Raw genomic sequence first — 112,682 nt, 5'->3', positions numbered from 1 at the left:
GTGATGATCCGGCCGCATCACTTCCGCTCCAACCCCGAGACCAAAGGCGATAACGCCTTTCAAACTTTGGCAAATACCCCGGTCACGGCGACCGCGGCGCAGGCGCTGGCGGAATTCGACGGCGCCGTCGAAGCCCTGCGCGGCGCGGGCGTTTCGGTGCATGTGTTTGACGACACAGGCACTGAAACCCCGGACAGCGTGTTTCCCAACAACTGGTTCTCCACCCATGCCGGCGGCCATGTCGCGGTCTATCCGATGTTTGCGAAAAACCGCCGCAAGGAACGGCGCTGGGATGTGATTGAGCTGCTGAAGCGGAACTACCGGGTGCAGGATGTTATCGACTACTCCGGTCTTGAGCAGGACGGGCTGTCGCTCGAAGGCACCGGCGCCATGGTGCTGGACCACATCGGCCGCATTGCCTACACCGTGAAATCCAACCGCGCAGATCCGGTGCTTCTGGAACGCTTCTGCACCCATTTCAACTTTGAACCCATGGTGTTTGAAGCCAAAGATGAAGCGGGCCGCGACGTGTATCATACCAATGTTCTGATGGGGATCGGCACCGAATACGCGCTGATCTGCCTGAACATGATCGTGGAACCTGCCCGCCGCGCCGAAGTTGCCGCGCGGCTGGAAGAAACCGGGCGCCGCGTCATTGACCTCACACCGGACCAGATCGCCAGCTTTGCGGGTAACGCCCTGGAGCTTACGGGCCGCAAACGGCTTCTGGCCCTGTCGGCCAAGGCACTGGACGCGCTGCGCCCCGATCAGATTACGGTCATCGAGCAGAGCGCGGAGCTGCTGCCACTGACCATTCCCACCATCGAAACCGCAGGCGGGTCGGTGCGCTGCATGCTGGCAGGCATCCACCTCAGCCCCCGTGAAAGGAAAACCGCATGACACAGCCTTCGGACAAGGCGCTGGTGCCTTTTGTCAGCGTTGACAACATGATGCGCCTCATTCATCACGTCGGTATCGAGCAGATGATGCGCGATCTGGCGGACTATGTCGAAGAAGACTTCAAGCGCTGGGAGCTGTTTGACAAGACCCCGCGCGTCGCCAGCCATTCCGACGTCGGGGTGATCGAGCTGATGCCGACCTCCGATGGCGAGGCCTATGGCTTCAAATATGTGAACGGCCACCCCAAGAACACCTCTGAAGGGCTGCAGACCGTCACCGCCTTCGGCCTGCTGGCGGATGTCTATACCGGCTATCCGGTGCTGCTGACGGAAATGACCATCTTGACCGCGCTGCGTACCGCCGCCACCTCAGCAATGGCCGCCAAGTATCTGGCACCAAAGGGGGCGACCACGATGGCGATGATCGGCAACGGTGCCCAGTCCGAATTCCAGACGCTGGCAATGAAGGCGATCATCGGCCTGAGATCCGTGCGCCTCTTTGACAAGGACCCGGCGGCGACCGAGAAATGCGCCCGCAATTTGCAGGGAATGGGGATTGAGGTTGTCTCCTGCAAGACGCCCGAAGAAGCGATCGAAGGCGCGCAGATCCTCACCACCTGCACCGCGGACAAGCAGTATGCGACCATCCTGACCGATAACATGGTCGGCAGCGGCGTCCACATCAACGCGATCGGGGGCGACTGCCCCGGCAAAACCGAACTGGCGCCCGGCATCCTCAGCCGCTCCGAGGTCTTTGTCGAATACCCGCCGCAAACCCGGATCGAGGGCGAAATCCAGCAGATGCCGGAAGATTTCGCCGTGACCGAATTGTGGGAAGTGATTGCAGGCAGGAAACCGGGCCGCACCGGCGACCGCCAGATCACCCTGTTCGACAGCGTCGGCTTTGCCATCGAGGATTTCTCGGCCCTGCGGTATATCCGCGACCGCATCAAGGGCACCGATTATTTCATCGATCTCGACATGCTTGCTGACCCGGACGATCCGCGCGATCTGTTCGGCATGCTTCAGCGCGCCAAACCCTGACAGGCCGCACCCTCACACCCAGCAAAGGCGGCCCGTTGAACTGAGGCCGCCGGCACCTCCGGCCTCCTTGACTGTTTGCCGCAGCCAGCGGCATCTGCCGGCACTGCGCATGGGGATCTGTGCAGCTGCCTCGCCTAACGCAGACACACAGATAAGGAGGCCGGACCCCTTGTCCCGAGATGTCGCGCTGTTTCGCTTAGGCGTCCAGCTCAGTATCCCAGTACAGGAAGTCCATCCAGCTTTCATGCAGGTGGTTTGGCGGGAACTTGCGCCCGGTGTTGCGCAGCTCCTCCGCCCCCGGCCGCCGCGGCGGCTTGCGCAGCGACATGCCGGCCCGGTGCAGTGACTTGGACCCTTTCCTAAGATTGCAGGGACTGCACGCCGCGACCACGTTTTCCCAGCTGGTCACCCCTCCGGATGCGCGCGGCACCACGTGGTCAAAGGTAAGATCGCCCTTGCTGCCGCAGTACTGGCAGCGGAATTCGTCCCGCAAAAACAAATTAAAGCGCGTGAAGGCCACGCGCTTTTGAGGTTTTACATAGTCTTTCAGGACCACCACGGACGGTATTCGGATCTCGGTGCTCGGACTGTGCACCACCTCGTCATATTCGGCGACGATGGCGACCCTGTCCAGCCAGGCGGCCTTGACCGCGTCCTGCCAGGTCCACAAAGACAAAGGGTAATAAGAGAGCGGCCGGTAATCCGCGTTCAGCACCAGCGCCGGGTGCTGCTTCAGCGCGCCCGGAGATCTGACAAACTCTGCTCTGAAATCGCCATCCATTGTTGAACGTCTTCCTCGCCCTGATCTTCCGTGTTGCGGAACCAGAGCGGGGAACCCGCCCCAGCCTGACTTTGACTATATATCGTGGTTAGCGCCTGACAAGCCCTGATGATCCACAATATGTCGCGAGCAATCTGCGCTGATTCCGTGACAGCAGGGTGACACTTATCCACAGGGGCGCGGTCTTGGCCCACTTGCCCTGCGGCCGCCGCCCGCCTATTGCCGTTCCATGACCCGTCTGATCCGTTTCAACAAACCCTATGATGTGCTGCCCCAGTTCACTGACAGCGGCAGTCAGGACAGCCCGCGGGCGACGCTGAGCAAGTATATCGACTGCCCTGGCGTTTATGCGGCCGGCCGGCTGGACCGCGACAGCGAGGGCCTCATGCTGCTGACCGACAACGGCCGTTTGCAGGCCTGGATCACCGACCCCAAACACAAGATGGACAAGACCTATTGGGTGCAGGTGGAGGGTATCCCGGACCAGGAGGCGCTGAAAAACCTGGCGGAAGGTGTTGAACTGAAAGACGGAATAACCAGGCCCGCTAAGGTCCGGCTGATGCCGGAGCCGACGGGACTGTGGGCGCGCACCCCGCCGGTGCGGGTGCGCAAGACCGTCCCCGACAGCTGGATTGCGCTGACCCTCCGCGAGGGCCGCAACCGGCAGGTGCGCCGGATGACAGCTGCAGTGGGGCATCCGACGCTGCGCCTGATCCGCTACAGCATCGGTGCCTGGACCCTGGACGGGCTGGCGCAGGGCGCGTGGGAGGATGTGGAGCCGCCGCGTGTTCCAGGGCCGCCGAAGCCTTCGCAAAAGCCGCCCCGCAGACCCAAACCATCCGCTGCGCGGCCGCCAAAAGGTGACAGGCCCCGCCGCCGCTGATAGCCTTTCAGCCATGCTGCCGCCCGCCCCCGCCCCCAACGCCATTCTCGAAGCGTCGCTCTACGTCGGCGACCTCGACTCAGCAGAGGCGTTCTATGGCGGCATTCTGGGGCTGGAGCGTATCCAGCGGGTGGCCAACCGGCATGTCTTTTTCCGCTGCGGCACGTCAGTTCTGCTGCTGTTCAACGCTGAAGAAACGGTAAAACCACCGGGAAACCCGCGTCTGCCGGTACCGCCGCATGGTGCCCGCGGTCCGGGGCATGTGTGCTTTGCCCAGCCAAGAGAAAGGCTGCTGCTCATGCGCGCCCGGCTCGTGGCGGCGGGCATCGCGATTGAGGCGGAGTTCGACTGGCCAAGCGGCGCGCGCTCCATCTACTTCCGCGATCCGGTCGGCAATTCACTGGAAATCGCCGAACCGCACCTGTGGGAATCCTGACCTCCCGACGGGTCGGAAGGCCGGATTTCTCAATGCTTTAAAGGCCAAGCTTGTCGCGCATGAACGCCAGTGCCACGCTCAGCCCGTCCGGCGCGATGCCATGGGCGGTGCCTTTCTGGATATGGGCAAAGACATCCTGGAAGCCCGCCTCCTGCAGCGCTTCTGCGGCCTCGGGCAGCGACTGCACGGGCACCACATCATCCTGATCCCCATGCACCAGCAGCACCGGCATCCTGGAGATGGCTTCGTCTTTCAGCAGTTCCGGCTCCAGCAGGCGGCCGGAGAATGCGACGATCCCTGCCACCGCGTCCTCGCGGCGGGGGGCCACATGCAGGCTCATCATGGTGCCCTGGCTGAATCCGAACAGCACGACCTGTTCCGGCAGCACATCCTCGTCCACCATCAGCGCATCCAGAAAGGCGTTCAGGTCTTCGATCGCGGACTGCATTCCGCGCATGCTTTCCTCTTCCGAGGATCCGTCGATCCAGGGAATCGGGAACCATTGGAACCCGAAGGGCGCACCGGCGCAGGCCTCAGGCGCATCGGGGGCCACAAACAGCGTATCCGGCAGATGCTCCCCCAGCGGATCGGCCAGACCCAGCAGGTCGGCCCCGTTGGCGCCATAGCCATGCAGGAACACAACAATCGAGCGGGTTTCGCCGGAAACCGGCTCCTTGCGGCCGGCAGTCAATACACGAGTCATCGGATCCCTTCCCTGTCCTTCGCCACCCGGTAATAGGCCCAGAGAATGCGCGCCGCAACCGACCGCCACGGCGACCAGGCTTCGGCCAGCTGCCGCATCTCCTTTTCCTTGGGGCGGGCGGGCAGATCGAACAGCACCCGGGCCGCCTCCTGCAAGGCCAGATCACCATGGGCAAACACATCGGCCCGGCCCAGCGAAAACATCGCATAAATCTCCGCCGTCCACTGGCCAATCCCGGGAACCTGGACCAGCGTTGCAATCACCTCTGCATCAGGGGCGCTTCGCAAGGCATTGTAATCAATGCGCGCCTCCGCCAGCGCCCGGGCATACCGGATTTTCTGACGGCTGAGGCCAGCGGCGCGCAGATCGTCATCCGCGGCCCAAAGGATCTTGCGCGGCCCGGTAAGCCTTGCCGCTTTCATCCGCGTCCAGATCGCATTGGCCGAGGCCACGCTGACTTGCTGGCTGACAATCGCACTCAGCAGTTCCGCAAAGCCATCCGGCCTGCGCCTGAGCGGAAGCGCGCCGGTCAGTTCCAGCGCACGGGCAAACCGGCTGTCCTGCGCTGCCAGCCAGTCCGCGCCTTCGGACACGCAGGCATCGCACTGGATGATCCGGCCCGCGCGCGGATGGAAGGTTTGCATTTCTGACGCCACGTCACCCCCTGATTGACCGCTGTTGAAAGAAAGCGTGAACGCCAATTCATTTCCGCTGGCTTGCCCATCGACATATTCACAGTTACGCATCCCACATGACCATGAGCATGACCACCCCCAGCGACACCGTCGCCAAGAAAAACGTCGCCATCCTGGTGCTGGCGCAGGCGATCCTTGGCGCGCAGATGCCGATGATTTTCACCATCGGCGGCCTTGCGGGGCAGTCGCTGGCCTCGAACCCCTGCTTTGCGACTCTGCCGATTTCCCTGATTGTCGGCGGCTCGATGCTGGCCGCGACACCGATTTCGGCAATCATGCAGCGCTGGGGCCGCCGGGCGGGGTTCTTCACCGGCGCGGCCTTTGGCGCGATTGGCGGGCTGGTAGGCGCCTACGGTCTGTACCTTGGCTCGTTCCCTATCTTCCTGCTCGGCAGCCTGCTGACCGGCGTTTACATGAGCGCGCACGGGTTCTACCGGTTTGCCGCAGCCGATACCGCCTCCGATGCCTTCCGGCCCAAGGCGATTTCCTACGTCATGGCGGGCGGTCTGGCAGCGGCCATCATCGGCCCTCAGCTCGTCAAGGCCACCAGCCAAGCCTTTGTCATTCCGTTCCTTGGCACCTATTTGGCAGTGATTGCGGTCAACGTTCTGGGCGCCGCGCTGTTCCTGTTCCTCGATATCCCGAAACCGCCTGCCCCCACCGCGGACAGCCCCAAGGGCCGCAGCCGGATCGAACTGCTGAAGACCCCGGTGATCGCGGTGGCGGTGATCTGCGCGATGGTCTCCTATGCGCTGATGAACCTGGTGATGACCTCGACGCCTCTGGCCGTGGTCGGTTGCGGCTATACCGAAGGCAACGCCGCGGACGTGGTCACCTGGCATGTGCTGGCGATGTATGTGCCGTCCTTCTTTACCGGCCACCTGATTGCCCGTTTCGGAGTCGAGAAAATTGTCTCCGCCGGTCTGGTGATCCTCGCAGGCGCCGGCGCCGTCGCGTTGCAAGGTGTTGAGCTGGAGAATTTCTTCATTGCTCTGGTGCTGCTGGGTATCGGCTGGAACTTCGGCTTTATCGGCGCCACGACCATGCTGGCCGGCGCCCATGAAAGCTATGAGCGCGGCCGGATGCAGGGGCTGAACGACCTGCTGGTTTTTGGCGGCGTGACCATGGCCTCGCTGGCGTCCGGCGGTCTGATGAACTGCTCGGGCGGCAATCCGGTGGACGGCTGGAACGCGGTCAACATGGCCATGGCCCCCTTCCTGGTGCTGGCAGGCGGTGCGCTGATGTGGCTCGTCCTGCGCCCCAAAGAGGCCTGACAACGTATCCTTGAAACGAAAAAGGCGCCCCGCAAGGCGCCTTTTTCTTTGGATCAGGTCTGTCTACCAGCGCCCGAGGGCGGTGCGCCACATCAAACCGGCCCTGCGCCGGAACTCGCTCTGCCCAAGCGCGCCCTGGGCCACCCGTTCCGGCTGCCGGACGGCCAGTTTCAGCAGTCCCTCCGCCTGCCACCCAGCCAGCAGCGCAGCGCCCGACTGTTTCGAAACCTTCCCGCCGCCCATGCGGGATTTGTATATCTTTTCCAGCCCCTTACGTGCCAGAGCTTGCACGCCCTCCAGGGTGCCGTCCAGCAGCGGAATCCGCTTCTGGGCCTCCAGCTCCGGAATTGCACGCAGCCAATTGGCGACACCTGCGCCATAGGCAAAATCGCGCACCACTGCCTCATCCGCCGGCCCCAGGGACGCCGCCGCCATCCACATCAGCGACCCGCTGGTGCGGTCGATATAGCTGTCGAAGGCGGCCTGATCCTCAAACGGGTCCTTGTAGATGTCCCAGCGCCGCGCCTCTGCCATGCCGTCAATGCAGGCCGCCAGATCCGGCCTCAGGCACCGCGCCAGCGGCGTCGCAACGTAGTGCCGCCGGACGGGCTTGCCATCCGCGATCTCCGCGCCGACGTCGCGCCACCATTGCACCCGCATTTCGGCAATCATGCTTTCCTGGCTGGCCCAGGGCGCCCGGGCCAGCTCGATATTAAACGAATAAAGCGCAAACAGCAGCGGCCGCGCCTGGACCGGTGCGGCCATGGCAGCCAGGAACCGGTCCGGATCGCTCTTCTGCACCAGTTCGGCGCAGGCCGTCAGGTCAGCGTCAAACTGCATCCGCCTGCCCGGCCCCGCAGTCATGCGCCAGCTTCCAGCGGATCGCATCCAGAAGCGCTTCGAACGAGGCGTCGATGATGTTCGGGCTGACGCCCACCGTGGACCACCGGCGGCCCTGGCTGTCCTCACTGTCGATGATGACGCGGGTCACAGCCTCGGTGCCGCCCTGGGTGATCCGCACCTTGAAGTCGACCAGCCGCATGTCCTCCAGCTGTGCCGAGTAGCGGCCCAGATCCTTGATCAGCGCCTTGGCCAGCGCGTTCACCGGGCCGCGGTCGCTGCCGGTTTCGTCCAGTGATTCACTCACGGACAGGCGCTTTTCGCCATCGACCTTGACCACCACAACCGCTTCGGACAGGCTGACCATCCGGTTGTACTTGTTCTTGCGCCGCTCGACCGTGACCTTGTAGCGCTTCACCTCAAAGAAGTCGGGCATCTGGTTCAGCTCTGCGCGCGCCAGCAGTTCAAACGAGGCCTGCGCGGTGTCGTAGGAATAGCCTTCCGCCTCGCGCTCCTTGATGCGCTCCAGGATCCGCGCCAGCGCCGGGTTGCCCTTTTCAACGATCAGGCCCGCGTCGGTCAGCCGTTTGCTCAGGTTCGACTGCCCGGCCTGGTTCGACATCGGGATCACCCGCGCGTTGCCGACCCTGCCCGGCTCGATATGCTCATAGGTCGACGGATCCTTGAGGATCGCGCTGGCATGCAGCCCCGCCTTGTGGGCAAAGGCCGAAGCCCCCACATAGGCCGCCTGCCGCACCGGAACCCGGTTCAGGATATCATCCAGCATCCGGCTGATCCGGGTGAGGCCCGCAAGCGCCTCCAGGCTCACGCCGGTGTCGAACCGGCTGGCATAAGGTTCCTTCAGCAGCAGCGTCGGGATCAGCGCGGTCAGGTTGGCATTGCCGCAGCGTTCGCCCAATCCGTTCAGGGTGCCCTGGATCTGCCGCGCCCCGGCGTCCACTGCAGCCAATGAACACGCCACGGCATTTTCCGTGTCGTCATGGGTATGTATGCCCAGTTTCTCACCCGGGATTCCGGCTGCGACAACCTCTGTGACGATGCGGCTCACCTCGGCCGGCAAAGCGCCGCCATTGGTGTCGCACAGCACCACCCAGCGCGCCCCGGCCTCCAGCGCAGCCCGGCACGCCGCCAGCGCATAGTCCGGGTTGTCCTTGTAGCCGTCAAAGAAATGCTCGGCGTCAAACAGAGCCTCGCGCCCCTGCGCCACGATATGGGCGACCGAGGCCCGGATGTTGCCGAGGTTCTCCTCCAGCGTGATCCCCAGCGCGTGGGTCACATGGTAGTCGTGGCTTTTGCCGACCAGACAGACCGCAGGCGTGCCGGCATTCATGACTGCTGCCAGCACATCGTCGTTTTCCGCCGACCGCCCGGCCCGCTTGGTCATGCCGAAGGCAGTCATCGTGGCGCGGGTGTCCGGCGCTTCGCTGAAAAATGCGCTGTCGGTCGGGTTCGCGCCCGGCCAGCCGCCTTCGATATAGTCGACGCCCAGTTTATCCAGCGCCTGCGCGATTTGCTTCTTTTCCGCGGTGGAGAATTGAACGCCCTGGGTCTGCTGCCCGTCGCGCAATGTGGTGTCGTAAAGGTAGAGCCGTTCCCTGGCCATCAAAGCGCCTCCAGCTTGGCAGGGTCAAACCCTGCACCCGGCACCAACTCAACGCCGGTTTTGCTCATCCGCACTTCAAGCCCTGCCTCAACATAAGCCGCCTTCAATTTGTCGACCTCGGAAAAGTCCTTGCTTTCCATAGCCTTCTGACGCGTCTTGAACAGCTTTTCCGCAAAGGCCGACAGGTCAATCGAGGGCGCGGACGCCCAGGCGCCCATCTCCTCCGTCAGCAGCCCCAGCATCTGCGCCGAGGCCAGCAGCCCCGCCGCATCGCCCGCCGCTGCCAGCTTGTGCAGCTCTGCAATGGCGCCCGCGGAATTGAGGTCATCCGCCAGCGCCTCCAGGACCGCGGCAGCAGCGCTGGACGCGGGCTCGATGCCCGCGGTCAGCGCCCGCCATTTGCGCAGCGTCGCCTCGGCCTCTTTGGCCTTCTTGTCGGTCCAGTCCATCGGCTTGCGGTAATGGGTCTGCAGGAACACCAGCCGGATCACTTCACCCGGATAGCCCTGGTCCAGCAGGTCGCGGACGGTGAAGAAGTTGCCCAGGGATTTGGACATTTTCTTGCCTTCCACCTGCAGCATTTCGTTGTGCAGCCAGAAACGTGCAAAATCACCCTCTGGATGGGCGCAGCAGCTTTGCGCAATTTCATTCTCATGGTGCGGGAACATCAGGTCGTTGCCGCCGCCGTGAATGTCGAAGGTCTCGCCCAGCAGTTCATAGGACATCGCCGAGCATTCGATGTGCCAGCCCGGCCTTCCGCGGCCCCAGGGGCTGTCCCAGCCAGGCAAATCATCGGTGGACGGCTTCCACAGCACAAAATCCATCGGGTTCTTCTTGTAGGGCGCAACCTCGACCCGGGCGCCGGCGATCATGTCATCGACGGACCGGCCTGACAGACGCCCATAGCGGTCCTTCCAGCTGTCGACCGCGAACAGCACATGGCCTTCGGCAGCATAGGCGTGGCCCTTGGCGATCAGATCCTCGATCATCGCCACCATCTGCGGGATGTACTCCGTTGCCCGCGGCATGTGGCTGGGCTCCAGCGCGCCAAGTTCGCCCATATCGTCGAGGAACCATTGGGTTGTTTCCGCGGTAATCTCGCCAATCAGGCGGCCGCTTTCGGCGGCGCGGGCATTGATCTTGTCGTCAACGTCGGTGAAGTTACGGGCATAAGTCACCTGATCCTCGCCATAAATCTCGCGCAGCAGCCGGTAAAGAACATCAAAGACCACCACCGGCCGGGCATTGCCCAGATGCGCCCGGTCATACACCGTGGGGCCGCAGACATACATCCGCACGTTGCTGGCGTCGATCGGCTCAAAGACCTCTTTCTTGCGGGTCTTTGTGTTGTGCAGCTTGATCACTATGTCCTTGGTTCCCATGCCCGTTCCTTTCCCATGCCCAGCTCATGATGGCCGGCATCACCCTTTGCGCGCAGCGCGGGCTTAGCAAGTTGTCAGGGAAATGAAAACGACAGAAACCAGCCCGCTGATATGTCAGCAGGTAATGCAGCAAATGATGGTGGCGCATTTCTGGTTCATGAAAGCTGCTTAGCACGGGCCGCCGGCCCCGCCAAGTGTTTTGCCTCAGACGGCAAAGGCCGCCCCGTCTGCCTTGGGTACAGACCGGGCGGCCAGCGGCGCGGCGGAAACGCATCGCCGCGCCAGCGTGTGCGTCAGATTAGAACTTGAACGACGCGCGCAGCGAAACCGAGGTGGCATCTGCGCCAACGCCGGAGTTGCCGAAATCGTCGAATTCATGCTCAAGCACTTCACCGCCGATCTGCCACTGGTCGGTGACCTGATAGGCCAAGCCGACGCCGTAGAACTCGCCGGTTTCGCTGCCCAGCGAGCTGTCGGCCTCAGCCACACCGCCGGTGACATAGGCGAGAACGTTGCCGAAGTCGTAACCGGCCTTCACCTTGGCACGGGCGACCGAGTCAACGGTTGCGCCGCCGCCCAGATCGACGTCGGTGGTGTCATAATCCAGTTCGCCACCCAGGACGAAACGGCCAAAATCATAGTTGTAGCCTGCGTGGATACCATAAGCGGCATCATCACCCGAGGCTCCGTTGGTTGCGTCCACATCCAGCTGGCCGATCTGGCCACCCAGGTAGAAACCGGTCCAGTCGCCGCCATCATTGGCCACTGGCACGGGGGCCGGTGCCGGCGCGGGTTCGACCACCGGTTCACTGATGTTGCCGGCAAACGCTGCACTGCCCATTACGGCTGCGATGGCTGTCATAGCTACGAAACGAGTCATTCAGACTTCTCCTTTTGCAGTCCCGGCGCAGGTTGTGCGCCGTTGGAGCTTACAAAAGGGCTTCGCACCCGAACTTCCAGTGCTACCGGCTCACGTTCTCTTGAACTGGCAATGACTGGCCGATATTCGCCCGTCGCGTGCGCTTTTCCGCCGGCCGCGGCGGGCGGACTTTCACTAAGCCATTGAAATAAGTCTGCGCGCACCTAATGGCGGACTGGCGCGGTTTATCTGGCTTTTGGCCCGCCTGAGCGGCAGCGCCCGTCAGAACCGGAAGGCAGCGCTTACAGACAGCGTCTCGCCGCGCGGGCGGCCGCTGCCGTCCCTGGGCCCCGCTTCATGATGCAGCACTTCGCCCCGCAGTTGCAGCGCCCGGTTGAGAAAAACGCGCATCCCCAAGCCAAACAGCGTTCCCTGCCGCCTGCCGCCAGAGCTTTCGGCCTGCACCCCGCCTAGGGTGACAACACCTGTCGCCGGTCCGAAGTCGTAGCCGGCATGCAGGCGCAGCTGGTGCGTCTCCTCCGCTTGCACGGCCCGTGTCAGCAGGCCGGAGCGGTTGGAAGAAACCGTGCCGCCCAGGATTAAGCTGCCGAATTCCTGAAGGAAGGCCAGCTGAAACGCATGCGGTTCCGCGGAACCGGTTCCGGTGCCGGAGGCAGCACGAATTTGGTTGCTGAACAGCGGCCGGGCCCACTCTTCCGCCGCCCCCGGCTGGCCAACGGCCAGCGCCAGCGTGAGGCCCGCTGCAAGGGCATGGGATAGTGCGGTTTTCCTAACCATCGGCATGTCGCTTTGCCTTCTCGAAATGCGCCGTTTCAGCGCGCCGTCCCCGGAACCTCCAGTATCGCTCATTAATGCTTAATATTCGGTTCCCAAGCGCATCCTGCCAACATCCGCCTGCCCCGCATAGCGTCAAAAATCGAAGGCACACCATTAAAAGTAGAAACATTTACTTAAAGCTGGCGCTTCAAAGATTCGCAGATGCCGCACCGCGTCCGGTGAAATTCATGTCGCTTTTTTCATCCTGGTCGCTAACAGGCAAGCAACCCCGCCCAGGACTGGCACTCTGCGGCAAAACAGGGGGAGACCGTATGCAGGGTGAACGCTGGCTTGTCAGCCTGATCTGCCGCACCATCGGTGCAGCGCGCGGGCGTGCGGCCAGGGGGCGGCCGCTCTGAGCCGGAAGTCACGCAATTCCTGCTCACCCACCTGAAAGGCCCCCATTCATGAACGACCAAGCCTCCTCCACCCGCGCCGGCCGCAGCGGCGGGCGCAACGCGCGCCGTGCAGCCCGGGCAGCCGCATTGCCGGATCATCTGCGCCCGGTGCGCCCTGGGATGGAAAGCACCGCCCTCAAACTGCTCAGCCAGACGGATATGGAGCAGATCCACCAAACTGCGCTGACCGCGCTGGAAGAGATCGGCCTCGCCGACGCCCCGCAAAGCGGCATCAGCTATCTGATGGCAGCGGGCTGCACCTTGGGCGGCGACGGCCGCATCCGCTTCCCCCGTGCGCTGGTCGAGGACACGATTGCCAAGGCAAACCGGTCCATCACCCTTTACAGCCGCGACGGCAAGTCCGACCTGCAGCTGTCCGGCGGCCGCGTCCATTACGGAACCGCGGGCGCCGCGGTCAGCATGGTGGACGTGCACGGCAAGAGCTACCGCGACTCCACCGTGCAGGACCTGCACGACGCCGCGCGCATCTGCGACCAGCTCGACAACATCCATTTCGTGCAGCGCCCTATGGTGTGCCGGGACATCGCTGACAACTGCGAGATGGATCTGAACTCGATTTATGCGACCACTGCCGGAACCACCAAACATGTGGGCGTTTCGTTTACCGAGCCGGATTTCGTGAAACACGGGCTGGAGCTGCTTCACATGATTGCCGGCGGCGAGGATAAGTGGTGCGAACGCCCCTTTGTGTCGAACTCCAACTGCTTTGTGGTTCCGCCGATGAAATTCGCCACGGAATCCTGCCAGGTGATGGAGGAATGCATCAAGGGCGGCATGCCGGTGCTGCTGCTGTCGGCGGGCATGGCGGGGGCCACCGCCCCCTCGACCATTGCCGGCGCAATCGCGCAGGCGGTGGCGGAATGCCTTGCCGGACTGGTTTATGTAAACGCCGTAAAGCCCAGTGCGCCCGCGATTTTTGGCACTTGGCCCTTTGGCTTGGACCTGCGGACCGGGGCCATGTCCGTCGGCTCAGGCGAACAGGCACTGCTGAGCGCGGGCTGCGCCCAGATGCACAAATTCTATGACCTGCCCGGCGGCGCCGCCGCGGGCGCCTCGGATTCTAAGCTGCCCGACATGCAGGCGGGATGGGAACAGATGTGTTCTGCCGTGATGGCCGGACTGTCTGGCCTCAACATGGTTTATGAGGCCGCTGGAATGCATGCCTCGCTGCTGGGTTTCTGTCATGAATCGCTGATCCTGGATAACGACCTGCTGGGCCAGGCGCAGCGCTGCGTGCGCGGCATTGAAGTGAATGAAGAAACCTTGGCCCTGGACCAGATGCGCGCGACCTGCCTTGGCGGGCCCGGCCACTATCTGGGAACCGATCAAACGCTCAGCCGGATGCAGGTGGACTATGTCTATCCGGACCTGGGCGACCGGACCTCGCCCAAGGAATGGGCGGAGCGCGACAAGCCCGACCTGATCGAGAAGGCGATTGCCAAGAAGGAGAAGATCCTGTCAGAGCGCGCCGCGGCCCGGTTTGACGCCGCCACCGACATGGCAATCCGCGCGAAGTTCAACATCCACCTGCCGGCATAACCTCCTTAACCGCTTGCAAACGGGCCGGACCTTCCGGCCCGTTTTATTGTGCCGGCCTGTCCCTGACGGTCCGGCACCGCGGCCTGCCGGATGACCGCGCTGCCAGTCTGGGGCGACCCTTCCCATTGCGCCCGGCGCACCGCCAGAAACTCATCGGGCCTGGCGTTATCGGCTTTCACTGCCCGAAAATCCGTGATAACCTTTTGTTAACAGGCCGTTTTCTGCAATGAAGCGAAAGACTCGGCGGGCTTGGCCCTGCAAGTTCTCCAGTGCAGATGCGCAATATGAAATTGCGTTATTGCAAAGCATGACACAGGCGCTGCACGAAACTGCTGTGAGCACCCCAAAAAACGCAAGACGCCTGCGCCAGATAGGCTTGAAAACCCCACCCCGGAAAAACGCAAGGCGCGGGACAGTTTCAGCCACCCGAGCCAGCACTGCCGCGCGGTCACTCCCAGGACATTAACCAGAAAATCCGCTGCAAGGCTAAAAAGCCCTGTTCCGTGGGGAGGCCGCCGGTATCACAGTAAGGATTTTGGATCCCATAGTCTGGCAACTGACCCGTCAAACCGCGCCACTAACCTTTGCGGAACTCACAGGGCAGACCAGGATTGCGAATTTGCAAGAGTGGAATGCAAAAACGCAGCGCGAGGCGGTTCCTCGCGCTGCGTTTGATCATCAGAAGAATGCCTGCAAACCGGTCTGGGCGCGGCCCAGGATCAGAGCATGGACGTCGTGGGTGCCCTCGTAGGTGTTCACTGTTTCCAGGTTCACCATGTGCCGGATCACGTTGAACTCCAGGCTGATACCATTGCCGCCGTGCATGTCGCGGGCCATCCGGGCAATCTCCAACGCCTTGCCGCAGTTGTTGCGCTTGACGATCGAAATCATCTCCGGCGCCGCATTGGCCTCATCCATCAGCCGCCCGACCCGCAGGGACGCATGCAAACCCAGGGTGATTTCGGTCTGCATGTTGGCGAGTTTCAGCTGGAACAGCTGGGTGTTGGCGAGAGGCCGCCCGAATTGGGTCCGGTCCAGCCCGTACTGGCGCGCCGCGTGCCAGCACGCCTCCGCCGCGCCCATGGCGCCCCAGCTGATGCCGTAGCGGGCCCGGTTCAAACATCCAAAAGGCCCTTTAAGCCCTTGAACATGAGGCAAAAGAGCGTCTTCGCCAACTTCCACCCCGTCCATCACGATCTCACCGGTGATCGACGCGCGCAAGGAGGCCTTGTTCTGAATCTTCGGCGCGCTCAGGCCTTTCAAGCCCTTGTCCAGCACGAAGCCGCGGATTTTGCCGCCATGGGCTTCGGATTTGGCCCAAACCACAAAGACATCGGCGATCGGCGCGTTGGAGATCCACATCTTGGAGCCGGTCAGCCGGTAGCCGCCTTCGGTTTTTTCGGCCCGGGTCTTCATGCTGGCGGGGTCGGAGCCTGCATCCGGTTCCGTCAGGCCAAAGCAGCCGATCCATTCACCGGAGGCGAGTTTCGGCAGGTATTTCTGGCGCTGCTCCTCGCTGCCGTATGCGTAGATGGGATACATCACCAGCGAGCTTTGAACCGACATCATCGAGCGGTAACCGCTGTCGACGCGCTCCACCTCGCGCGCGACCAGCCCATAGGACACATAACCGCCGCCAAGGCCGCCGTATTCTTCTGGAATCGTGGTGCCCAGCAGGCCCATCTCGCCCATCTCGCGGAAGATTTCCGGATCTGTTTCCTCGTTTTCATAAGCATTTAGCACGCGCGGCTGAAGCTTTTCCTGAGCGTAAGCGCGGGCCGAGGCGGAGATCATCCGTTCATCTTCGGTCAGCTGGTCCTCCAGCCGCAGCGGGTCTTCCCAGTTGAAACGGCCCAGATCCGGGGCATCCTTGGCGCGCAGCGCGGGTTTTTCGGTCATCTTGTCACCTCAATGGTTCTCGGTTTGGACAAACCCTAACGGCAGGTGAACGGAAAAAACAGCGAGACTTTGGCAAGAAACCATGACAAACACTCATACATGTCCGTACCTCGCAAATTCCTGCCTTCCATCCCCTCCCTGCGCGCGCTTGAAGCGCTTGACCGGCTGGGAAGCGCCTCGGCCGCGGCCGACGAACTGGCGCTGACGCAAGGCGCCGTCAGCCGCCAGTTGCAGACCTTGGAACGGCAACTGGGGATGGAGCTGGTGCAACGGGACCAGAAGCGGCTGACGCTGACAAGTGAGGCGCAGGATTACGCGGCGGAGATCCGGCAGGCCTTGAACCAGATCGTGCAATCCACCCTGCGTTTGCAGGCCGCACCGCTGGCGGGGACGCTGAACCTGGCAATTCTGCCGGCCTTCGGAATGCGCTGGCTGATGCCGCGGCTGCCCGACTTTGCCCGGCTTCACCCGGATGTCACGATCAACATGTCCACCCGGCTGGAGCCTTTTAATTTTGCCACGGAACCCTTTGACGCAGCAATACATTTTGGAAATGCAGAGTGGCCCGGCACGCAAGCCCTGCTGCTGAAGCACGAACAGCTGCTGCCGGTCTGCGCGCCGCAGCTTCTGGACGGCAGGAGTGTCACCGAACCTGATGACATACTGAAGCTGCCGCTGCTGCACATTCAAACCCGGACGACGGCCTGGCGCGACTGGTTCGCCCGGCTGGGAATTGCCGCGAATGACGGGTTGAGCGGCACGATCTATGATCAGTTCGCAACCATCACCCAGGCAGCGCTGCATGGTCTCGGGGTGGCGCTGATGCCGGATTACCTGGTGGAACAGGACCTGGCGACGGGCCGTCTGGTTGCCCTGCATCCGGAGGCTTCGGAGACATCTGGCGCCTATTACCTGGTGTGGCCGGAGCGGAAATCGGGCGCCCCTGCGCTGGTTAAATTCCGGGAGTGGCTGGCCGGTCAGGCGCAGCCGGAGGATCCGCTGCCGCGCTGACCGGCGGCCGAAAAACAAGGGGGTGACCTGCGTGCAGCCCCTGTGCACCGCCTGTACACCCCCCTGATGCTGTTTCAGCCGAGCGCGTAGCCCGCGCCGCGCACCGTGCGCACCGGGTCGCTGCCGCCATGCTGGGTCAGCGCCTTGCGCAGCCGCCCGATGTGAACATCGACGGTGCGGGTGTCGACATAGATGTCGCGGCCCCAGACCCGGTCCAAGAGCTGCTCGCGGCTCCACACCCGGCCCGGTTTCTCCATGAAGGTGGAGAGCAGGCGGAACTCCGTCGGCCCCAGCTTCAGCGGATTGTCGGCGCGGCTCACTTTGTGGGTTTCCGCGTCCAGTACAATGTCGTCAAATTCCAACCGCACGCCGACCGTGGAGGGCCGCACCCGGCGCAGCTGGGTGCGCACGCGGGCCATCAGCTCAATCACCGAATAGGGTTTGACCACGTAATCATCGGCGCCGGTTTCCAGACCGCGCACCTTGTCGACCTCTTCCGAGCGGGCCGACAGCATGATCACCGGAATGTTGCGGGTTTCCGAACGGGTTTTGAGCCGGCGGCACACTTCGATGCCGCTGAGGTTGGGCATCATCCAGTCCAGGATGATGATATCGGGCATGTCCTCCTCGACCACCAGCAGCGCTTCCTCGCCATGTCCGGCGCGCAGCACGCGGAAGCCATCGGCTTCGAGGTTGTAGGCCAGCACTTCCCGCTGGGCCATTTCGTCTTCAACAACAAGAACGGTGGGCTGATCGGCAGCCATCGGTCAGATCTCCTGCGGTGTTGTCGAGGTGGTGTCGGCTTTCTTGCGGTCTTCCTCCGGCTTCTCTCCGGTCACAAGATAGATCACCTGTTCCGCAATCGCGGTCACGTGGTCGCCCATGCGTTCGGTGTTTTTTGCGATGAAATGCAAGTGCATACAGGCCGAAATGTTGCGCGGATCTTCCATCATATGGGTCAGGAATTCGCGGAACAGGGCGTTGTACATCTGGTCCACATCGCGGTCGCGCTCGATTACGTCGCGGGCCAGCTCCACGTCGCGCTGGATGTAGGAGTCCAGCGCATCTTTCAGCATCCGCTCCACCTCGCGCGCCATGCGGCGCAGGGCGGAGGTTCCTTCGCTGATGTTCGGCCCCTGGGCCAGGACGCCAGTGCGCTTGGCCATGTTTTTGGCATAGTCGCCAATGCGTTCCAGATTGCCGGCAATCTTCATCACCGACAGAACCAGACGCAGGTCGGAGGCCGCGGGCGCGCGCAGCGCGATCAGCCGGGCGGTTTCCTCGTTGATCAGCTCTTCCAGCCCGTCTATGGCCTTGTCGGCCTGACGCACCGTCAGCGCCAGTTCCTCGTCGCGGGTTTCCAGCGCGCGGGCTGCCTCGCGGATGGCGTCCTCGACCAGGCCGCCCATTTTCATGATCCGGGCCTGAATCGCCTCCAGGTCGCGATCGAATGCCGATGCTATATGCTGCTCTGCCATGTTGAAATTCCTATAGATCAGCCAATCCGGCCGGTGATGTAGCTTTCCGTGCGCGGATCTTCGGGGTTGGTGAAGATCTGGCCGGTGGGGCCGAATTCCACCAGGTTGCCGAGGTGGAAGAAGGCGGTTTTCTGGCTGACACGCGCGGCCTGCTGCATCGAGTGGGTGACGATCACCACCGAGTAGCTGGCGCGCAGCTCGTCGATCAGCTCTTCGACCTGGGCGGTCGCAATCGGGTCCAGCGCCGAGCAGGGTTCGTCCATCAGCAGAACTTCAGGCTCTGTCGCGACGGCGCGGGCAATGCACAGGCGCTGCTGCTGGCCGCCCGAAAGGCCGGTGCCGGGGGCGTCCAGACGGTCCTTCACCTCATCCCAGATCGCGCCGCGGCGCAGGGATTTCTCCACGATTTCATCAAGTTCCGCCTTGTTTCTCGCCAAGCCGTGGATGCGCGGGCCATAGGCCACATTGTCGTAGATCGACTTGGGGAACGGGTTCGGCTTCTGAAATACCATGCCGACCTTGGCGCGCAGCTGCACCGGATCGACGCGCTTATCGTAAATATCCTCGCCATCCAGCAGGATATCGCCCGTTACCTTGCAAGTGCCGATGGTGTCGTTCATCCGGTTCAGGCAGCGCAGGAAGGTGGACTTGCCGCAGCCGGAGGGACCGATAAAGGCGGTGACGGTGTTGTCCTCGATCTCGACGTTCACGTCTTTGATTGCGTGGGTGTCGCCGTAAAAGACGTTCACGTCCTTGGCGGCGATTTTGATGTTCTGAGTTTCCACGGTGTTATCCATCAAGGTCATGTCGTTCATTGCACTATGCCCCCTTACCAGCGGCGTTCAAAGCGGCGGCGCAGGATCACGGCAAGCGTGTTCATGGTCACCAGGAAGATGAGAAGGATGATGATGCCGCCCCAGGCGCGTTCATAGAAGGCCGGGTCGGCGCGTTTGGCCCATTCGTAGATCTGCGCAGGCATCGCCGAGTTCGGCGCCAGCAGGCCGTCCGCAATGGTTTCCGGCGCGTTGGAGGCGATGAACCCGACCATGCCGATGAGCAGCAGCGGTGCGGTTTCCCCCAGCGCCTGCGCCAGCCCGATGATGGTGCCGGTCAGGATGCCGGGCGCGGCCAGCGGCAGCACGTGGTGGAACACTGCCTGCATTTTCGACGCCCCAACCCCCAGCGCGGCGTCACGGATCGACGGTGGCACCGATTTCAGCGAGGCGCGGGTGGAAATGATGATGGTCGGCAGGGTCATCAGCGTCAGCACCAGACCGCCCACCAGCGGCGCCGAGGTCGGCAGATGCATATAGTTGATGAAGACCGCAAGGCCCAGGATGCCGAACACGATGGACGGCACCGCGGCGAGGTTGGAGATGTTCACCTCAATCATGTCGGTGAGCCAGTTCTGCGGCGCGAACTCCTCCAGATAGATCGAGGCCGCAACGCCGATCGGCAGCGCCAGGGCCAGCACCACGAACATCATGAACAGAGAGCCCAGCATGGAGACGCCGATGCCGGCGGCTTCGGGGCGGGCGTCGGAGGCGTCTGCGCCGGTGATGAAGTCGAGGTTGAAGGTCTTCTCCAGCACACCGGCAGCAGCCAAAGCATCAACAAGATCAAGCTGTTCGGCAGAGATGTTCTTGTCGTTGACGATGCTGTCGCGGGTGACGCGCCCCTTCAGGTAGCCGTCCACGCGGCTAGAGGCGAGAAAGCGGAACTCCACCGTCTGGCCGATCTGGTCCGGGTTGGCGATCACATAGTCGCGCAGCTGCGCGGCCACGTCCTTGGACAGCACGCCGGCCAGGTCCTTGGCCTTGAGGCTGGTATCGATGCCCAGTTCCTCGACCGTGGCCTCCATCGCGCCCTTGATGATCGGGGCATAGCCGAAGGTGGTGACCTTCTTGATGTCTTCGATATTGCGCTCACCCTTCTTGTCGAGCTTGCCTTCCAGCAGCTCCACATTGAGCGTCACAAAGGTTTGCTGGAACGCGCCGGTGCCCTTGCTGACAATGGTGGTCACCAGGATCAGCAGCATGACCAGTCCTGCAGTGATGGCGGCGATGCCATAGCCGCGGAACCGTGCTTCGGCTGCGTTGCGCTTCCTGGTGCGCGGGGTCTGCTCCAGCAGCGAGCCGCCGTGTGTGCGGGGCTCCGCGCCTGCGTTGGATTGGCTGAGGTCAGTCATTATTCGTACTGCTCCCGGTATTTGCGCACGATATAGAGCGCCAGGACGTTCAGGCCGAGGGTCAGGACAAACAGTGTCAGGCCCAGGGCAAAGGCAACAAGGGTTTCGGGGCTGGCAAAGTCGGTGTCGCCGGTCAGCTGGCTGACGATGCGGGTGGTGATGGTGGTCATCGACTCCAGCGGGTTGAGCGAGAATTTGGCAATCGCCCCTGCCCCCATCACCACGATCATGGTCTCGCCGATGGCGCGCGACGCGGCCAGCAGCACCGCGCCGACGATGCCCGGCAGCGCGGCCGGCATCACCACCTGGCGCACGGTTTCCGATTTGGTGGCGCCCAGGCCCAGCGAGCCGTCGCGCATCGCCTGCGGCACCGCATTGATGATGTCATCGGACAGCGAGGAGACGAAGGGGATCAGCATGATGCCCATCACCAGCCCGGCCGTCAGCACCGAGGTGGCGCCGGCCATCCATTCGACCCCCAGCATCCCGCCCTTGGCAAACAGGTTCGCCAGTGCGGGACCGACCGTCAGCAGCGCGAACAGGCCGTAAACGATGGTCGGGATACCCGCCAGGATTTCCAGCAGCGGCTTCGCGAAGGAGCGCACCGTGCCGCTGGCGTATTCGGACAGGTAAATGGCTGCGAACAGGCCCACCGGCACCGCCACCAGCAGCGCGATGAAGGAGATATAGAGCGTGCCCCACAGCAGCGGCAGGATCGACAGATCGCTGTCGCCGCGGAAGTTGGGCGCCCAGGTGGAGCCAAAGAAAAAGTCGGTCCAGGAATGCAGGCCGAAGAAATTCTTGGTCTCAAACAGCATCGACAGGACAATGCCGACCGTGGTCAGGATTGCCAGCGAGGCCGCCAGGATCAGCAGCGCCAGCACGCCGCGCTCCACCACGTTGCGGGCGCGGAAGTCCTTGTGCGTGCGGCCGTAGGCCCAGGCAAAGCCGCCAAGCGCCAGCAGCGCGACAACCACGGTCATTGCAGTATTGCCGGTTTGGGACAGGTTGCGGTAGGACTGGGCGGCGCTCAGCACCTCGGGGCGCACGTCAGAGCCGAGGGCGACACCGACCTCGCCCATCAGGGCGCGCAGGTCCTGTCCGCCGCTGACGGCATCCCGCGCCTCCCGGCGGGTCAAGAGGCCCTGCTCCACCGCCAGATCCAGCCCTTCGGCAACCCGGCGCACGTCGCTCATCACCAGGCCGATGGTGGTGTTTTCCGGCACGGCCTCTGCCGGGATCAGGTTCGAGACACGGTTCTCGATAATCAGCGGCTGCGCCAGCAGCCAGACGGCCAGCACGGCGATGGCGGGCACAAACGCGGCCAGCGCAACGTGGTAGCCATAGTAAGACGGCAGCGAATGCAGTTCTCTTGCATCGCCCCCGGCGGTTCTGAGCGCGCGGCTGCGCCCCAGGTAGAATCCCGCTGCGGACAGCGCAAGCAGGAGAACAACGAGCCAGAAAGTGGGCATGGAGGGCTCCGATAGGCGGTGACGAAAGGGGAAACAGCGTCGGGGACCGGGAAAAACAGCGCCGGGGCAGAAGGCTCCGCCCCGGCAAATCTCAGATCAGCGCGAAGCCTTAGGAGTTGCCGCCCATGACGGCTTCGTTTGCGACGGTTTCCTGGGTGTCGGCCAGTTCCGGGTCTGCGACCAGGCCGTATTCGGCCAGCGGGCCGTCTTCGCCTGCAACTTCGTCGGCGACGAAGAATTCAGCGTATTCCTTCAGGCCCGGGATCACGCCGATGTGGGCTTTCTTCACGTAGAAGAACAGCGGGCGGGACACCGGGTATTCGCCGGATGCGATGCTCTCGGTCGAGGGCACAACGCCGGACATGGTCGCAACCTGCAGCTTGTCGGTGTTGTTTTCATAGAAGGCCAGGCCAAAGACGCCAATGCCGTTCTTGTTGCTTTCGATGCGGGCCAGGGTTTCGGTGTAGTCGCCGTCGATGTCGACCGACTTGCCGTCGGTGCGCAGGGCGATACAGGCCTTTTCAGCAGCTTTCTTGTCGCCGCCATTGGCTTCCTTGAAGGCTTCAAAGGCGCCGGTTTCCTCGCAGCCCGCCAGGATCACCTTGTCTTCGAACACTTCGCGGGTGCCGTGCTTGGTGCCCGGAACGAAGGCCTGGATGTCAACGGCCGGGAAATCCGGGTTCACGTCGGCCCAGGTGGTGTTCGGGTTGTCGGCCAGTTCGCCATCAACCAGGATCTTGTCGGACAGCGCCAGGAACCAGTCGGACGGGGTGAATTCAAAGGCGTTGGCGCTGCTGTCGGAGGCAAACACAATGCCGTCATAACCGATGCGGACCTCGATGATGTCGGTCACGCCGTTTTCGGCACAGGCGGCGATTTCCTTGTCCTTGATCTTGCGCGACGCATTGGCGACGTCGATGGTGTTTTCACCGACACCTTCGCAGAACCGCTTGAGGCCCGCGGAGGAGCCGCCGGATTCCACAACCGGGGTCGGGAAGTCGAAATTCTCGCCAAAAGCCTCAGCCACGATAGAAGCATAGGGCAGAACGGTCGACGAACCGGCAACCTGCACCTGGTCGCGCGCGGCTGCTGCGGTGGCAGAAACGGCGGAAATTGCCAGGGCGGAAGCGGTCAGTTTCACAAAGGACATCTTTGTCTCCATGAGTTTTCAATGTTCGATCACCCCTCGGTGACCTTGGCGCATCACCTAGAGGCCGCTGATGAGGCTTTTGTGACACCAGTGTAACAGGTTCATGACAAACCCGGTTCCGGCGGAAAAAAATGTGTCATGAATCAGCAAACCGCCGCCGGAACTGTCCGGCGGCGGCTTGCTGGTTTGAGGGTTTAAGGCGGCGGCTATACCGGAAGAACAACCGTGAAAACAGAGCCTTGCCCCAGTTCGCTGTCAACTCGCAGGCGGCCGCGGTGGCGGTTAACGATGTGTTTTACAATCGCCAGGCCCAGCCCGGTGCCGCCCATCTCGCGCGAGCGGTGGCTGTCGGCGCGGTAAAAGCGTTCGGTCAGGCGCGGCAGGTGGACGGGATCGATTCCCGGCCCGTTGTCGATCACCTGAACGCGGGCGGCGGCGGCGCGCACCGACGGGTCGCGGTCGGTGCGGCTCAGCACCACCCGGACCTGATCGCCCCCGTATTTCACCGCGTTTTCCACCAGATTGGTAAAGACTTGCTGCAACTGGTCCGGATCGCCCGTGACCGAAACCGCCTCGTCCGGGGCCTCCAGACTTATCTGCACGCCGCGGGCCTCTGCCACCGGCTGAAGCGTCTTGAGCGTCGAGGCCAGATGGCCGGTCAGATCGACGGTCTGCTTGGGCCGCACCCGTTCTTCGCTTTCCACCCGGTTCAGCGAAAGCAGGTCGCCCACCAGGCGGTTCATCCGGCTGGCCTCGCCCTCCATGATGGCCAGAAAACGGTCGCGGGCCGGCGCATCCTCGCGGGCCGGGCCGCGCAGGGTTTCGATGAAGCCGATCAGCGCGGTCAGCGGGGTGCGCAGCTCGTGGCTGACATTGGCGACAAAATCGCGCCGCATCTGGCCTGCCTGCTCGCGTTCGGTGACGTCATCGAAACAGGCCAGAACTGCGCCGCCGGCGACGGCGCCGATACCGGGAACATAGCGCAGGGTGACGGCAAAGGTGGTGTCTTGCGCGCCGTCGTTGGCAAGATGCTTGGCAACGCGGGGGCTGCGGTCGCGCAGGCAGCCCTCGATGGCGGCGGCCACGCTGGGCTGGCGCAGGATGGTGGCGAAATGACGCCCCTTCACCCCCCGCCCCAGCAGCGCGGCGGCATCGTCATTCACTGCGATAAACCGCTCTGTCTGGTCCACCAGCACCGCGGGCAGCGGGATGGCCGCCAGAAATCCGTCAATCATCTCCGTCGTCATCAGATCCCCGTCGTTGAGAGTCCGGCCTGCCTAGCGCCGCTATGTAAACGCCGTGTGGCACCCCCGTTCAGCCAGCGCAAAATCCGGCGGGCGTCGCCTGATTACAGCGGTTTCAGTTCCACCCGGAAGCGGCGCATGTTGTCCTGATAGTGGAGCGCGCTTTGAGTGAGCTTCTCTGCCAGCGCGGCATCGACCTCGCGCACCACCTTGCCGGGACTGCCCATGACCAGCGAGTTGTCGGGGATTTCCTTGTTTTCGGTGACCAGCGCGCCGGCGCCGATCAGGCAGTTCTTGCCGATCCTGGCGCCATTGAGGATGGTTGCGCCCATGCCGACCAGGGTGTTTTCGCCGATGGTGCAGCCGTGCAGCATTGCCTTGTGGCCGATGGTGCAGTTCTTGCCGATGGTCAGCGGATAGCCCGCATCGATGTGCATCACCACGTTTTCCTGCACGTTGGTGCCTTCGCAGATGCGGATCTCCTCGTGATCGGCGCGGATGGTGACGCCGAACCAGACCGAAGACCCCGCCTCCATCACCACCTTGCCGATCAGATTGGCATCGGGGGCAACCCAGGTGTCCTCATGAATTTGCGGCGTGTCTGCTCCAAGTGCGTAGAGGGTCATGACTGTTCCTCGAATTGGGTTTGCAGGGCGCGCACATGCTCCTGCAGCTTTGGCTGCTGGATCCGGCGCATGCGTTCGGCTTCGACGATGGTTTTGAGCTTGGCCTCGGTCTGGTCCAGGTCGTCGTTGACCAGCACGTAATCGTAATAGCCCCAGTGGCTGATCTCATCCCAGCTTTTCTGCATCCGTTTGGCGATCACCTCCTCGCTGTCCTGGGCACGGGTTTCCAGGCGGCGGCGCAGCTCCGGGATCGAGGGCGGCAGGATGAAGATCGACAGCGCGTGCTTGCCGAGATCGGAGTTGCGGATCTGGATCTCGCCCTGCCAGTCGACGTCAAACAGCACATCCTGGCCGGCCTCGATGGTGTCCCTGACCGGGCCTGCGGGCGAGCCGTAGAAATTGCCGAAGACGTGGGCGTGCTCCAGCATGCCGCCTTGGGCCACCTTCTGGCGGAACTCGTCCTCGGACATGAAGAAATACTCGCGGCCGTGCTCCTCGCCCGGGCGCGGGGCGCGGGTGGTGGCGGAGACCGAGAACTTGAGGCCCGGGTCCCAGGCCATCAGGCGGCGGGCCAGCGTGGATTTGCCTGCGCCCGAAGGCGATGAGAGGATGATCAAAAGGCCGCGGCGGTCCGCCATCTGGGCACTCCTTTTCTTATTCTATGTTCTGCACCTGCTCGCGCATCTGGTCGATCACGGTTTTCAGCTCAAGCCCTACCGCCGTCAAGGCGCTGTGCTGCGCTTTTGAACAGAGCGTGTTTGCTTCTCTATTGAACTCTTGCATCAGAAAATCGAGCTTGCGGCCCACCGCGCCGCCTTTGATCAGCAGATCGCGCGCGGCGCCGACATGGGCGCCAAGGCGGTCCAGTTCTTCAGTGACATCCGCTTTGACCGCGATCAGCGCCAGTTCCTGCGCCACCCGGTCCGGATCGGCACCATCGGCGTTGTCCAGCACCCGGGCCAGATTGGCCTTGAAGGTCTCGGCCATTTTCAACTTGCGCTCATCAGCGCGGGCGCCCGCTTGCGCCGTCAGCGAGGCGACCTGCTCCAGCTGGCCGTTAAGGATTACGGCAAGCGCGGCACCTTCGGCCTCGCGCATCTGCACGAACTCCGCCACAAGGGTTTCCAGTTCCTTGCTCAGCGTTCTCACCAGCGGCGCCGGATCGTCGTCAATTGCGGCCTGTTCCAGCACCCCCTTGAAGCCCAGCACCTCCGCGGCGGAGGCCGGGCGGATGCCGACCCGGTTCTGCTCGGCAATCGACTGCGCCTCGCCCAGGGCCTTGATCACCGACTGCAGCACCGCAGTGTTGATCTGGACCTGCGCGGCGCTGTCTTCGGTCCGGATGACCCGCAGCGTCAATGATACATTGCCTCGCGCCAGCGCTTTGGACAAAACCGAACGGATATGGTTTTCAAGGCCTTCCAGCCAATCCGGCACCCGCAGCCGGATGTCCAGCCCCTTGGCATTGACCGAGCGGAGCTCCCAGCTCCAGCTGTGCTGCCCGGTGCTGCCCTGCGCAGAGGCAAAGGCGGTCATGCTGCGGATGGTCATAAGAAAGGCCCTCTCGTCGCTGGTGGTTGGACAGCTCTACTGTCTCGAAAGTATAGGGTGCAAGCGCAATCGCATAAACGCCGCTAGTCCTGCGCGTTAACCATTGCTTAAAGAAGTAGTCCAAATTTGAATTAGATTGTGGCATCTTAACTTCAGGGTAACCATACCGGCCCTAAGTGTTAACGCAGCCGCTGGCTGCAGGGGACGCAAGGCACGCCGGGGTTGAAGGGGATATGAGATGTTTTTTGGCAGCCGCAGCGGCACTGAGACGATGAGCAGTCAGGACAAGGTTGTTTCGATGAACCGGTTCCGCAAAGGCGGGCCGCTGTCGCCGCTGCGCCAGGCTGAGGCCTACTGGACGGCCCTGCGGCGCGGCGATGATGTGCCGAGCCGGTCCCAGATCGACCCGCGCGGGCTGGAGAACATCCTGAGCCACACCTTTATTCTGGAACGGATCGCACCGGGCATTGCGCGGTTCCGCCTGGCCGGGTCGCTGGTGAACGGCATGGCCGGCATGGAGGTGCGCGGCATGCCGATCACCGCTTTCTTCACCACCGACGCGCGCAAGCAGCTGAGCTCGGCGATGGAGCATATGTTCGAGACCCCGGCAATCGTGGAACTGGAACTGCAGATCGAAGCGCCGCGCCTGCGCACCCCGCGCGAGGCCCGGATGCTGATGCTGCCGCTGCGCAGCGATCTGGGCGATATCAGCCGGGTTCTGGGTGTGCTGGTGGCGGATGATGGCGAAACGGTCACTTCGCAGCGGTTTTCGATCTCCTCGATCGAAATGCGCGCGGTCAGCAAGGCAACCGGCACCGCAGGGTTCAAAGCCAAGCCGCGGCCTGACGCCGCCACGCCTGCCGCCAAGGAAGAGCGTCGCGACGTGAACCGGCCCAACCCGGGCTTTGCCGAAACCCAGGCGCGGTTCAAGCCGGAGCGGTCCATTCTGGACGAGGCCAAGGCACTGCTGGAGCGCAGCCGCGCGGCCAGACCGGCGGCACCGGCGGATGCGCCCGCGGCGCCCCCGGCCAAACCCAAGGGCGCACCGCATCTGCGCCTGGTGGTCAGCCGCGACTGACAGGCCGCACCGCATAGCTGTTTTCATTCAAGTACAAGGTCATAGCACTTGAATTGACTGCGCCCCGAGGGAGAACCCCGGGGCGCTTTTTTTGTTTACTGGACCTTGCGGACCGGCCGCGAACCCGCGGCCTGCCCGGTGTCAGCCGGCCTGACGGGCGCTCTGGGCGGCGCGCAGGGCGGACAGTTCCTCTGCCACCAGGAAGGCTAGTTCCAGCGACTGGCTTGCATTCAGGCGCGGATCGCAGGCGGTGTGGTAGCGGTCGCTCAGGTCTTCCTCCGTCACGGCGCGGACGCCGCCGGTGCATTCGGTCACGTCCTGGCCGGTCATCTCGAAGTGCACGCCGCCGGGCACGGTGCCCTCGGCCTTGTGGACGCCGAAGAAGTCGCGCACTTCGCGCAGCACGCTTTCGAACGGGCGGGTCTTGTAGCCGGTCGAGGATTTGATGGTATTGCCGTGCATCGGGTCGCAGACCCAGGTCACCTTGGCGCCTTCTTCCTTGACCGCCTTGATCAGCCGCGGCAGATGCTCGCCCGCCTTGCCGGCGCCGAAGCGGGCAATCAGGGTCAGCTTGCCCTCTTCGTTCTCGGGATTCAGGCGCGCCATCAGCACCTTCAGGTCCTCGGCGGTGGTGGTCGGGCCGCATTTGAGGCCGATCGGGTTCAGCACGCCGCGGCAGAATTCCACATGGGCGCCGTCCGGCTGCCGGGTGCGGTCGCCGATCCAGATCATGTGGCCGGAGCCGGCCAGCCATTTGCCGGAGGTGGAATCGAGACGGGTCAGCGCCTCTTCATATTCCAGCAGCAGGCTTTCATGGCTGGTGTAGAATTCGACAGTGGAGAATTCATGGGTGGTGTCGGCATTGATCCCGGCAGCCGCCATAAAGTCGATGGTGTCCTGGATGCGGGTCGCGATCTCGCTGTACTTCTGGACTTCCTGTTCATCGGTGAACCCCAGCGTCCAGGAGTGAACCCGGCTCATGTCGGCAAAACCGCCGGTGGAGAAGGCGCGCAGCAGGTTCAGCGTGGCCGCGGCCTGGGTATAGGCCTGCAGCATCTTGCTGGGATCGGGAATGCGGGCGCCGGGCGTGAAGGCAAGTTCATTGATGATATCGCCGCGGTAGCTGGGCAGCTCGACGCCATCGATGACTTCGGTCGGCGCGCTGCGCGGCTTGGCGAACTGGCCGGCCATGCGGCCCACCTTCACCACCGGCACCTTGGCGCCGTAGGTCAGCACCATCGCCATCTGCAGCATCACCTTGAAGGTGTCGCGGATCGCGTCGGCGCTGAACTGGTCGAAGCTTTCGGCACAGTCGCCGCCCTGCAGCAGAAACGCCTCGCCGCGGCCCGCAGCGCCCAGATGCTGCTTGAGGCGGCGCGCCTCACCGGCAAAAACCAGCGGAGGATATTTGGAAAGCTGAGCCTCGACAGCGTTCAGCGCGGCCGCATCGGTATAGTCCGGCATCTGAACCCGCGGCTTGCTGCGCCAGTCCGATTTTTGCCATTCGCTCATGACTTTTTCTCCGCTTAAGAGGACTTTAGAAATTATTGGGAGCTCTATACGAAATCCGTACCTTGGAGGCCAGTTTAGAATTTCGGCCACTTGACCCGGCGTCCATCCTGTGAACACGGTTTTCTGACCTGCCGCGGAGCCTGCTCCCGCGGCCCGACTTGTTTCTCGAAGGACCCCGCCATGCAGACGTCGCGCAAGCCTGCTGATTCTGGAAAAGAAGCCGGCCAGCCGAAAAGGTTCGTTTTTGTGTTGCTCGACAAGTTCACGATGCTGTCCTTTGCATCGGCGGTCGAATGCCTGCGGATCGCAAACCGGATGAGCGGCACCGAAGCCTATTGCTGGTCCCTGATCGGCGAAGGCGGCGGTACCGTAACCTGTTCGGCCGGCACGACGTTTCAGCTGGACGACGATCTGGTCGAGCTGCGCCGCGATGATGTGGTGATCCTGTGCTCCGGCATCGACGTGCAGGAGGCGACCACCAAGAAGCTGCTGTCCTGGCTGCGCCGCGAGGCCCGCAAGGGGCTGACCATGGGCGGATTGTGCACGGCGTCCTATGCCATGGCCAAAGCCGGGCTGCTGGACGGCAAACGGGCCACCATCCACTGGGAAAACGCCGACAGCTTTGCCGAAGAATTCGACGAGGTCGACCTGACAAAATCGGTGTTCGTGATCGACGGCAACCGGGTGTCCACCGCAGGCGGCACCTCCTCCATCGACCTGATGCTCAAGCTGATAGCGAACGATCACGGCGAGGAGCTGGCAAATGCCGTGGCGGACCAGCTGATCTACTCCTCGATCCGCACCGACCAGGACACCCAGCGGCTGTCGATCCCGACCCGCATCGGCGTGCGCCACCCCAAGCTGTCGATGGTGATCCAGATGATGGAAGCCAACATCGAAGAGCCGATCAGCCCCTCGATCCTTGCGCAGGATGTGGGCATGTCAACCCGCCAGCTGGAACGCCTGTTCCGCCGGTACCTGAACCGCTCGCCCAAGCGCTATTATATGGAGCTGCGGCTGCAGAAGGCGCGCAACCTCCTGATGCAGACCGACATGAGCGTGATCAACGTGGCGCTGGCCTGCGGCTTTGCCTCGCCGTCGCATTTCTCCAAATGCTACCGGGCGCATTACGACACCACGCCGTACCGGGAACGCGGCAGCAAGGCGGCGGCTTATAAGGTCTGAGCGGCTGCAGGCTGTTCTGCCTAGCGGGACAGCCTGAAAACCGCGCCTTCCGTTTCCGAGGCAAACCAGATGCTGCCGTCGGGCGCTTCCCGCACGTCGCGGATGCGGCCCGTCTCGCCGCTTCGCAATTGCTCCACCTCCGTCAGCGGCGCGCCTGAGAGGCGCGCGATGTAGTCGAGCTTCAGCGAGCCGACGAAAACATCGCCACGCCATTCCGGCCACATGCGTCCGGAGTAGATCATCATGCCGGAGGGCGCGATGGAGGGATCCCAATACCATTCCGGCTGCTCCATGCCGGGTTTCGCGGTGCCCTCGCCGATCCGCGCGCCGGAGTAGTGGCGCCCGTAGGAGATCACCGGCCAGCCGTAATTGGCGCCTCTTTGCACCCGGTTGACCTCATCGCCGCCCTTGGCGCCATGCTCCGCCACCCACAGGTTGCCCTGCAAATCGAGCGCCATGCCCTGCGGGTTGCGGTGGCCGTAGGACCAGATTTCCGGCTGGGCGTCCTGCCTGCCGGTAAACGGGTTGCTGGCGGGCACCGTGCCGTCGCGGTTGATCCGCACCACCGATCCCTGGTGCAGCCGCAGGTTCTGGGCGCTGGGCCGGTCGCCGCGCTCCCCCAGAGAAAGGAACAGGGTGCCATCCCGCGCCTCGACCACGCGGGCGCCGAAATGCCGGCCGCCGCGGGAGCCTGGCGCGGCCTCGAACAGCAGCTTGACGCCGGTCAGCTCCGCATTGTCCCGGCTGAGCTTGCCAACGGCCAGGGCGGTGCCGGCCCCGCGTCCCTGGCGCTTGGCGTAGGTCAGGAAAACCTCGCGGCTGCTGGTAAAGTCGCGCGGCACCATGACATCCAGCAGCCCGCCCTGCCCCTCGGCGGCCACCGCAGGCGTGCCGCTGACGCGCTGCTTTTGCCCGCCCTGCACATGGAACAGCTGGCCGTCCCGCTCTGTCACCAAAAGGCCGCCGTCCGGCAGAAACGCAAACGCCCAGGGCACATCAAACCCCGCAGCCATCCGGGTGACGCGAAGCGTGCCCTGGCTGGTGGAGAGCGTTTCTGCGAAGGCCGCCGTGCAAACCGCCATCAGCGCCAGGGCAAGCGTCGCGGGGCGAAGCAGTTGTAGCATTGAGGTCTTTTCCTTCTGCTGATTCCACGGTAAATCCACGCCGGCGCTGCATCCGGGGATCAAGAGGAGGAGCAGCGCGAAACAGGCGGCCCGAGGTAAATTGTTCCGGTTCAATAAGACTTTTCTTTTTCAACCGGCTTGCCTAGGGTCCGATGTGAACATTTTTGTTCCAACAATGGGAGTTCTCAAATGAAAAAACTGCTGATGGCCACTGCGGCCGCTGCGCTGACCGCTGGCACCGCATTTGCTGGCGGCCATGCGAAGGAAGTGAAACTGGGCGTGCTGTTCGGCTTCACCGGCCCGATTGAATCGCTGGCCCCGGCCATGGGTGCCGGCGCTGAGCTGGCCATGGAAGAGGTCACCAAGTCGGGCAAGCTCTTGGACAGCGCCACCGTGACCCCGGTCCGCGCTGACACCGGCTGCATCGACAACGGCCTGGCAGTGGCGAACGGCGAAAAGCTGGTGGCTGAGGGTGTGAACGGCATCATCGGCGGCGACTGCTCCGGCGTGACCGGCGCCATCCTGCAGAACGTGGCGATTCCGAATGGCATGGTGATGATCTCGCCGTCGGCCACCTCGCCCGGCCTGTCCACCATGGAAGACAACGGCCTGTTCTTCCGCACTTCGCCGTCGGACGCGCGCGAAGGCCAGGTGATGGCCGAGATCCTGAAAGAGCGCGGCATCAACTCGATCGCCCTGACCTACACCAACAACGACTACGGCAAGGGTCTGGCGGACGCGATCAAGACCTCCTTCGAGGAAGCCGGCGGCGAAGTCACCATCGTGACTGCGCATGAAGACGGTAAGGGCGACTATTCCGCTGAAGTCGGCGCGCTGGCCTCGGCCGGCGGCGACATCCTGGTGGTTGCGGGCTATCTGGATCAGGGCGGCCTCGGCATCATCCAGGGCGCGCTGGATTCCGGTGCGTTTGACACCTTCGGGCTGCCCGGCGGCATGATCGGCGATACCCTGCCCCAGAACGTCGGCCCGGATCTGGACGGCTCCTTCGGCCAGATCGCCGGTTCCGACAGCAAGGGCGCGGAAATCTTTGCCGAGATGGCCAAAGAGCGCGGCTTTGACGGCACCTCGGCCTACGCGTCCGAATCCTATGACGCGGCGGCGCTGTTCCTGCTGGCGATGCAGGCGGCAAACTCCACCAACCCGGCGGATTATGTCGGCAAGATCCTGGACGTGGCCAACGCGCCGGGCGAGCCGATCAACCCGGGCGAGCTGGGCAAGGCGCTGGAAATCCTCGCCGCCGGCGGTGAGATCGACTACCAGGGCGCAACCGGCGTTGAGCTGATCGGCCCGGGTGAGAGCGCAGGCTCCTACCGCGAGATCGAAGTGAAGGACGGCAAGAACGAAACCCTTCGCTTCCGCTGATAAGCATTGGAAAAGCAACCAAAAAAGAACAGCCCGGGTTTTTCCCGGGCTGTTCCAAATTAAAAAACGCCGCAAAAACTGCGGCAGGGGATGTAATGACATGATCGTCGTCGAGGACTTGCACAAGCACTTCGGCGGGTTCCACGCGGTGGATGGCGCTTCGCTGGAAATCGCTAAGGGGTCCATAACCGGTTTGATCGGCCCGAACGGTGCCGGGAAAACCACTCTTTTCAACGTTATCGCGGGTGTGCTGGAACCGACCTCAGGCCGGGTCACCATGGACGGTGAGGATATCACCGGCCTGCCGCCGCATGAGCTGTTCCACAAGGGGCTGCTGCGCACCTTCCAGATCGCGCATGAGTTCTCCTCGATGACCTGCCGGGAAAACCTGATGATGGTGCCGGGCAACCAGTCGGGCGAGACGCTGTGGAACACCTGGTTCGGCCGCAAGCGGATCGCCGACGAGGAACGCGCACTGCGGGCCAAGGCCGACGAGGTGCTGGAGTTCCTGACCATCAGCCACATCGCGGACCTGAAGGCGGGCCAGGTGTCCGGCGGCCAGAAAAAGCTGCTGGAACTGGGCCGCACCATGATGGTGGACGCCAAGATCGTTTTCCTCGACGAGGTTGGCGCCGGCGTGAACCGCACCCTGCTCTATACCATCGCCGATGCGATCAAGCGCCTCAACGAGGAGCGCGGCTATACTTTCGTCGTCATCGAACACGACATGGAATTCATCGGCCGCCTCTGCGACCCGGTGATCTGCATGGCCGAGGGCAAGAAGCTGGCCGAAGGCACCCTGGACGAGATCAAGGCAAACGAGCATGTGATCGAGGCCTATCTGGGCACCGGTCTGAAGAACAAGGACAAGCTGGAGGCGGACGCATGAGCGACAACCCCTACCAGGACGATCACGGCAACAAGGATGCCTCGATCACCAACCTGAAAGGCGTGGGCACGATGCAGCCCGCCCATCTTAAAAGCGGTCCTGTCCGCAAGGTCGAGGGCGGCCCGTTCCTGATCGGCGACACCATGACCGGCGGCTACGGCAAGGGACCTGACATCCTGCATGACTGCACCATCGCCGTCGACAAGGGCGAGATCGCCGTGATCGTCGGCCCCAACGGCGCCGGCAAGTCGACCGCGATGAAGGCGGTGTTCGGGATGCTGGACGTGCGCTCCGGCTCCGTCCGGCTCGATGGCGAGGACATCACCCTGCTCAGCCCGCAGGACCGGGTGATCAAGGGCATGGGCTTTGTACCGCAGACCAGCAACATCTTCACCTCGATGACGGTGGAGGAGAACCTGGAGATGGGCGCCTTCATCCGCACCGATGATTTCCGGGACACGATGGAGCAGGTTTATGACCTGTTCCCGATCCTGCGCGACAAGCGCAACCAGCCGGCCGGTGAGCTGTCCGGCGGCCAGCGCCAGCAGGTGGCGGTGGGCCGCGCGCTGATGACAAAGCCCAAGGTGCTGATGCTGGACGAACCGACGGCAGGCGTCTCCCCCATCGTGATGGATGAGCTGTTCGACCGCATCATCGAGGTCGCCCGCACCGGGCTGCCGATCCTGATGGTGGAGCAGAACGCCAAGCAAGCGCTTGAGATCGCGGACAAAGGCTATGTCCTGGTGCAGGGGCGCAATGCCTTTACCGGCACCGGCAAGGAGCTGCTGGCCGATCCCGAAGTTCGCAAATCTTTCCTGGGGGGCTAAGCATGGATCTTCTCAACGCCCTCGTGGCGCTTACCAACTTTGTGATTGTCCCCGGCCTCGCCTATGGCAGCCAGCTGGCGCTTGGCGCGCTGGGGGTGACTCTGATCTACGGGATCCTGCGGTTCTCAAACTTTGCCCATGGCGACACCATGGCGTTCGGCGCGATGGTCACCATCCTGTTCACCTGGATGTTCCAGTCCGCGGGCCTGAGCGCAGGGCCGCTGCCGACCGCGCTGCTGGCGCTGCCGTTTGGCATCCTCGGCACCATTGCGCTGGCCCTTGTCACCGACCGGACCGTCTACCGGTTCTACCGCCAGCAAAAGGCGAAGCCTGTGATTTTTGTGATGGTCTCGCTGGGTGTGATGTTCATGATGAACGGCATCGTGCGCTTCATCATCGGGCCGGGCGATCAGCGCTTTACAGATGGCGAACGCTTTGTGATCTCGGCCCGGACCTTCAAGCAACTGACCGGGCTGCAGGAAGGCCTGGCGATCAAGACCACTGAGGCGCTGACCGTGATCACTGCTGTGATCGTGGTTGCAGCGCTGTTCTGGTTCCTGAACAAGACCCGCACCGGCAAATCCATGCGCGCCTACTCGGATAACGAGGATCTGGCGCTTCTGTCGGGCATCAACCCGGAGCGCGTGGTGATGTACACCTGGATGATCGTGGCGGCACTGGCGACCATCGCCGGGGTTCTCTACGGCCTCGACAAGTCGTTCAAGCCGTTCACCTATTTCCAGCTTCTGCTGCCGATCTTTGCCTCCGCCATCGTGGGCGGCCTCGGCAACCCGATTGGCGCGATTGCCGGCGGGTTCATCATCGCCTTCTCCGAGGTGACGATCACCTATGCCTGGAAGAAGGTGCTGACCTACGGCCTGCCGGACAGCCTGGCGCCTGACGGGCTGGTTCAGCTCCTCAGCACCGACTACAAGTTCGCGGTTTCCTTTGCGATCCTGATTGTCGTCCTCCTGTTCAAGCCTACCGGCCTTTTCAAAGGGAAAGCGGTATGACCGACACTATGAAACATACCCTTCTTTTCGTCTTTGTCGGCGTGATGATCCTTGCAGAAGGCATGACCGACTTCCTGTTTTTCTCCGGCTCCTGGAACTCGGCGCTGGTGATCCTGAACATGGGGCTGATCTCGGCCATCATGGCCATCGGCGTGAACATCCAGTGGGGCTTTGCCGGGCTGTTCAACGTCGGCATCATGGGCTTTACCGCGCTCGGCGGGCTGGCCGTGGTGCTGGTGTCGACGCCGGTGATACCGGCGGCCTGGTCGTCGGGCGGCGTCAGCATCGTGATGGCCCTGGTGATGGGCGCGCTTACGGTTGTGGCCGCGGTGATGATCACCAAGTTCATGCCTGCAGGAAAACTGCGTGCGCTGGTGCTGGCCGTTGTGCTGATCGCGGGCTTCTTCGTCTACCGCGCGATCTTCGATCCGGCGGTCGGCTCGGTCGAGGCGATCAACCCCGCGCTGCAGGGCAATATCGGCGGCCTGGGCCTGCCGGTGCTGCTGGCCTGGCCCGCGGGCGGCCTGCTGGCAGCCGGTGCCGCCTGGCTGATCGGCAAGACCGCGCTGGGGCTGCGCTCCGACTATCTGGCGATTGCCACCCTGGGGATTGCCGAGATCATCATCGCGGTCCTGAAGAACGAGGACTGGCTGTCGCGCGGTGTGAAAAACGTCGTCGGCCTGCCCCGCCCGCTGCCTTATGAGGTGGATCTGCAAAACGATCCGTCCTTTGTGGAACGCGCGGCAAGCTGGGGCATGGACCCGGTCACGGCATCGACCGTCTACGTCAAGGCAGGCTATGCGCTGATGTTCACGGTGGTGCTGCTGGCGCTCCTATGGATGGCGCAGATGGCGCTGAAAAGCCCCTGGGGCCGGATGATGCGCGCGATCCGCGACAACGAGACCGCAGCTGAGGCGATGGGCAAGGACGTCACCCGCCGCCACTTGCAGATCTTCGTGCTGGGCTCCGCCATCTGCGGCATTGCCGGCGCGATGATGACCACGCTGGACAGCCAGATGACGCCGGGCACCTACAACCCGCTGCGCTTCACCTTCCTGATCTGGGTGATGGTGATCGTCGGCGGTTCCGGAAACAACTTCGGCGCGGTCCTGGGCGGCATGCTGATCTGGTTCTTCTGGATCAAGGTAGAACCGATGGGTATCCTGCTGATGGAGCTAGTGACCTCTGGCATGGGAGAGGGCAGCGCACTGAAGGCGCATCTGATGGAAAGCGCCTCGCACATGCGGCTGTTCACAATGGGCCTGATCCTGCTTCTGGTGCTGAGGTTCAGCCCGCGGGGCCTGATCCCGGAGAAATAGGCAACAGCTTCAGGATAGCTCTTGTGCAACACAGCCTGCAAAAAACAACATCAAAGGGGGCCGCGGCGAAAGCTGCGGCCCTTGTTTTTCTGGCGCTGCTGGCCGCGCCTTTCAGCTATTACGCCGCCGTGTTCGGGATCGAGGGGCTGGGCGGCAGTGCAAAGAGAGACAGCTATCTATTCGTTCCGGGTGCGGTTTGGTCCAATGCGGCCATCTCTGTGCACATGCTGATCGGGGCCGCGCTGCCGGTTCTGGCGCCTCTGCAACTGGGGTTGGGCCTCAGCGGGCGTCTGCCCGCGCTGCACAGGTGGCTGGGCCGCCTGCTTGTCCTGGCGGCCTGCGTGACGGCCGCGGGCGGGCTGGCCTTTACCGCCCGGCAGGGCACGATTGGCGGCTGGCCAATGGACGCAGGGTTTTCCGTCTATGGCCTGTTTCTGCTGGCCGCAGCCCTGCAAACGGCCCGCCTGGCGCGGCAAGGGCAAACCGCCCGCCACCGCAGGTGGGCGCTGCGCCTGCTGGTCCTTGCGATGGGGTCCTGGCTGTACCGGGTTCAATACGGGCTGTGGGTGCTGGCCACCGGCGGGGCTGCATCGAACCCGCAGTTTACCGGCGGGTTCGATCTGTTCATGAATGCGGGCTTTTATCTGCCCTGGCTGCTGCTGCTGGAGTTGGTGCTGCGGCGCCGCCCTAGCGCCCCCTGAACAGGCTGCCCAGGATGCCGCGGACGATGCGGCGGCCGGTGGTGCCTTTCAGTTCCTTGATTACCGCCTCCGACATCGCCGAGGTAAAGGTGTCCTTCTCGCGGCTTGGGCGGGACGTGGAGCGGCTGACCCGAGTTCCAGAGTACCGGCGCCCCGCGTTGAATTCACGCGCTGCGGGCTGCGAGGCCTCCTCAGCCTCCCTCTCTGACACTTCCGCCTCCTGCGCGGCTGTTTGCGCCCGTTGCGCCAGGATCTCATAGGCGGACCGGCGGTCCAGCGGCGTGTCGTACTTTCCGGCCATTGCGGATGCTTTCAATATCGCTGCCCGTTCCTGTTCCGTGATCGGGCCAAGCTGGGAGCTGGGCGGCCGGATCAGCGTCCGCTCCACCACGCCTGGCACCCCTTTCTTTTGCAGCATCGAAGTGACCGCCTCGCCCACTCCCACCTCGCGGATGGCGTCCTCGGTAGGGAAGCGCGGGTTCTCGCGGTAGGTCCCGGCAGCCAGCCGGAGATTCTTGCGGTCCTTGGCGGTGAAGGCACGCAAGGCGTGCTGGATGCGGTTGCCAAGCTGGCCAAGGATATCCTCCGGCACGTCGGCCGGGTTCTGGGTGATGAAATACACGCCCACGCCCTTGGAGCGGATAAGCCGGGCCACCTGCTCCACCTTGTCGATCAGCGCCTTTGGGGCGTCGTCGAACAGCAAATGCGCCTCGTCAAAGAAGAAGACCAGCCGCGGCTTGTCCGGGTCACCGACCTCCGGCAGCTCCTCGAACAGCTCGCTGAGGAGCCAGAGAAGAAACGTCGCATAAAGGCCCGGCGCCGCCATCAGCTTGTCCGCGGCCAGGATATTGACCATGCCCTTGCCGGCCTCATCGCACCGCATCAGGTCGCTTAGCGCCAAGGCCGGCTCCCCGAACAGTTCCGCGCCGCCCTGGTTTTCCAGCACCAGCAGACGGCGCTGGATCGCCCCGATCGACGCGGGCGAGACATTGCCGTAGCGCAGCGACAGCTGGCTGCGGTTCTCGCCAGTCCAGACCAGCAGCGCCTGCAAGTCCTTCAGATCCAGCAGCGGCAGCCCCTCATCGTCGGCCAGCCGGAAAGCGATGTTCAGGATGCCCTCCTGCGCCTCGCTCAGCTCCAAGAGGCGCGCCAGCAGCAATGGGCCCATCTCGGCCACCGTGGTGCGCACCGGGTGGCCCTGCGCGCCGTAAAGGTCCCAGAAGGTGACCGGACAGGCATGGTAGCCATAGCCGGAAAAACCGATCTTCTCCGCCCGGGCCGTAAAGGCGTCGTGCAGCTTGTGGCTGGCCGAGCCCGCCTTTGCCAGGCCTGAGAGGTCCCCTTTCACATCCGACAGGATCACCGGCACGCCGGCATTGGAAAACCCTTCGGCCAGGATCTGCAGCGTCACCGTCTTTCCGGTGCCGGTTGCGCCGGCGATCAGACCGTGGCGGTTGGCATATTTCAAGGCCAGCCCCTGCGGCGTCCCGTAATCCTCGCCGCCGCCGCCCAGAAATACCTGTTCTGTCATGCCTCGCTCCTGCCTGTGTGTTCTGCCTGTGGATAACAATACAACGTTAACTTTTCCGTGCGATAGTCAATCTTGCCCGCCCCTGCACTTGCGGTTGCCGCGGCGGACATTTCCTCCCTGTCAGACTGGCCGTGCCTTGCGCACGGCCTCCTTTTTTCGGCACAGCTGCCTGTAAAACAGGCACCCCGACCTGCATCCCGCCGCCATCACCGCCTATTTCCGCCAAATCAGGGCTGCACTGCATTTTTTTGAAGTTGCATGTTGACCGATGGCCAGCCCTTTCGTAACGTCCTACGCAATAACTAAGTCGGCCAGTCCGACGGGGAGACGCAAATACGAAAAAGGGAACCAGCGGGTTCCCTTTTTTGTTCTTAATCAGCAACTTCCATGGTTGAGGCAGATTGAGCGGTTTTCCCCGCAGATCGCCTGATATTAACCTGACACTGCCTGGGCCGCGTGTTACACGCAAAAGCAGCGTCTGTAGAAAAATGAGGCATTCATGTTGAAGTCCCTGACCCCGATCACGCTGGCCGCACTGCTGGCCATGACCGCACCGCTGGCAGCGCAGGAAACAGCGGCGGAAGAGGAGACCGCCGGGGCGGATACCGCGGAACAGGCCGAGCAACAGCCCGAACAACAGGCTGAGCAAGGCGAAAAGGCAGAATCGACCGCGGACGATATTCTGGATCTTGGCGAACCGGTCGGCACCGGCCCGCAGCTGGGCCAGCGCTATTCCAAAGAGAAGCACGGCGACTGGGATCTGGCCTGCATCAAGACCGAGAGCGAAACCGACCCCTGCTCGCTGCTGCAGGTTCTGGCGGGTCCGCAAGGCAATCCGATTGCCGAGGTGTCGCTGTTCCGGATTGACCAGCAAGGCGGCCAGGCCGTTGCCGGCGCGACCGTGATCGTGCCGCTGGAAACCCTGCTGCCGGCCGCGCTGACCATCTCGATCGACGGCGCACCGGCGAAGCGTTACAACTATTCCTTCTGCAACCAGCTGGGCTGCGTGGCGCAGATCGGCCTGACCCAAGGCGATATCGACGCCTTCAAGAAAGGCAAGCAAGCCACGCTGTCGCTGCGCCCGGCGCCTGCTCCGGACCAGGTGGTGGAGATGAAGCTGTCGCTGAGCGGCTTCACCGCAGGATATGACGTGGTGGACGTGGTCAAGCAGTAACGCTGGCACCTTCCCAAAAACCGGAACGCCGCGCGCCCCTGGGGCCGCGGCGTTTTGCGTTTCGCGGCCCTCAGACCCTGCGCAGGGCCAGCACCGCGTTCAGCCCGCCAAAGGCAAAAGCATTGGACAGCGCCACCTCGACCCTCGCCTCGCGCGCCTCGTTCGGGACTACATCCAGGGCGCATTCCGGGTCCGGTTCCTCATAGCCGATGGTCGGGGCAATCACCCCGTCGCGCAGCGCCATGATGCAGGCCAGCAGCTCCACCGCACCGGTGCCGCCGATCAGGTGGCCGTGCATGGATTTGGTGGAGGAGATCATCAGGCTGTCGGCATGGGGGCCGAACACATCCGCCACCGCCGCGCATTCGGTTTTGTCGTTGGCCGCGGTGCCAGTGCCATGCGCGTTGATATAGCCGACCTCGGACGCGCCGACGCGGGCATCCTGAAGCGCCCCGGCAATCGCCCGTGCGGCGCCCTGCTTGCTGGGCATGACAATATCGGCCGCGTCCGAGGACATGGCGAATCCGATGACTTCGCACAGAATCTCTGCGCCGCGCGCTTTGGCGTGGTCGTATTCCTCGAACACAAACACGCCGGCGCCTTCGCCCTGCACCATGCCGTTGCGGTTGGCGCTGAACGGCCGGCAGGCATCCTTGGACATCACCCGCAGGCCCTCCCAGGCCTTCACGCCGCCGAAGCACAGCATCGATTCCGAACCGCCGGTGATCATCACCGGGCTCATCCCCGAGCGCACCATCTGAAACGCCTGCGCCATCGCATGGTTGGAGGACGCGCAGGCGGTGGAAACGGTGAAGCTCGGACCCTTGAGGTTGAACTGCATAGACACATGGCCGGCCGCGGCATTGTTCATCAGCTTGGGCACCACAAAGGGATGCACCCGGTTCTTGCCGTCCTCGTAAACGCTGCGGTAGTTCTCATCCAGCGTTTGCATGCCGCCGCCGGAATTGCCCAGAACCACGCCGGCTTTGGCAGACAGCTCGCCATGAAATTCCAGCCCGGACTGCTCAATCGCTTCCTTGGCGGCGGTCAGGGTGAATTGGGTGAAGCGGTCATAAAGGCTCATCTGCTGGCGGTTGAACCGGCCTTCGGCCTCAAACCCGCGGACCTGGCCGCCGATGCGGATCGCCAGCCGCTCCACATCGCGGAATTCCAGGTCGCCTATGCCGCAGCGGCCTTCGCGCATGGCCTCCAGCGTGGCGGGCACGGAATGGCCCAGTGCATTGATGGTCCCGGCCCCGGTAATGACAACGCGCTTCATGAGAGGGCTTAGGCCTTTTCCAGGATCAGCTTGTCGATGCCCGCGACGATGGCCGCCACAGTGGAGATGTCGAAATCGCTTTTCCCGGGCTCGTTGGCATTGAAGGGAATTGAAATGTCGAATTCCTCTTCAATGGCAAAGATGCTTTCGACCAGCCCCAGGCTGTCGATGCCAAGATCCTCCAAGGTGCTGTCGAGGGTCACATCCGACGGCTCCAGAACCGCCTGTTCGGCAATGATTGCAATGACCTTGTCCTGCGTGCTCATGTAAGGATCCCTGATTTTCTGCCTGGCGCTGATGTAGGTATTCGGCCGTTACTTGAAAACAGCCTTTTTTAACAATTCGATGTCACGCATCAGCCGCGGCAGGCGCCGCTGTGCTTTATACATCTCAGTGTGAGTCTCCATCTTGACGCCCGGATAGCCCATGACCACACGGCCGGCGGGCACATTCGACAGAATCTTGGTGCCGCCGCCGGCGATCACGCCGTCGCCGATAAAGATATTGTCGACCACACCGGTCTGGCCGCCCAGCACAACGTTGTTGCCGATGTCGACCGACCCGGAGATCCCGGTCTGGCCGCACAGCAGGCAGTCGTTGCCGACGCGGGTGTTGTGGCCGACGTGAACCAGGTTATCAAGCTTGCTGCCGTTGCCGATCACGGTGTCGCGGATGGTGCCGTTATCAATGGTGCAGTTGGAGCCTAGCTCCACATCATCGCCGATGGTGACCGCCCCCAGAGAATGAATGCGGACCCAGGATTGCGCCTTGGCCTCGCCCTGATCGCCCAGGGTCTTGCGGGCGTTTTCGGCACCCGACACTTCCGGTGTGACATAAGAGAACCCGTCGCCGCCGACCCGCGCGCCCGGCTGGGCGCGGAAACGGTCGCCGATGGTGGCGCGGGCACCGATGGAGACCATCTCGCGAAGCTGGGCCTCCGCCCCGATCACCGCATCCGCACCGATATAGCAGTGCGGGCCGATCACGGACCCGGCGCCGATCTTTGCACCGGCTGCAACAACCGTCAGCGGCCCGACGGAGACGCCCTCGCCCAGTTCGGCGCTGGGATCGATGACGGCGGAGGGGTGGATGCCGGACGTGAACCCCTGGCCGCGGTCCAGCATGGCGGTCACGCCGGACATGGTCATCCGCGGGCGCGGGGCGAAGATGGCGGCCTTGAGCCCGAAGGATTCCCAGTCCGCGCCTTCCCACAGCACTGCGGCCTGCGCATTGCCTGCCTGCAGGCCTTCCGCGTATTTCGGTGCCATCGCCATGGCAATCTGGCCGGCTTGGGCATCCTGCGGTTCAGCCGCGCCTGCAATCTGCAGGTCCAGGTCGCCCTGGGCTTCGGCGCCCAGGGACTCGGCGATCTGGCGGATTGTGAACATGGCAGGCCCTTTCAGAATAATCCTGTATGGGCCCGGTATTTACCCCTGAACGCTGGGCAGCACCACCCCTGCCCGTTCCAGTGCAGCCCAGATCTTGGCGTCGCGGCCATAGACATCGCGGCGGAATTCGGCCCGGCCTTTGCTGGACACCACCGCGGTCCGGTAGATGATATGCACCGGCACCTTCTGTTCCAGTTCGACCTTGGTTTCCTGGCCGCTGTTCAGGATGCGGTGGAAGAAGGCCTTGGGATCCTCAGTCTGGCGCGCCAGCAGCGCATAGGCAAATTCAAACGGCTGCGCCAGGCGGATGCAGCCATGCGAGAAGGCGCGCACTTCGCGGGCAAACAGGCTCTTTTGCGGGGTGTCGTGCAGGTAGATGTTGTATTTGTTCGGGAACATGAACTTGACCAGACCCAGCGCATTGCTGCTGCTGGGGGGCTGGCGCATGGAATAGGGGAAGTTCCGCGCGTTGTACTGCGAGAAATCGGCGGCGCTGCGGTTCACCACCCGGCCGCGGCGGTCGGTGATCTGGATGTGGCCGACAGCGTTGGGGTTGTTCCGAAGTTTGGGCAGATATTCCTTGGTGATGATCGAGCGCGGCACGTACCAGCTCGGGTTGATCACCATATGCTCCATCTCGTCGGAGAATTCGGGGCTGCGGCGGTCGTCGGTGTTCTTGCCGATCACCGAGCGGGTTTCAAAGGTCACATCGCCGTTATCGACGATCTTGGCGGTGAAATCGGTCTGGTTGACCAGAATATGGCGTTCGCCCCGGTCCGGGGACAGCCAGCGCTCCCGCTCCATCGCGATGATCACCGATTTCAGGCGGTCGCTCACTGGCTTGTTGACCTCTGCCAGGGTGCCCGCGCCCGCAACGCCATCCGTTTCCAGACCGTGATCCGACTGGAAGCTCTGCACGGCCTGCACCATCGCGGCGTCATAGCTGCGGGCGGCGCTGCGCGGCAGATAGCCCATCGCCATCAGCCGGTTGCGCAGGGCAATGACCGCCGGGCCCTGCTCGCCCGGTTCCAGCGTCTTGGCCTGCACCGCAGGCCCCCAGCCGCCGGCTGCCAGAACCTGCTCCAGACGCAGCTTCTCGCGCATCAGGCCGCGGTATTGCGGCGATGCAGGCACCAGGCTGCGCATATAGGCAAAGGGCTGTGTGTCGCGGATACCGGCCAAAAAGCTGGCGCCGTCCACGGTATGTTTCTTGCGCACCATGCCGTCATCGATCCGCGAGGGCTCCAGCAGGCCGGTCTGCAGATCAGTGGCATAATCCACCAGCGCCATGCTCAGCGCCGCCTCGACCATGCCGAAATCGCGGGTGGTGCGCGCCTGCTGCATCTGCTGCAACAGGGCGTTGACCTCAGCCGAGCGGTCCGGCAGCCCGTGGGCGCGGGTGTCGTTCAGTGCGGCCAGCAGCGCGCTGCGGCGCTGGCGCGAGGCCTCATCCGCGCCGGTCCAGATCGCCTGATAGCCGTTCTCCCGGTAAAATCTGGCAACCGCATCATCGGCAGAGGCCGACTCGGCCACGGCCTGGCGGAACGCCGCCGGAATATCGGCCTGTGCGGCGCCGGCCATGGTTCCGGCGGCCAGACCGCTCAGGGCCAGGGCAAAAAGCCCGGCTTTGAGTCCCGGCAATACATATCCAGCGGATGCGCGCGTCATAAATCTCCGGTCCTTGTGCCGTTTATTCCAATCTTGCCAGTGCCTATCTGAAATTCTGGTAAATGCCAGCCTGCGTTGTCCACTCACAATCGCGAAAAGTTAACCCTGATGCACCGTTGCCGCGTCTATGAAACCCGCCTGCAACAGTCGCGGGGAAAAGTTCCATGTCCCTCCCCTTTTGCGCAAGAATTCGCCGAAAAACGGGTCATACGTTACAGTGCGGCAAAGAAATGTTGGAACAGGATTCTCGCTGTGCCATACATGCCGCACGTTAACTACGAGCGTTGACGAGCCCGTAACATCGGGCATTTAGGCAGGACTAACAGCGTACGGGACGGCGCAGTATCAATGGCAGAAACCACGGGCACGGGGATCTCCCGGCGTTCTCTTTTGGGTGTTTTTGCTGCAACAGCAGTAGCAGCAGCCCCAACTTTCTCAAATGCAGCAGGCTTCCTGCGCGGCGGCGGGGATATCCGGCGCATCCGAATGTACTCGGGCCGCACCGGCGAGCGTGTGGACATGGTCTACTGGATCGACGGCCAGTACATCAAAGACGCGGTCAAGGAAATCAATCACTTCATGCGCGACTGGCGCACCGATGATGTTAAGGAAATCGACCTTCGCACCATCGACATCATGGCTGCTTCGCATAACCTTCTGGATGTGAACGAGCCCTACATGCTGCTGTCGGGCTACCGCAGCCCCAAGACGAACGCGATGCTGCGCAGCCGCTCGCGCGGTGTGGCCAAGAATTCGCTGCACATGCGCGGCCAGGCTGCCGACCTGCGGCTGGCGTCGCGCTCGGTGTCGCAGATGGCCCAAGCCGCCGAAGCCTGCCGGGCCGGAGGTGTTGGCAAGTATCAGCGTTCGAATTTCGTCCATATGGATTGCGGCGTTGTGCGCTCTTGGCGCGGCTGACCGCAACCGGCACTGCAAGAATGCAAGCCTGCCCGTCCCGGGGCAGGCTTTTTTGTTTTCAGCGCGCGGCGCTTCCCGCGCCATTGCACCTTAACCCCATGAAATTGGAAACAGGCAGTTTTTCCCGTTGCAGAGGCAGCAAAGCACGGGTATACCCCGCCCTAACAACGCACCTGTAGCTCAGCTGGATAGAGCGCTGCCCTCCGAAGGCAGAGGCCAGAGGTTCGAATCCTCTCAGGTGCGCCATTTCCCAAACCCGGTCAGTAAAAAAACGGCTCTGCCGATGTCCTTGCGCTAAGTCAGGCCTGCAAGGCAGATGCCAGCGCGCTCAGCACTTCGCTTTGCCGCTTGGACTTTCCCAGGCTGGGCGGCCAAGTCAGCCAGTAGCCGTCGATTGTCGGCAGCTCCGGCGCCAGGGCGCAGTCCAGCTGACCGGTTTGCAGCAGGTTCGCCGCCAGCACCCTGGACCCCAGCACAACCCCCAGGCCCAGGCGCGCCGCCCTCAGGGCATGCGCCATGGAATCAACGGAGACCGGCCCCGCCTCCGGCGCAGCCTCGCCGGTTACACGCGACCATTCTGTCCAGCCCGGCCGCTCGCCGCGCAGCTCGATCGCGGGCAGCTGCCGCCAGTGACCGGCCTGGCCCGGCGCGGTCATCGGCTGCAGCACTTCATCTGCCAGCAGCGCCTCCTGCCGCCCCTCCCAGCCGCCACGGCCATAGCGGATCTGCAGGGCCCCGTCAGCGGCCTCGAAATCCTGCCGCCTGGGCACGGTTTCGATGACCAGCCGAAGGTCCGGACAGGTTTCAGAAAACGCCGCAAGCCGCGGCAGCAAAAGCATTTCCAGGTGCGACGGCAAGCCCGCAATCCGCAGCTCGCGGACCGTTTGACCAAACAGGTTCTCGGTTCCCTGCTCCAGCGCGCGCAGAGAGTCATGAACCAGCGGCAGGTAGCTTTCGCCGTCCACAGTCAGCGACACCCCGCGCGCCGACCGGATGAACAGCTGACGGCCCAGCCAGGACTCGAGATTTCGGATCCGCTGGCTGACCGCGGCCTGGGTGGCGCCAAACTCCTCTGCCGCAGCAGTGAAACTGCCATGCCGGCCCGCCGCCTCGAACACCTTGAGCCAGTCGAGAGGCGGCAGCCCCTGTTTGGTGACTTTCTTAGCCATAAGAAAACCTAACTCTCAAACCCTTATTTCCGTCGTTCTCTTGATGGCTCAACCGCGCTACCAGAACAAGGGAGAACAAGGCCAACCGGAGAAAACCCCATGCCCAGTTCCGTGACTGCTGACGCAACCGGCAGCTTTCTGACCCTGACATTCGACGACGGCCGGCTGTGCCGTTTTCATGCGATCTGGCTGCGCGACAACGCGCTGGATCCCGAGACCCGCGCCCCTGGCAACGGCCAGCGGCTGATCACCATTGGCGACATTCCGGGTGATACGAGGATCAGCACCGCGCTGGTCGAAGACGGCAGCCTGACGGTGACGTTCGCGCCCGAGGGCAAGACTGTGACCTTTCCCGGAGACTGGTTGAAGTCAAACGCCTATGACCTTGATCAATCAGATGAATTTGGCCGCACGGCACCAGGCATCGAGACCTGGAACGGCAGCCAGCCCGCCCCTACGTTTGACTGGAACAATGTGCAGTCAGACCCCAAGGCGAAACGCGGCTGGCTGGACGCCATTGCGCGCCTCGGCTTTGCCAAGCTGATGAACGGCCCGGTCGAAGAAGGCGCGCTGCTTGAGTGCGCCGGGATGTTCGGTTTTGTCCGCGAGACAAATTACGGCAAGTATTTCGAAGTGCGCACCGAGGTGAACCCCACCAACCTCGCCTATACCGGCCTGGGCCTGCAGGCGCATACTGACAACCCCTACCGTGATCCGGTGCCCACCCTTCAGATTCTCTATTGCCTGGAAAACTCCGCCGCGGGAGGCGACAGCATCGTGGTGGACGGTTTCCGCGCCGCCGAGCGTCTGCGCGACGAAAACCCGGAAGGGTTTGCGCTGCTGGCAGGCTACCCTGCGCGGTTTGAATTCAAGGGGTCCGCGGGCGTGCATCTGCGCGCGCGCCGTCCGATGATTGAGCTGTCACCCGACGGCGAGATGATAGCGGTGCGGTTCAACAACCGGTCTTCGGCCCCCTTCACGGACATCCCGTTTGAGAAGATGGAAGCCTATTACGCCGCTTACCGCCGTCTGGGTGAAATCATTGACGATCCGGCGATGGGCGTTTCGTTCAAGCTGGCGCCGGGGGAAAGCTTTATCGTCGACAACACCCGCGTGCTGCACGCGCGGCTGGGCTATTCCGGGTCGGGGTCGCGCTGGCTGCAGGGCTGCTACGCAGATAAGGACGGGCTGCTGTCGACGCTCAACGTGCTGAACGCGCAATTGGAGGGCTGAGACATGAGCAAGCCAGACGTCAGCAAGCTGAACCGGGACAACATCGTTCAATTCATCGGCGGCATCTTTGACCGCCGCGGCGACGAAGAATACCTGGGCGAACCGGTCACTATGGCCGAGCACATGCTGCAAGGCGCCACCATCGCTGAACAGAACGGCCAGCCGGAAGAGATCATCGTGGGGGCGCTCCTGCACGACATCGGCCATTTCACCAGCGAGTTCGGGACCTTCTCCATGGACGACACCGAAGACCGCTTTCACGAAGAGGCCGGCGCCGAGGTGCTGGAGCAGTTCTTTCCGTCCGTGATCACCGATTGCGTGCGTTATCACGTGGCCGCCAAGCGGTATCTCTGCGCCACCAAGCCGGAATATTTCAACCGGCTGTCAGAGGCTTCCATCCATTCCCTGAACCTGCAGGGCGGGCCGATGAATGCGGAGGAAGTGGCCGAATTCGAAAAGAACCCGAACCTCAAGCAGATCATAGCTGTGCGGTATCTGGACGAGGCAGGCAAGCGGGACGAGATGGAAACGCCGGACTATTGGCACTTTGCACCGATGGTGCAACGGATGGTCGACAAGCACATGGGTGCGGGAGATTCCGCAAAGTGAGGATGTCTTGAGGTGTCTGGGACACCAAGGCTGGCACCCGCCGGGAAAACGCAAAACGGCGCCTGTTCCGGCGCCGTTTTCGGTTGATCAGAGGTGTTGATCAAGCAAACAAGTCGTGGGCAAGTTCCAGCGCGCTGATCAGCGTGTCGACTTCTTCCTTGGTATTATAAAGGCCGAACGACGCGCGGCAGGTCGCAGATACCCCAAGGTGGTCCATCAGCGGCCCGGCACAGTGATGCCCGGCACGTACCGCAACGCCTTTCTTGTCGAGGATGGTGGAAATGTCATGGGCGTGCGCCGCACCTTCCATGGTAAAGCTGAAAATAGCTGCCTTACCAGGCGCTTGCCCCTGCACGTTGATCCAATTCAGTCCGGTCAGCCGCTCCATCGCATAGTCGCGCAAACCGGCCTCGTGCCTGGCGATGTTCTCCATGCCGAGATCCATCATGTATTCCAGCGCCACGCCCAGGCCGATCGTCTGCACAATGCCCGGCGTGCCGGCTTCGAACTTCATCGGCGGATCGTTGTAGATCACCTGCTCCTTGGAGACTTCCTTGATCATGTCGCCGCCGCCGACGAACGGGCGCATCTCCGCCATGCGTTCGGGCTTGATGTAGATCGCGCCGGACGCAGACGGGCCATAGAGCTTATGGCCGGTGATTGCATAGAAGTCGCAGCCGATGTCCTGCACGTTGACCGGCATGTGAACCGCCCCCTGCGAGCCGTCGACCAGCACCGGCACCCCTTTGGCATGGGCACCCTGGGTGATGGCCTTCACGTCCACCACAGTGCCCAGCACGTTGGAGCATTGGGTCACCGCCACCAGCTTGGTTTTGGGGGTGATCGCGTCGATCACTTTCTGCGGGTCCAGGCTGCCGTCTGCCTCGGTATCGACCCACCTCAGCACGACGCCCTGACGCTCGCGCAGGAAATGCCAGGGCACGATGTTGGCGTGGTGCTCCATCACCGACAACAGGATTTCGTCGCCTGCCTCAAGCCGGGGCATCGCCCATCCATAGGCGACCAGATTGATGCCCTCGGTGGTGCCGGAGTTCAGCACGATGCTGTGTTCGTCGCCCGCATTCAGGAACCGGGAGATGATGCCGCGCACCGCCTCATACTTCTCCGTCGCGAGATTAGAAAGAAAATGCAAACCCCGATGAACATTGGAATATTCCTCGGCATACGCCTTGGTCACCGCGTCGATCACAACCTGCGGCTTCTGGGCCGAGGCGCCGCTGTCGAGATAGGTCAGCGGCTTGCCGTTCACCTCGCGCGAGAGGATCGGGAAGTCGGCACGGATTTTTTCGACGTCATACATTTTCGGGCAGTCCCAGATTGGCTGGGCCGATCAGACCCACGATGAAGAGAAGGGCAAACACCAGGATCAGGCTGGCCATCAGGACCACCCCAAGCGAGCGCCAAACGGAGCCGAACCTGTGCGCCGCATTCACGAAATGCAAGAGGATAAAGAACACGACGATATTGGCGGCGATGTTCAGCAGCGCCGCCAGCGCCGGCAGGACCAGGAAGACCGCCACAATGGCACCGTTCAGCCCAGCCTGCAAAAGCTGCAGCCAGGTGACCAGCGCCAGCAGCGACGGCAGGTCACCATGCCCGCCCAGCCAGCGGCCAGTGGTGGCCAGCATCGCAATGAAGCTCAGCTGCAGCACCAGAATGACCGCGAAATAGGCCCCGGGCGCAAACCTTGGCAGCAGAACCTCCGGCGGCAGCGGGAACAGCACCTGCTGCAGAGTATAGACGCAAGTGTTCAGCACCACCGACAGCAGAAATGCGGTCCACAGCGCCTCGCGCGGCCAGTCGCGCGCCAGGATCTGCATCGCGGCGTCGCGCGGGGACTTGAGTGTCAAAAGGGCAAAGGCGGCCAGCGCGTTCATGATTTTGTCCAGTACCCTTGGATCATGCCGGACACCCAGAACCAAAGGAACACCGCGCACCACAGCGCGCCCACCAGGTTCAGCGCCGCACCGGCGCCGATGAAACCAGCCACCAGGCCGTTCAGCAGGATCAGCGGGCTGGACGCCAGAAACGCCCAGAACAGCGCCAGCCGCGCGCGGTAGGCATCACCCTGCCCGCCTGCGGCGCGGGCAATCCAATGCGCGACCAGAGCCAGAACATACAGAAACAGCGGCGCGATAAAGACGATGCCGAGCAGCGCGCCGCCCAGCAGCATATTCAGTTCCTGGCCCGTCAGATGCGCCTCTCGGGCCAGTTTCGGCATCTGCGCCACAAAGGTCAGCACGCAGCCAACGATAAGGAACACCAGCAGCCGGTCTTCGCGGGCGCCCATACTCAGAAGCCGCGCAAAAACCTTGCGCGGCCCCTTGTAGGTTGCGGGGATATCCGTGGTGACGGACATCAGCGGCGCCGGGCCAGCCAGCCTTCGAGGCGGGAGACGATATCAGCGGCGATCTCCGCGTCTTCGATCTCTTCCACCGCTTCGGCCAGGAAAGCCAGCGTCATCAGGTCAGTCGCCTCGGCATGCGGCACACCGCGGGAGCGCAGGTAAAACAGACCTTCATCGTCGATCGCGCCGGAGGTAGAGCCATGCGAGCAAGCCACGTCGTCGGCATAGATCTCCAGCTCCGGCTTGGCCAGGAACTGGCTGTCTTCGTCCAGCAGCAGTGACTGGGAAATCTGATATCCGTCAGTCTTTTGCGCGCCTTCCTTCACCAGGATCTTGCCTTGGAACACACCCGTGGCGCCGTTGCGCAGCACCTTCTTGAACACCTGGCGGCTTTCGCAGTTCACCGCGTCATGGGTGATAAAGACGGTGTCGTCGTGGTGGAAGTCGCCATCGCCGACGCAGGCGCCTGCGATATGGGCCACCGCATCGTCGCCGGTCAGCTCAATCACCGCCTCGTTGCGGGTCAGCACCCCGTTCACGGTCAGGGTGAAGGACTTGAACACCGACTCGGTGCCCAGGCGGGCAAACAGGTGGGTGGCGGCGCGGCGCTCGTGGTCGCGGCCCTGGGCGCGCACCAGATGCAGTTTGCCGCCGTCGGCAATGTCGATCTCCATGCACTTGTTGAAGCGCGAGGCTGCCGGGCCGTTTTCAAGGATTGTCACCTCGGCACCGGTCTCCACGCGGATCACATGGTGCAGGATCGCGTCGGAGTTTTCGTCCGAATGCACATAGGTGAAATTGATCGGCTTGGAGACTTTCCCGGTCACCCGGATCGCAACGCCATCTGTGGCAAAGGCGGTGTTCAGCGCCGCCAGCGGACGTTCCACCGGGGTCTGGCCGCGCGCTTCAAGAACGCCGTACAAGTCCTTGGCCCAATGGATATCCTTGCAGCAGATATCCTCGATCCGGTCGATCGTGACACCTTCAAGTGACAGATCGTCGGAGGCCTCGGCATCGAACACGCCATCGACGAAAACGATATTCAGACGCTCAAAGGCGCTGAACATCGGCGCTTCGTCCGCATTGAACACAGCCGCCTTGGGCGCGTCTGCCTGCACCAGCGTGTCCGGCTTGGTGTATTTCCAGTATTCGTCGCGGCGGCTGGGCAGGCCCATGGTCTGGACCCGCGACAGCGCGGCCTCGCGGGCCGCCTTGAGGCAGCCGCTTTCCGGCAGGCTCAGCGCCGACAGCCGCGCCTCGGTTGCGCTTTGCTTGACTTCGGGCAGGGCCATTTACGCCTCCTCTGCCAGGATGCCGGCGTAACCGTTGTTTTCGACTTCCAGCGCCAGCTCGGGGCCGCCGGTCTTGACGATGCGGCCGTTGGCCAGAATGTGCACCACGTCGGGTTTGATGTGGTCCAGCAGGCGCTGGTAGTGGGTGATCACCAGGAAGCCGCGGCCTTCGTCGCGCAGGGCGTTCACACCGTCGGCCACCAGCTTCATCGCATCCACGTCGAGGCCGGAGTCGGTCTCGTCCAGGATGCACAGCTTCGGCTCCAGCATCGCCATCTGCAGGATTTCGTTGCGTTTCTTCTCCCCGCCGGAGAAGCCGACGTTGACCGGGCGCTTCAGCATCTCAGCGTCGATCTGCAGAGTTTTGGCCTTGGCGCGCACTTCCTTCAGGAAGTCGGAAGCCGACAGCTCTTCCTCGCCGCGGGCCTTGCGCTGCGCGTTGACAGCGGTGCGCAGGAAGGTCATGTTGCCGACGCCGGGGATTTCGACCGGATACTGGAACGCCAGGAACATGCCCGCCGCGGCGCGCTCTTCCGGCTCCATCTCCAGGATGTTTTCGCCTTCCAGCTCAGCAGTGCCTTCCGTCACCTCATAGCCGTCACGGCCCGACAGGACATAGGACAGGGTGGACTTGCCCGAGCCGTTCGGCCCCATGATCGCATGCACCTTGCCCGCTTCGACGGTGAGGTCGACGCCGTTCAGGATCTGCTTGTCTTCGTCTTCAAGCTTGACGTGCAGGTTTTTGATTTCGAGCATTTTTGCCTCTCGCATAGTACTGTTCCGGCCGCCGTCGGCGCCTAGAAGGTTTTGGTGTAAAGCGTCAGGATCTGGGTCAGATCCCGGCGCGGAAGTTCATCGGGGAGCAGCTCGAACCGGGCCATTCGGCCGCGGATTTCAACCGGCTTCACCCATTTTTCGACCTGCTTGTAGAGCGCCCGCCCCGCGTAGTCGTCGAACAGAACGGTGACGGGCCGCTCCGTGCGCAGCATGACGGTCAGAAAGCAAGCCGCCCGGAAGCGGCCGTCAATCAGCACCAGATCGGGCGCCTCGAAGGCATCCAGATCCCAAACCGAATTCGGATACTGGTGAAACCGCCGCCACATATCATTGTTCAGCGGCCGTCCCCACTTGCCGGTTTTGCCGACATTGGCATGGTGCAGATGCACCTCGGACTTGGACCCGGCCTGACGCAAGTACCGCTTCATCATGCGGTACCACATCTTGTCGGACTCAACGGAGTAGATCTTCTTCCCGCTCAGCTCAGACGCCAGCACGGTCGATCCGCCGCTGCCGTATTCCAGGATGACGTTTGCCTCCTGGTAATGGCTGCACACCCACTCCGCCTCTTCCGGCGGCAGGGTAAGCGCCGGGCGCTCAATCAGCTGCTCGTCCTTGGCCACGTCCAACTCCCCGCTCCCTAGCCCAGCACAACGGCGGTGCCGCTGGCCGAGACCATCAGCATGGACTGCCCGACCACTTCATAGTCGAGGTCGACGCCCACAACCGCATTTGCGCCTTTGGCCCGGGCCCGGTCTTCCAGCTCTGCCAGCGCGGTTTCGCGCGCATCCTGCAGCTTGCTTTCATACGCGCCGGAGCGGCCGCCTACGATGTCAGTGATCGAGGCAAAGACATCGCGCACCACATTGGCGCCCATGATCGCCTCACCCACCACGATGCCCTTGTATTCGGAGATCTGGTAGCCTTCGACGTTTGGTGTGGTTGTAATGATCATGCTGTTGTCTCCATGGGATGATGCCCAAGGGCCTGTCATCAGCCGACAGACCCTTCCAGCGAGATCGCAACCAGCTGCTGGGCTTCCATGGCGAACTCCATCGGCAGCGCCTGAAGCACGTCCTTGCAGAAGCCGTTCACCACCAGGGCCACCGCCTCTTCCTCGTCCATGCCGCGCTGGCGGCAGTAGAACAGCTGGTCGTCGTCCACCTTGGAGGTGGTCGCCTCATGCTCAACGCGGGAGGAGTTGTTCTTGACCTCGATATAGGGAACCGTGTGCGCCCCGCATTTGTCGCCGATCAGCAAGCTGTCGCACTGGGTGTAGTTGCGCGAGTTCTTGGCCTTGGGGTGCATCGACACCAGCCCGCGGTAGGTGTTCTGCGCCTTGCCGGCAGAGATCCCCTTGGACACGATACGGGATTTCGTGTTCTTGCCCAGATGGATCATCTTGGTGCCGGTGTCGGCCTGCTGCATGTTATTAGCGATGGCGATCGAGTAGAACTCGCCCTGGCTTTCATTGCCGCGCAGGATGCAGGACGGGTATTTCCAGGTCACGGCAGAGCCGGTTTCCACCTGGGTCCACATCACCTTGGCGCGGTCGCCGCGGCAGTCGGCGCGTTTGGTCACGAAGTTGTAGATGCCGCCCTTGCCGTTCTCGTCGCCCGGGTACCAGTTCTGGACGGTGGAGTATTTCACCTCGGCGTCTTCCTCGATGATGATTTCCACCACCGCGGCATGCAGCTGTGCGATATCGCGCGCAGGTGCGGTACAGCCTTCCAAGTAGCTGACATAGCTGCCTTTATCGGCAATAATCAGGGTGCGTTCGAACTGGCCGGTGTTTTCCGCGTTGATGCGGAAATAGGTCGACAGCTCCATCGGGCAGCGCACGCCCGGCGGCACGTAGACAAAGGAGCCGTCGGAGAACACGGCGGAGTTCAAGGTGGCATAGAAGTTGTCGGAGACCGGGACCACGGTGCCGAGGTATTTCTTCACCAGCTCGGGATGTTCGCGAATGGCTTCAGAGATCGAGCAGAAGATGACGCCCGCCTCTTTCAGTTCCTTCTGGAAGGTTGTGCCGACAGAAACGGAATCGAACACCGCGTCCACCGCGACCTTGCGGCCTTCTTCCGGGGTTTGGCCCGCACCTTCGACACCTGCCAGGATCATCTGCTCTTTCAGCGGGATACCCAGCTTTTCGTAAGTGGCCAGCAGCTTGGGGTCGACCTCATCCAGCGACTTGGGCTTCACTTCCATCGATTTGGGACGGGCATAGTAATACTGATCCTGGAAATCGATTTCCGGATAGTCGACCATCGCCCATGTGGGCTCTTCTTTTTGCAGCCAGCGCTCGTAGGCTTCCAGACGCCAATTCAGCATCCATTCCGGCTCTTCGTTCTTTTCCGAAATCAGCCGGACAATATCCGTGGTGAGCCCCTTGGGCGCGTATTCCATCTCGATATCGGTTTCCCAGCCGTATTTATAAGCACCGCCAACCTCGCGGACTGCGTCCACGGTTTCCTGGTCAACACCTTCCTTGACTTGGGTCTGGTCCAAAGCGGCCATCGTCATCTCCTCACTCACGCTGCACGGGCGCGATGTTTCTTTTCTTTCTGCAGCCACGCCTCGGCAAAGCGCAGCACGTCGTCTTCCGTTGTCTCCGGCCCCAGCGACACGCGCACCGCGCCCTGTGCCGTGGCCTCGTCATATCCCATGGCGGTCAGTACCGCGCTGGCGCGCACCTTGCCGCTGGAACAGGCGCTGCCGGCGCTTATGGCAAATCCCGCAAGGTCCATTTGCATGACCTGGGTTTCGCCCTTCCAGCCCGGCGTTGCAAAACACAGGGTGTTCGGCAGCCGCTTCTGATCCTTCCCGACAAAAATAGTATGGCTTGCGCCAGACACAAGCGCCTTCTCTAGAATATTTCTAAGTTCTGCAACCCTGTCCCAGACCCCATTGGCCAGATCCTTGGCGGCTGCTTCAGCTGCGGCGCCGAACCCTGCTATTCCAATGACATTTTCTGTGCCGGACCGGCGGCCCATCTCCTGGCCGCCGCCCTTGATCTGGGCAGGCAGATCGGTGCCGCGCTTCATGACGAGCGCGCCAATGCCCTTGGGGCCGCCCAGTTTATGCGCCGAAATCAGCGCCATCTGGGCGCCCAGCCAGTTGAAGGCGACGGGCAGTTTGCCAAAGGCCTGGGTCGCATCCGTCACCGCCAACCCGTCCGGCAGGTGCTGCACGATACCGGTTTCCGAGTTGGCCAGCTGCAAGGTAGAGGCCGCGGGATCGGTAATTTCGACCCCGCCATCAGAGCCGGTTTTCAGATCCTCGACAGTCCAGGCGCGCACCGCGTCATGCTCCACCGGCGCGCCATGCAGGCCGCGGCCGGCCAGCGCCAGCGACGCGCCCTCGGTCGAACCGGAGGTAAACACGATATCCGCCCCATCCGCACCGAAGGCGGCGGCCACCTGCGCCCGCGCCTTCTCCACCAGCGCCTTGGCGGCGCGGCCCTCGGCATGCACCGATGACGGGTTGCCGCAAACCTCCATCGCCGCGATCATCGCATCCTTCGCCTCAGGGCGCAGGAGGGCGGTGGCATTATGGTCGAGGTAAACACGCTTCATGGATGCATCTTTTTGCAGATAACTTCTGCCTCATACGCGGCCCTGCACGAATGCGCAAAGCTTTCCGGCCGCTTCAGAGCGGGAAGCGCCCTGCCCTGGCACCGGAGGATGCGCCATCCGCACGCCGCCTCAGTCATCGACAACCGCAAACAAGCTGGGCACTGCCGGGCACGGCGCCAAGTCGTTCTTGATCACATCCGACAGGCGGGTCTGGTGCAAGAACACATAGACATGCGCGCTCAACCCCTCCCACAGGCGGTTGGTCAGCGATTGCGCCCGGCTGCCCGACAGCGCCCCGGAGGCACCAGCTCCCTTGTGCATCGCATCCACCGTCTCATCCACGGCAGACAGAACGTCGACAATCCGGATCTCCGACGCCGGCTTGGCCAGGCGGTAGCCGCCGCCGGGGCCGCGCACCGATTCAACCAGACCGGAACGGCGCAGCTTGACGAACAGCTGTTCAAGGTAAGGCAAGGAAATATCCTGGCGCTTGGAAATATCGCCCAGCGGCACCAGATCGCCCTGCGTTTGCAGCGCGATGTCGGCCAATGCGACCATAGCATAGCGCCCCTTGGTGGAAAGCTTCATCTATGTCTCCTCGAAATCGGGGCACGGATGCGAAAACATTGACCTTCGCCGCGTCTGTGCGTATCTCACCCTGACGGTGTTCGGCCCCGGCCTGCGCCCTTCATTAGAACCGTTCTAAGATGCCTGACGGAACCCGTCAAGTATTCTGCCGGCAGACCCGAAAACGAGATTAGGATTTAAACCGCCCATGCCCGAGGTCATCTTTCCCGGACCCGAAGGCCGCCTCGAAGGCCGCTATCACCCGCAAAAAGAAAAAGACGCCCCGATCGCCATCGTGCTGCACCCGCACCCGCAGTTCGGCGGCACCATGAACAACAAGGTGGTCTACAACCTCCACTATGCGTTCTACAACATGGGCTTCACGGTTCTGCGCTTCAATTTCCGCGGCGTCGGCCGCAGCCAGGGCGAATACGACCAGGGCGTGGGCGAGCTGTCCGATGCCGCCTCGGCGCTGGATTACCTGCAGTCGATGAACACCAACTCCAAGCATTGCTGGGTTGCAGGCTTCTCCTTTGGCGCCTGGATCGGTATGCAGCTGCTGATGCGGCGGCCCGAAATCACCGGCTTTATCTCAGTCGCCCCGCCGGCCAATATGTACGACTTCTCGTTCCTGGCGCCCTGCCCGGCCTCCGGCCTGATCATCAACGGCACCGCCGACCGCGTGGCGCCGCCCGCCGATACCGCCAATCTGGTCAGCAAGCTGCATGAGCAGAAGGGCATCACCATCACCCATACCGAGATCGAGGGTGCGGACCACTTCTTCCAGGATCCGTATATGGACACGATGATCGGCAACGTGACCGATTACGTGAAGCGCCGCCTGACGGAGACCTCCCGCTGATGAGCACAATCGAGACGCTGGCCCAAAAACTGGCGGTCGATACGCTCAAAGTTCAGGACGCCAGCGGCGAGGAGAGGCTTTATGTGGAGGTGGGCCAGGTGCTGGGCGCCGCCTCCCAATCGCTCGAAGAGGCGTTCCTTACGGAGATGCGCGTGCGCCTGGCCGAACGCAAGGCACGCGAGTTTCTCAATCAGAAAGTCGCCGCGCTGCAGGCGCAGCTGGAAACAAGGGCTGAGACGTGAGCGTCCGGCTGCACGCGCAATTTTCCTTCCTGCTGGAAGCGGACAAGCTGCGCCGGATTGAGCGCCAGAACCTGATCCTGGATTGCAGCCGCCGCGAAAACTCAGCCGAGCACAGCTGGCATCTGGCGCTGTACGCGCTGGTTCTGGCGCCTTTTGCGGAGCCGGAGGTGAGCGTTTCCCGCGCCATCCGGATGCTGCTGCTGCATGATCTGGTCGAGATCGACGCAGGCGACCACCCGATCACCGATAAGGTGAATTGGGACGCTGTGGCGCAGGCAGAGCAGGCCGCGGCAGACCGGCTGTTCGGCCTGCTGCCCGCGGACCAGGGCGCAGAATTCATGACGCTGTGGCAGGAGTTCGAAGCGGCGCAAACCCCGGATGCGCGGTTTGCCAAGCGCGTGGATCACTGTCAGCCGGTGTTTCAGACGCTGTACGGTGCACAGCCCCTGGACTGGCACATTGATGTGGTCCGCCAGAACCTGTTCGGCGGCCGCGCTGCCGCGCTGGAAAACGACCTGCCGGAAGCCTTCCACCACGCGCTGGCGCTGCTGGGCGAGGACACCGGACATGACTGCAGCCGCCTGACGGCCCGCCTGCCGTTCCTGAATGAAGCCGACAAGCTGAAACTGATTACCCGGGCGTCGCGGCTGGGTGACGGCTCGCGGCACGAAAACTCGGCAGAACACAGCTGGCACATTATGCTCTATGGCTGGGTGCTGGCAGAACACAGCGCGGAAGCGGCGGATGTCGACCGGGTGCTGCAGATGCTGCTGCTGCACGATCTGGTGGAGATCGACGCAGGCGATGCGCCGATCCACGGCGTTGTCGATCCCGCCGCGCTAGCGGCTCTTGCCGCCAAGGAACAAGCCGCCGCAGACCGTCTGTTCGGACTGCTGCCTGCGGACCAGGGCGCGCCGATGCGCGCGATCTGGGAAGAGTTCGAGGCCGCAGGCAGCGCAGATGCGGTCTATGCCAAGTCCATCGACCGGGTGCAGCCGGTGCTGCTGAACCTGCTGAACGGCGGCGGCAGCTGGGTCGATTACAACGTGACCCTGCCGCAGCTCGATGCCCGCGTCGGCGAGAAGGTCAGCCGCGGCACGCCCGGCGTTTGGGACTATGTGCGCGCAACGGTCGAACCCTGGTTCCGCGAGACCGAGCGCCTGTAACACCAGCCGCCCGGCCGCTGAATCTCACTCCAGAAACGGGTGAAACGGCTCGATCTCCGCCCCGTCGCCGGTCAGCGTCAGAAAGGCGCCAGGCTTCAGCTCGTTCCAGGCTTCCCCGGTCTGTTCCAGCGGTTCCGACACCACCGCCCAGCCGCCCATGCTGCTGCTCCAGCGGTAATAGACCGAAGGCGCAACACTGTCGGAGGAATAGCGCGCCGCATAAAGCCTCTGCCCGTCCGACATTGCCACAGACAGGCGCATATGCGGCGTGGCGCCCCGTGCGCGGGACAAGGCTTCCATCCGCGCAACCGCCCGCTCCAGCGCCGTCTTCGGATCCTCATCAAGGCCTTGCTGCAAGGCGAGCAGAAACAGCACCTCGCTGTCGGTCGCCCCTTTGCGGTGCTCATAAAGCTCATCCGGGATGCACATGTCGGCATGGCGGCGGAACTTCTCAAATCCGCCGACCTGGCCGTTATGCATGAAACTCCACCGGCCCGCGGTGAAAGGATGGCAGTTGTTGCGGCTGGTTGCCGACCCCGTCGAGGCCCGCACATGCGCCAGGAACAGCCCCGATTTGACCTGCCGGACCAGCGCCCGGAGATTGCAGTCCGACCAGGCCGGATACACGTCGCGGTACAGGCCCGGCTCCGGGCGCTGACCGTACCAGGCAATGCCGAACCCGTCGCCATTGGTTGCCGTCTTGCACTCTGCCGCTTTCTGGCTTTGGGCAATCAGGGAATGCGCGGGTATGGAGATGATGTCTTCCAGGAACACATCGGCACCCGAATAGGCAGCCCAGCGGCACATGTGGCAGTCCCCCGCTCTCATTTGGGAATCGGATCAGTGTTTTCGTGACCACTGAAGTATTGGAACAATCTCCTAAGAAATCCCCAAATCACAGTCCAGTGCTTCTGCGCACAGTGGCCTGTTCACCGCCGCGGCAGGCGGAAAAGCGGCAGCCGGCGACGCATCGGGACTTCCTTGGACGCGGCGGATACGGTAGCGGGGAAACAGGCCCGGCGCCGCGAAGGCGAGCGCGCAGAACGGAGGCGGAAATGCCGGTACACTATTTCTACCTGATCATCGCCGTAGCGGCGGAAACCATCGGCACCACGGCGCTGCAGGCCAGCCAGCAGTTTTCCCGGCTGGGGCCGTCGCTGATCGTTCTGGTGGCGTATGCCTTTTCCTTCTACATGATGGGGCTGACGCTCAAATACATGCCGGTGGGCGTCGTCTATGCCATCTGGTCCGGTCTCGGCATCCTGCTGATTGCGGTGATCGCCTTTATCGTTTTCGGCCAGAAACTGGATCTGCCTGCGGTGATCGGCATGCTGCTGATCATGTCCGGCATCATCGTCATCCACCTGTTTTCCAAGACCTCCGGCCACTGATACGCTTTAGAAGGCGCCGGATAGCTGTTTTCCTCTGGCCTTTGCGCGGGGTTCGGGCTATGCGCGGCCCAACTTCCTTACAAAGGCGAACGTCATGGATATGCGCAACATCGCAATCATTGCTCACGTTGACCACGGCAAAACCACCCTGGTCGACGAGCTGCTGAAACAGTCCGGCGCCTTCCGCGAAAATCAAGCTGTGGCAGAACGCGCCATGGACAGCAACGATCTGGAGCGCGAGCGCGGCATCACCATTTTTGCCAAACCGACCTCGGTCGAGTGGAATGGCACCCGCATCAACATCGTCGACACCCCCGGCCACGCCGATTTCGGCGGCGAGGTGGAGCGCATCCTGTCGATGGTCGACGGCGTGGTGCTGCTGGTGGACGCCGCCGAAGGCCCGATGCCGCAGACCAAATTCGTGACCTCCAAGGCGCTGGCCCTGGGTCTGCGCCCGATCGTGGTGCTGAACAAGGTCGACAAGCCCGACGCCGAGCCCGACCGCGCGCTGGACGAATGCTTTGACCTGTTCGCCTCGCTCGACGCGACCGAAGACCAGCTGGACTTCCCGCATCTTTACGCTTCCGGCCGCTCCGGCTGGGCCGATGCCGATCTGGACGGCCCCCGCAAGGACCTGCACGCGCTGTTCAACCTGATCGTGAACCACGTGCCGGAACCCAAGCAGATCAAGCGCCAGGGCGAAGATTTCCGGATGCTGGCGACCACGCTCGGCAGCGATCCTTTCGTGGGCCGCATCCTGACCGGCCGCGTTGAATCCGGCAAGCTCAAGGTCGGCGCCACCGTGCAGGCGATCTCCCGCATCGGCCAGAAGATCGAGCAGTTCCGCGTCACCAAGATCCAGGCGTTCCGCGGCCTGTCCCAGCAGGACATCGAAGAAGCCCAGGCGGGCGACATCGTCTCCATCGCCGGCATGTCCAAGGCCACCGTGGCCGACACCATCTGCGCGCTCGCCGTCGATGAGCCGCTGGACGCGCAGCCGATCGACCCGCCGACCATCACCGTGACCTTCGGCATCAACGACAGCCCGCTGGCGGGCCGCGACGGCAAAAAGGTGCAGTCCCGCGTCATCCGCGACCGCCTGATGAAAGAGGCCGAAAGCAACGTCGCCATCAAGATCCAGGACACCCCCGGCGGTGAGGCGTTCGAGGTTTCCGGCCGCGGCGAACTGCAAATGGGCGTTCTGATCGAAAACATGCGCCGCGAAGGCTTCGAGCTGTCGATCTCCCGCCCGCAGGTGATCATGAAGGAAGTCGACGGCGTCAAGATGGAGCCGATCGAGGAAGCCACCATCGACGTGGACGACGAATACTCCGGCGCGGTGATCGAAAAGCTGACCGGCGCCCGCAAGGGCGAACTGGTCGAGATGCGGCCCGCAGGCGCAGGCAAGACCCGCATCATCGCCCATGTCCCCTCGCGCGGCCTCATCGGCTATCACGGCGAGTTCCTGACCGACACCCGCGGAACCGGCGTGCTGAACCGCGTGTTCCACGGCTGGGCACCGCACAAGGGCGCCATCCCGGGCCGCCGCGCCGGCGTGCTGATTTCGATGGAGAACGGCCAGTCGGTGGCTTATGCGCTGTGGAACCTGGAAGAGCGCGGCAAGATGATGATCGGCGCCCAGGCAGACATCTACACCGGCATGATCATCGGCGAGCATTCGCGCGACAACGACCTGGAAGTGAACCCGCTGAAAGGCAAGAAGCTGACCAACGTGCGGGCCTCCGGCACCGACGACGCGGTGCGCCTGACCACTCCGATGACGCTGTCGCTGGAAGAGGCGATCGCGTACATCAACGACGACGAGCTGGTCGAGGTGACGCCGAACAACGTGCGCCTGCGCAAGCGCTACCTGGACCCGCATGAACGCAAGCGGATGGCCAAGGCAAGCGCCTGACGAACATGAAACGGCGGCAGAGAGATCTGCCGCCGTTTTTCATTCTGCGTCTGTCAGAAACGTAACGCTGTCGCCCAAGGCGACCCTGCCCGGTTCCAGCACCTCTGCGTACCAGCCGCCATGCCCGCGCATCGCATTGTATCCGCCGCGGCCCAGCACTTCCTCCATCCTTGAACATGGCGGGCAAGGCCCGGTGACCTGCAGCACCGCACTGCCAACCCGCAGCGCCGCCTTGCGCAGGGCTGCAAGGTTGATGCCTGAAATCACAAGGTTTCGCCGCAACTGCTCCGGCTGCACCGCGCCTATACGGGCGAGGGCCGCGATAACCGGCAAGTGTTCCGCCTGGATCAGGGTCACAGCACGTTTACCGGCCTTGGCGTGATCGCCGACCAAGCCATCCAGGGACACTTCGGCGCTGCCGGGCGTCTGAACGTCTTCTCGCCGCCCGGGACGCAGCCCGATCCATGCCACCCGGCCCGGGGCCGCATGGCATTTCAGCATCTCCGCAAAGGCGGTGACCATTACTCGGAGGTTTCGACCACGATCAGCTCGCGCTCGGAGGCACCGCGCGCATGGTCCAGCGCCTCCTGGTATTCGGCACTGTGATAACAGTCGACTGCCGCTTCAACGCTGGGAAATTTAGCAACGACGTTGCGCGGGCGCTCCTTGCCCTCCAGCTGCACGAACCGGCCGCCGCGGGCGATGAACTCGCCGCCATGCTTGGCGATGGCCGGGCCTGCCAGTTCGGCATATTTGCCATAGGCATCGGCGTCGGTGACGGTCACATGTGCAATCCAAAGCGCGGGCATCGGAGCCTCCAGGGTTGATGATCTTTCCGGCAGCTTAGGCCGTACGCCGGAAAGACCAAGTGTTTTTTTGACCAGATGGTCAGCCCGCCAGCACGGCCTCCGCAGCCTTGATCGCCTCCTCGGCGCCGGAGAAGTCCTTGCCGCCGCCCTGGGCCATATCCGGACGGCCGCCGCCGCCCTTGCCGCCAACGGCCGGAACCGCGGCCTTGAGCACGTCCACGGCAGAGACTTCGCCGGTCAGATCGTCGGTCACGCCGGCGGCCACGGCCACCTTGCCGTCTTCTTCGGCGATCAGCAGGATCACACCGGAGCCGATGTTTTGCTTGTGCTTGTCGATCAGGCCGCGCAGGTCCTTGCCGGACACGCCCTTGAGCGCCTGGGCCAGGAACTTCTTGCCATTCACGTCCTTGGCCTCGGCGCCACCGCCGGAGCCGCCGCCCATGGCGATCTGCTGCTTGAGGTTGGAAATCTCGTTCTGCAGCGCCTTGCGCTCGTCCATCATCGCCTTGAGACGGTCCAGAACCTCCGCAGGCTGCGCCTTCAGGGCCGCTGCGACCTCGGCCATCCGGCCCGCTTCGCGCTCCAGATGCTCCACCGCCGCCGCGCCGGTCAGCGCCTCGATCCGGCGCACGCCAGCCGACGAAGCGCTGTCGCCCAGAATGACAAAGGTGCCGATGTCGCCGGTCTGCTTCACATGGGTGCCGCCGCACAGCTCGATCGAATAGGTGTCACCGTCATGGCCCTTGCCTGTGGCTGCGCGGCCCATGGAGACAACGCGGACCTCGTCACCGTATTTCTCGCCGAACAGCGCCTGAGCGCCCAGTTCGCGCGCATCATCCGGGGTCATGATCCGGGTGGAGACCGGCGTGTTCTGGCGGATGAAATCATTCACCTCGGCGCCGACCTTGGCCAGTTCCTCCGCGCTCATCGCCTTGTTGTGGCTGAAGTCAAACCGCAGCCGGTCCGCCGCATTCAGCGAGCCCTTCTGCGCCACATGCTCCCCCAGCGCGTTGCGCAGCGCCTCGTGCAGCAGATGGGTGGCCGAGTGGTTGGCCCGGATCTTGCTGCGGCGGTCGTGGTCCACTTCCATCGCGGCGCCCTGCCCGACGGCGATCTCGCCCTCGGTCACTTCGGCGAGGTGCAGGAACAGGCCCTCCACCTTTTTGGTGTCTGTGATGCGCGCCGCGCCGCCGGCAACGGTCAGCACGCCGCTGTCACCCACCTGGCCGCCGCTTTCGCCGTAAAACGGCGTCTGGTTCAGGATGATCTGAACCGTGTCGCCCTTGGCGGCGGATTGCAGCTGCGCCCCGTCCTTGACGATGGCGACAATCTGGCCCTCGGCCTTTTCAGTCTCATAGCCCAGGAAATCAGTGGTGCCGGCTGCATCGACAATATCGAAGTAAACCTTCACATCCGCCGCTTCGCCCAGCCCGATGCCGCCAGCGCGCGATTGCTCCTTCTGGGCCTTCATCGCGGCGTCAAAGCCGCCGGTGTCGACCTCGATCTCCTTGGCGCGCAGCGCGTCCTGGGTCAGGTCGAGCGGGAAGCCATAGGTGTCATACAGTTTGAACGCAGTTTCACCCGGCAAGACGTCACCTTTGCCCAGACCGGCAGAGGCCTCATCCAGCAGCTTCAGGCCGCGGTCCAGGGTCTTGAGGAAGCGGGTTTCCTCCTGCTCGAAGGTCTCTTCGATCAGCGCCTGCCCCTGGCCAAGCTCCGGATAGGCGGCACCCATCTTCTGCACCAGCGACGGAACCAGCTTGTGCATCACCGGATCGTTGGCGCCCAGCAGCGAGGCATGGCGCATCGCGCGGCGCATGATCCGGCGCAGAACATAGCCGCGGCCTTCGTTCGAGGGCAGCACGCCCTCGGCGATCAGGAAGGAGCAGGACCTCAGGTGATCGGCGATCACCCGGTGATGCACGTTCTGATCCCCGAACGGATCGGTGTTCGTCGCGTTCGCGGACGCCTCGATCAGCGATCTGAACAGATCGGTTTCATAGTTGTCATGGGTGCCCTGCAGCAGCGCCGCAATCCGCTCCAGCCCCATGCCGGTGTCGATGGACTGCATGTCCAGATCGACCATCGTGCCGTCCGCGAACCGCTCGTTCTGCATGAAGACGAGGTTCCAGATCTCGATGAAACGGTCGCCGTCTTCCTCCGGAGAACCCGGAGGGCCGCCCCAGATGTGGTCGCCGTGGTCATAGAAGATCTCGGTGCAGGGGCCGCAGGGGCCGGTGTCGCCCATCTGCCAGAAATTGTCGGAGGTCGCGATGCGGATGATCCGGTCCTCCGGCACGCCCATTTTCTTCCAGATCTCAAAGGCTTCGTCATCGGTGTGATAGACGGTGGTGTAGAGCCGGTCCTTCGGAATATCGAACTCCTTGGTGATCAGCTCCCAGGCAAAGGGGATCGCCTCCTCCTTGAAGTAGTCGCCGAAGGAGAAGTTGCCGAGCATCTCAAAGAATGTGTGGTGGCGCGCGGTATAGCCCACGTTGTCGAGATCGTTGTGCTTGCCGCCGGCCCGGACGCATTTCTGCGACGACGTCGCGCGCTTGTACTCGCGGGTTTCCACCCCGGTGAAGCAGTTTTTGAACTGCACCATGCCGGAGTTGGTGAACATCAACGTGGGATCGTTGCGCGGCACCAGCGGGCTGGAGTCGACCACCTCGTGCCCGTTTTTGGCAAAGTAGTTCAGGAAGGTAGAGCGGATATCGTTGAGCGTCGGCATGTGCGGGATCTCTTGCGGGCTTAAAACAAGCGTTCCGGGCAGGTTTACCCGCCTGCCGGGGCACTGTCTACAGCGGGAAGCGGCGGTGCCGATGAAAAAGGGCGCAGCCTGCGCCGCGCCCCCGTGTTGCTGAGATTTGATCAGATTATCCGGCGCTTAGGCCTCAAGGATATCATCGGCACTGTCCAGATCCGGGCGCTGGAAATCCAGCCCGTGCGAGGCGCGGATCTTGTCCTCGATGTCATAGGCGATGGAGGGGTTTTCGCGCAGGAACACCTTCGCGTTCTCGCGCCCCTGCCCAATACGCTCATCCCCGTAGGAGAACCATGCGCCGGACTTGTTGACGACACCGGCCGCCACGCCCAGGTCCAGCAATTCGCCCATCTTGGAGATGCCTTCGCCATACATGATGTCGAATTCCACCTGCTTGAACGGCGGCGCAACCTTGTTCTTCACCACCTTGACGCGGGTGGAGTTGCCGACCACTTCGTCCCGGTCCTTGATCGAGCCGATGCGGCGGATATCGAGACGGACGGAGGAGTAGAATTTCAGCGCGTTGCCGCCGGTGGTGGTTTCCGGGCTGCCGAACATCACGCCGATCTTCATGCGGATCTGGTTGATGAAGATCACCATGCATTTGGAGCGGCTGATGGAGCCGGTCAGCTTGCGCATCGCCTGGCTCATCAGGCGGGCCTGCACGCCGACGCTGCTGTCGCCCATGTCGCCCTCAAGCTCCGACTTCGGGGTCAGTGCCGCCACGGAGTCGACGATCACCATGTTGACCGCGCCGGAGCGCACCAGCGTATCGGTGATTTCCAGCGCCTGTTCGCCGGTGTCGGGCTGCGAGATCAGCAGCTCATCCAGGTCGACGCCCAGCTTGGCCGCATACTGCGGGTCCAGCGCGTGTTCCGCGTCGACAAAGGCGCAAACGCCGCCCTTTTTCTGCTGTTCCGCAATGCAGTGCAGCGTCAGCGTGGTCTTACCCGAGCTTTCCGGGCCGTAGATTTCGACGATCCGGCCCATCGGCAGACCGCCGATCCCCAGCGCGATGTCCAGCCCCAGGGAGCCGGTCGAGCTCGCCTCGATCTCCTGCAGGGCCGTGCCATCGCCCAGCTTCATGATGGAGCCCTTGCCGAACTGCCGCTCAATCTGGGCAAGCGCGCTGTCGAGCGCCTTTTGCTTGTCACCGCTAATTTTATTTTTCATGGTCAAAAGATCCGCCATAGTCCCTTGTCCCTTTCTATCTGTCACACACCGGGGCGTGCGGCAATCACTGCTTTGTTCACCTCTTGTTCCTTATGAGATCAAAAAGAGAACATTGCAACCGAAAACTGATGTACCCACTTCAGGGGCGGGGTGTTAAAGAAAGATTTATGGTTAAGGCAGAGCAATAAAATTTACCGGGCAGTTAACGGAATGATGATATTTTTCAAGGAACGGCTGGCGCTTCTGTCCGTTCCCAAGACCGGCACCACCGCCTTTCAGGCGGCGTTGCGCGACCGCGCCGATCTGGTGATCTCCGACCCGCCTGAGCTGAAGCACGCGCCGCTTTACCGCTATAACCGCTGGATCCGGCCGATGTATGAAAAGGTCTGCGGGGCCGAGCTGGAGGTTGCCGCGGTGATGCGGGAGCCGGTCAGCTGGCTGGGCAGCTGGTACCGCTACCGCCAGCGGCCTGCGCTGGACGGTCAGCCCAATTCCACCAAGGACGTGAGTTTCGAAGACTTTCTGAACGCCTGCTGCAAGGGCAACCCGCCCGCCTATGCCAATGTTGGCAGCCAGGCGAAGTTTCTGGAAGCGCAGCCGAACGGCTGCAAGGTCAGCCATCTGTTCCGGTATGAGGACCGGAACGCGCTGAAAACATTTCTCGAACAGCGGTTGGACACGGAACTGCACCTGGAGCGCAAGAACGTCAGCCCGGCAGCGGATCTGCCGCTCAGCCCGAAGGCTGAGGCCCGCCTGCGGCGCAAACGGGCGCCGGAGTTCGAGCTGTACCAGTCCATCCCGCTCCGCTGAAAGCCACAAGCCGCCGGGTCCGGCGGCTTTGATCTTTAAAGCTGCCGCCCGGGGCTCAATGCAGCTGGGCGTGCACCGTCTCGGTCAGCTGGTTCAGCGAGAAGGGCTTGGGCAGGAACACAGAGTTCGGCACCTCCGGCTGCGCCTCGCCAAAGGCGCCTTCGGCATAGCCGGAGACAAAGACAACACGGGTATCGGGCCGTTCCTTCAGCGCTTCGCGCACCCAGCTGGGACCATCCATGCCAGGCATCACCACGTCGGTGACAAAGACATCCACCGTCAGGCCGGGATCTTCCAGCGTGCGCAGCGCATCCTCGGCCGATTCCGCCTCCAGCACGGTATAGCCGCGCATCCGCAGCGCACGCGAGGCAAAGGCCCGCACCGGCGCCTCGTCCTCGACCAGCAGCACCACGCCCTCGCCGTGCTGGTTGGCCGCGGTCTTGTCTTCCGCCACCGCAGGCTTTTCAACGGGCAGCGCATCCGCCTGCTGCTTGAAGACCGGGAAGAACAGGGTGAATTGGGTGCCGTGCCCCTGCACCGAGTCGACAAAGATATAGCCGCCGGTCTGCTTGATGATGCCATAGGCCGTGGACAGGCCCAGGCCGGTGCCCTCGCCCGTGCGCTTGGTGGTGTAGAAGGGTTCGAACACCTTCTGCAGCTTGTCGGGCGCGATCCCGACCCCTTCGTCGGAGACCTTCACGGTGACCCAATCGCCGGCGGGCACGGTGGCGCGGTCCCGCTCCAGCGGCTTGTCCAGCGCCAGAACCTCTGTCTCGACCCGGATCTCCCCGCCCTGAGGCATCGCATCGCGCGCGTTCACCACCAGGTTCATCAGCACCTGTTCCAGCTGCCGCTTGTCGGCGCGGATGGATTTCATCACCGGATCGTGGCTGAGGGTCAGGGTGACCTTCTCGCCGACGAGCCGGTTCAGCAGATGGGTCAGATCCGACAGCGTGTCGCGCACATCCAGGATCTCCGGCTGCAGCGTCTGCTTGCGCGAGAACGCCAGCAGCTGGCTGACCAGCGAGGCCGCACGGTTGGCATTTTCATGGATCTGGATCAGATCGCCATAGTCCTGGTCGCCCTGATCATGGCGCAGCAGCAGCAGGTCGCAATGGCCGGAAATCGCCGTCAGCAGGTTGTTGAAGTCATGCGCCACACCGCCCGCCAGCTGGCCGATCGCCTGCATCTTCTGGCTTTGCACAAACTGCGCTTCCAGCGTCTTCAGCTCGGTCGCGTCGTTCAGCACCGCAATCAGAACCGGGGTGCCCTCTTCGACGACGCGGGTCAGGGTGACCTGGACAAAGACCTCCTTGTCCGAGCGGGACAGGCGCAGGAATTCGGATTTGTTCGGCGCCAGCCCGTCAGCGGTGTCGCGCAGCCAGTCGGACATCGGGCGGCCGAGGCCTTCCATCAGCTGGCCGAGTTTCAGATTGGCGCAGCTCTCCACCCCCAGCAGGCGCAGCGCCATCCGGTTGGTGGTCAGGATCTCGCCGGTGGGCGCGACCTTGAGGAACGGAACCGGCAAAGCCTCCAGCCCGGCCTGCGCCGCGTCCAGCCCGCTTTCGTCCACTTCCATCATGAACAGCTCGCTGCGGCCCTGATTCCGGTTGTTTTCTTTGACCAGAACCTGCACCGGGCCATTCTTGGTGCTGAGCGTGTTGATCCGCCCCGGCAGAACCGGCAGCGCCGGAAACAGGCGGTCAGTCGACTTCACCCGCTCGCCGATCAGGCTGCGGGCTGCCTCGTTCATGAACAGGACAGCGCCGGTGCGGCCAACGGTGATCATCGGCACCGGTATCGCCTCCGCACCGCGCCCATTGCCGCCGCGCTCCAGAATATCCTCAACCCGCCACAGGAAGCTACCGCCCGTCATCTGATGCACCGCCAGCCGGACATGGCCGCGCCGGGTCACGATATCCTCGCGCGCGGCACCATCGACGCGGGCGCGGCTTTGCAGCCGGTACAGCACCGCAGACGGGTTCGCCAGGATCGACCGCAGCGTGCCCGGCAGCGTGTCACGGCTGCCATCCTGAAACCGCTTCACCGCTGCGCCGTTGCAGGCATGGATCACCCCGTCGTCATCGGTGACAAAGCTGGGGGTTGCATCTTTTTCGATAAAACCGGTCAGCAGTTCCGCCGCCATCGCCCGCGCATTCAGCCGCATCCGGGTCTGCACCGCCATCAGCCCCGCCACCGCCGCCAGCGTCAGCCCCACCATGATAAACCCGCGGCTCATCCAGTCGGGCAGCGCAAACAGCCAGGGGCCGGACATCAGCATCACGGCCAGCAGCAGCGTGGCGGCCAGCCGGGCATGCTCAGGCGCGTAAACGCGCAGTTCCGGAACGGAAGTGTCTTGGCGACCGGACATTACGGCTCCATCCATGGTCAGTGCTTGGTGACGCCATAACGCGGCGGCTTTGGTTAAAACCACGTTAAGAAAAACAAAGGGTTTCCCGGCCGCGACCCTATCAACCAGCCTTTGCGCGCGTCAACACGGCTACATAGAAGCCATCGGTGCCGTCCTGCACCTGCCAGCTTTGTTCCGCCGCCAGGGACCACTCAGGATTTTGCCCGATAAAGGTTTGAACCTGCTGGGTATTTTCAGCCTGTAGCATGGAGCATGTCGCATAGGCCAGCGTGCCGCCCGCCGCCGTCAGACCGGCCGCCGTGCGCAATATTTCCGACTGGGTTTCCTGCAAGGCGCGCAAGCTCTCCGGCGTCAGCCGCCATTTACCCTCGGGCGCCCGCCGCCAGGATCCGGACCCGGAACAGGGCACATCGCACAGCACGAGGTCAAAGGGACCAGTGCGAGCAACATCCGCGGAGGTGAGAAGCGTCACACCGGCGCCTGCCCGCGCAGCGCGCTCCGGCAGGTCCTTCATCCGCTTGGGATCGGCGTCATGGGCGTGCAGCCGGATCCGGGCGCGGGCCGCCATGGCAAGGCTCTTGCCGCCGCCGCCGGCGCAGTAATCGAGGACGGACATGCCGTCCGTCAGCGGCAGCCGCTCGACCACCGCCTGGCTGGCGGCATCCTGCAACTCCACCAGACCGTCCGAATAGGCCTTGGCATTGCGCAGCTTGCGGGCGCCTTCGGTGACTTCCAGCGCGGTGGCAGCAGCGGGGTGCGGCCGGGTGGCAATACCGTCCGCGGCCAAGGCCTCCTGCGCCTGCTGCAGGGTTCCGCGGGACGTGTTCACCCGCAGATGCACCGGGGCACGGCTGCGCAAGGCTTGCGCGGCGGATTCGGCCCCGGCGCCAAGGCTCGTGCTGAACGCGGGCCACAGCCAATCGGGAATATCCAGCGCCTCAGCCCCTTCCGGCGGCGGCGGCAGCAGGCGTTCCGCCTCGCTCAGCGGCGCGGGGGCGTGGCCCTGGCCGGTAAACACGTCATCCGGATCCTGCCCCGCCTCGCGCAGGGCGCCAAGGATCAGGCCGCGCCCGCTGCGCGCGCCGCCAAGCGCGGCATGAGAGCGCAAGCAGCGCAGCGCGGTGAACACATGGTCGCGCACCGCGGCGCGGTCCTTGGAGCCGGCGAAGCGGCTGCGCCGCCCCCAGGAGGTCAGCGCCTTTTCCGCAGGCTCCCCCGCCAGCACCTGGTCGAGGATTTCAATGGCCGCCTGCAGGCGGGCGGCGGGGGTCATGCCCCTGCCCCGGTGTCACATGCGGCCATCATCAGCTTAGCCCACCCGGTAGTTCGGCGCTTCGCGGGTGATCTGAACGTCATGCACGTGGCTTTCCTTCAGACCGGCACCGGTGATGCGGACAAAGTTGCAGTTCCTGCGCATCTCATCCACGGTGGCACAGCCGGTATAGCCCATCGCCGCGCGCAGGCCGCCGACGAGCTGATGCACCACCGGACCGGCGCCGCCCTTGTACGGCACCTGGCCTTCGATCCCTTCCGGCACCAGCTTGTCGCTAGCGGCATCCTTCTGGAAATAGCGGTCAGCCGAGCCGCGCGCCATTGCGCCCATCGAGCCCATGCCGCGGTAGGATTTGAACGAGCGGCCCTGGTACAGGATCACCTCGCCAGGGGACTCATCGGTGCCCGCAATCATCGAGCCGACCATGGCGCAGGAAGCACCTGCCGCAATCGCCTTGGCAAAATCGCCGGAGAACTTGATGCCGCCATCGGCAATCACCGGAACATCGCCGGCCGCGCCTGCGCAATCCATGATCGCGGTCAGCTGCGGCACGCCGACGCCCGCCACCATGCGGGTGGTGCAGATCGAGCCCGGGCCGATGCCGACCTTGACCGCATCCGCGCCCGCGTCAATAAGCGCGCGGGTCGCTTCCGCGGTGGCTACGTTGCCGGCAATCACCTGCACATTGCTGTATTGCGCCTTGATCCGCGTCACCGCGTCGATCACGCCCGCGGAATGGCCGTGCGCGGTGTCCACCACGACAATGTCCACCCCCGCGTCGATCAGGGCCTCGGAGCGCTCAAAGCCGCTGTCGCCGACGGAGCTGGCGGCCGCCACACGCAGGCGGCCCAGTTCATCCTTGCAGGCAGTGGGGTGCAGAACCGCTTGTTCGGTGTCCTTGAGGGTAAGGAGGCCGGTCAGCTTGCGGTTCTTGTCAGAGACCAGCAGCTTTTCGATCCGGCGCGCCTTCATCAGCGACTTGGCCTCTTCCAGATCGGCGGGCTCCTGCAGCATCGCCAGATTGTCCGAGGTCATCATCACCGAAACCGGCGTGCTGTCATCAGAGGCAAAGCGCATGTCGCGGTTGGTGACGATGCCGACAACGCGGCCGGCCTCGTCCACCACCGGGAAGCCGGTCACCCGGTAGCGCTCCTGCAGGGCCTTGGCGTCGGCCAGCGTCTGGTCTGCGGTCAGGGTGATGGGGTTATAGACGATGCCGGAGACAAAGCGCTTCACCCGGCGCACTTCGCGGGCCTGCTCTTCGGTGTTGAGGTTCTTGTGGATCACACCCATGCCGCCGGCCTGCGCCATCGCAATCGCCATGCGGGACTCGGTCACCGTGTCCATCGCAGAGCTGAGCAGCGGGATGTTCAGCGACACCGACCGCGTCACCCGGGTGCGGGTGTCGGCAGTGCTGGGCAGCACGCTGGACGCGCCTGGCACCAAAAGAACATCATCAAAGGTGAGAGCCTCACGAATCTGCATTTGTCATCCCCATGCATAACCCCGTTTGGCGGTGACCCTATGGCACAGAACCGCCCGGGGGAAAAGAGGCAGAGGGCAAGAATTCCTGCAGTGCAGAAAACCCGGCTTTTCCTGACTTGCATCAAGGTTCTGTTTCACAGGAACGTTAGGACTGTGCTGCATCGAACCGCGAACAGGATCCCCCATGCCCCGACCGTTGGACAACATCACCATCCTGGACCTCACCCATGTGCTGGCCGGCCCCTACTGCTCCATGATCCTGTCGGATCTGGGCGCGCGGGTCATCAAGGTGGAGCGTCCCGGCGGCGGTGACGATACCCGCACCTTCCCGCCGTTCAAGGACGGCGAAAGCGCCTATTTCGCCACCATCAACCACGGCAAGGAAAGCATCGCGCTGGATCTGAAGGCCCCGGACGACCGCGCCATATTCGAGCGGCTGCTGGCACAGGCCGATGTGCTGCTGGAAAACTTCCGCCCCGGGGTGATGCAGCGGCTGGGCTATGGCTGGGAGGCGCTGCACGCGCAGTACCCCCGGCTGATCTACGGCGCGGTATCCGGCTTTGGCCACAGCGGGCCGGATGCCCTGAAACCGGCCTATGACATGGTGGTCCAGGCCCGCGGCGGGGTGATGTCGATCACTGGCGAAAAGAACCGCGAGCCGGTGCGGGTCGGTGCCTCGATCGGGGACATCGTGGCCGGCATGTTTCTGGGTCACGGCATCCTGGCGGCGCTTCTGGACGTGCAGAAAACCGGCGAGGGCAAATTCGTCGACGTGGCCATGCTCGACAGCCAGCTGGCGCTGCTGGAACACGCTATCGCCATCACCTCGGTGACCGGTGAGGCGCCGCAGCCTTCTGGTGCGCGGCATCCCTCGATCACCCCGTTCGAGACATTTCACGCCTCTGACGGGCTGTTTGTGATTGCGGCCGGCAATGACGCGCTGTTTGCGCGGCTGTGCGATGTGCTGCAGCTCCCGCTGGCCGGGGACGCGCGCTTTGCCACCAACCCCGCCCGCTGCGACAACGCCCGGCTGCTGAAACGGCTGATCGAGGCAGTGACCCTGGAGGACACAAAGGCGCATTGGATCGCCCTGCTGACTGAGGCCGGCATTCCCACCGGGCCGATCCAGACCGTCGACCAGGTGCTTAAGGATCCGCAGATCCTGGCCCGCAATATGGTCGTGGATGTGCTGGACGATGATGGCCGCCCCGAATATTTGTCAGCCGGCAATCCGATTAAGATGAGCGGCCTGCCCGATCCCGCAACCCGGCCCCCTGCGCCGCGGCTGGACGGCAGCCGGGCGCAGATTCTGGCGTGGCTGGAAGAGGTTGAACGGCAGCAGACCGCCTAGTCGGCACGGGCGCCGGAAATCCGCATTCCAAAGTCATCAATTCGCAAAAATGCCGCCGGCAGGCGGGAAAATGCCGCCCCCTGCCTTTCGCTTGCCGCAAAAGCCCATATGCTCCGCCTAAATTGCGGAATGAGAAGGCCACAGGCATGACTGACGAACCCCTCGTTGTGTTTACCCCCTCCGGCAAGCGCGGGCGTTTCCCCGCGGGCACGCCGATCCTCACCGCCGCCCGGCAGCTGGGGGTCGACCTCGACTCGGTCTGCGGCGGCCGCGGCATCTGTTCCAAGTGCCAGATCACTCCCTCCTATGGCGAGTTCCCCAAACACGGCGTCACCGTGCAGGAGGGCGCGCTCAGCGAATGGAACCAGGTCGAGCAGCGCTACAAGGACAAGCGCGGCCTGATCGACGGCCGCCGCCTGGGCTGCCAGGCCACCGTGCAGGGCGACGTGGTGATCGACGTGCCGCCGGAAAGCCAGGTCCACCGCCAGGTCGTGCGCAAGCGCGCCGAGGCCCGCGAGATCACCATGAACCCCTCCACCCGGCTCTATTACGTCGAGGTGGAAGAGCCCGACATGCACAAGCCCACCGGCGATATGGAGCGGCTGATCGAGGCGCTGAACAGCCAGTGGAACTTGAAAGGCGTGAAAACTGACCTGCATATCCTGAGCGTTTTGCAGCCCGCCCTGCGCAAAGGCGGCTGGAAAGTGACCGTCGCGGTGCATCTGGGCGACGCAAACCACCCGCCCAAGATCATGCACATCTGGCCGGGCTTCTACGAGGGCTCGATCTACGGGCTGGCCGTCGACCTCGGCTCCACCACCATCGCCGCACATCTCTGCGACCTGCAAACCGGCGAGGTCGTGGCCTCCTCCGGCATCATGAACCCGCAGATCCGCTTTGGCGAAGACCTGATGAGCCGGGTGTCCTATTCGATGATGAACAAGGGCGGCGACAAGGAGATGACCCGTGCGGTGCGCGAGGGCATGAGTGCCCTGTTCACCCAGATCGCCACGGAGGCGGGAATCGACAAGGCGCTGATCGTGGATGCGGTGTTTGTCTGCAACCCGGTGATGCACCACCTGTTCCTTGGCATTGACCCGTTCGAACTGGGCCAGGCACCGTTTGCCCTGGCGACCTCCAACGCGCTGGCGCTGCGCGCAAGCGAGCTGGAGCTGAACATCCACCCTGCCGCCCGCGTCTACCTGCTGCCTTGCATTGCCGGCCACGTGGGCGCCGATGCCGCTGCGGTGGCGCTGTCGGAAGCCCCCGACAAATCCGAGGATCTGGTGCTGGTGGTCGATGTGGGCACCAACGCCGAAATCCTGCTGGGCAACAAGGAAAAGGTTCTGGCCTGCTCCTCCCCCACCGGCCCCGCGTTCGAGGGCGCGCAGATTTCCAGCGGCCAGCGCGCCGCGCCCGGCGCCATCGAGCGGGTGGAGATCAACCCGGAGACCAAGGAACCCCGCTTCCGGGTGATCGGCTCCGACGTCTGGTCGGACGAGGACGGTTTTTCGGAATCCATCGCCACCACCGGCATCACCGGCATCTGCGGCTCCGGCATCATCGAGGCGATTGCCGAAATGCGTATGGCAGGCTTGGTGGATGCCTCCGGCCTCATCGGCTCTGCCAGCCAGACCGGCTCTGCCCGCTGCATCAAGGACGGGCGCACCAATGCCTATATGCTGTGGGACGGCTCCGCCGACGGCGGCCCGACCATCACCGTCACCAACCCGGACATCCGCGCCATTCAGATGGCCAAGGCCGCGCTTTATTCCGGCGCGCGCCTCCTGATGGACAAGTTCGGCGTCGACAAGGTGGACCGGGTGGTTCTGGCCGGCGCTTTCGGCGCGCATATCTCTGCCAAACACGCGATGGTGCTGGGCATGATCCCCGATTGCCAGCTGGACAAGGTGACCTCGGCCGGCAACGCCGCAGGCACCGGCGCCCGCATCGCGCTGCTGAACACCGAAGCGCGCGCCGAGATCGAGGAAACCGTCCGCAACATCGAGAAGATCGAAACCGCCGTCGAGCCCCGCTTCCAGGAGCATTTCGTGAACGCCTCGGCGATCCCGAACTCAGCCGAACCCTTCCCGATTCTGGGCACCGTGGTGACGCTGCCGCAGGTGAATTTCAACACCGGCGGCGGTGATGGCGACGGTGCTGGCGGCGGCCGCCGCCGCCGCCGCCGCGGCTAAGCTGGAACCGGCAAGAATTTCGCTGCGGCGCCCTTGACCTTGGCGCCGCGGCGGCATAATCCTGCCTTCACAAGCGGGTATGGTGAAATGGTATCATGCGAGCTTCCCAAGCTTAAGGCGCGGGTTCGATTCCCGCTACCCGCTCCAACTCTCCCTATTTCTCAGGCAACTGCCGCGCGTTTCCTTGACGCGGCCGCCTGAGCGCTCAAGCTGCGCGCGGCTTCCCTTATTGTGATAGACTTGCTTCGCAGGCCCGAATGTTATGGGCTGCCAGTTTGGGAGGGTACCAGTATGACACGCCACTATTTCGCCGCCGCATTCCTTTGCGCCTTCAGCGCCGGGGCCGCAGGTGCAGGCACGACCTGGGAACAGGGCGGATCCGGAACCGGCACCGCAACCAGTTCGGCCACGGAGATCGCCGATGGCCACATGGTGATGCAGATCAGCAGTTCCTACGAGAACGTGGAGATGGAGGACGCGGAACACCCGATGAACGGTGCCGCCGGACCCTGCTTCGGCGCAGTTGAGGCCGCACCTGCCGGGGTAACCGGCAGCGGCATCTGCGCCTTTACCGACAGCGCCGGCGAAAAGGTCGTGCTGCACTGGGACGCCGAGGGCATGGACGGCTCCGGCGCGCTGACCGGAACCTGGACCCTGGGCGGCGGCACCGGCCCATGGGCCGATGCGAAGGGCGGCGGAACGTTTTCGTCGCTGACCGACCCTGAGACCGGAAAATTCGTGAACACCATCACCAGCAGCGTGACCATGCCCTGAGGCGGTGCGGTCCGGCTCTGCCTGAGGACACTCCAGCGGATCGCGGCCCGGTTTCCGGGCGGCGGTCCGCCAGCGCCCTACTGCGCGTCTTGAACGAACCTGAGGAGCGCGCGCGTGGATCCGTCCTTCCCGTCCGCAGACCCCTCGCCGCGCAGCAGGGGCAGCAGGGAATTGGCCAGCTCCTTGCCCAGCTCCACGCCCCATTGGTCAAAGGAGTTGATGCCCAGAATCACACCCTCGACGAACACCCGGTGCTCATAAAGCGCGATGATCTGGCCCAGCACATAGGGCGTCAGCTGCGGGTAGATCAGCGTGGTGGAGGGCCGATTGCCCGGGAACACCCGGTGCCGCGCCTGCCTCTCCAGCTCCGTTCCCTCGTAGCCGGCGGCCTTCATCAGCGCGCAAGCCTCTTCCAGGCTGCGGCCGCGCATCAGCGCCTCGGATTGCGCCAGGCAATTCACCACCAGCAGCTGGTGATGCCGGTCCAGCTCCGGCTCATGCCCCTTTGCTGCGACCAGAAACTCGGCAGGCGCAACCGTGGTGCCCTGGTGCAGCAGCTGGTAGAACGCGTGCTGGCCGTTGGTGCCGGGCTCGCCCCAGACAACCGGGCCGGAATTGTAGGGCAAGGGCGTGCCGTCCATGGCAACCGACTTGCCGTTCGATTCCATTTCCAGCTGCTGCAGATAGGCCGGCAGCCGCCGCAGCCGCTGGTCATAGGGCAGCACCGCGCGCGTCGGCCAGCCGCAGACCTGATGGTGCCAGATCCCGGTCAGCGCCAGCATCGCCGGCATGTTCTGCTCCCACGGGGCCGTGCGGAAATGGTCGTCCATCGACTTTCCGCCTGCCAAAAAGTCGCGGAAATGCTCAGGCCCGACCGCCAGCATCAGGCTCAGCCCGATCGGTCCCCAGACCGAATAGCGGCCGCCAACCCAGTCTTCAAAGCCGAACACATGCTCGGGCGGGATGCCGAAGGCCGCGGTTTCCGCCTCCGACGTCGACAGCGCCAGAAACTGCCGCGCCGCCGCGCCGCCGCCTGCCTCCACCCAGCGCCGCGCCGTGGCGGCGTTGGTCATGGTTTCGACAGTGGTAAACGTCTTGGAGGCAACGATCACCAAAGTTGTTTTGGGATCAAGCCGTTGCAGAATGTCATGAATGTGGGCGCCATCGACGTTGGACACGAAATGGCAGCGCGGGCCATCGTGGTACGGCGCCAGCGCCAGCGTTGCCATCACCGGCCCCAGGTCGGAACCGCCAATGCCGATGTTGACCACATCGGTAAAGGCGCCGCCCGGCCCGGCCAAGGCGCCGGAGCGCACCCGGCGCGCCAGATCCTCCATCCGCTCCAGCGTTTGCCGCACAGGCGCCCGCACGTCCTCTCCATCGACCAGCAGCTCCGGCCCGTCCGGATCGCGCAAAGCGGTATGCAGCACCGCGCGCTGTTCAGTCTCGTTGATCAGGCCGCCGCCGAACATCGCCGCACGCCGCCCGGCAACATCCCGCGCCTCGCAGAGTTCAATCAGGCCCGCGCGCACCTTTTCAGTGATCCGGGTCTTGGAATAGTCGAACAGCAGCGTCTCGAACTGCACGCTGAACGCGCTGGCGCGCTGCGGGTTCTTCTCGAACAGCTCAGGAATATTTTCGCCGCATTTTTCGGCATGCAGCGTCTTCAAGGCATCGAACATAGTTAGCTTTCCTGAAATCAAGGTGCCCAATGGACGGACGCCTCGGACAAAACGGCCTGGACCGGCGCCGTTTCCGGCGGCAGCGTCATCGCCTGTTCAAGCGCCCGCCGTTTGGCGTCGCCGAAAATCACCAGATGCTTGGCAATGGCGCCATCCAGCACCCGCGCCGTCAGGCTGACCCGCGCTTCGGGCTGGCTGCTTGGGCGCATGACCGTTAGCGCAGGCGCATCCGGCGCCAGCGCCTCCAGCAGCCCCTCTGCCCCGGGAAACAGCGAGGCGGTGTGCATATCCTCGCCCATCCCCAGCAGCAGCACCGACAGCGGCAGTTCCGGCACCACCCGGCTTTCAAGCTCCGCCAGCACCTCCTCCGGCTCCCGTTCGGGCACGTGGAACGGCAGGAACTGCGCCGCAGCGGCCCGGTTCTGCAGCAGCCGCGCCCGGATCATCGCCGCGTTGGAGCGCGCATGCTCCTGCGGCACCCAGCGTTCGTCCGTTGCCATCACATGCACCCGGTCCCACTCGATATCCGCAGCGCAAAGATCGTCAAAGATGAGCCCGGGCGTGGTGCCGCCGGCAACCGCGAAAGACACCGTGTCGTGATTCAGCAGATGGGTCTTCAAATCTCCGGCGATTTCATTCGCGACTTCGATCGCCAGCATGTCCTGGTCAGGGTATTCGTTGAATTTCATGGGTTTATCCCCCTCCATTCACGCCCGTCGCGGCGCATCAGCAAATCGGCATCCTCCGGACCGGCGGTACCGCTAACGTAGGGTTTAGGCACATCACCGCGGGATTTCCAGCCTTCAATTACCGGATCGGTCCAGGCCCAGGCGGCTTCCACCTCGTCCCCCCTCATAAACAACGTCTGGTTGCCGCGCACAACATCCATGATCAGCCGTTCATAGGCATCCGGCGGATCGCCGCCTTCCGTCCCCAGCGCCTCGGCGAAGCTCATGTCCAGCGGCACGTCGATCAGCCGCATCCCGCCTTGCCCCGGCTCCTTGATGGTCACGCTGAGGGTGATGCCCTCGTTCGGCTGCAAGCGGATCTTCAGGTGGTTGGCGTGACGGCCCGCCTCGGCCCCGAAAATCGAATGCGGCGCGTCTTTGAACATCACGTTGATGACCGAGGACCGGTTCACCAGCCGCTTGCCGGTGCGCAGATAGAACGGCGTGCCGGCCCACCGCCAATTGCTGATATGCGCCTTCAGCGCCACATAGCTTTCGGTGGTGCTGCGCGGGTTGCCGACCAGCCCGCGGTAGGACGGATGCGGCGCCTCCGGGTCCAGCGACGCCTGATACTGGCCGCGCACGATGTGATGCGGCTCCACCGGGTCCAGGGCGCGGATCACCTTCAGCTTCTCATCGCGCACCGCATCGGGGTCGAATTTCGCGGGCGGCTCCATCGCGATCAGGCACAGCAGCTGCATCAGATGGTTCTGCATCATGTCGCGCATGGCGCCGGCGCGCTCATAATACTCCTCGCGCCCCTCGACGCCGACGGTTTCGGCCACGGTGATCTGGATGTGATCCACGTACTGGCTGTTCCACAACGGCTCAAACAGCATGTTGCCGAACCGGACCGCCATCAGGTTCTGCACCGTCTCCTTGCCCAGGTAATGGTCGATCCGGTAGATCTGGCCTTCGTCGAAATGGCCGGCCAGCGTCCGGTTCAGCTCCCGCGCGGAGGCCAAATCATGGCCAAAGGGTTTCTCTACCACGATCCGCGTCTGCGGCGTGGCGAGGCCATAGCGGTGCAGACGTTCCGCCAGCGGCCCGAACAGGCCCGGCCCCACGGAGAAGTAGAACACCCGGATCCGCTGTTCCTCCGGGCCCTCAAGCGCGCTGCACATCTGCTGCCAGCCCGCCTCGCCCAAGGCATCCAGCGCGACATAGCTGATCCGCTCCAGAAACGCCTCCAGCGCACCGCCGCCGCAGGCTTTGGGTCCGGCGTGCGCCCGGATCGCTTCTGCCACGACGGTGCGGTAGTCGGCGCTGCTCATGGCGGTCCGCGCGGCGCCGATAATCCGCTCGCCGCCCGGCAGTTGACCGGCGCAATGGCGGCGGAACAGCGCGGGCAGAATCTTGCGCTGCGCCAGATCGCCGGTGCCGCCAAAAATCACCAGGTCAAACGGATCGACCGGTATGACACGCGAAACCATTATTGTTCTTCCTGTCTAAGCCGGGGCAAGCGCGGCACACCGCCGCTCACATCCCTGTCATGTGCCTGTCCGGCTGCTTTCATTTCCTGCCCAGTATAAGGTAGCTTCCGGCGAAAGGAACTGCCCCAGAGGACATCTGCATGAAAGACCTGCAAAAACCCGTCGCGAACCTAGGCAAGTTTCAAGACGCTTACGTGACGGCAGATGGTCAGGACCGCGCCTCTGTGCCGCTCAGCCGCCCGGAAACCCTGTGGTTCAACACCGGCACGCTGTGCAATATCGAATGCAGCAACTGCTATATCCTCAGCTCCCCGGCCAACGATGCGCTGGTCTACCTGACAGAGGCCGAGGTGCGGAGCTATCTGGATCAGATCGCGCAGCGCGGCTGGCCGGTCCGGGAAATCGGGTTCACCGGCGGCGAACCCTTCATGAACCCGGAGATGACCGCGATGGCCCGCACCGCGCTGGAGCGGGGTTTCGAGGTGCTGATCCTGACCAACGCCATGCGCCCGATGATGCGCAAGACAGTGAGAGCCGGACTGCTGGACCTGCGGGAGACCTTCGGGGACAAGCTGACCCTGCGGATATCCGTCGACCACCACAGCGCCGAACTGCATGATAAAGAGCGCGGCGCAGGCAGCTTTGCCAAGACAATCGAAGGCATGGAGTGGCTGCGAGAAAACGGCTTCCGGATGGCAGTGGCCGGCCGCACCGTCTGGGGCGAGAGCGAGGCTGAGGCCCGTGCCGGCTATGCCGCGTTGTTTGAAAAGCACGGGTTTGCCATCGATGCCCGAAACCCCGCCCGGACCGTGCTGTTTCCGGAGATGGACGAGCGCGTGGAAGTCCCCGAGATCACAGGCGCCTGCTGGGGCATCCTCAACAAGTCGCCGGACAGTGTGATGTGCGCGTCCTCGCGGATGGTGGTCAAACGCAAGGGCGCAGAAACGCCCGCCGTTCTGGCCTGCACCCTGCTGCCCTACGCGCCTGAATTCGAACTGGGCACCACCCTGGCCGAGGCCGAAAGCCCGGTGCAGCTGAACCACCCCCATTGCGCCAAATTCTGCGTCCTTGGGGGGGCCAGCTGCTCCGCTTGAAGGGGCTTCAGTACTCCCAGTCGCCGGTGGTGAAATTGGCAGCGCTCAGCGTCACGTCGGTGGTGAACTCCACCAGCACGTTATCGCCGTAATACAGCTTGTTCTCGGCGTTGCTCATATACAGGCGGTCTTCGCTCGCATTTTCCCACTCCGTCCTGTCGAAGGTGACGTCAGTGTTGCGGGTGATGATTCCGCTGGCCTCGTCAGCGTCAAACACAAAGACGTCGTTCTCCGCCGAGAAGTCATCCAGCACCGCAACCGTCGAGTAGGCGTCCAGCTCGATGAACAGCTCATCCTTGCCCGCCCCGGTCGTGATTGTGTCGGCGGCATTCCTGAAGCTGCCGGTCAGGATGTAGATATCGTCATTGCCCGCACCCGAATTCAGGCGCTCTGAGTGCATCCCTTCCAGAACGATCGTGTCGGCGCCGGCACCGGTGCGGATATTCGCGGTCAAGCCGTCGGGATAGGCAATGGTGGTTCCGTTGATGACCACCGTATCATCGCCCCTTCCGGTAGAGACGCGGACGCCTGCGGTAACATTCCAGAACCCGTTGAACTCAAAATAGTCGTTGCCTGCACCGGTGTTCACACGCAGATCGCTGATATTCATGACGGTGGAATATTCGACATGGTCGTTCCCGGCCAGGGTCTTGACCGTGACGCGCGTGTCCTCCGCCGCATCCCACTGACGGATATCAAGCGTGTCATCCTGCCGGCCGGAGCGAATGATAAAATCCCCTTCGCTTGTGCCGGTATACAAATCAATCCCGTAATCCCAGTGTTCGACCGACCGTACGCTTGTTTCGATCTGCGATAGATCCAGGGTAAAACCGTCGGAAAGCCGCACGTCGATCTGCGAGGAAACGGTGTCGTACCCCGCCCCGCCATGAAAGCTGAGCTGGCTGTAGTCGCGCAGCGTGCTGCCCGCCGTCAGATCGAAATTGAGCGAACCGATCGTGTCATTGCCGGCACCGCCGAAAAACCGGTCCGACAGATCGGGATACGCACCGGCGCCTTCGCCGTGATGATAGATTGAAAAGGTATCGTCACCGTCGCGGCCATACAGGCTCTCGCGGATGGTGGCTGTGGCCTCCAGTGCGTTCTCGAACTGGTTTCCCAAAATATATGTGCGCATTAATTCCTGCCGTATTGCCTGTTTATTGACTGCCCGCCACCGTTTGGCGCTGTCCGGCGCTGTGTTGCCGCACCAGACGTTTTAACACGCATAGGAGTAAAGCCGCGCACAGGCTCCCGCAATAGCCAAGGAACCGCCCCGCGGTTCCCGGGCTTGCATGTTGCCGTCCGGACAGGATGGGCTAGTGGATCTTGAACTCCCCAACGACGTTGCGCCATTCGCCGGGGCCGATCAGCTTGCGGTGATTGAACCGCACCGAATGCAGCGGGCCCTCGATCTCGCGCTGCCAGAATTCGATGAATTCGAACAGCCGCGGATGATCCGGCGCCAGATCATATTCCTGCCAGACAAATGTATTCAGGACATGCGTGAAATCGGGCATCCGGTAGGTGAATTCCGCCGTGGTCAGCCCGTATCCTTTCAGCATCAGTTCGGTTTCGCTGGTCTCCATTTTCAGCCTCCAATCGCTACCCCCTCCTGATGATGCTAGGCTGGTATTGGTTAATTTCCCCAAAAACAGTGCGTTACTGATGTGTGAACGGCCTGTTGCCGCTGTTCCCGGCTGCCTGCTTGCGCCGCATATACGGTATCTGATAGGGTGCAAACACAAGATATAGACCCAGAAGAAAGAGCGGGCAGCCAACGTGAGCGATACGCCGGAAACTCCTGAAAATATGGAAGAAAAACTGCCGGGACGCCCGGCATATGATGGGCCGACCGTTTCCATCGAAGCCGAGATGCGCAACTCGTATCTCGACTATGCGATGTCGGTCATCGTCAGCCGCGCCATCCCGGACCTGCGGGACGGCCTGAAACCGGTGCACCGCCGCATTCTTTATGCAATGCACGAATCCGGCAACACCCATGACAAGGCCTACCGCAAGTCGGCCCGCCCGGTTGGCGACGTGATGGGTAAATACCACCCGCACGGCGACAGCGCGATCTATGACGCGCTTGTGCGGATGGCGCAGGACTTCTCGATGTCGCTGCCGCTGCTGGACGGCCAGGGCAACTTCGGCTCCATGGACGGCGACAACCCGGCGGCCATGCGGTACACCGAGGTGCGCATGGACAAGCCCGCCGCGGCGCTCTTGGCCGATATCGAAAAAGAGACCGTCGATTTCCAGGACAACTACGACGGCAAGGACCGCGAGCCGACCGTGCTCCCGGCCCGCTTCCCGAACATGCTGGTCAACGGCGCCGGCGGCATTGCCGTCGGCATGGCCACCAATATCCCGCCGCACAACCTGGGCGAAGTGGTCGATGCCACGCTGGCGCTGATCGAGGATCCGGACCTGACCAGCGAGCAGCTGATCGAATACATCCCCGGCCCCGACTTCCCGACCGGCGCGCTGATGCTGGGCCGTTCCGGCGCCCGCAAGGCCTATCTGGAAGGCCGCGGCAGCGTCATCATCCGCGCCAAGACCCGCGTGGAGGAGATCCGCAAGGACCGCTATGCCATTGTCGTGGACGAGATCCCCTATCAGGTGAACAAGGCCGCGATGATCGAGAAGATCGCCGAGCAGGTCCGCGAGAAGAAGATCGAGGGCGTCGCCCACGTGCAGGACGAATCCGACCGCAACGGCGTGCGGGTGGTGGTCGAGCTGAAACGCGACGCAACCCCTGAGGTGGTGCTGAACCAGCTCTACCGCTTCACCCCGATGCAGACCTATTTCGGCTGCAACATGCTGGCGCTGAACGGCGGCCGGCCGGAACAGCTGACGCTGCGCCGGTTCCTGACGTCCTTCATCGACTTCCGCGAAGATGTGGTCGCCCGGCGCACCGCGCATCTGCTGCGCAAGGCCCGCGAGCGGAGTCATATCCTCTGCGGGCTGGCCGTGGCGGTGACCAATATCGACGAGATCGTCACCACCATCCGCCAGTCCACCGATGCGGCTGAAGCGCGTGAGAAGCTGATGACCCGCCGCTGGCCGGCGCAGCCGATCCTGGAATACATCGCGCTGATCGACGATCCGACCCACACGGCAAATGACGACGGCACCTATAACCTGTCCGAAGCCCAGGCCCGCGCGATTCTGGAACTGCGCCTGCAGCGCCTGACCCAGATCGGCGTGAAAGAAGTCACTGACGAGCTGGAAGAACTGGCCGGCAAGATCAAGGACTACCTGGAAATCCTGTCCTCGCGCGAGCGGATCATGGGCATTATCAGCGACGAGCTGCGCGAAGTGCGCGACAACTTCGCCGTGCCGCGCCGCACCGAGATCGTCGACTGGTCCGGCGACATGGAGGACGAGGACCTGATCGAGCGCGAGGACATGGTGGTGACCGTGACCTCCGGCGGCTGGATCAAGCGCACCCCGCTGGCCGACTTCCGCGCCCAGAAGCGCGGCGGCAAGGGCCTGAGCGGCATGCAGACCAAGGAAGAGGACGTGGTGACCACGCTGTTTGTGGCCAACACCCACACCCAGCTCCTGTTCTTCACCACCGACGGCATGGTCTACAAGCTCAAGACCTGGCGCCTTCCGCAGTCCGGCCGCACCGGCAAGGGCAAAGCCATCGTCAACATCCTGCCGATCCCGACCGGCGTCTCCATCGCCGCCATCATGCCGGTCGATGTGCCGGACGAGGAATGGGAAAACCTGCAGGTGGTCTTTGCCACCAGCGGCGGCGACGTGCGCCGCAACCGCCTGTCGGACTTCACCAACGTCCGCCGCAACGGCAAGATCGCGATGAAGCTGCCGGAGGACGGCTCCGTCAAACTGGTGAACGTGCGCATCTGTTCGGAAGACGACGACGTGATGCTGTTCACCAACTCCGGCCGCGCCATCCGCTTCCGCTCCACCGACGTGCGCGTGTTCAACTCGCGCGAATCCACCGGTGTCCGCGGCATCAGGCTGACCGGCGAGGACAGCGTGGTCTCCATGTCGGTGATCCGCCACTCCAAATACACGCCGGAGCAGCGCACCGCCTACCTCAAGATGCGCCGGGCGATGGCGGGTCTGACCGACGATGCCGAGGCTTCGGACGAGGACGCACCCGAGGATCCGAACTTCTCCACCGAGCTCTATGCAGAGATGTCGGCAGCCGAGAACCTGATCCTGACCATCACCGCAGGCGGCTCGGGCAAGCTGTCGTCCTCGCACGACTACCCGGTGCGCGGGCGCGGCGGCATGGGCGTGACCGCAATGGACAAGGCGATGCGCGGCGGCGAGATCGTCGCCTCCTTCCCGGTTGAGCTGGACGACCAGATCATGCTGGCCACCTCCAAGGGCCAGTCGATCCGGGTGCCGGTCGATGGCATCTCCTTCCGCTCGCGTTCGGCCGGCGGCGTGCGGGTGTTCAACACCGGCAAAGGCGAGGAAGTGGTCTCTGTCGCCTGGATCGCCGAAAACGGCGAGGAGGACAGCGGCGAGGAATAAGCCCCGCCCGGTTCCGGAAATCAGAACGCCGTCCCGTTGCCGGGGCGGCGTTCGCTTTGTTAACGGCCCCCTAACGGGTTTCAGGCATTCTTGCGGTCAAGCTTCGTTTTCTCAGCAAGGGGATGCCCCATGAACTTGTATCACTGCTCCATTGACCTGCACCACGAGGCCAAGGCGCTGAGCTTTGCCAGCGCGGTTGAGCAATGGATGAACTATCTGCAGGAACGCGGTGTGGTGCTCGGCTGGCGTCTGCTGCGGCGCAAGCTGAACATGGCCAGCGACACCTGCCGCGACTTCCTCTTGGAGATCGAATTCAGGGATATGACGCAGCTGGATCAGGCCTTCCGCGTCCTGGGCGAGCATGACGAGGAAGTGGAAAGGCTGTACTCGCATGTCTCGGCGCTGATCGCCACTGCGGAGATCGGCCTTTACCGTCCCTTCCCGGATCCCGAGCGGGCGGAGCGTATGGCGCTGATCTGAGGCTGGCGGCTCAGATCAGGGCTGGCGCCAGCACGAAGCTGGCAAAGATCAAATAGGCTATGGCTGTGTGCATGACTCTGCCCTCGCGGTCCCGTCCCCAGGAGATTTAGAGGGTACGCCTGAAATGCGGCAATTCCGGGGCAGCTTATGTCTGCCGCCCCGGAAAGGCGTCACCTGGCGGCCTGGCCGCAATCACAGTCCGTAAAGCAGGCTGAACTTCTCTTCCAGATAGGCCAGCAGCGGCGCGTGGCTGGGCTCCATGCCGGCCGCATGCACGATGGTATCGCGCGGGCTGCGCAGCCCGCCGTGCTGCTGCAGGTTCTGCTTCAGCCAGCCGGTGGCGCCTGACGTGTCGCCTTGGGCCAGCTGGGCATCCAGCCCCGGCACGTCCCGGCGCAGCGCCTGGTACAGGCAGCCCGCATAGACATTGCCCAGGCTGTAAGTCGGGAAATAGCCGAACAGCCCGACCGGCCAATGCACGTCCTGCAAACAGCCGTTGGACGGTTTGTCCACGGCATAGCCGAAGTCTGCTTCAAACCGGTCGTTCCAGGCCGCTTCCAGATCCTTCACCGCCAGATCGCCGCTCATCAGCGCGCGTTCCAGGCCGAACCTCAGCATGATATGGAGGTTATATTGCAGCTCATCCGCTTCCGTCCGGATATAGCCCTTATGCACCGCGTTCACGGCAGCATAGAAGGCATCCGCATCCGCAATGCCGAAATCGCCAAAGGCGGCTTTCATCTCCTCATACAGCCAGCCGGTAAAGGCGCGGCTGCGGCCGATCTGGTTTTCATAGATCCGGCTCTGGCTTTCATGCACCCCCATCGACACGCCGCTGCCCAGCGGGGTCAGCAGGTAATCGCGGCTGATGTTCTGTTCATAGGCGGCGTGGCCGACCTCGTGGATGGTGGAATAGAAGCAGTTGAACGGATCTGTCTCGCTGGTCCGCGTGGTGATCCGCACATCCAGCCCCGCACCGGAACAGAACGGATGCACCGCCTTGTCGACCCGGCCATGGCACATGTCATAGCCGAACTGCTTGGCGAGCTTGCGTGTCAGCTTCATCTGCGCCACGTCGTCAAAGGTGCCCTCCAGCCCCTTCGGCGCGGGTTTCTCCAGCACCTTGGCACGCAGCTCCACCAGCCCGGGGCGCATGGCGTCAAAGATCTCCGCGATCCCTGCCCCGGTCATGCCGTGCTCGTAATCCTCGACCATGGCGTCATAGACATCCCCGCCCGCAGCCAGCGCCTGGCCTTCCTCGCGCTTCAGGGACACGACTTCCTCCAGCACCGGCAGGAAGGCTGCGACATCCTCATCCGCCCGCGCGGCAGCCCATTTGCCCTGCGCCTCCGATGTGACCTGGGCGATCTTCTTGGCCAGATCGGCGGGCACCTTGACCGTGCGCTCATAGCTGCGGCGGATCTCGCGCAGCTGGGCGACACCGGCCTCATCGGGCGCTTCGGCCCGTTCCAGCCACTCCGCCACCCGCGGGTCGCTGCGGCGGGCGTGCAGCACCGCCTCGATCGCGGCCATTTCCTCGCCCCGCTGCGGCGCGGCCCCGCGCGGCATCACGGTTTCCTGATCCCAGCCCAGACGGCCCGCAATCTGCCCCAGCGCCTGGGTTTCGCGCTGGAAGGCCATCAGTTCGTCAAATGCGCTCATGCGTCAGTGATCCTTGATCGAGGTTGCAATGGGATAGGCCGACAGGAAGCGGGCGCGCAGGATCAGCACCCAGACGCCAACCGCCACCAGCTGATGGGTGATGGCAGCGTGCAGCGGCGCGGCATAGACCACGGTGATGATCCCCAGCAGCACCTGAACCGACAGCGCCGCAAAGACGGCGTTGAAGGCAAAGCGGGTCCGCGCATGGGCAGAGCTGCGCCCGCGCAGCCAGGCCACCACACCAAAGGCAAACAGCAGGTAGCCCGCGACCCGGTGGATGAATTGCACCAGCCCGGGATTTTCAAAGAAGTTCTTCCACAGCGGCTCGATCATGAAAGGGTTCGGAGGGATCACCTGCCCGCCCATCAGCGGCCAATCGGTGTAGGAGCGGCCCGCGTCGATGCCCGCCACCAGCGCCCCCAGCAGGATCTGCAGGAAAGCAAAGTGCATCAGGCCCGTGGACAGGCTGAACAGCTTGGCCTCCTTGGCGCGGCGCGCCTGCATCAGCTCGCGCTCCTCGCGGCCCAGCATCAGCACGTACCAGGCGATAAAGCCGAGGATCACAAACGCCAGCCCCAGATGCACCGCCAGCCGGTAAGAGGCGACAGACGTCATCCCCTCGCCCTGGGTGACGCCGGATGCCACCATCCACCAGCCGATCGCGCCCTGCACACCGCCGAGGACACCGGGCAGCAGCAGCCGGCCGGTCCAGCCCGCGGGGATCTTTCTCGCCGCCAGGAAGCCGAGGAAGCCAACCGCCCAGATCAGGCCGATCACGCGGCCCAGTTGGCGGTGGCCCCATTCCCACCAGTAGATCTCTTTGAAATCAGACAACTGCATCCACTGGTTCTCGATGCGCCACTGGTCAATCTGCTTGTATTTCTCGAACTCGGACTGCCATTCGGCTTCGGACATCGGCGGGATCGCCCCGGTCACGGGACGCCATTCGGTGATCGACAGGCCGGAGTCCGTGAGCCGCGTCAGGCCGCCCACCACGATCATCGCAACCACCAGGCCAAACAGAACCATCAGCCAGGCACGGATCGCCTTGCGGGCACCGCCGCGGCCGCGGTCGATCAGCCCCGGCTGCACGGCGGGCGCGTCTTTTTTCTCGCCCTCGACCTCTTCGAAAATGCTGCGCTTGCTCATGCTTGCCTCTTTGTGTGTGGTGCCAAGCTAGGGGCGGTTTCGGAATTGGTCCAGAGCGGCTTATTCGCCGCCCCGCTCTTTCCAGCGGACCATCTGCCGCATGATCCCGTGCAGCATCTGCACGTCGGAGCGGGTCATCCGCATCCGGGACCACAGGTTGCGCAGGTTGGTCTTCATGCCCTCGGCCTTCTCCGGCGGATAGAAGAAGCCCGCTTCGTCCAGCCGCTCCTCGTAATGCTCCACCAGCTTTTCGACTTCGACGCCGGTGGCCCAGTCGCCCTTGCGGCCCAGATCGGTGGTTTCATGCACCACGTCGCCGGACTGGCGCATCCATTCATAGCCCGTGAGCAGCACGCATTGGCCCAGGTTCAGCGAGGCGTAAAGCGGGTTGACCGGCACCGAGATGATGGCGTTGGCCTTGGCGATATCCTCGTTTTCCAGGCCCGCGCGCTCAGGCCCGAACATTACCGCGACCTTCTCGCCCGCAGCGATCTTCTCTGCGGCGATCTGCATGGCACGCTCGGGGCTGTAGACCGGTTTGGTCAGCCCGCGCTGGCGGGCGGTGGTGGCGAATACATAGGTGCAATCGCCCAGCGCCTCCGGCACATCGGCACAGAGCTGCGCCTCGTCCAGCAGGCGGCCCGCGCCCGAGGACATCGCCACCGCCTTGGGGTTCGGCCAGCCGTCGCGCGGCGCCACGATGCGCATCCGGTCCAGGCCGAAGTTCCACATCGCCCGCGCGGCGGCACCGATATTCTCGCCCATCTGCGGGCGGACAAGGACAAAGGCGGGCTGGGGCATATCGGTGGGCATCGTGTTCTCCGGCAAAATCGGCACTGCTGTACTGCCCGCGCGGCGGCGGGGCAAGGTCCAGCGCGGTTTTGGCGCGCAATATGCGGGCCGTCACCGCCGCAAATCCTTGCGTCCGGCGGCAAATCGGCTAAACACCCTGCAATCGCCTGAACAATGGAGCACCATGATGGGAAGCCCTGCTGACGCACCGGAGCAGCCGCAGATCTACCTGATCTCCCCGCCAAGTTTCGAGCTGGGCAAATTCCCCGGTCTGCTGGCGCGGGTGCTGGATGAGGTGGACGTGGCCTGCGTGCGCCTGGATCTGGCCAGCCGCGATCAGGACACGCTGAGCCGCGCGGGCGACGCGCTGCGCGAAGTGACCATGGCGCGTGATGTGGCGCTGGTGATCTCGGACCATCAGATCCTGGCCGAACGGCTGGGCCTGGACGGCGTGCATCTGACCGACGCCTCGAAATCAGTGCGCGCCGCGCGCAAGGCGCTGGGGCCGGATGCGATTGTCGGCTGCTTCTGCGGCGCCTCGCAGCATGACGGCATGGTGGCCGGCGAAGCGGGCGCGGATTACGTGAGCTTTGGCCCTGTCGGCACCTCCGGCCTGGGCGACGGCGCGCGGGCGGAGGCCGATCTGTTCGAGTGGTGGTCGAAGATGATTGAGGTACCGGTGGTGGCCGAAGGCGGGCTGACCGAAGAACTGGTGCGCTCCATCGCCCCCAATACCGACTTCTTCGGCATCGGCGATGAGATCTGGCACGCGGAAGATCCGCTTGCGGCGCTCAAGACACTGATGCGGGCAATGGGCTGACCCTCGGGCAGCGGTTACAGGAACACCCGCTCAACAAACCAGTAGCTGCCGATCAAGGCGATGGTGACGGAGGCCGGGATTGCCACCCGGCCACGGTACTTGGGGTGCCGCCCGAACCACAGGCGCACGCCCAGATAGGCGGCCGCGATCACCGCCAGCTGGCCCAGCTCAACCCCAACGTTGAAGCCGATGAGCGCGGGCAGGAACTGGTTTTGCGGCAGCCCGAAGGCCCCCAGCACGGAAGCAAATCCCAACCCGTGCAAAAGTCCGAAGCCGAAGATCACAAATGTGCGCCAGCTGTGCAGCTTGCGGGCAAAGATGTTCTCGACCGCGACAAAGACAATCGACAGCGCGATCAGCGGCTCGACGATGGCGGCGCTGACAGAGACCACGCCCAGCGCGCCCAGCGCCAGGGTGATGGTATGGGCGACGGTGAACACGCTCACCTGCAGCAGCAGCGGCTTCACCCGCGGGCTGAGAAAGAACAGCCCCAGCACAAACAGGATATGATCCAGCCCCTTTGGCAGGATGTGGGCAAAGCCGACGGGGATATATTCCATGAAAGCCTCGACCGGCGTCTTGGCCGCCCCGCCGCCAAGCGGGATGGGCGGAGAGGTCTCTCCCCCCTGCAGGTAGCCGGTATAGGGCTCCGCAACCCCGTTCTGCCGCAGCACCACCCCGCCGGAGCCCGAGGGCCAGGCAATGCGCAGGCTGCGGGCCCCGGGCGGAACCTCGCCGCTGAATTCCAGAACGGAGGCGCGCGGCAGGCTGGCGTCGCCGGTCTCCGGGATGGTGATCCGGGACAGGCTGAGCGCGACCGGGTCCGGCGCCTGCACGGAGAAGGCTTCCAGCCAGTCCTCGGCAAAGAGGCGCACCATCGGCTCCAGCTCCGGCGGGCCCAGCGCGCGCAGCTCGTCGTAGTCGGCGGCCTGCGCGGTCTGGTTCGTGTCCGCCAGCCCGTCCAGGTTGATACCCGCCACGAAGGCCTCCGCATTCAGGCGCAATTCCAGGGTGATCCGGCCGTCCGCCACGGTGAAATCGGCAATCGCCGGGGTAACCTCATGCGCGCGGGCAGTAGCGGCGGCTATTGCGCCCCAGCAGAACAACAGCGCAAATAGGGTCCACGGCCAGGAAAAGCCGCGCCTGACAGCCAAGGACACCTTCATGCAATACCGCCTGTTCTGCTCAATTCTCTGTTCCGGGCTGACCTTGGCGGCCGGGCCGGGTTTATCCCACGAGTTTTGGATTGAGCCGCAGAAATATCAAGAAGTTTCGGGAAATCCCGTGGTGGCTAGGCTGCGCAACGGCCAGGAGTTCAAAGGCGCTGAGCAGCCCTATCTGGACCACCGGATCGCCCGGTTCGAGGTGAGGCAGGGCGCAGCGGCCGCGCCGTATCAGGGACGGATGGGCGACATGCCCGCCTTTACTTCCGAAATGGCGCAAGACGGGCTGGCGGTGCTGATCCATCAGACGCAGCCGCAAACACTGACCTATGACACCTGGGAAGCGTTCCAGACCTTCATCGACCACAAGGGATTCGGCGATATCCGCACGCAGCATCAGACGCGCGGGCTGCCGGAGGCGGGCTTTGGCGAGCAATACACCCGGTACGCCAAGTCGCTGGTGGCGATCGGGAACGGCAGCGGATCGGATGCCGCCACCGGGCTGGAGACAGAAATCGTTGCCCTGGCCAATCCCTATACCGATGATCTGTCCCAGGGTCTGCCTGTCAGGGTGCTCTACCAGGGAGAGCCGCGGCCCAATGCCCAGGTGGAGATCTTTGCCAAGGCCCCCGATGGCAGTGTCACCATCAGCACCCGGCTGACAGATGCCGAGGGCGAAACCGCTGTCCCGGTGATGCCGGGCCATCAATACCTGCTGGACGCGGTTGTCCTGCGCCCGGCGCCGGAGGGCAAAGATTACGTTTGGGAAAGCCTTTGGGCGGCCCTGACCTTTGCAGTGCCTGCACGGTGAAGCCGCTTGCAGAGGTGCGGCAAAGGCGGCAATAGGTCAATATGACACAAGCCTCTGCCTCACAGCCCCCCGCCATTCTGTGCATCGGCTCTGTCCTTTGGGACATCATCGGCCGCTGCACCACGGAAATGCAGCGCGGCTCGGATATGCCCGGCCGCATTACCCGCCTGCCCGGCGGGGTTGCCATGAACATCGCCATGACGCTGGCCCGGTTCGGCGTCCAGCCTGCCTTGCTGACCGCCGTGGGCCGCGACCCCGAAGGGGACGAGCTGATCCACGCCTGCGGCCACTTCGGGCTGATCACCGATCACATCTACCGCTCCGAGGATCTGCCTACCGACCGCTACATGGCGGTGGAGGGCGCCAACGGGCTGATCGCCGCGATTGCCGACGCGCATTCGCTGGAAGCCGCGGGCGACAAGATCCTGCGGCCGCTGTCGGATGGCTCTCTGGGCTCTGAGGACGCGCCTTACGCGGGCCAGGTGGCGCTGGACGGCAACCTGACGCTGTCGCTGCTGGATGATATCGTCGCCAGCCCCGTTTTCGCCAAGGCCGACCTGCGCGTGGCGCCTGCGTCACCGGGCAAGGCGGAGCGGCTGCGCCCGTTCCTGACCCGCACCCGCGGCACGCTGTATGTGAACCTGGAAGAGGCCGGCATCCTGTGCCAGGCGGAGTTCACCGACAGCGAAACCGCGGCCCAGGCGATGCTCGACCGCGGCGCGGCCCGGGTGCTGGTCACCGATGGCGGCGCCTCTGCCACCGTGGCGGATGCCAAGGGCACCATCACCCTGCACCCGCCCCGCGTGACCGTCGCCCGGGTGACCGGCGCAGGCGACACTTTCATGGCCGCCCATATCGTTGCCGAGGCACGGGGCGAAGACCGCAAGACCGCATTGGCCTCAGCCCTCAAGGCTGCGGCAACCTACGTTTCAGGAGAACCCCCGCTGTGATCGACATCCGATATTCGTCCGAGGTCCAGGCCGCCAAGGCCGAAGGCCGCGCCATTGTTGCGCTGGAAAGCACCATCATCACCCACGGCATGCCCTACCCGCAGAACGTCGAGGTTGCGGCGCAGGTGGAGCAGGACATCCGCGAGGCCGGTGCCGTGCCTGCCACCATGGCGGTGATCGAGGGCGTGCTGCACGTGGGCCTGGAACCCGATCAGCTGCAAGCGCTGGGTCAGGCCAAGGGCGTCGCCAAGATCTCCCGCGCGGACATGCCCGCCTGCATCGCCACCGGCGGCACCGGGGCGACCACGGTTGCGGCCACCATGATCGCGGCACGGCTGGCAGGCATCTCCGTCTTTGCCACCGGCGGCATCGGCGGCGTCCACAAGGGCGCGGAGACCACCTTTGACATCTCCGCCGACCTGCTGGAGCTGGCGCAGACCCCGGTGACGGTTGTGGCCGCGGGCGCCAAGGCGATCCTCGACGTGCCCAAGACGCTGGAAGTGCTGGAAACCCAGGGCGTGCCGGTCATCGCATACGGGCAGGACAGCTTCCCGGCCTTCTGGTCGGCGCAATCGGACCTCAAGGCGCCGCTGCGCATGGATGACGCGGCGCAGATCGCCCGCGCCCACGCCACCCGTCAGACGATGGGCCTGCCGGGCGGCCAGCTGGTGGCCAACCCGATCCCGGCGGACGACCAGATCGCCGCCGAAGATCTGGCGCCGGTGATCGCCCAGGCCCAGTCCGAAGCCGACGCACAGGGCATCGCAGGCAAGGATGTGACCCCCTTCCTGCTGGCCCGTATCTTCGAGCTGACGGACGGCCGCTCGCTTACCGCCAATATCGCCCTTGTGCGCAACAATGCCCGGCTGGCGGCAAAGATCGCACAGGAACTCAACAAACTGACGCAATGACATGAATTCGGGGGCGGACCCCATTGCTCCGCCCCCGAACAGTGCATAGGTTCCATTCGGAATTTCAGAAAAAGCAGACCTATGACAACGCCTTTCGACGATGAACCTCACCGCCGCCGCGGCCTGTTTGCCAGCCTGCGGGCTTCCTTCTTTACCGGGATCGTCGTCATCGCGCCGGTGGGGCTGACGGTCTGGCTCCTGTGGTCGGTGATGGGCTGGATCGACAGCGTGGTGCTGCCGCTGGTGCCGCACACCTTCCGCCCCGAGCAGTATATCGGCATCAACCTGCGCGGCGTCGGGCTGATCATCTTCCTGTTGTTCACCATCATCGTGGGCTGGATCGCCAAAGGCCTGATTGGCCGCTCCCTGATCAATTTCGCCGAAAGCCTGGTGGACCGGATGCCGGTGGTGCGCACGGTCTATTCGGGCATCAAGCAGATCTCCGAGACCGTCTTTGCCCAGTCCGAGCGCAGTTTCGAGAAGGCCTGCCTGGTGCAATACCCGCGCAAGGGCATCTGGGCGATCGGCTTTATCTCCACCTCCGCCAAGGGCGAGATTGCCAAGCGGGCCGAAACCAGCGGCGGGCTGGTCAGCGTTTTCCTTCCGACCACCCCGAACCCGACGTCGGGCTTCCTGCTGTTTGTGCCCGAGGAAGACGTGATCGAGCTGGACATGTCGGTGGAGGATTCGGCCAAGCTGGTGATCTCGGCGGGCCTTGTCTACCCGAACCCGAAGGACCCCTCGAAACCGCTGGAAAACGGCAAGAAGTCCAAGGCGCTCGAAAAAGAAGGCGTCTAGCCGAACATCGCGGGCAAATCGGCGGAGGACCGCACCCCGAGGTTTTCCCGGTCACGCGTCAGGAAACCCTCTGCCGCGTCCCGTCCTGCCTGTTTCAGCCGCGCCAGGATCTGCGGCACCGGAATCACCTTGGTGGTGACCGACAGCCGCGTCATCAAAGCGTCATCCGCGATCATGTGAACCCGCACCTGTTTCATCCGGCCGCGCTGAATGGTGCCGTCGGCCAGCAGCCGCTGCACGAAATTGATCGCCCGCAGTTCCCGCAGCAGCGAGGAGTTGAAGCTGATCTCATTCACCCGGTTGCGGATCTGCTGCGGCGTCTTCGGGATGTCCTCGCGCTCCAGCGGGTTGATGTTCACGATCACGACATCCCCCGGCAGGTCGCCGCCGAAGAGCGGAAACAGGGCCGGATTGCCGGTATAGCCGCCGTCCCAATAGGCCTCCATGCGGCCGGTCTCGGGGTCTTCGATCTCCACCGCCTGAAACAGATCCGGCAAGCAGGCGGAGGCGAGGATCGCGTCCGTGCTGATCTGGTCTCCCTCGAAGATCCGGATCTTGCCGCTGCGCACGCAGGTCGCGCAAACGAACAGTTCCGGACCCGCGCCTGCGCATACGTCCTCGAACCGGAACGCCTCCACCACCTCCCGCAGCGGGTTCTCGTAAAAGGGGCCATAGTGATAGGGGGAGATCACTTGGCTCACCGCTTCCATCGGGGTGAACGGCAGGACAGCCTCCCAGGCGGTCGCCCAGGCCACCGCATCGAACCGGGTCAGCCAATGGGTAAACCGCATGTCTCCCACCGCCCCCATGCGCTGCCACAGGCCATCCAGCGCCGCCTTGGCACCCTGGCGCCCGCCCTGCACCATGCCGGACTTAAACGCCGCCCCGTTGAGCGCACCGGCCGAGGTTCCGGTGATCCCGGCCACCTCGATCCCTTCATCCTCCAGCAGACGGTCCAGCACCCCCCATGTGAAGGCCCCATGCGCACCGCCGCCTTGCAGGGCCAGATTGATTTTCACAGTCATGTGCCGGTCCGCCTTTTCTTCTGGCCGGAAATATCCCGGGGGTGAATTGCCCCCCTCAAGGGGCAAGAGGGGGCTGGCCCCCTCCCGCCGTGGCCTTGGCCGTTACAGCGCGGTCCAGCCGCCATCGACGCTGATCGCGGTGCCGGTGATCTGCGCCGCCGCGTCCGAACACAGGAACACCGCCGTGCCGCCCAGCTGCTCGACGGTGGCGAACTCGCGGCTGGGCTGGCGCTCCAGCATCACCTTCTTGATCACCTCTTCCCGGCCCATGTTGTACTTCTCCATGGTGGCCGGGATCTGCGCCTCCACCAGCGGCGTCAGCACATAGCCGGGGCAGATCGCATTGCAGGTGATCGGCTCCTCCGCGGTTTCCAGCGCCACGGTCTTGGTCATGCCGACCACGCCATGCTTGGCCGCCACATAGGCCGATTTGTAGGGAGAGGCCGTCAGCCCGTGCGCCGAGGCGATATTGACGATCCGGCCCCAGCCCGCCGCCCGCATCTTCGGCAAGGCCGCGGCCATGGTGTGGAAGTTGGAGGTCATGTTGATCGCGATGATCGCGTCCCACTTGTCCTGCGGGAACTCGTCAATCGGCGACACATGCTGGATGCCTGCGTTGTTGATCAGGATATCGCAGGCGCCGGCCTTTTCGATCAGAGCCCGGCAGTCGGCGCCGTTGGACATATCGGCCTGGATGTAGCGCGCCTGAACGCTGAATTCACGGGCCAGCGCATCGGCCAGCGCGTGGTCTTCCTCCCGGTCGGTGAAGGAGTTCAGCACCACGTTGGCCCCTGCCCGCGCCATTTCGCGTGCAACCCCCAGGCCAATGCCTGAATTCGATCCGGTGATGACGGCAGTCTTCCCTTGCAAGGACATCAGCTTCTCCGCTTTGGCTCAATCAAACTGCCGCCACTGTGACATGCTGCAGATGCAAAGGAAACGCGTAAGACTACGCAGCCCCCCGGCGCAACGCAGGGGCATTTACGGCCATAACGGACGGGAAATACCGCAAGAAAAAAACGCCCGCACAAGGCGGGCGTTAGTTATTGAGGCAGGTTTCATACAGGCAAGAAACCTATCGAGCAGTGATCTCTTTATAAGCAATTTCCGGCTTTCGTCCAAGCTAAAAGTTTGAAAAGACGAAAAAGCGCACGTAGCGTGCGGAAGCAAGAAAATAAGGGCAGAGCGGGATTGTTGTGAAACTGCGAAAAGAAAATTTCCTGAATCTTCGCGCGGCACTGGCCGGAATCACCTTGGCTTTTGCCGCGAATTCCGCCCACGCAGAATCGGCGCATGGCATAGCTATGTACGGGGACCCCGCCCTGCCACCGGATTTTGTGTCCTTGCCCTATGCCAACCCCGATGCCCCCAAAGGCGGCAAGGTGGTCTTCGGCAATACCGGCGGCTTTGACTCGCTGAACCCTTTCGCCCTGAAAGGCACCTCTCCGTGGCAGCTGAGGTTCTGGAGTTACGAGAGCCTGATGGGCCGTTCCTGGGACGAGCCGTTCACCCTCTACGGTCTTCTGGCCGAATCGGTTGAGACCCCTGAGGACCGCTCCTGGGTGGAATTCACCCTGCGGGAGGAGGCGCGATTCTCCGACGGCAGCCCGGTCACCATCGAGGACGTGATCTGGTCATATGAGACGCTCGGCACCCAGGGGCACCCCCGCTACCGCGGGTTCTGGACCAAGGTGGAGCGCATCGAACAGACCGGACCGCGCAGCCTGCGCCTGACCTTCAATACCGAGGACCGCGAGCTGGCCCTGATCGCCGGCATGCGCCCGATCCTGAAAAAGGCGCAGTGGGAGGGCAAGGAGTTTGGCAGAGACACGGTCGAGGGTGCGCCGATCGGCACCGGGGCTTATGTGGTCAGCGCCTATGAGCCGGGCCGCTTTGTCACCCTGCGCCGCAACCCCGATTACTGGGGCAAGGACCTGCCGCTTCAGCGCGGCACCCAGAATTTCGACGAGATGCGCATCGACTTCTTCGGTGATGAAACCGTGCTGTTCGAAGCCTTCAAGGCGGGCGAACTGAGCGCGGTGCGCGAGTTCAATGCCGACAAATGGGACAGTGTCTACAGCTTCCCGGCGGTTACCCGCGGCGATGTGGTCAAAAGCGAGATCCCGCATCAGCGCCCCTCCGGCATGACCGGGATTGTGATGAACACCCGCCGTGCGCCGCTGGATGACTGGCGCGTGCGCGAGGCGCTGCTGCTGGCGTTCAATTTCGAATACATCAACGGCACCGTGACCGGCGGCGTGCAGCCGCGGATCACCTCCTATTTCTCCGGCTCTGTGCTGGGGATGCAGCCGGGGGCGGCCCGCGGCAAAGTCCGGGCGCTGCTGGAGCCGTTCGCGGACAGCCTGCTGCCCGGCACCCTGGAAGGCTACACGCTGCCGCAGGGCGACGGCAGCAAGCGCAACCGCGGCAATCTGCGCAAGGCAATGGAATTGCTGGAAGACGCAGGCTGGACCGTGATCGATGGCGTGCTGCGCAACGGCGATGGAGAGGCGCTGAACCTGACCGTGCTGATCCGCCAGGGCGACGGCGAGATGAAAACCGTGACAGAGATCTACGCCCGCGCGCTGGAACGCCTGGGCATTACCCTGTCCGCCGAAACCGTCGACAACGCGCAGTATGTCGAACGCGGGACTGGCTATGACTTCGACCTCACCCGCTACCGCATGGAGCTGTCGCTGAGCCCGGGCAACGAGCAGCGTTATTACTGGGGCCGCGACGGTATTACCCAGCCCGGCAGCCGCAACCTGATGGGGATGGACAGCCCCGCTGCCGAAGCGATGATCGACGCGATGCTGACCGCCAAGGCGCCCGAGGATTTCACCGCCGCCGTGCGGGCGCTGGACCGGGTTCTGACCGCGGGGCGCTATGTCATTCCGTTCTGGTCCTTCGATGTCGGGCGGATCGCCCATATCAAGGAAATGCGCTTTCCGGACAAGCTGCCGGTCTACGGCGACCGCACCGGGTTCATGCCGGATGTCTGGTGGTACGAGCCCGACTGACCGTCTGCCCCCACCGGTCCAAAGCCGCATTCTGAGTTGACAGACAATCTCTATTTCCATATTTCGTGAATTATGGAAATAGAGATTGCAGATAAGCTTGGCGCCCTCGCGCATCCTAACCGGCTGGCCCTGTTCCGCCTGCTGATGCGCCGCTATCCGGACGCAGTGCCCGCGGGAGAGATTGCCGCGGCGCTGGCGTTCAAGGCCAATACCGCCTCTGCCTATCTGTCGGTGCTGAAACAGGCCGGGCTGATCAGCCAGCACCGGACCGGCACCTCGCTGATGTACAGCGCCGACCTGCCGGGGCTGCGCGGCCTGTTCGATGATCTGCTGTCCGGCTGCTGCCGGAACCGGCCCGATATCTGCGCCCCTGTCACGCGTGAAGAGTTTCCCATGCCAACGACTGAACGCCCGTTGAATGTCCTGTTCATCTGCACCGGCAATTCCGCCAGATCGCTGCTGGCCGAAGCCATCCTGAACCATGAGGGCGGCGGCAGGTTCCGGGCCTTTTCCGCAGGCACCCGCCCGTCGCCCGGCCCGCGGCCGGAAGTGACCGCGCTGCTGCGGGCCAAGGGATATGACACCGCCGGCCTGAGATCCAAGGATCTGGATGAATTTTCCAGTCCCGGCGCGCCGCAAATGGATTTCGTCTTCACCGTCTGCGACCACGCCGCCAACGAGGAATGCCCGGCCTGGCCCGGCCAGCCGATGAGCGCCCATTGGGGCCTGGCCGACCCGGTGAAGGCCACCGGCACCGACGCCGAGCGCCGCCTTGCCTTTCAGCAGGCCTTTGGTCTGCTGCGCAACCGTATCAAAGCCTTTGTGGCGCTGCCTTTCGAGACCCTCGACCGCATGTCGCTTCAGCACCGGGTTGACGATCTCGGCCGCGTGAATTCTTCCGACTAACCCTTAAGAACGGTCCTCATCCATGAACATTCTTGTCCTTTGCACGGGCAACTCCGCACGCTCCATCCTGCTGGAGTCGATTTTCAACACGCTGGGCGCAGGCCGCGTGCGGGCGTATTCCGCTGGCTCCAACCCGACCGGCAAGGTGCATCCGCAATCGCTGGTGCTGCTCAACGAACTGGGCCACGGCACCGCCGGCGCCCGCTCCAAGAGCTGGGATGAGTTCGCCGCCGAGGACGCGCCGGAAATGGATGTGGTGATTACCGTCTGCGCCTCTGCCGCCGGCGAAACCTGCCCGGTCTGGCCGGGCGCGCCGGTGCGCGCCCATTGGGGCGTCGAAGATCCCGCCGCGGCAGAGCAGCCGGATTGGGACGCGGCCTTCCGCGCCGCCTATGCGACGCTGGAAAAGCGCGCCAAGGCGCTGCTGGAAATGCCGGTTGAAACCATGAGCCCGGCGGACCTGTCGCAGCAGCTCAAGCGGATTGGAGAGATCGCATGACCGCGCAGAAACTTCTGGCCGAGGGCCTGGGCACCGCGATGCTGCTGGTCGGGGTGGTGGGCTCTGGCATCATGGCCGAAACCCTGGCGGACGGGAACGTCGCCCTGGCGCTGCTGGCCAACGCTGTGGCCACCGGCTGTATGCTCTATGTGATCATCACCACCCTGGGCCCGGTTTCCGGTGCCCATTTCAACCCGGCGGTGACCCTTGCCTTTGCCCTGCGCCGCGAACATCCCTGGAGCGCGGCGGCGCCCTATATGCTGGCGCAGACAGCCGGCGGCATCCTTGGCGTCTGGGCCTGCCACGCGATGTTCGATCTTGCAATTCTGCAAAGCTCGGCCACCATGCACCGCACCGGCAGCGGTCAGTGGTTTTCCGAGATCCTGGCCACCTTCGGCCTGCTGTTCGTGATATTTGGAGGGCTGCGGTCGCGTCCCGACGCAGTGCCCCCGCTGGTTGGCCTCTACATCACCGGCGCCTATTGGTTCACGTCCTCCACCAGCTTTGCCAATCCGGCAGTGACCGTCGCCCGCGGCTTTACAGATACCTTCGCAGGCATCTATCCGGGCCACATTCCGATGTTCATCGCGATGCAGCTGATTGCGGTGGGCATAGGCCACGTGGTGCTGACCCGCCTGTTTGCCGCACCCGCCGCCACGGCGGAAAGCCGCCGAACCAGTCAGAGCTGATCCGGCAGCCCCGGCGGGCCGTTACAAACTTCCCGGAAAAGTGATACCATGGGGGTCCAAAAAAAGATGAAACGTTTGTCAGGGAGTGCCCCCCATGCCTGTACAAGCAGCAGCTGCCAGCTGGATTGACAGGATGCCCCGCATCAAACAGCGCTTTCCGCACCTGAAAGCCAGCAATGCGCCATCCATACTGGATGACCGGGACAAATTCGTGGCTTACTTGGCCCGAACCCATCACCTCACCTTGAATGAAGCCAGGGAAGAGGTGGACGATTTCCTTTATATCGAGAGCCTGCTGAGAGAGCTGGACGGGCGCAAGCACTAGCGCCCGCCGTCAGGCCAGCGACGTCACCCAGAGGATCATGGCATCTTCGGGGCTGACGGAGATGACGTTGTGGCCCATGGCCGCGTCGTAATAGGCGCTGTCGCCGCGGCGCATCTCGATCGGCTCATAGAATTCCGTGTAAAGCTTGACCACGCCGGTCAGCACATAAAGGAATTCCTCGCCGTCGTGGCGCACCCAGCCGTCGAATTCCTCCATCGACCGTGCGCGCACCCGTGCCCGGTAGGGCAGCATCTGCTTGCGTGTCAGCCCGTCGGCCAGCAGCTCGTGCTCATAGGTGGCAGTGGCATGGGCCGATCCGTCGCCGGATTTGGTCACCGTCATCCGGCCGTTCACCTGATCGCGCTGCGGCGGGGTGAACAGCTGCGGCACCGAGATCTGCAGGCCCACGGCCAGCTTCTTCAGCGCCTCGTAAGTCGGTGACATCTGGCCGTTTTCGATCTTGGACAGGGTGGAGCGCGCCAGCCCGGCCTGATTGGCCGCATGTTCCAGCGTCCAGTCCCGCGCCTTGCGCAACTCCCGCACCCGGGCGCCCAGATCCAGCGGCTCTGCGTTGTCTTCGCCGCCGTTGGCACGGGCGATGGTGATCAGGGATTTCGGGTCACGGCCAGTCATAGGCACTCTATAAGCCGCACCTGCGCACCTTGCAACGCAGGACAGCGCAGGCTAGCCATTTGCCATGCTGTCTGTTTTTGATCAGGGGCCGTTCGCGCCCTGCCCGTCCCCCTTCAATCTGGCCGCCCATGTGCTGCGCCATGCCGGGCGGCTGGAGGAGAAGACCGCGCTGTCGGTTCTGTCGGGCGATGCAAGCGATGATTGGAGCTTTGCCCGGCTGGAGGCGGCGGTGCGCGGCACCGGAACCGGGCTGCTGGCGGCCGGTCTCAAGCCCGGTGACATCGTGCTGATGCGGCTTGGGAACACGGTCGAGTTTCCGGTCGCCTATCTCGGCGCCATTGCCGCCGGGCTGGTGGCGGTGCCCACCTCAACCCAGCTGACGGAGGTTGAAACCGCCCGGATCATCGCGGATCTGAAGCCTGCGGCGGTTCTGCGGGATCCGGCTGTGGCCTGTGCGAGTCACCCGCTGCAGATCAGCACCGCACAGCTGCTGGAAATGCACCGGCTCGCCCCCTGCGATTATGCCTTCGCAGAGCCGGACAGGCTGGCTTATGTCGTCTACACCTCCGGCACCAGCGGAAATCCGCGCGCCGTGGCGCACGCCCACAGGGCGGTTTGGGCACGCCAGATGATGGTGGACGGCTGGTACGGTCTGACCGGACAGGACCGGCTGCTGCACGCGGGCGCGTTCAACTGGACCTACACGCTGGGCACCGGGCTGATGGACCCTTGGGCGGCCGGCGCAACGGCACTGATCCCGGCCCCCGGAACCCCGCCCGAAGACCTGCCGGAGCTGCTGCGGCGGCACCGCGCGACCATCTTCGCCGCCGCCCCGGGCGTGTACCGCAAGATGCTGCGCGGCGCCCCGCTGGACCTGCCGGGCCTGCGGCACGGGCTTTGCGCAGGTGAAAAGCTCTCACGCCATCTTTACGAAAGCTGGGACGCCGCCACCGGCTGCGGGCTGTACGAGGCGTTTGGCATGTCGGAATGCTCGACCTTCATTTCCGCGTCCCCCTCGCAGCCGGCGCAGGACGGCGCCCTGGGCCGGCCGCAGCCAGGCCGCAAAGTCGCAATCACCGGCGCTGACGGGCCGGTGCCGATGGGCGAGGAAGGCACCATTGCCATCCACCGCTCCGACCCCGGGCTGATGCTCGGCTATCTGAACGCGCCGGAGGAAACCGCGGCCCGCTACCAGGGCGACTGGTTCCTGACCGGCGACCAGGGCGCGATGTCGCCAGACGGGCAGATCCGTTACCTGGGGCGCGTTGACGACATGATGAATGCGGGCGGCTACCGGGTTTCACCGATCGAGGTCGAAACCGCGCTGGCGGCCCATCCGGGCATCACCCAGGCCGGCGCCGCCGCGGTGGAGGTGAAGGAAGACACCTATGTCATCGCCGCCTTCTATACCGGTCCCGAAGAGTTGAAGACGGAAGACCTGCAGGCCTTTGCATCCCAGCGCCTGGCCCGCTACAAGCAGCCCCGCGCCTATGTCCGCCTGGACGCGCTGCCCACCGGCGCCAACGGCAAACTGCTGCGCCGCGCCCTGCCTGCCCTGTTCAAAGGATGACCCAAATGGCCACAGTCAAGCTCGACATCCTGTCGGACCCGATCTGCCCCTGGTGCTATATCGGCAAGACCCATCTGGACAAGGCGCTGGCCGAGGTGCCGGACCATCCGTTCGTGATCGAGTGGCACCCGTTCCAGCTGAACCCTGACATGCCGCGCGAGGGCATGGACCGGCGCGACTATCTGGAGCGCAAGTTCGGCGGCAAAGAGGCCGCGGTGAAAGCCTATGCCCCGGTGGTGGAACATGCGGAGAAGGCCGGGCTGACGATCAGCTTCGAGGATATGAAGCGCACCCCCAACACGCTGGACGCGCACCGGCTGATCCATTGGGCCGGGATCGAGAGCAAGCAGTCTCAGGTCGTGGATGCGCTGTTCAAAGCCTATTTCGTGGAGGCCAAGGATATCGGAGACCATGCGGTTCTGGCGGAAATCGCGACAGAGGCAGGCATGGACGCAGATGTGGTAGCGCGCCTGCTGCAGGGCGACAGCGATGTGCAGGTGATCCGCGACCGCGACGCGCATTCCCGCAAGATGGGCGTGACCTCGGTGCCGACCTTCATCGTCGCCAGCCAGCACGCGGTTCCCGGTGCACAGCTGCCGGAGCTGTGGAAGCAAGTGATCGAAGACATCCTGCAGCAGCTGAAGGCAGAAGACGGCCAATAAGCGGCCGTAAAACCGTTAGCATCGCAACTATGCACAGGCTCCTGTGCAGCCGGGCGCTGGCACGGCTGGCTGGTTTATGGTAGCGGAGGCGGACGGCTCCCAGACCGGCCCTATTGCGCCGGGCCCCTCTGTAGAGCTGTTAGAGGTTTCAGATGTCACAGTCCCCCGCCCATGGCATGGCCAAGGCTGAGTTCATCGCGCTGATCGCGATGATGTTTGCCACCATTGCCTTTTCCATCGACGCGATGCTGCCCGCCCTGCCCGAAATCGGCGCGGCGCTGAGCCCGGACGACGTGAACCAAGCGCAGCTGGTGCTGACGTCCTTTGTGCTGGGCATGGGGATCGGCACCTTCTTTACCGGGCCGCTGTCCGATGCCTTTGGCCGCAAGCGCGTGATTGCCGGCGGTGCCGTGCTGTATATCCTTGCCGCCGCCGTTGCCTGGAGGTCGCACTCGCTGGAGTTGCTGCTGGCGTCGCGTGTGGTGATGGGTCTGGGAGCCGCCGGGCCGCGCATCGTCGGCATCGCCATCGTGCGCGATTTGTACGCGGGCCGGGAAATGGCGCGGCTGATGTCGATTGCCATGATGATCTTTACCCTGGTGCCGGCCTTCGCGCCGATGCTGGGCGCAGGCATCATCGCGTTTTCCGGGTGGCGCGGCATCTTCCTGGCCTTCGCCATCTTTGCCGTCATCGTGGTGATGTGGATGGGGCTGCGCCTGCCGGAAACCCTGCCGCGCGAAAACCGCCGTCCGTTCCGCCTGCCGCTGCTGCTGGGCGCGGTGACGGAGATGCTGAGCCACCCCACCGTGCGCCTGTCGATCATGGTGCAGACCCTGTGCCTGGGTATGCTGTTCACCATGCTGACGATGGTGCAGCCGGTTTATGACGTGATCTTTGACCGCGCCGAAAGCTTTCCGTTCTGGTTCGGCTTTGTGGCGCTGATGGCCGGAACGGCGAGCCTGCTGAACGCCGCCATCGTGGTCCGGGTCGGGATGCGGCGCATCGTGACCTGGTCGCTTGCTGTCCAGATGGTTGTCTCTGCCGCCATGCTGTTCCTCAGCTCCAGCCCGCTGCCGGGCGGGCTGCTGTTCGGCCTGTTCATCGCCTGGCAGACCAGCGTGTTTTTCCTGGCCGGCACCACGCTGGGCAACCTGAATGCCATCGCGATGGAGCCGATGGGCCATATCGCCGGCATGGCGGCCTCGGTGATCGGGGCGATCTCCACCGTGCTGGCCGCCGCCATTGCCGCCCCGGTCGGGCTGCTGTTCGACGGCTCGCTGCTGCCGCTGGGCGCGGGCCTGCTGACCATGGCAGCGCTCGCGTTTGTGCTGATGCTGCAAATGGCCCGGGCCGAGGCGCGGCTGCCCGCCGAATAACGGCCTTGCCGGCGCGCAAGCCAAACCCTAACCTCTCCAATCATTTGGGGAGGTTATTTCATGGGCTACGATTATGACCTCGGCAGCTATTCCTGCCCGGTGACCACCACCTCGCCCGAGGCGCAGCGCTGGTTCGACCGCGGCCTGGTCTGGACCTATGGCTACAATCACGAAGAAGCCATCGCCTGTTTCCAGCGGGCGCTGGAGCAGGATCCGCGTTGCGCCATGGCCCATTGGGGCGTCGCCTATGCGGCCGGGCCGAACTACAACCTGCCCTGGGCCTTGCGCGACGACAAGGGCCGCGCCAAGGCGCTGGCGGAGGCCTATGACGCGTCCCGATCGGCGCTGGCCTGCATCGAGGGCTGCTCTGAAGCGGAACAGCAGCTGATCCGCGCCCTGCAGGTCCGCTATCCCCAGCGCGAGGCGGTGGAAGACATGCACGCCTGGGATTACGCCTTTGCCGATGCGATGCGCGCAGCCTTTGCCGCCTGCCCCGATCACCTGGACCTGCGCACGGTCTATGCCGAAAGCCTGTTGAACCTGACACCTTGGCAGATGTGGGACCTGAAAGCCGGCAAGCCCGCCGACGGTGCCGCCACGCTGGAAGCGCAGGAGGTTCTGGAATGGGCGATGGACAACGCCCCCGGCGCCATGCAGCATCCGGGCTTGCTGCACCTCTATGTGCATCTGATGGAGATGTCGCCTGTGCCGGAGAAGGCGCTGAAGGCCGCCGACGTGCTGCGCACGCTGGTGCCGGATGCGGGCCATCTGGTGCATATGCCGACCCATATCGACGTGCTGTGCGGCGACTACCACAGCGTTGTGCACTGGAACCAAAAGGCGATTGAGGCAGACCTCAAGTACTACCAGCGCGAAGGCGCCTTCAACATCTATACCGGCTACCGCCAGCACAATTACCACTTCGTCATTTTCGGGGCGATGTTTCTGGGCCAGATCGAGCCTGCGCTTGCGGCCAACCAGGGCATTATCGACACCACGCCGGAAGACATGCTGCGGATCGAAAGCCCGCCGATGGCGGATTATTTCGAAAGCTACATGGCGATGCATCCCCATATCCTGGTCCGCTTTGGCCGCTGGGAGGAGGCGATGGCGCTGGAGCTGCCCTCGGACCCGGAACTGTACCGGACCCTCACGGCCAACACCCATTACGCCCGCGCCATCGCCTTTGCCGCAACGGGCCGCGTGGCAGAGGCTGAGGCAGAGGAACAGCAGTTCCTGGCGGCCAAGGCCCGGGTGCCGGACACCCGGCTTCTCCACAACAACCGCGTGGTGGACCTGCTTGAAATCGCGGCAGAAATGCTGCGCGGAGAGATCGAATACCGGAAGCAGAACTATGATGCGGCATTCGCCCACCTGCGCCGCTCGGCAGAGCTGGACGACAACCTGCCTTATGATGAACCCTGGGGCTGGATGCAGCCCACCCGCCACGCGCTGGGGGCGCTGCTGTTGGAGCAGGGCCAGACGGCAGAGGCCGAAGCAGCCTACCGCGCCGACCTCGGGCTGGATGGCAGCCTGCCGCGCGCGTCGGTCCATCCGGACAATATCTGGAGCCTCAAGGGCCTGCACGATTGCCTGAAAGCCCGCGGCGAAGGCATTGAGATAAAACATATAAAGCAGAAACTGGATCTGGCGCTGGCACGCGCTGACCGCGCCGTGGGCGCGTCCTGTTTCTGCGCTCAGGCTGCGATGGCGCCGGACGGCTGCTGCGGCTGAGAAAATTTCTTGAGAAAGAAATTTGCCAAGGAAATTTGAATTTCCCTGGCGCCCGTTACCCGGCCTTCGCCTTCTTCTTTTCGGCCACCACCTTCTCTGCCAGATCGCGGGCAATGGCAAAGGCGCCCTTGATCTTGTCGGCGTCCTTTTTCCAATCCCGGCGCACGACGATCTTGTTGTCCTTCACCTTGGCCAAACCGTTCTGGCCTTGGATGAACTCCACCAGCCCCTGCGGCGACGCGAATTTGTCGTTGTGGAACTGGATCGTCGCGCCCTTCGGGCCGCCATCCATCTTGGCGATGCCAGCGCGTTTGCACATCGCCTTGATCCGCACCACCAGCATCAGCGTGTTCACTTCCTTGGGCAGCTTGCCGAAGCGGTCGATCAGCTCCGCGGCAAAGCCTTCCAGCTCCACCTTGGTCGACAGCGACGACAGGCGGCGGTAAAGGCCCAGGCGCACGTCCAGATCCGGGACGTATTCCTCCGGGATCAGGACTGGCACACCAAGGTTGATCTGCGGTGCCCATTGATCGTCGGCGTCCGACAGCCCTTCCATCTCGCCCGCCTTGATCTTGGCAATCGCCTCCTCCAGCATCGACTGGTAGAGTTCGTAGCCGACGTCACGCATCTGGCCGGATTGCTCCTCACCCAGCAGGTTGCCCGCGCCCCGGATATCAAGGTCTTGCGAGGCAAGCGTAAAGCCCGCGCCAAGGGTATCCAGCGACCCCAGCACCCTCAGACGCTTCTCCGCTGCTGGGGTCAGCCGCTGGCGCGGCTTGGTGGTGAGGTAGGCATAGGCGCGGGTTTTCGAACGGCCCACCCGGCCCCGGATCTGATAGAGCTGCGACAGGCCGAACATGTCAGCGCGGTGCACGACCATCGTGTTGGCAGTGGGAATATCCAGACCGCTTTCCACAATCGTGGTGGCCAGCAGAACGTCGTATTTGCCGTCATAGAAGGCGTTCATCCGGTCGTCGAGTTCCCCCGCTGCCATCTGGCCGTGCGCCACGACGTAAGTCAGCTCCGGCAGCTGCGCTTTCAGGAACTCCTCGACCTCCGGCAGATCAGTGATCCGCGGCACGACATAGAAGCTCTGGCCGCCGCGGTAATGTTCACGGAGCAGCGCCTCGCGGATGGTGACGCTGTCGAATTCGCTGACGTAGGTGCGGATCGCCAGACGGTCCACCGGGGGCGTCCCGATGATCGACAGATCCCGCACCCCGGTCAGGCTAAGCTGCAGCGTGCGCGGGATCGGTGTTGCCGTCAGGGTCAGCACATGGATGTCACTGCGCAGCTGTTTCAAGCGCTCCTTGTGGGCGACGCCAAAGTGCTGCTCTTCGTCGATGATCAGCAGGCCGAGGTTCTGGAACTTGATGGACTTGGCCAGCACGGCGTGGGTGCCGACCACGATATCAACCGTCCCCTTGCCCAGCCCCTCGCGGGTTTTGCTGGCCTCTTTCGCGGCAACAAAGCGCGATAGCTGCCTGACTTCCAACGGAAATCCGCGGAACCGGTCCTTGAAGGAGGCAGCGTGCTGGCGGGCCAGCAGCGTGGTCGGCGCGACCACGGCCACCTGCAGTCCGGACATGGCCGCGACAAAGGCCGCGCGCATTGCCACCTCGGTTTTGCCGAAACCGACGTCGCCGCAGATCAGCCGGTCCATTGGCTGGCCCGAGTGCAGATCCTCCATCACATCCTCGATAGCGCGCAGCTGGTCGTCGGTCTCCTGATAGGGGAAGCGGGCCGAGAACTCCTCCCAGGCGTGGGGCGGCGGATCCATCACCGGGGCCTTGCGCAGGGCACGCTCCGCCGCGATGCGGATCAGCTTGTCCGCCATCTCGCGGATGCGTTCCTTCAGCTTGGCTTTCTTCGCCTGCCAGGCGCCGCCGCCGAGACGGTCCAGCAGGCCTTCCTCATGGCCGTATTTCGACAACAGCTCGATGTTCTCGACCGGCAGGTACAGCTTGGCCGCTTCGGCGTATTCCAGCAGGATGCATTCATGCGCCGCACCCGCGGCGGTGACCACCTCCAGCCCTTTGTAGCGGCCGATGCCGTGGTCGACATGCACCACCAGATCGCCGGGAGTGAGCGATTGGGTCTCGGTCAGGAAGTTCTCCGCCTTGCGGCGTTTCTTCGGTGCCCGGATCAGCCGGTCGCCCAGCACGTCCTGTTCGGAGATCACCGTCAGGCCCGGCGCCTCGAACCCATGTTCCAGCGCCCAGACCGCCAGATGCAGGCCGGACTTGCCGATGCGGGTTCCGTCCATCACCGGAATGGCTTCCGCCAGGCCCTCATCCTCGATCAGCCCGGCCAGACGCTCCCGCGCGCCCTCGGAATAGGAGGCGACCAACACCGGCCCTTCCTGCATCCGCGCTTTAATATGGGCGGCCAATGCCCCGAACAGGCTGACGTTTTCCTGCTGGCGCTCGGGCGCGAAATTGCGGCCGATGCGCCCGCCCCCATCCACGGTGCCAGGCCCGGACGCCTGAGGCAGCGGGTGGAATTGCACCACGCGCATGTCCGCCACCGCCGCTTCCCACGCGGCATCGTCCAGATACAGCAGCCCCGGGGGCGCGGGTTTGTAGACCGTGTCGATCCGGCCCTTCTGCGTCATCGCGTGCTTGCGTGTCTGATACTGGTCCTCGATGCTGTCCCAGCGCGCCAGCCGCGACGGCGTCACCTGATCATCCAGCGTCACCGACGCCTGCGGCAGGTAGTCGAACAGGGTCTCCAGCTTCTCATGGAAAAACGGCAGCCAGTGCTCGATCCCCTGGTGCTTGCGCCCCGCGCTCACCGCTTCATAGAGGGGGTCGTCGGTCCCGGCAGCGCCGAATTCGATCCGGTAATTCTGCCGGAACCGGGTGATCGCCGCCTCATCCAGAATCACCTCGGAGACCGGCGCCAGCTCCACCACCTCCAGTTTTTCCGTGGTGCGCTGCGACACCGGATCGAACCGCCGCGCGCCGTCCAGCACATCGCCGAACAGGTCCAGCCGCACCGGGCCGCTTTCGCCCGGCGGGAAGATGTCGATGATACCGCCGCGGATCGCATAATCGCCCGGCTCCATGACCGTCGGGCTTTGGGTGAACCCCATGCGGACCAAAAAGCTGCGCAGCGCCTCCTCATCAATCCGCTGGTCAACACGGGCGGTAAAGGCCGCCTCGCGCAGCACCTCGCGTGCAGGCACCCGCTGGCTGGCGGCGTTGAGCGTGGTCAGCAGCACGAACTGCTTGGGCATCTGGTGCACCAGCGCCGCCAGGG

At 63.7% G+C, this 112,682-nt stretch carries 103 protein-coding genes and 2 tRNA genes (2 of these 105 only partly in view); 47 read left to right on the top strand and 58 right to left on the bottom strand.

All coding sequences use genetic code 11. The features are described 5' to 3' along the window. Both ctlX and DAEP_RS0105265 read left to right on the top strand, forming a co-directional pair. Positions 1 to 900: the 3' portion of a citrulline utilization hydrolase CtlX gene (gene ctlX, locus DAEP_RS0105270; protein ID WP_027243923.1), read on the top strand. The gene continues 30 nt to the left of window position 1, outside the view; the window shows 900 of its 930 coding nt (coding positions 31-930); its start codon lies beyond the left edge, outside the window; it ends in the stop codon at positions 898 to 900. Further along, positions 897 to 1,943 carry an ornithine cyclodeaminase gene (locus DAEP_RS0105265; protein WP_027243922.1) on the top strand — a complete coding sequence of 349 codons (1,047 nt, stop codon included), beginning with the start codon at positions 897 to 899 and terminating at the stop codon, positions 1,941 to 1,943. Before ctlX ends, DAEP_RS0105265 begins: the two co-directional genes overlap by 4 nt. 196 nt (positions 1,944 to 2,139) lie before the next feature. Here the strand turns inward: DAEP_RS0105265 and DAEP_RS0105260 are convergent, their stop codons facing one another. Beyond that, the gene (locus tag DAEP_RS0105260; protein ID WP_008557943.1) at positions 2,140 to 2,724 is read right to left on the bottom strand and encodes an HNH endonuclease; all 585 of its coding nucleotides are present in this window, start codon (positions 2,722 to 2,724) and stop codon (positions 2,140 to 2,142) included. Positions 2,725 to 2,953: 229 nt separating this feature from the next. Here DAEP_RS0105260 and DAEP_RS0105255 point away from each other — a divergent pair, with 229 nt between their 5' ends. Together DAEP_RS0105255 and DAEP_RS0105250 are read left to right on the top strand one after the other, a co-directional pair. Further along, positions 2,954 to 3,607 (top strand): pseudouridine synthase, encoded by a 654-nt coding sequence (locus DAEP_RS0105255; RefSeq protein ID WP_027243921.1) that lies wholly within the window; start codon positions 2,954 to 2,956, stop codon positions 3,605 to 3,607. A gap of 13 nt (positions 3,608 to 3,620) precedes the next feature. Beyond that, complete coding sequence (locus DAEP_RS0105250) at positions 3,621 to 4,043, top strand: VOC family protein (protein ID WP_027243920.1); 423 nt, start codon at positions 3,621 to 3,623, stop codon at positions 4,041 to 4,043. Positions 4,044 to 4,080: 37 nt separating this feature from the next. On the opposite strand, the gene DAEP_RS0105245 is transcribed toward DAEP_RS0105250, so the two are convergent. Both DAEP_RS0105245 and DAEP_RS0105240 read right to left on the bottom strand, forming a co-directional pair. Next, positions 4,081 to 4,746, bottom strand: coding sequence for an alpha/beta hydrolase (locus DAEP_RS0105245; RefSeq protein ID WP_027243919.1), 666 nt, complete (start codon positions 4,744 to 4,746; stop codon positions 4,081 to 4,083). After that, the gene (locus DAEP_RS0105240) at positions 4,743 to 5,390 is read right to left on the bottom strand and encodes a DNA-3-methyladenine glycosylase family protein (RefSeq protein WP_027243918.1); all 648 of its coding nucleotides are present in this window, start codon (positions 5,388 to 5,390) and stop codon (positions 4,743 to 4,745) included. Before DAEP_RS0105240 ends, DAEP_RS0105245 begins: the two co-directional genes overlap by 4 nt. Positions 5,391 to 5,497: 107 nt before the next feature. Between DAEP_RS0105240 and DAEP_RS0105235 the strand changes: the two genes are divergently transcribed. Then, the gene (locus tag DAEP_RS0105235; RefSeq protein WP_008557110.1) at positions 5,498 to 6,715 is read left to right on the top strand and encodes an MFS transporter; all 1,218 of its coding nucleotides are present in this window, start codon (positions 5,498 to 5,500) and stop codon (positions 6,713 to 6,715) included. A gap of 63 nt (positions 6,716 to 6,778) precedes the next feature. On the opposite strand, the gene DAEP_RS0105230 is transcribed toward DAEP_RS0105235, so the two are convergent. The 5 genes from DAEP_RS0105230 to DAEP_RS0105210 form a co-directional block, all read right to left on the bottom strand. Next, positions 6,779 to 7,555, bottom strand: coding sequence for a squalene/phytoene synthase family protein (locus DAEP_RS0105230; RefSeq protein ID WP_027243917.1), 777 nt, complete (start codon positions 7,553 to 7,555; stop codon positions 6,779 to 6,781). Next, positions 7,545 to 9,179 (bottom strand): citramalate synthase, encoded by a 1,635-nt coding sequence (gene cimA, locus DAEP_RS0105225; protein WP_027243916.1) that lies wholly within the window; start codon positions 9,177 to 9,179, stop codon positions 7,545 to 7,547. Before cimA ends, DAEP_RS0105230 begins: the two co-directional genes overlap by 11 nt. Further along, positions 9,179 to 10,561 (bottom strand): cysteine--tRNA ligase, encoded by a 1,383-nt coding sequence (gene cysS, locus DAEP_RS0105220; protein WP_027243915.1) that lies wholly within the window; start codon positions 10,559 to 10,561, stop codon positions 9,179 to 9,181. Before cysS ends, cimA begins: the two co-directional genes overlap by 1 nt. 298 nt (positions 10,562 to 10,859) lie before the next feature. Continuing rightward, entirely contained in the window at positions 10,860 to 11,441 is a 582-nt protein-coding gene (locus DAEP_RS0105215) for an outer membrane protein (protein WP_027237626.1), read from the bottom strand. A gap of 261 nt (positions 11,442 to 11,702) precedes the next feature. Continuing rightward, positions 11,703 to 12,290, bottom strand: a complete 588-nt coding sequence (locus DAEP_RS0105210) for a hypothetical protein (RefSeq protein WP_245595058.1) — start codon at positions 12,288 to 12,290, stop codon at positions 11,703 to 11,705. Between the two features lie 374 nt (positions 12,291 to 12,664). On the opposite strand from DAEP_RS0105210, the gene DAEP_RS0105205 reads away from it, so the two are divergent. Then, positions 12,665 to 14,215 (top strand): trimethylamine methyltransferase family protein, encoded by a 1,551-nt coding sequence (locus DAEP_RS0105205; protein ID WP_027243913.1) that lies wholly within the window; start codon positions 12,665 to 12,667, stop codon positions 14,213 to 14,215. Positions 14,216 to 14,893: 678 nt separating this feature from the next. Here the strand turns inward: DAEP_RS0105205 and DAEP_RS0105200 are convergent. Further along, positions 14,894 to 16,114: an acyl-CoA dehydrogenase gene (locus DAEP_RS0105200; protein ID WP_027243912.1), complete on the bottom strand. Its 1,221-nt coding sequence runs from the start codon at positions 16,112 to 16,114 to the stop codon at positions 14,894 to 14,896. A 99-nt stretch (positions 16,115 to 16,213) separates the two neighbouring features. On the opposite strand from DAEP_RS0105200, the gene DAEP_RS0105195 reads away from it, so the two are divergent. Next, the gene (locus DAEP_RS0105195; RefSeq protein ID WP_027243911.1) at positions 16,214 to 17,125 is read left to right on the top strand and encodes a LysR family transcriptional regulator; all 912 of its coding nucleotides are present in this window, start codon (positions 16,214 to 16,216) and stop codon (positions 17,123 to 17,125) included. A 74-nt stretch (positions 17,126 to 17,199) separates the two neighbouring features. Here the strand turns inward: DAEP_RS0105195 and phoB are convergent, their stop codons facing one another. The 10 genes from phoB to DAEP_RS0105145 form a co-directional block, all read right to left on the bottom strand. Continuing rightward, the gene (gene phoB, locus DAEP_RS0105190) at positions 17,200 to 17,889 is read right to left on the bottom strand and encodes a phosphate regulon transcriptional regulator PhoB (RefSeq protein WP_008557511.1); all 690 of its coding nucleotides are present in this window, start codon (positions 17,887 to 17,889) and stop codon (positions 17,200 to 17,202) included. 3 nt (positions 17,890 to 17,892) lie between these two features. After that, positions 17,893 to 18,603, bottom strand: a complete 711-nt coding sequence (gene phoU, locus DAEP_RS0105185) for a phosphate signaling complex protein PhoU (RefSeq protein WP_008555894.1) — start codon at positions 18,601 to 18,603, stop codon at positions 17,893 to 17,895. A gap of 17 nt (positions 18,604 to 18,620) precedes the next feature. Beyond that, positions 18,621 to 19,418, bottom strand: coding sequence for a phosphate ABC transporter ATP-binding protein PstB (gene pstB / locus DAEP_RS0105180; protein ID WP_008554330.1), 798 nt, complete (start codon positions 19,416 to 19,418; stop codon positions 18,621 to 18,623). Between the two features lie 14 nt (positions 19,419 to 19,432). After that, positions 19,433 to 20,791, bottom strand: a complete 1,359-nt coding sequence (gene pstA / locus DAEP_RS0105175) for a phosphate ABC transporter permease PstA (RefSeq protein ID WP_027243910.1) — start codon at positions 20,789 to 20,791, stop codon at positions 19,433 to 19,435. After that, entirely contained in the window at positions 20,791 to 22,263 is a 1,473-nt protein-coding gene (pstC, locus tag DAEP_RS0105170; protein ID WP_027243909.1) for a phosphate ABC transporter permease subunit PstC, read from the bottom strand. Before pstC ends, pstA begins: the two co-directional genes overlap by 1 nt. Positions 22,264 to 22,372: 109 nt before the next feature. Continuing rightward, positions 22,373 to 23,413, bottom strand: coding sequence for a substrate-binding domain-containing protein (locus DAEP_RS0105165; RefSeq protein ID WP_027243908.1), 1,041 nt, complete (start codon positions 23,411 to 23,413; stop codon positions 22,373 to 22,375). 206 nt (positions 23,414 to 23,619) lie between these two features. Next, positions 23,620 to 24,660 (bottom strand): sensor histidine kinase, encoded by a 1,041-nt coding sequence (locus DAEP_RS0105160; protein WP_027243907.1) that lies wholly within the window; start codon positions 24,658 to 24,660, stop codon positions 23,620 to 23,622. Positions 24,661 to 24,761: 101 nt separating this feature from the next. Further along, a complete protein-coding gene (locus tag DAEP_RS0105155; protein ID WP_027243906.1) occupies positions 24,762 to 25,283 on the bottom strand; it encodes a gamma carbonic anhydrase family protein in 522 nt (173 codons plus the stop codon). Beyond that, positions 25,280 to 25,921 carry a guanylate kinase gene (gene gmk / locus DAEP_RS0105150; protein ID WP_027243905.1) on the bottom strand — a complete coding sequence of 214 codons (642 nt, stop codon included), beginning with the start codon at positions 25,919 to 25,921 and terminating at the stop codon, positions 25,280 to 25,282. The genes DAEP_RS0105155 and gmk overlap by 4 nt, the downstream gene beginning before the upstream one ends. A gap of 16 nt (positions 25,922 to 25,937) precedes the next feature. Next, entirely contained in the window at positions 25,938 to 26,834 is an 897-nt protein-coding gene (locus DAEP_RS0105145; RefSeq protein WP_008555640.1) for a YicC/YloC family endoribonuclease, read from the bottom strand. A gap of 238 nt (positions 26,835 to 27,072) precedes the next feature. On the opposite strand from DAEP_RS0105145, the gene DAEP_RS0105140 reads away from it, so the two are divergent. After that, positions 27,073 to 27,912 (top strand): PAS domain-containing protein, encoded by an 840-nt coding sequence (locus DAEP_RS0105140; RefSeq protein WP_027243904.1) that lies wholly within the window; start codon positions 27,073 to 27,075, stop codon positions 27,910 to 27,912. A gap of 141 nt (positions 27,913 to 28,053) precedes the next feature. Here the strand turns inward: DAEP_RS0105140 and DAEP_RS0105135 are convergent, their stop codons facing one another. Next, positions 28,054 to 29,424: a class II 3-deoxy-7-phosphoheptulonate synthase gene (locus DAEP_RS0105135; protein WP_008553612.1), complete on the bottom strand. Its 1,371-nt coding sequence runs from the start codon at positions 29,422 to 29,424 to the stop codon at positions 28,054 to 28,056. 180 nt (positions 29,425 to 29,604) lie between these two features. Between DAEP_RS0105135 and DAEP_RS0105130 the strand changes: the two genes are divergently transcribed. Beyond that, positions 29,605 to 30,609 carry a GlxA family transcriptional regulator gene (locus tag DAEP_RS0105130; RefSeq protein WP_008553609.1) on the top strand — a complete coding sequence of 335 codons (1,005 nt, stop codon included), beginning with the start codon at positions 29,605 to 29,607 and terminating at the stop codon, positions 30,607 to 30,609. 20 nt (positions 30,610 to 30,629) lie between these two features. On the opposite strand, the gene DAEP_RS0105125 is transcribed toward DAEP_RS0105130, so the two are convergent. Then, positions 30,630 to 31,733 carry a PQQ-dependent sugar dehydrogenase gene (locus DAEP_RS0105125; protein WP_027243903.1) on the bottom strand — a complete coding sequence of 368 codons (1,104 nt, stop codon included), beginning with the start codon at positions 31,731 to 31,733 and terminating at the stop codon, positions 30,630 to 30,632. Positions 31,734 to 31,922: 189 nt separating this feature from the next. Between DAEP_RS0105125 and DAEP_RS0105120 the strand changes: the two genes are divergently transcribed. The 6 genes from DAEP_RS0105120 to DAEP_RS0105095 all read left to right on the top strand — a co-directional run bounded on the left by DAEP_RS0105120 (position 31,923) and on the right by DAEP_RS0105095 (position 37,865). Next, complete coding sequence (locus tag DAEP_RS0105120; RefSeq protein WP_008554718.1) at positions 31,923 to 33,116, top strand: ABC transporter substrate-binding protein; 1,194 nt, start codon at positions 31,923 to 31,925, stop codon at positions 33,114 to 33,116. A 100-nt stretch (positions 33,117 to 33,216) separates the two neighbouring features. Next, a complete protein-coding gene (locus DAEP_RS0105115) occupies positions 33,217 to 34,005 on the top strand; it encodes an ABC transporter ATP-binding protein (protein ID WP_008553574.1) in 789 nt (262 codons plus the stop codon). Further along, positions 34,002 to 34,832, top strand: coding sequence for an ABC transporter ATP-binding protein (locus DAEP_RS0105110; protein WP_084204398.1), 831 nt, complete (start codon positions 34,002 to 34,004; stop codon positions 34,830 to 34,832). Before DAEP_RS0105115 ends, DAEP_RS0105110 begins: the two co-directional genes overlap by 4 nt. Positions 34,833 to 34,834: 2 nt before the next feature. Continuing rightward, the gene (locus DAEP_RS0105105; protein ID WP_027243901.1) at positions 34,835 to 35,845 is read left to right on the top strand and encodes a branched-chain amino acid ABC transporter permease; all 1,011 of its coding nucleotides are present in this window, start codon (positions 34,835 to 34,837) and stop codon (positions 35,843 to 35,845) included. Then, complete coding sequence (locus DAEP_RS0105100) at positions 35,842 to 37,164, top strand: branched-chain amino acid ABC transporter permease (RefSeq protein WP_027243900.1); 1,323 nt, start codon at positions 35,842 to 35,844, stop codon at positions 37,162 to 37,164. The genes DAEP_RS0105105 and DAEP_RS0105100 overlap by 4 nt, the downstream gene beginning before the upstream one ends. Before the next feature lie 23 nt (positions 37,165 to 37,187). After that, positions 37,188 to 37,865, top strand: coding sequence for a DUF2306 domain-containing protein (locus DAEP_RS0105095; protein WP_027243899.1), 678 nt, complete (start codon positions 37,188 to 37,190; stop codon positions 37,863 to 37,865). On the opposite strand, the gene DAEP_RS0105090 is transcribed toward DAEP_RS0105095, so the two are convergent. Further along, a complete protein-coding gene (locus DAEP_RS0105090; protein ID WP_027243898.1) occupies positions 37,852 to 39,396 on the bottom strand; it encodes a helicase HerA-like domain-containing protein in 1,545 nt (514 codons plus the stop codon). The genes DAEP_RS0105095 and DAEP_RS0105090 overlap by 14 nt on opposite strands. Before the next feature lie 499 nt (positions 39,397 to 39,895). On the opposite strand from DAEP_RS0105090, the gene DAEP_RS0105085 reads away from it, so the two are divergent. Next, positions 39,896 to 40,570, top strand: coding sequence for an invasion associated locus B family protein (locus DAEP_RS0105085; RefSeq protein ID WP_027243897.1), 675 nt, complete (start codon positions 39,896 to 39,898; stop codon positions 40,568 to 40,570). 70 nt (positions 40,571 to 40,640) lie between these two features. On the opposite strand, the gene DAEP_RS0105080 is transcribed toward DAEP_RS0105085, so the two are convergent. The 4 genes from DAEP_RS0105080 to DAEP_RS0105065 are packed head-to-tail and all read right to left on the bottom strand — an operon-like array spanning position 40,641 to position 44,905. Continuing rightward, positions 40,641 to 41,849 (bottom strand): beta-ketoacyl-[acyl-carrier-protein] synthase family protein, encoded by a 1,209-nt coding sequence (locus DAEP_RS0105080; protein WP_027243896.1) that lies wholly within the window; start codon positions 41,847 to 41,849, stop codon positions 40,641 to 40,643. Between the two features lie 8 nt (positions 41,850 to 41,857). Beyond that, positions 41,858 to 42,115: an acyl carrier protein gene (locus tag DAEP_RS0105075; RefSeq protein ID WP_008556312.1), complete on the bottom strand. Its 258-nt coding sequence runs from the start codon at positions 42,113 to 42,115 to the stop codon at positions 41,858 to 41,860. A 48-nt stretch (positions 42,116 to 42,163) separates the two neighbouring features. Continuing rightward, positions 42,164 to 43,237, bottom strand: coding sequence for a UDP-3-O-(3-hydroxymyristoyl)glucosamine N-acyltransferase (lpxD, locus tag DAEP_RS0105070; protein ID WP_027243895.1), 1,074 nt, complete (start codon positions 43,235 to 43,237; stop codon positions 42,164 to 42,166). Between the two features lie 39 nt (positions 43,238 to 43,276). Continuing rightward, complete coding sequence (locus DAEP_RS0105065) at positions 43,277 to 44,905, bottom strand: L,D-transpeptidase family protein (RefSeq protein WP_027243894.1); 1,629 nt, start codon at positions 44,903 to 44,905, stop codon at positions 43,277 to 43,279. 348 nt (positions 44,906 to 45,253) lie between these two features. Here DAEP_RS0105065 and mepK point away from each other — a divergent pair, with 348 nt between their 5' ends. Then, a complete protein-coding gene (gene mepK / locus DAEP_RS0105060) occupies positions 45,254 to 45,823 on the top strand; it encodes a peptidoglycan L,D-endopeptidase MepK (RefSeq protein ID WP_027243893.1) in 570 nt (189 codons plus the stop codon). A gap of 169 nt (positions 45,824 to 45,992) precedes the next feature. Then, a tRNA-Arg gene (locus DAEP_RS0105055) sits at positions 45,993 to 46,069 on the top strand. Positions 46,070 to 46,122: 53 nt separating this feature from the next. Here DAEP_RS0105055 and DAEP_RS0105050 read toward each other — a convergent pair. Then, positions 46,123 to 46,992: a LysR family transcriptional regulator gene (locus tag DAEP_RS0105050; protein WP_027243892.1), complete on the bottom strand. Its 870-nt coding sequence runs from the start codon at positions 46,990 to 46,992 to the stop codon at positions 46,123 to 46,125. A 99-nt stretch (positions 46,993 to 47,091) separates the two neighbouring features. Between DAEP_RS0105050 and tmpA the strand changes: the two genes are divergently transcribed. After that, the gene (tmpA, locus tag DAEP_RS0105045; RefSeq protein ID WP_027243891.1) at positions 47,092 to 48,225 is read left to right on the top strand and encodes a 2-trimethylaminoethylphosphonate dioxygenase; all 1,134 of its coding nucleotides are present in this window, start codon (positions 47,092 to 47,094) and stop codon (positions 48,223 to 48,225) included. 3 nt (positions 48,226 to 48,228) lie between these two features. Then, on the top strand, positions 48,229 to 48,834 hold the full coding sequence (gene tmpB, locus DAEP_RS0105040) for a (R)-1-hydroxy-2-trimethylaminoethylphosphonate oxygenase (RefSeq protein ID WP_027243890.1): 606 nt from the start codon (positions 48,229 to 48,231) through the stop codon (positions 48,832 to 48,834). 100 nt (positions 48,835 to 48,934) lie between these two features. Here the strand turns inward: tmpB and DAEP_RS0105035 are convergent, their stop codons facing one another. From DAEP_RS0105035 to iscR, 10 genes are all read right to left on the bottom strand, one after another. After that, positions 48,935 to 50,155, bottom strand: coding sequence for a cysteine desulfurase (locus tag DAEP_RS0105035; RefSeq protein ID WP_027243889.1), 1,221 nt, complete (start codon positions 50,153 to 50,155; stop codon positions 48,935 to 48,937). Then, on the bottom strand, positions 50,148 to 50,732 hold the full coding sequence (locus DAEP_RS0105030) for a YIP1 family protein (protein WP_027243888.1): 585 nt from the start codon (positions 50,730 to 50,732) through the stop codon (positions 50,148 to 50,150). The genes DAEP_RS0105035 and DAEP_RS0105030 overlap by 8 nt, the downstream gene beginning before the upstream one ends. Next, entirely contained in the window at positions 50,729 to 51,214 is a 486-nt protein-coding gene (locus tag DAEP_RS0105025) for a YIP1 family protein (protein ID WP_027243887.1), read from the bottom strand. The genes DAEP_RS0105030 and DAEP_RS0105025 overlap by 4 nt, the downstream gene beginning before the upstream one ends. Beyond that, positions 51,214 to 52,494: a Fe-S cluster assembly protein SufD gene (sufD, locus tag DAEP_RS0105020; RefSeq protein WP_027243886.1), complete on the bottom strand. Its 1,281-nt coding sequence runs from the start codon at positions 52,492 to 52,494 to the stop codon at positions 51,214 to 51,216. The genes DAEP_RS0105025 and sufD overlap by 1 nt, the downstream gene beginning before the upstream one ends. Then, positions 52,495 to 53,250 (bottom strand): Fe-S cluster assembly ATPase SufC, encoded by a 756-nt coding sequence (gene sufC / locus DAEP_RS0105015; RefSeq protein ID WP_027243885.1) that lies wholly within the window; start codon positions 53,248 to 53,250, stop codon positions 52,495 to 52,497. It lies immediately after the preceding gene. Positions 53,251 to 53,291: 41 nt separating this feature from the next. Continuing rightward, entirely contained in the window at positions 53,292 to 53,894 is a 603-nt protein-coding gene (locus DAEP_RS0105010; protein WP_245595130.1) for a hypothetical protein, read from the bottom strand. Positions 53,895 to 53,911: 17 nt separating this feature from the next. After that, positions 53,912 to 54,226, bottom strand: coding sequence for a heavy metal-binding domain-containing protein (locus DAEP_RS0105005; RefSeq protein WP_027243883.1), 315 nt, complete (start codon positions 54,224 to 54,226; stop codon positions 53,912 to 53,914). A gap of 38 nt (positions 54,227 to 54,264) precedes the next feature. Continuing rightward, positions 54,265 to 55,788, bottom strand: a complete 1,524-nt coding sequence (gene sufB, locus DAEP_RS0105000; protein ID WP_027243882.1) for a Fe-S cluster assembly protein SufB — start codon at positions 55,786 to 55,788, stop codon at positions 54,265 to 54,267. 14 nt (positions 55,789 to 55,802) lie between these two features. Next, complete coding sequence (locus DAEP_RS0104995) at positions 55,803 to 56,846, bottom strand: cysteine desulfurase family protein (RefSeq protein ID WP_027243881.1); 1,044 nt, start codon at positions 56,844 to 56,846, stop codon at positions 55,803 to 55,805. A gap of 129 nt (positions 56,847 to 56,975) precedes the next feature. Further along, positions 56,976 to 57,434 carry a Fe-S cluster assembly transcriptional regulator IscR gene (gene iscR, locus DAEP_RS0104990; protein ID WP_027243880.1) on the bottom strand — a complete coding sequence of 153 codons (459 nt, stop codon included), beginning with the start codon at positions 57,432 to 57,434 and terminating at the stop codon, positions 56,976 to 56,978. A gap of 187 nt (positions 57,435 to 57,621) precedes the next feature. Between iscR and DAEP_RS0104985 the strand changes: the two genes are divergently transcribed. From DAEP_RS0104985 to DAEP_RS0104975, 3 genes are read left to right on the top strand one after another with little or no spacing between them, the layout of a single operon-like run. Continuing rightward, the gene (locus DAEP_RS0104985; RefSeq protein WP_008553542.1) at positions 57,622 to 58,275 is read left to right on the top strand and encodes an alpha/beta hydrolase; all 654 of its coding nucleotides are present in this window, start codon (positions 57,622 to 57,624) and stop codon (positions 58,273 to 58,275) included. Then, complete coding sequence (locus DAEP_RS0104980) at positions 58,275 to 58,517, top strand: hypothetical protein (protein ID WP_027243879.1); 243 nt, start codon at positions 58,275 to 58,277, stop codon at positions 58,515 to 58,517. The genes DAEP_RS0104985 and DAEP_RS0104980 overlap by 1 nt, the downstream gene beginning before the upstream one ends. Continuing rightward, a complete protein-coding gene (locus tag DAEP_RS0104975) occupies positions 58,514 to 59,683 on the top strand; it encodes an HD domain-containing protein (RefSeq protein ID WP_027243878.1) in 1,170 nt (389 codons plus the stop codon). The genes DAEP_RS0104980 and DAEP_RS0104975 overlap by 4 nt, the downstream gene beginning before the upstream one ends. Positions 59,684 to 59,707: 24 nt before the next feature. On the opposite strand, the gene DAEP_RS0104970 is transcribed toward DAEP_RS0104975, so the two are convergent. Then, complete coding sequence (locus DAEP_RS0104970; RefSeq protein WP_008555281.1) at positions 59,708 to 60,490, bottom strand: class II glutamine amidotransferase; 783 nt, start codon at positions 60,488 to 60,490, stop codon at positions 59,708 to 59,710. A gap of 248 nt (positions 60,491 to 60,738) precedes the next feature. Between DAEP_RS0104970 and DAEP_RS0104965 the strand changes: the two genes are divergently transcribed. Together DAEP_RS0104965 and typA are read left to right on the top strand one after the other, a co-directional pair. After that, a complete protein-coding gene (locus DAEP_RS0104965) occupies positions 60,739 to 61,074 on the top strand; it encodes a DMT family transporter (RefSeq protein WP_008554401.1) in 336 nt (111 codons plus the stop codon). Between the two features lie 94 nt (positions 61,075 to 61,168). After that, a complete protein-coding gene (typA, locus tag DAEP_RS0104960) occupies positions 61,169 to 62,989 on the top strand; it encodes a translational GTPase TypA (RefSeq protein WP_008556149.1) in 1,821 nt (606 codons plus the stop codon). A gap of 39 nt (positions 62,990 to 63,028) precedes the next feature. On the opposite strand, the gene DAEP_RS0104955 is transcribed toward typA, so the two are convergent. From DAEP_RS0104955 to recA, 4 genes are all read right to left on the bottom strand, one after another. Further along, a complete protein-coding gene (locus DAEP_RS0104955; RefSeq protein ID WP_027243877.1) occupies positions 63,029 to 63,511 on the bottom strand; it encodes an MOSC domain-containing protein in 483 nt (160 codons plus the stop codon). Further along, a complete protein-coding gene (locus DAEP_RS0104950) occupies positions 63,511 to 63,798 on the bottom strand; it encodes a DUF1330 domain-containing protein (RefSeq protein ID WP_008554596.1) in 288 nt (95 codons plus the stop codon). Before DAEP_RS0104950 ends, DAEP_RS0104955 begins: the two co-directional genes overlap by 1 nt. 79 nt (positions 63,799 to 63,877) lie before the next feature. Then, positions 63,878 to 66,529, bottom strand: a complete 2,652-nt coding sequence (gene alaS / locus DAEP_RS0104945; protein WP_027243876.1) for an alanine--tRNA ligase — start codon at positions 66,527 to 66,529, stop codon at positions 63,878 to 63,880. Between the two features lie 156 nt (positions 66,530 to 66,685). Continuing rightward, positions 66,686 to 67,753, bottom strand: a complete 1,068-nt coding sequence (recA, locus tag DAEP_RS0104940; protein WP_008553780.1) for a recombinase RecA — start codon at positions 67,751 to 67,753, stop codon at positions 66,686 to 66,688. A 192-nt stretch (positions 67,754 to 67,945) separates the two neighbouring features. On the opposite strand from recA, the gene DAEP_RS0104935 reads away from it, so the two are divergent. Next, complete coding sequence (locus tag DAEP_RS0104935) at positions 67,946 to 68,545, top strand: hypothetical protein (RefSeq protein WP_027243875.1); 600 nt, start codon at positions 67,946 to 67,948, stop codon at positions 68,543 to 68,545. Positions 68,546 to 68,600: 55 nt separating this feature from the next. On the opposite strand, the gene DAEP_RS0104930 is transcribed toward DAEP_RS0104935, so the two are convergent. The 3 genes from DAEP_RS0104930 to guaB form a co-directional block, all read right to left on the bottom strand. Continuing rightward, complete coding sequence (locus tag DAEP_RS0104930; protein WP_027243874.1) at positions 68,601 to 70,916, bottom strand: ATP-binding response regulator; 2,316 nt, start codon at positions 70,914 to 70,916, stop codon at positions 68,601 to 68,603. A 100-nt stretch (positions 70,917 to 71,016) separates the two neighbouring features. Next, positions 71,017 to 72,189, bottom strand: coding sequence for an RsmB/NOP family class I SAM-dependent RNA methyltransferase (locus DAEP_RS0104925; protein WP_027243873.1), 1,173 nt, complete (start codon positions 72,187 to 72,189; stop codon positions 71,017 to 71,019). 36 nt (positions 72,190 to 72,225) lie between these two features. Further along, positions 72,226 to 73,674, bottom strand: coding sequence for an IMP dehydrogenase (gene guaB / locus DAEP_RS0104920; protein WP_008556239.1), 1,449 nt, complete (start codon positions 73,672 to 73,674; stop codon positions 72,226 to 72,228). A 184-nt stretch (positions 73,675 to 73,858) separates the two neighbouring features. Here guaB and DAEP_RS0104915 point away from each other — a divergent pair, with 184 nt between their 5' ends. The 4 genes from DAEP_RS0104915 to DAEP_RS0104900 all read left to right on the top strand — a co-directional run bounded on the left by DAEP_RS0104915 (position 73,859) and on the right by DAEP_RS0104900 (position 77,994). Next, positions 73,859 to 75,025: a CaiB/BaiF CoA transferase family protein gene (locus DAEP_RS0104915; RefSeq protein ID WP_027243872.1), complete on the top strand. Its 1,167-nt coding sequence runs from the start codon at positions 73,859 to 73,861 to the stop codon at positions 75,023 to 75,025. Positions 75,026 to 75,171: 146 nt separating this feature from the next. Continuing rightward, entirely contained in the window at positions 75,172 to 77,220 is a 2,049-nt protein-coding gene (locus DAEP_RS0104910) for an ASKHA domain-containing protein (protein WP_027243871.1), read from the top strand. A 73-nt stretch (positions 77,221 to 77,293) separates the two neighbouring features. Next, positions 77,294 to 77,367: transfer RNA gene (locus DAEP_RS0104905), tRNA-Gly, on the top strand. A 144-nt stretch (positions 77,368 to 77,511) separates the two neighbouring features. Next, positions 77,512 to 77,994, top strand: coding sequence for a hypothetical protein (locus tag DAEP_RS0104900; protein WP_027243870.1), 483 nt, complete (start codon positions 77,512 to 77,514; stop codon positions 77,992 to 77,994). Positions 77,995 to 78,071: 77 nt separating this feature from the next. Here DAEP_RS0104900 and pgi read toward each other — a convergent pair whose 3' ends face one another. The 3 genes from pgi to zwf are packed head-to-tail and all read right to left on the bottom strand — an operon-like array spanning position 78,072 to position 81,837. Continuing rightward, positions 78,072 to 79,676, bottom strand: coding sequence for a glucose-6-phosphate isomerase (pgi, locus tag DAEP_RS0104895; protein ID WP_027243869.1), 1,605 nt, complete (start codon positions 79,674 to 79,676; stop codon positions 78,072 to 78,074). 17 nt (positions 79,677 to 79,693) lie between these two features. Further along, a complete protein-coding gene (gene pgl / locus DAEP_RS0104890) occupies positions 79,694 to 80,365 on the bottom strand; it encodes a 6-phosphogluconolactonase (RefSeq protein ID WP_027243868.1) in 672 nt (223 codons plus the stop codon). Further along, positions 80,362 to 81,837, bottom strand: a complete 1,476-nt coding sequence (zwf, locus tag DAEP_RS0104885) for a glucose-6-phosphate dehydrogenase (protein ID WP_027243867.1) — start codon at positions 81,835 to 81,837, stop codon at positions 80,362 to 80,364. Before zwf ends, pgl begins: the two co-directional genes overlap by 4 nt. Before the next feature lie 140 nt (positions 81,838 to 81,977). On the opposite strand from zwf, the gene DAEP_RS0104880 reads away from it, so the two are divergent. Next, positions 81,978 to 82,931: a radical SAM protein gene (locus DAEP_RS0104880; protein ID WP_027243866.1), complete on the top strand. Its 954-nt coding sequence runs from the start codon at positions 81,978 to 81,980 to the stop codon at positions 82,929 to 82,931. 7 nt (positions 82,932 to 82,938) lie between these two features. Here the strand turns inward: DAEP_RS0104880 and DAEP_RS0104875 are convergent, their stop codons facing one another. Then, positions 82,939 to 84,066 (bottom strand): hypothetical protein, encoded by a 1,128-nt coding sequence (locus DAEP_RS0104875; RefSeq protein ID WP_027243865.1) that lies wholly within the window; start codon positions 84,064 to 84,066, stop codon positions 82,939 to 82,941. Between the two features lie 181 nt (positions 84,067 to 84,247). Continuing rightward, positions 84,248 to 84,517 carry an usg protein gene (locus tag DAEP_RS0104870; RefSeq protein WP_008557667.1) on the bottom strand — a complete coding sequence of 90 codons (270 nt, stop codon included), beginning with the start codon at positions 84,515 to 84,517 and terminating at the stop codon, positions 84,248 to 84,250. A 223-nt stretch (positions 84,518 to 84,740) separates the two neighbouring features. Between DAEP_RS0104870 and gyrA the strand changes: the two genes are divergently transcribed. Both gyrA and DAEP_RS0104860 read left to right on the top strand, forming a co-directional pair. Further along, positions 84,741 to 87,446 carry a DNA gyrase subunit A gene (gene gyrA / locus DAEP_RS0104865; protein WP_036760446.1) on the top strand — a complete coding sequence of 902 codons (2,706 nt, stop codon included), beginning with the start codon at positions 84,741 to 84,743 and terminating at the stop codon, positions 87,444 to 87,446. Between the two features lie 129 nt (positions 87,447 to 87,575). After that, a complete protein-coding gene (locus tag DAEP_RS0104860) occupies positions 87,576 to 87,926 on the top strand; it encodes a DUF6614 family protein (RefSeq protein ID WP_008557703.1) in 351 nt (116 codons plus the stop codon). 192 nt (positions 87,927 to 88,118) lie between these two features. Here DAEP_RS0104860 and DAEP_RS0104855 read toward each other — a convergent pair whose 3' ends face one another. The 3 genes from DAEP_RS0104855 to DAEP_RS0104845 are packed head-to-tail and all read right to left on the bottom strand — an operon-like array spanning position 88,119 to position 91,550. Further along, a complete protein-coding gene (locus DAEP_RS0104855) occupies positions 88,119 to 89,588 on the bottom strand; it encodes a carboxypeptidase M32 (protein ID WP_027243863.1) in 1,470 nt (489 codons plus the stop codon). A gap of 3 nt (positions 89,589 to 89,591) precedes the next feature. Then, positions 89,592 to 90,737, bottom strand: coding sequence for a heme A synthase (ctaA, locus tag DAEP_RS0104850; protein WP_027243862.1), 1,146 nt, complete (start codon positions 90,735 to 90,737; stop codon positions 89,592 to 89,594). A gap of 60 nt (positions 90,738 to 90,797) precedes the next feature. After that, positions 90,798 to 91,550 carry an RNA methyltransferase gene (locus DAEP_RS0104845; protein ID WP_027243861.1) on the bottom strand — a complete coding sequence of 251 codons (753 nt, stop codon included), beginning with the start codon at positions 91,548 to 91,550 and terminating at the stop codon, positions 90,798 to 90,800. Between the two features lie 166 nt (positions 91,551 to 91,716). Here DAEP_RS0104845 and DAEP_RS0104840 point away from each other — a divergent pair, with 166 nt between their 5' ends. Next, the gene (locus DAEP_RS0104840) at positions 91,717 to 92,349 is read left to right on the top strand and encodes a thiamine phosphate synthase (protein ID WP_027243860.1); all 633 of its coding nucleotides are present in this window, start codon (positions 91,717 to 91,719) and stop codon (positions 92,347 to 92,349) included. Between the two features lie 14 nt (positions 92,350 to 92,363). Here the strand turns inward: DAEP_RS0104840 and DAEP_RS0104835 are convergent, their stop codons facing one another. Beyond that, positions 92,364 to 93,515, bottom strand: a complete 1,152-nt coding sequence (locus DAEP_RS0104835) for a HupE/UreJ family protein (RefSeq protein ID WP_051337316.1) — start codon at positions 93,513 to 93,515, stop codon at positions 92,364 to 92,366. Here DAEP_RS0104835 and DAEP_RS0104830 point away from each other — a divergent pair. The 4 genes from DAEP_RS0104830 (at position 93,514) to DAEP_RS0104815 (ending at position 96,982) form a co-directional block, all read left to right on the top strand. Continuing rightward, positions 93,514 to 94,323, top strand: a complete 810-nt coding sequence (locus DAEP_RS0104830) for a DUF4198 domain-containing protein (protein WP_036760445.1) — start codon at positions 93,514 to 93,516, stop codon at positions 94,321 to 94,323. The two genes, DAEP_RS0104835 and DAEP_RS0104830, sit on opposite strands and share 2 nt — an antisense overlap. Before the next feature lie 41 nt (positions 94,324 to 94,364). Next, entirely contained in the window at positions 94,365 to 95,273 is a 909-nt protein-coding gene (locus DAEP_RS0104825) for a PfkB family carbohydrate kinase (protein WP_008555790.1), read from the top strand. Then, entirely contained in the window at positions 95,270 to 96,184 is a 915-nt protein-coding gene (locus DAEP_RS0104820) for a pseudouridine-5'-phosphate glycosidase (protein ID WP_027243857.1), read from the top strand. The genes DAEP_RS0104825 and DAEP_RS0104820 overlap by 4 nt, the downstream gene beginning before the upstream one ends. Before the next feature lie 81 nt (positions 96,185 to 96,265). Further along, positions 96,266 to 96,982, top strand: a complete 717-nt coding sequence (locus DAEP_RS0104815) for a DUF502 domain-containing protein (RefSeq protein WP_027243856.1) — start codon at positions 96,266 to 96,268, stop codon at positions 96,980 to 96,982. On the opposite strand, the gene DAEP_RS0104810 is transcribed toward DAEP_RS0104815, so the two are convergent. Both DAEP_RS0104810 and DAEP_RS0104805 read right to left on the bottom strand, forming a co-directional pair. Continuing rightward, positions 96,979 to 98,007: a patatin-like phospholipase family protein gene (locus tag DAEP_RS0104810; protein ID WP_008555619.1), complete on the bottom strand. Its 1,029-nt coding sequence runs from the start codon at positions 98,005 to 98,007 to the stop codon at positions 96,979 to 96,981. The two genes, DAEP_RS0104815 and DAEP_RS0104810, sit on opposite strands and share 4 nt — an antisense overlap. A 102-nt stretch (positions 98,008 to 98,109) precedes the next feature. Further along, positions 98,110 to 98,883, bottom strand: coding sequence for a 3-hydroxybutyrate dehydrogenase (locus tag DAEP_RS0104805; RefSeq protein ID WP_008554216.1), 774 nt, complete (start codon positions 98,881 to 98,883; stop codon positions 98,110 to 98,112). A 326-nt stretch (positions 98,884 to 99,209) separates the two neighbouring features. Here DAEP_RS0104805 and DAEP_RS0104800 point away from each other — a divergent pair, with 326 nt between their 5' ends. The 5 genes from DAEP_RS0104800 (at position 99,210) to DAEP_RS0104780 (ending at position 103,446) form a co-directional block, all read left to right on the top strand. After that, positions 99,210 to 101,027 (top strand): extracellular solute-binding protein, encoded by a 1,818-nt coding sequence (locus tag DAEP_RS0104800; protein ID WP_027243855.1) that lies wholly within the window; start codon positions 99,210 to 99,212, stop codon positions 101,025 to 101,027. Between the two features lie 72 nt (positions 101,028 to 101,099). Then, positions 101,100 to 101,933, top strand: a complete 834-nt coding sequence (locus DAEP_RS0104795; protein WP_027243854.1) for an arsenate reductase/protein-tyrosine-phosphatase family protein — start codon at positions 101,100 to 101,102, stop codon at positions 101,931 to 101,933. Positions 101,934 to 101,955: 22 nt separating this feature from the next. After that, positions 101,956 to 102,432, top strand: coding sequence for an arsenate reductase ArsC (locus tag DAEP_RS0104790; protein WP_027243853.1), 477 nt, complete (start codon positions 101,956 to 101,958; stop codon positions 102,430 to 102,432). Next, positions 102,429 to 103,121 carry an aquaporin gene (locus tag DAEP_RS0104785; RefSeq protein WP_027243852.1) on the top strand — a complete coding sequence of 231 codons (693 nt, stop codon included), beginning with the start codon at positions 102,429 to 102,431 and terminating at the stop codon, positions 103,119 to 103,121. Before DAEP_RS0104790 ends, DAEP_RS0104785 begins: the two co-directional genes overlap by 4 nt. Positions 103,122 to 103,215: 94 nt before the next feature. Then, positions 103,216 to 103,446, top strand: coding sequence for a hypothetical protein (locus DAEP_RS0104780; RefSeq protein ID WP_008556657.1), 231 nt, complete (start codon positions 103,216 to 103,218; stop codon positions 103,444 to 103,446). Positions 103,447 to 103,455: 9 nt separating this feature from the next. Here DAEP_RS0104780 and DAEP_RS0104775 read toward each other — a convergent pair whose 3' ends face one another. Continuing rightward, a complete protein-coding gene (locus DAEP_RS0104775; protein ID WP_008555864.1) occupies positions 103,456 to 104,079 on the bottom strand; it encodes a helix-turn-helix domain-containing protein in 624 nt (207 codons plus the stop codon). Between the two features lie 64 nt (positions 104,080 to 104,143). Between DAEP_RS0104775 and DAEP_RS0104770 the strand changes: the two genes are divergently transcribed. From DAEP_RS0104770 to DAEP_RS0104755, 4 genes are all read left to right on the top strand, one after another. Continuing rightward, the gene (locus DAEP_RS0104770; RefSeq protein ID WP_027243851.1) at positions 104,144 to 105,649 is read left to right on the top strand and encodes a class I adenylate-forming enzyme family protein; all 1,506 of its coding nucleotides are present in this window, start codon (positions 104,144 to 104,146) and stop codon (positions 105,647 to 105,649) included. After that, positions 105,646 to 106,311 carry a DsbA family oxidoreductase gene (locus DAEP_RS0104765; protein WP_027243850.1) on the top strand — a complete coding sequence of 222 codons (666 nt, stop codon included), beginning with the start codon at positions 105,646 to 105,648 and terminating at the stop codon, positions 106,309 to 106,311. Before DAEP_RS0104770 ends, DAEP_RS0104765 begins: the two co-directional genes overlap by 4 nt. A gap of 152 nt (positions 106,312 to 106,463) precedes the next feature. Next, positions 106,464 to 107,687 carry a multidrug effflux MFS transporter gene (locus tag DAEP_RS0104760; RefSeq protein WP_027243849.1) on the top strand — a complete coding sequence of 408 codons (1,224 nt, stop codon included), beginning with the start codon at positions 106,464 to 106,466 and terminating at the stop codon, positions 107,685 to 107,687. 60 nt (positions 107,688 to 107,747) lie between these two features. Beyond that, positions 107,748 to 109,421 (top strand): tetratricopeptide repeat protein, encoded by a 1,674-nt coding sequence (locus tag DAEP_RS0104755; RefSeq protein WP_027243848.1) that lies wholly within the window; start codon positions 107,748 to 107,750, stop codon positions 109,419 to 109,421. 55 nt (positions 109,422 to 109,476) lie between these two features. On the opposite strand, the gene mfd is transcribed toward DAEP_RS0104755, so the two are convergent. Continuing rightward, positions 109,477 to 112,682, bottom strand: partial view of a transcription-repair coupling factor gene (gene mfd / locus DAEP_RS0104750; protein ID WP_027243847.1) — the 3' portion only. The gene runs 250 nt beyond the window's last position; only the last 3,206 of its 3,456 coding nucleotides appear in the window; its start codon lies beyond the right edge, outside the window; the stop codon is at positions 109,477 to 109,479.

It is taken from the genome of Leisingera daeponensis DSM 23529 (assembly GCF_000473145.1).
GTDB classification, from domain to species: domain Bacteria; phylum Pseudomonadota; class Alphaproteobacteria; order Rhodobacterales; family Rhodobacteraceae; genus Leisingera; species Leisingera daeponensis.
Note: the sequence above shows the minus strand (reverse complement) of the source record. Positions and strands in the feature narration are given on the sequence as shown.

Bases quoted from the DNA above. Each gene is read 5' to 3' on its own strand.
- DAEP_RS0105265 (WP_027243922.1), top strand. From the start codon at position 897: ATGACACAGCCTTCGGACAAGGCGCTGGTGCCTTTTGTCAGCGTTGAC.
- DAEP_RS0105260 (WP_008557943.1), bottom strand. From the start codon at position 2,724: ATGGATGGCGATTTCAGAGCAGAGTTTGTCAGATCTCCGGGCGCGCTG.
- DAEP_RS0105255 (WP_027243921.1), top strand. From the start codon at position 2,954: ATGACCCGTCTGATCCGTTTCAACAAACCCTATGATGTGCTGCCCCAG.
- DAEP_RS0105250 (WP_027243920.1), top strand. From the start codon at position 3,621: ATGCTGCCGCCCGCCCCCGCCCCCAACGCCATTCTCGAAGCGTCGCTC.
- DAEP_RS0105245 (WP_027243919.1), bottom strand. From the start codon at position 4,746: ATGACTCGTGTATTGACTGCCGGCCGCAAGGAGCCGGTTTCCGGCGAA.
- DAEP_RS0105240 (WP_027243918.1), bottom strand. From the start codon at position 5,390: ATGCAAACCTTCCATCCGCGCGCGGGCCGGATCATCCAGTGCGATGCC.
- DAEP_RS0105235 (WP_008557110.1), top strand. From the start codon at position 5,498: ATGACCATGAGCATGACCACCCCCAGCGACACCGTCGCCAAGAAAAAC.
- DAEP_RS0105230 (WP_027243917.1), bottom strand. From the start codon at position 7,555: ATGCAGTTTGACGCTGACCTGACGGCCTGCGCCGAACTGGTGCAGAAG.
- cimA (WP_027243916.1), bottom strand. From the start codon at position 9,179: ATGGCCAGGGAACGGCTCTACCTTTACGACACCACATTGCGCGACGGG.
- cysS (WP_027243915.1), bottom strand. From the start codon at position 10,561: ATGGGAACCAAGGACATAGTGATCAAGCTGCACAACACAAAGACCCGC.
- DAEP_RS0105215 (WP_027237626.1), bottom strand. From the start codon at position 11,441: ATGACTCGTTTCGTAGCTATGACAGCCATCGCAGCCGTAATGGGCAGT.
- DAEP_RS0105210 (WP_245595058.1), bottom strand. From the start codon at position 12,290: ATGAGCGATACTGGAGGTTCCGGGGACGGCGCGCTGAAACGGCGCATT.
- DAEP_RS0105205 (WP_027243913.1), top strand. From the start codon at position 12,665: ATGAACGACCAAGCCTCCTCCACCCGCGCCGGCCGCAGCGGCGGGCGC.
- DAEP_RS0105200 (WP_027243912.1), bottom strand. From the start codon at position 16,114: ATGACCGAAAAACCCGCGCTGCGCGCCAAGGATGCCCCGGATCTGGGC.
- DAEP_RS0105195 (WP_027243911.1), top strand. From the start codon at position 16,214: ATGTCCGTACCTCGCAAATTCCTGCCTTCCATCCCCTCCCTGCGCGCG.
- phoB (WP_008557511.1), bottom strand. From the start codon at position 17,889: ATGGCTGCCGATCAGCCCACCGTTCTTGTTGTTGAAGACGAAATGGCC.
- phoU (WP_008555894.1), bottom strand. From the start codon at position 18,603: ATGGCAGAGCAGCATATAGCATCGGCATTCGATCGCGACCTGGAGGCG.
- pstB (WP_008554330.1), bottom strand. From the start codon at position 19,418: ATGAACGACATGACCTTGATGGATAACACCGTGGAAACTCAGAACATC.
- pstA (WP_027243910.1), bottom strand. From the start codon at position 20,791: ATGACTGACCTCAGCCAATCCAACGCAGGCGCGGAGCCCCGCACACAC.
- pstC (WP_027243909.1), bottom strand. From the start codon at position 22,263: ATGCCCACTTTCTGGCTCGTTGTTCTCCTGCTTGCGCTGTCCGCAGCG.
- DAEP_RS0105165 (WP_027243908.1), bottom strand. From the start codon at position 23,413: ATGTCCTTTGTGAAACTGACCGCTTCCGCCCTGGCAATTTCCGCCGTT.
- DAEP_RS0105160 (WP_027243907.1), bottom strand. From the start codon at position 24,660: ATGACGACGGAGATGATTGACGGATTTCTGGCGGCCATCCCGCTGCCC.
- DAEP_RS0105155 (WP_027243906.1), bottom strand. From the start codon at position 25,283: ATGACCCTCTACGCACTTGGAGCAGACACGCCGCAAATTCATGAGGAC.
- gmk (WP_027243905.1), bottom strand. From the start codon at position 25,921: ATGGCGGACCGCCGCGGCCTTTTGATCATCCTCTCATCGCCTTCGGGC.
- DAEP_RS0105145 (WP_008555640.1), bottom strand. From the start codon at position 26,834: ATGACCATCCGCAGCATGACCGCCTTTGCCTCTGCGCAGGGCAGCACC.
- DAEP_RS0105140 (WP_027243904.1), top strand. From the start codon at position 27,073: ATGTTTTTTGGCAGCCGCAGCGGCACTGAGACGATGAGCAGTCAGGAC.
- DAEP_RS0105135 (WP_008553612.1), bottom strand. From the start codon at position 29,424: ATGAGCGAATGGCAAAAATCGGACTGGCGCAGCAAGCCGCGGGTTCAG.
- DAEP_RS0105130 (WP_008553609.1), top strand. From the start codon at position 29,605: ATGCAGACGTCGCGCAAGCCTGCTGATTCTGGAAAAGAAGCCGGCCAG.
- DAEP_RS0105125 (WP_027243903.1), bottom strand. From the start codon at position 31,733: ATGCTACAACTGCTTCGCCCCGCGACGCTTGCCCTGGCGCTGATGGCG.
- DAEP_RS0105120 (WP_008554718.1), top strand. From the start codon at position 31,923: ATGAAAAAACTGCTGATGGCCACTGCGGCCGCTGCGCTGACCGCTGGC.
- DAEP_RS0105115 (WP_008553574.1), top strand. From the start codon at position 33,217: ATGATCGTCGTCGAGGACTTGCACAAGCACTTCGGCGGGTTCCACGCG.
- DAEP_RS0105110 (WP_084204398.1), top strand. From the start codon at position 34,002: ATGAGCGACAACCCCTACCAGGACGATCACGGCAACAAGGATGCCTCG.
- DAEP_RS0105105 (WP_027243901.1), top strand. From the start codon at position 34,835: ATGGATCTTCTCAACGCCCTCGTGGCGCTTACCAACTTTGTGATTGTC.
- DAEP_RS0105100 (WP_027243900.1), top strand. From the start codon at position 35,842: ATGACCGACACTATGAAACATACCCTTCTTTTCGTCTTTGTCGGCGTG.
- DAEP_RS0105090 (WP_027243898.1), bottom strand. From the start codon at position 39,396: ATGACAGAACAGGTATTTCTGGGCGGCGGCGGCGAGGATTACGGGACG.
- DAEP_RS0105085 (WP_027243897.1), top strand. From the start codon at position 39,896: ATGTTGAAGTCCCTGACCCCGATCACGCTGGCCGCACTGCTGGCCATG.
- DAEP_RS0105080 (WP_027243896.1), bottom strand. From the start codon at position 41,849: ATGAAGCGCGTTGTCATTACCGGGGCCGGGACCATCAATGCACTGGGC.
- DAEP_RS0105075 (WP_008556312.1), bottom strand. From the start codon at position 42,115: ATGAGCACGCAGGACAAGGTCATTGCAATCATTGCCGAACAGGCGGTT.
- lpxD (WP_027243895.1), bottom strand. From the start codon at position 43,237: ATGTTCACAATCCGCCAGATCGCCGAGTCCCTGGGCGCCGAAGCCCAG.
- DAEP_RS0105065 (WP_027243894.1), bottom strand. From the start codon at position 44,905: ATGACGCGCGCATCCGCTGGATATGTATTGCCGGGACTCAAAGCCGGG.
- mepK (WP_027243893.1), top strand. From the start codon at position 45,254: ATGGCAGAAACCACGGGCACGGGGATCTCCCGGCGTTCTCTTTTGGGT.
- DAEP_RS0105050 (WP_027243892.1), bottom strand. From the start codon at position 46,992: ATGGCTAAGAAAGTCACCAAACAGGGGCTGCCGCCTCTCGACTGGCTC.
- tmpA (WP_027243891.1), top strand. From the start codon at position 47,092: ATGCCCAGTTCCGTGACTGCTGACGCAACCGGCAGCTTTCTGACCCTG.
- tmpB (WP_027243890.1), top strand. From the start codon at position 48,229: ATGAGCAAGCCAGACGTCAGCAAGCTGAACCGGGACAACATCGTTCAA.
- DAEP_RS0105035 (WP_027243889.1), bottom strand. From the start codon at position 50,155: ATGTATGACGTCGAAAAAATCCGTGCCGACTTCCCGATCCTCTCGCGC.
- DAEP_RS0105030 (WP_027243888.1), bottom strand. From the start codon at position 50,732: ATGAACGCGCTGGCCGCCTTTGCCCTTTTGACACTCAAGTCCCCGCGC.
- DAEP_RS0105025 (WP_027243887.1), bottom strand. From the start codon at position 51,214: ATGTCCGTCACCACGGATATCCCCGCAACCTACAAGGGGCCGCGCAAG.
- sufD (WP_027243886.1), bottom strand. From the start codon at position 52,494: ATGGCCCTGCCCGAAGTCAAGCAAAGCGCAACCGAGGCGCGGCTGTCG.
- sufC (WP_027243885.1), bottom strand. From the start codon at position 53,250: ATGCTCGAAATCAAAAACCTGCACGTCAAGCTTGAAGACGAAGACAAG.
- DAEP_RS0105005 (WP_027243883.1), bottom strand. From the start codon at position 54,226: ATGATCATTACAACCACACCAAACGTCGAAGGCTACCAGATCTCCGAA.
- sufB (WP_027243882.1), bottom strand. From the start codon at position 55,788: ATGGCCGCTTTGGACCAGACCCAAGTCAAGGAAGGTGTTGACCAGGAA.
- DAEP_RS0104995 (WP_027243881.1), bottom strand. From the start codon at position 56,846: ATGAAGCGTGTTTACCTCGACCATAATGCCACCGCCCTCCTGCGCCCT.
- iscR (WP_027243880.1), bottom strand. From the start codon at position 57,434: ATGAAGCTTTCCACCAAGGGGCGCTATGCTATGGTCGCATTGGCCGAC.
- DAEP_RS0104985 (WP_008553542.1), top strand. From the start codon at position 57,622: ATGCCCGAGGTCATCTTTCCCGGACCCGAAGGCCGCCTCGAAGGCCGC.
- DAEP_RS0104980 (WP_027243879.1), top strand. From the start codon at position 58,275: ATGAGCACAATCGAGACGCTGGCCCAAAAACTGGCGGTCGATACGCTC.
- DAEP_RS0104970 (WP_008555281.1), bottom strand. From the start codon at position 60,490: ATGTGCCGCTGGGCTGCCTATTCGGGTGCCGATGTGTTCCTGGAAGAC.
- DAEP_RS0104965 (WP_008554401.1), top strand. From the start codon at position 60,739: ATGCCGGTACACTATTTCTACCTGATCATCGCCGTAGCGGCGGAAACC.
- typA (WP_008556149.1), top strand. From the start codon at position 61,169: ATGGATATGCGCAACATCGCAATCATTGCTCACGTTGACCACGGCAAA.
- DAEP_RS0104955 (WP_027243877.1), bottom strand. From the start codon at position 63,511: ATGGTCACCGCCTTTGCGGAGATGCTGAAATGCCATGCGGCCCCGGGC.
- DAEP_RS0104950 (WP_008554596.1), bottom strand. From the start codon at position 63,798: ATGCCCGCGCTTTGGATTGCACATGTGACCGTCACCGACGCCGATGCC.
- alaS (WP_027243876.1), bottom strand. From the start codon at position 66,529: ATGCCGACGCTCAACGATATCCGCTCTACCTTCCTGAACTACTTTGCC.
- recA (WP_008553780.1), bottom strand. From the start codon at position 67,753: ATGGCGGATCTTTTGACCATGAAAAATAAAATTAGCGGTGACAAGCAA.
- DAEP_RS0104935 (WP_027243875.1), top strand. From the start codon at position 67,946: ATGATGATATTTTTCAAGGAACGGCTGGCGCTTCTGTCCGTTCCCAAG.
- DAEP_RS0104930 (WP_027243874.1), bottom strand. From the start codon at position 70,916: ATGTCCGGTCGCCAAGACACTTCCGTTCCGGAACTGCGCGTTTACGCG.
- DAEP_RS0104925 (WP_027243873.1), bottom strand. From the start codon at position 72,189: ATGACCCCCGCCGCCCGCCTGCAGGCGGCCATTGAAATCCTCGACCAG.
- guaB (WP_008556239.1), bottom strand. From the start codon at position 73,674: ATGCAGATTCGTGAGGCTCTCACCTTTGATGATGTTCTTTTGGTGCCA.
- DAEP_RS0104915 (WP_027243872.1), top strand. From the start codon at position 73,859: ATGCCCCGACCGTTGGACAACATCACCATCCTGGACCTCACCCATGTG.
- DAEP_RS0104910 (WP_027243871.1), top strand. From the start codon at position 75,172: ATGACTGACGAACCCCTCGTTGTGTTTACCCCCTCCGGCAAGCGCGGG.
- DAEP_RS0104900 (WP_027243870.1), top strand. From the start codon at position 77,512: ATGACACGCCACTATTTCGCCGCCGCATTCCTTTGCGCCTTCAGCGCC.
- pgi (WP_027243869.1), bottom strand. From the start codon at position 79,676: ATGTTCGATGCCTTGAAGACGCTGCATGCCGAAAAATGCGGCGAAAAT.
- pgl (WP_027243868.1), bottom strand. From the start codon at position 80,365: ATGAAATTCAACGAATACCCTGACCAGGACATGCTGGCGATCGAAGTC.
- zwf (WP_027243867.1), bottom strand. From the start codon at position 81,837: ATGGTTTCGCGTGTCATACCGGTCGATCCGTTTGACCTGGTGATTTTT.
- DAEP_RS0104880 (WP_027243866.1), top strand. From the start codon at position 81,978: ATGAAAGACCTGCAAAAACCCGTCGCGAACCTAGGCAAGTTTCAAGAC.
- DAEP_RS0104875 (WP_027243865.1), bottom strand. From the start codon at position 84,066: ATGCGCACATATATTTTGGGAAACCAGTTCGAGAACGCACTGGAGGCC.
- DAEP_RS0104870 (WP_008557667.1), bottom strand. From the start codon at position 84,517: ATGGAGACCAGCGAAACCGAACTGATGCTGAAAGGATACGGGCTGACC.
- gyrA (WP_036760446.1), top strand. From the start codon at position 84,741: ATGGAAGAAAAACTGCCGGGACGCCCGGCATATGATGGGCCGACCGTT.
- DAEP_RS0104860 (WP_008557703.1), top strand. From the start codon at position 87,576: ATGAACTTGTATCACTGCTCCATTGACCTGCACCACGAGGCCAAGGCG.
- DAEP_RS0104855 (WP_027243863.1), bottom strand. From the start codon at position 89,588: ATGAGCGCATTTGACGAACTGATGGCCTTCCAGCGCGAAACCCAGGCG.
- ctaA (WP_027243862.1), bottom strand. From the start codon at position 90,737: ATGAGCAAGCGCAGCATTTTCGAAGAGGTCGAGGGCGAGAAAAAAGAC.
- DAEP_RS0104845 (WP_027243861.1), bottom strand. From the start codon at position 91,550: ATGCCCACCGATATGCCCCAGCCCGCCTTTGTCCTTGTCCGCCCGCAG.
- DAEP_RS0104840 (WP_027243860.1), top strand. From the start codon at position 91,717: ATGGGAAGCCCTGCTGACGCACCGGAGCAGCCGCAGATCTACCTGATC.
- DAEP_RS0104830 (WP_036760445.1), top strand. From the start codon at position 93,514: ATGCAATACCGCCTGTTCTGCTCAATTCTCTGTTCCGGGCTGACCTTG.
- DAEP_RS0104835 (WP_051337316.1), bottom strand. From the start codon at position 93,515: ATGAAGGTGTCCTTGGCTGTCAGGCGCGGCTTTTCCTGGCCGTGGACC.
- DAEP_RS0104825 (WP_008555790.1), top strand. From the start codon at position 94,365: ATGACACAAGCCTCTGCCTCACAGCCCCCCGCCATTCTGTGCATCGGC.
- DAEP_RS0104815 (WP_027243856.1), top strand. From the start codon at position 96,266: ATGACAACGCCTTTCGACGATGAACCTCACCGCCGCCGCGGCCTGTTT.
- DAEP_RS0104810 (WP_008555619.1), bottom strand. From the start codon at position 98,007: ATGACTGTGAAAATCAATCTGGCCCTGCAAGGCGGCGGTGCGCATGGG.
- DAEP_RS0104805 (WP_008554216.1), bottom strand. From the start codon at position 98,883: ATGTCCTTGCAAGGGAAGACTGCCGTCATCACCGGATCGAATTCAGGC.
- DAEP_RS0104795 (WP_027243854.1), top strand. From the start codon at position 101,100: ATGGAAATAGAGATTGCAGATAAGCTTGGCGCCCTCGCGCATCCTAAC.
- DAEP_RS0104790 (WP_027243853.1), top strand. From the start codon at position 101,956: ATGAACATTCTTGTCCTTTGCACGGGCAACTCCGCACGCTCCATCCTG.
- DAEP_RS0104785 (WP_027243852.1), top strand. From the start codon at position 102,429: ATGACCGCGCAGAAACTTCTGGCCGAGGGCCTGGGCACCGCGATGCTG.
- DAEP_RS0104780 (WP_008556657.1), top strand. From the start codon at position 103,216: ATGCCTGTACAAGCAGCAGCTGCCAGCTGGATTGACAGGATGCCCCGC.
- DAEP_RS0104775 (WP_008555864.1), bottom strand. From the start codon at position 104,079: ATGACTGGCCGTGACCCGAAATCCCTGATCACCATCGCCCGTGCCAAC.
- DAEP_RS0104770 (WP_027243851.1), top strand. From the start codon at position 104,144: ATGCTGTCTGTTTTTGATCAGGGGCCGTTCGCGCCCTGCCCGTCCCCC.
- DAEP_RS0104765 (WP_027243850.1), top strand. From the start codon at position 105,646: ATGACCCAAATGGCCACAGTCAAGCTCGACATCCTGTCGGACCCGATC.
- DAEP_RS0104760 (WP_027243849.1), top strand. From the start codon at position 106,464: ATGTCACAGTCCCCCGCCCATGGCATGGCCAAGGCTGAGTTCATCGCG.
- DAEP_RS0104755 (WP_027243848.1), top strand. From the start codon at position 107,748: ATGGGCTACGATTATGACCTCGGCAGCTATTCCTGCCCGGTGACCACC.